106 protein-coding genes and 1 pseudogene (1 of these 107 running past the window's edge) are annotated in these 115,343 nt (G+C 34.9%); 61 read left to right on the top strand and 46 right to left on the bottom strand.

Annotated elements, in window-relative coordinates; translation table 11 throughout:
* The 4 genes from AC4FQ5_RS11125 to AC4FQ5_RS11110 all read left to right on the top strand — a co-directional run.
* Positions 1–948: the 3' portion of a porin gene (locus tag AC4FQ5_RS11125; protein ID WP_491143289.1), read on the top strand. The gene continues 132 nt to the left of window position 1, outside the view; only the last 948 of its 1,080 coding nucleotides appear in the window; the start codon falls outside the window, past its left edge; the stop codon is at positions 946–948.
* A gap of 63 nt (positions 949–1,011) precedes the next feature.
* Positions 1,012–2,136, top strand: a complete 1,125-nt coding sequence (locus AC4FQ5_RS11120; RefSeq protein ID WP_491143287.1) for a sensor protein KdpD — start codon at positions 1,012–1,014, stop codon at positions 2,134–2,136.
* Positions 2,136–3,878: a sensor histidine kinase gene (locus tag AC4FQ5_RS11115; RefSeq protein ID WP_491143285.1), complete on the top strand. Its 1,743-nt coding sequence runs from the start codon at positions 2,136–2,138 to the stop codon at positions 3,876–3,878. Before AC4FQ5_RS11120 ends, AC4FQ5_RS11115 begins: the two co-directional genes overlap by 1 nt.
* A 121-nt stretch (positions 3,879–3,999) precedes the next feature.
* The gene (locus AC4FQ5_RS11110; RefSeq protein ID WP_263001797.1) at positions 4,000–4,218 is read left to right on the top strand and encodes a hypothetical protein; all 219 of its coding nucleotides are present in this window, start codon (positions 4,000–4,002) and stop codon (positions 4,216–4,218) included.
* Positions 4,219–4,297: 79 nt separating this feature from the next.
* Here AC4FQ5_RS11110 and AC4FQ5_RS11105 read toward each other — a convergent pair whose 3' ends face one another.
* The 4 genes from AC4FQ5_RS11105 to AC4FQ5_RS11090 all read right to left on the bottom strand — a co-directional run bounded on the left by AC4FQ5_RS11105 (position 4,298) and on the right by AC4FQ5_RS11090 (position 9,223).
* Positions 4,298–4,705 carry a hypothetical protein gene (locus AC4FQ5_RS11105; RefSeq protein WP_491143283.1) on the bottom strand — a complete coding sequence of 136 codons (408 nt, stop codon included), beginning with the start codon at positions 4,703–4,705 and terminating at the stop codon, positions 4,298–4,300.
* A gap of 106 nt (positions 4,706–4,811) precedes the next feature.
* Positions 4,812–5,099 carry a DUF3817 domain-containing protein gene (locus tag AC4FQ5_RS11100; protein ID WP_491143282.1) on the bottom strand — a complete coding sequence of 96 codons (288 nt, stop codon included), beginning with the start codon at positions 5,097–5,099 and terminating at the stop codon, positions 4,812–4,814.
* Between the two features lie 124 nt (positions 5,100–5,223).
* Positions 5,224–6,492, bottom strand: coding sequence for an NAD(P)/FAD-dependent oxidoreductase (locus AC4FQ5_RS11095; protein ID WP_491143280.1), 1,269 nt, complete (start codon positions 6,490–6,492; stop codon positions 5,224–5,226).
* A gap of 247 nt (positions 6,493–6,739) precedes the next feature.
* Complete coding sequence (locus tag AC4FQ5_RS11090; RefSeq protein WP_491143278.1) at positions 6,740–9,223, bottom strand: hypothetical protein; 2,484 nt, start codon at positions 9,221–9,223, stop codon at positions 6,740–6,742.
* A 133-nt stretch (positions 9,224–9,356) separates the two neighbouring features.
* On the opposite strand from AC4FQ5_RS11090, the gene AC4FQ5_RS11085 reads away from it, so the two are divergent.
* Positions 9,357–10,502, top strand: a complete 1,146-nt coding sequence (locus AC4FQ5_RS11085; RefSeq protein WP_491143276.1) for a 1-acyl-sn-glycerol-3-phosphate acyltransferase — start codon at positions 9,357–9,359, stop codon at positions 10,500–10,502.
* A gap of 1 nt (position 10,503) precedes the next feature.
* Here the strand turns inward: AC4FQ5_RS11085 and AC4FQ5_RS11080 are convergent, their stop codons facing one another.
* The gene (locus AC4FQ5_RS11080; RefSeq protein ID WP_491143274.1) at positions 10,504–10,728 is read right to left on the bottom strand and encodes a hypothetical protein; all 225 of its coding nucleotides are present in this window, start codon (positions 10,726–10,728) and stop codon (positions 10,504–10,506) included.
* A 307-nt stretch (positions 10,729–11,035) separates the two neighbouring features.
* Here AC4FQ5_RS11080 and AC4FQ5_RS11075 point away from each other — a divergent pair, with 307 nt between their 5' ends.
* The 12 genes from AC4FQ5_RS11075 (at position 11,036) to AC4FQ5_RS11020 (ending at position 27,151) form a co-directional block, all read left to right on the top strand.
* Complete coding sequence (locus AC4FQ5_RS11075; protein WP_491143272.1) at positions 11,036–12,505, top strand: hybrid sensor histidine kinase/response regulator; 1,470 nt, start codon at positions 11,036–11,038, stop codon at positions 12,503–12,505.
* 4 nt (positions 12,506–12,509) lie between these two features.
* Positions 12,510–16,136 carry a response regulator gene (locus AC4FQ5_RS11070; RefSeq protein WP_491143270.1) on the top strand — a complete coding sequence of 1,209 codons (3,627 nt, stop codon included), beginning with the start codon at positions 12,510–12,512 and terminating at the stop codon, positions 16,134–16,136.
* Between the two features lie 12 nt (positions 16,137–16,148).
* On the top strand, positions 16,149–16,514 hold the full coding sequence (locus AC4FQ5_RS11065; RefSeq protein WP_491143268.1) for a response regulator: 366 nt from the start codon (positions 16,149–16,151) through the stop codon (positions 16,512–16,514).
* Position 16,515: 1 nt separating this feature from the next.
* A complete protein-coding gene (locus AC4FQ5_RS11060) occupies positions 16,516–17,346 on the top strand; it encodes a CheR family methyltransferase (protein ID WP_491143266.1) in 831 nt (276 codons plus the stop codon).
* A gap of 8 nt (positions 17,347–17,354) precedes the next feature.
* On the top strand, positions 17,355–17,939 hold the full coding sequence (locus AC4FQ5_RS11055; RefSeq protein WP_491143264.1) for a chemotaxis protein CheB: 585 nt from the start codon (positions 17,355–17,357) through the stop codon (positions 17,937–17,939).
* A gap of 26 nt (positions 17,940–17,965) precedes the next feature.
* Positions 17,966–18,331 (top strand): response regulator, encoded by a 366-nt coding sequence (locus tag AC4FQ5_RS11050; RefSeq protein WP_491143262.1) that lies wholly within the window; start codon positions 17,966–17,968, stop codon positions 18,329–18,331.
* 192 nt (positions 18,332–18,523) lie between these two features.
* A complete protein-coding gene (locus AC4FQ5_RS11045) occupies positions 18,524–20,854 on the top strand; it encodes a TonB-dependent receptor (protein WP_491143260.1) in 2,331 nt (776 codons plus the stop codon).
* A gap of 4 nt (positions 20,855–20,858) precedes the next feature.
* Positions 20,859–21,665, top strand: a complete 807-nt coding sequence (locus AC4FQ5_RS11040; RefSeq protein WP_491143259.1) for a DUF4249 domain-containing protein — start codon at positions 20,859–20,861, stop codon at positions 21,663–21,665.
* 224 nt (positions 21,666–21,889) lie between these two features.
* On the top strand, positions 21,890–22,483 hold the full coding sequence (locus AC4FQ5_RS11035) for a (2Fe-2S)-binding protein (RefSeq protein WP_491143257.1): 594 nt from the start codon (positions 21,890–21,892) through the stop codon (positions 22,481–22,483).
* On the top strand, positions 22,480–23,457 hold the full coding sequence (locus AC4FQ5_RS11030) for an FAD binding domain-containing protein (protein ID WP_491143255.1): 978 nt from the start codon (positions 22,480–22,482) through the stop codon (positions 23,455–23,457). Before AC4FQ5_RS11035 ends, AC4FQ5_RS11030 begins: the two co-directional genes overlap by 4 nt.
* A gap of 37 nt (positions 23,458–23,494) precedes the next feature.
* Positions 23,495–25,714, top strand: coding sequence for a xanthine dehydrogenase family protein molybdopterin-binding subunit (locus AC4FQ5_RS11025; RefSeq protein ID WP_491143253.1), 2,220 nt, complete (start codon positions 23,495–23,497; stop codon positions 25,712–25,714).
* A gap of 219 nt (positions 25,715–25,933) precedes the next feature.
* Positions 25,934–27,151: a PQQ-dependent sugar dehydrogenase gene (locus tag AC4FQ5_RS11020; RefSeq protein ID WP_491143251.1), complete on the top strand. Its 1,218-nt coding sequence runs from the start codon at positions 25,934–25,936 to the stop codon at positions 27,149–27,151.
* A 61-nt stretch (positions 27,152–27,212) separates the two neighbouring features.
* Here AC4FQ5_RS11020 and AC4FQ5_RS11015 read toward each other — a convergent pair whose 3' ends face one another.
* Both AC4FQ5_RS11015 and AC4FQ5_RS11010 read right to left on the bottom strand, forming a co-directional pair.
* Positions 27,213–28,376: a cytochrome-c peroxidase gene (locus AC4FQ5_RS11015; protein ID WP_491143249.1), complete on the bottom strand. Its 1,164-nt coding sequence runs from the start codon at positions 28,374–28,376 to the stop codon at positions 27,213–27,215.
* A 105-nt stretch (positions 28,377–28,481) separates the two neighbouring features.
* Positions 28,482–28,859: a DoxX family protein gene (locus AC4FQ5_RS11010; RefSeq protein ID WP_491143248.1), complete on the bottom strand. Its 378-nt coding sequence runs from the start codon at positions 28,857–28,859 to the stop codon at positions 28,482–28,484.
* 191 nt (positions 28,860–29,050) lie between these two features.
* On the opposite strand from AC4FQ5_RS11010, the gene AC4FQ5_RS11005 reads away from it, so the two are divergent.
* Both AC4FQ5_RS11005 and AC4FQ5_RS11000 read left to right on the top strand, forming a co-directional pair.
* Positions 29,051–29,317 (top strand): hypothetical protein, encoded by a 267-nt coding sequence (locus AC4FQ5_RS11005; protein WP_491143246.1) that lies wholly within the window; start codon positions 29,051–29,053, stop codon positions 29,315–29,317.
* A 138-nt stretch (positions 29,318–29,455) separates the two neighbouring features.
* On the top strand, positions 29,456–30,163 hold the full coding sequence (locus AC4FQ5_RS11000) for a DUF421 domain-containing protein (RefSeq protein WP_491143244.1): 708 nt from the start codon (positions 29,456–29,458) through the stop codon (positions 30,161–30,163).
* An 82-nt stretch (positions 30,164–30,245) separates the two neighbouring features.
* Here the strand turns inward: AC4FQ5_RS11000 and AC4FQ5_RS10995 are convergent, their stop codons facing one another.
* The 9 genes from AC4FQ5_RS10995 to AC4FQ5_RS10955 all read right to left on the bottom strand — a co-directional run bounded on the left by AC4FQ5_RS10995 (position 30,246) and on the right by AC4FQ5_RS10955 (position 38,813).
* Positions 30,246–30,668 (bottom strand): hypothetical protein, encoded by a 423-nt coding sequence (locus tag AC4FQ5_RS10995; RefSeq protein WP_491143242.1) that lies wholly within the window; start codon positions 30,666–30,668, stop codon positions 30,246–30,248.
* A 217-nt stretch (positions 30,669–30,885) separates the two neighbouring features.
* On the bottom strand, positions 30,886–31,581 hold the full coding sequence (locus AC4FQ5_RS10990; RefSeq protein ID WP_491143240.1) for a lycopene cyclase domain-containing protein: 696 nt from the start codon (positions 31,579–31,581) through the stop codon (positions 30,886–30,888).
* Positions 31,582–32,040, bottom strand: coding sequence for a sterol desaturase family protein (locus AC4FQ5_RS10985; RefSeq protein WP_491143238.1), 459 nt, complete (start codon positions 32,038–32,040; stop codon positions 31,582–31,584). It abuts the gene before it with no gap.
* Between the two features lies 1 nt (position 32,041).
* On the bottom strand, positions 32,042–32,509 hold the full coding sequence (locus AC4FQ5_RS10980) for an SRPBCC family protein (protein WP_491143236.1): 468 nt from the start codon (positions 32,507–32,509) through the stop codon (positions 32,042–32,044).
* Between the two features lie 27 nt (positions 32,510–32,536).
* On the bottom strand, positions 32,537–33,373 hold the full coding sequence (locus AC4FQ5_RS10975) for a phytoene/squalene synthase family protein (protein ID WP_491143234.1): 837 nt from the start codon (positions 33,371–33,373) through the stop codon (positions 32,537–32,539).
* Positions 33,374–33,385: 12 nt separating this feature from the next.
* A complete protein-coding gene (gene crtID / locus AC4FQ5_RS10970) occupies positions 33,386–34,849 on the bottom strand; it encodes a bifunctional phytoene desaturase/3,4-desaturase (RefSeq protein ID WP_491143232.1) in 1,464 nt (487 codons plus the stop codon).
* 1 nt (position 34,850) lies between these two features.
* Complete coding sequence (locus AC4FQ5_RS10965) at positions 34,851–35,525, bottom strand: MarR family winged helix-turn-helix transcriptional regulator (protein WP_491143230.1); 675 nt, start codon at positions 35,523–35,525, stop codon at positions 34,851–34,853.
* Positions 35,526–35,696: 171 nt separating this feature from the next.
* Positions 35,697–37,052, bottom strand: coding sequence for a T9SS type A sorting domain-containing protein (locus tag AC4FQ5_RS10960; protein WP_491143228.1), 1,356 nt, complete (start codon positions 37,050–37,052; stop codon positions 35,697–35,699).
* A 351-nt stretch (positions 37,053–37,403) separates the two neighbouring features.
* On the bottom strand, positions 37,404–38,813 hold the full coding sequence (locus AC4FQ5_RS10955) for a tetratricopeptide repeat protein (protein WP_491143226.1): 1,410 nt from the start codon (positions 38,811–38,813) through the stop codon (positions 37,404–37,406).
* Positions 38,814–39,084: 271 nt separating this feature from the next.
* Here AC4FQ5_RS10955 and AC4FQ5_RS10950 point away from each other — a divergent pair, with 271 nt between their 5' ends.
* From AC4FQ5_RS10950 to AC4FQ5_RS10920, 7 genes are all read left to right on the top strand, one after another.
* Positions 39,085–40,887: a hypothetical protein gene (locus AC4FQ5_RS10950; RefSeq protein WP_491143224.1), complete on the top strand. Its 1,803-nt coding sequence runs from the start codon at positions 39,085–39,087 to the stop codon at positions 40,885–40,887.
* A 676-nt stretch (positions 40,888–41,563) separates the two neighbouring features.
* A complete protein-coding gene (locus AC4FQ5_RS10945) occupies positions 41,564–42,193 on the top strand; it encodes a TetR/AcrR family transcriptional regulator (protein WP_491143223.1) in 630 nt (209 codons plus the stop codon).
* Between the two features lie 88 nt (positions 42,194–42,281).
* The gene (gene dnaX, locus AC4FQ5_RS10940; RefSeq protein WP_491143222.1) at positions 42,282–43,367 is read left to right on the top strand and encodes a DNA polymerase III subunit gamma/tau; all 1,086 of its coding nucleotides are present in this window, start codon (positions 42,282–42,284) and stop codon (positions 43,365–43,367) included.
* Positions 43,368–43,453: 86 nt separating this feature from the next.
* The gene (locus tag AC4FQ5_RS10935) at positions 43,454–43,981 is read left to right on the top strand and encodes a DUF8439 domain-containing protein (RefSeq protein ID WP_491143220.1); all 528 of its coding nucleotides are present in this window, start codon (positions 43,454–43,456) and stop codon (positions 43,979–43,981) included.
* 376 nt (positions 43,982–44,357) lie between these two features.
* Entirely contained in the window at positions 44,358–45,440 is a 1,083-nt protein-coding gene (locus AC4FQ5_RS10930) for a chorismate mutase (protein ID WP_491143218.1), read from the top strand.
* A gap of 186 nt (positions 45,441–45,626) precedes the next feature.
* Entirely contained in the window at positions 45,627–46,553 is a 927-nt protein-coding gene (gene rsgA / locus AC4FQ5_RS10925) for a ribosome small subunit-dependent GTPase A (protein WP_491143216.1), read from the top strand.
* A gap of 289 nt (positions 46,554–46,842) precedes the next feature.
* Complete coding sequence (locus tag AC4FQ5_RS10920; protein ID WP_491143214.1) at positions 46,843–47,259, top strand: nucleoside-diphosphate kinase; 417 nt, start codon at positions 46,843–46,845, stop codon at positions 47,257–47,259.
* 370 nt (positions 47,260–47,629) lie between these two features.
* Here AC4FQ5_RS10920 and rpe read toward each other — a convergent pair whose 3' ends face one another.
* Together rpe and chrP are read right to left on the bottom strand one after the other, a co-directional pair.
* Positions 47,630–48,280, bottom strand: coding sequence for a ribulose-phosphate 3-epimerase (gene rpe / locus AC4FQ5_RS10915; RefSeq protein ID WP_491143212.1), 651 nt, complete (start codon positions 48,278–48,280; stop codon positions 47,630–47,632).
* Between the two features lie 88 nt (positions 48,281–48,368).
* Complete coding sequence (chrP, locus tag AC4FQ5_RS10910; protein WP_491143211.1) at positions 48,369–49,445, bottom strand: chryseobasin maturation metalloprotease ChrP; 1,077 nt, start codon at positions 49,443–49,445, stop codon at positions 48,369–48,371.
* A gap of 52 nt (positions 49,446–49,497) precedes the next feature.
* On the opposite strand from chrP, the gene AC4FQ5_RS10905 reads away from it, so the two are divergent.
* Positions 49,498–50,205 (top strand): DUF4294 domain-containing protein, encoded by a 708-nt coding sequence (locus AC4FQ5_RS10905; protein ID WP_491143210.1) that lies wholly within the window; start codon positions 49,498–49,500, stop codon positions 50,203–50,205.
* A 21-nt stretch (positions 50,206–50,226) separates the two neighbouring features.
* On the opposite strand, the gene AC4FQ5_RS10900 is transcribed toward AC4FQ5_RS10905, so the two are convergent.
* Both AC4FQ5_RS10900 and mnmC2 read right to left on the bottom strand, forming a co-directional pair.
* Positions 50,227–50,643, bottom strand: a complete 417-nt coding sequence (locus AC4FQ5_RS10900) for an NUDIX domain-containing protein (RefSeq protein WP_491143208.1) — start codon at positions 50,641–50,643, stop codon at positions 50,227–50,229.
* 120 nt (positions 50,644–50,763) lie between these two features.
* A complete protein-coding gene (mnmC2, locus tag AC4FQ5_RS10895; RefSeq protein WP_491143425.1) occupies positions 50,764–51,438 on the bottom strand; it encodes a tRNA (5-methylaminomethyl-2-thiouridine)(34)-methyltransferase MnmC2 in 675 nt (224 codons plus the stop codon).
* Between the two features lie 84 nt (positions 51,439–51,522).
* Here mnmC2 and AC4FQ5_RS10890 point away from each other — a divergent pair, with 84 nt between their 5' ends.
* The 3 genes from AC4FQ5_RS10890 to AC4FQ5_RS10880 all read left to right on the top strand — a co-directional run bounded on the left by AC4FQ5_RS10890 (position 51,523) and on the right by AC4FQ5_RS10880 (position 54,472).
* Positions 51,523–52,596, top strand: coding sequence for a branched-chain amino acid aminotransferase (locus AC4FQ5_RS10890; protein ID WP_491143206.1), 1,074 nt, complete (start codon positions 51,523–51,525; stop codon positions 52,594–52,596).
* Between the two features lie 246 nt (positions 52,597–52,842).
* A complete protein-coding gene (locus AC4FQ5_RS10885) occupies positions 52,843–53,355 on the top strand; it encodes an FKBP-type peptidyl-prolyl cis-trans isomerase (RefSeq protein ID WP_491143204.1) in 513 nt (170 codons plus the stop codon).
* Positions 53,356–53,434: 79 nt separating this feature from the next.
* Positions 53,435–54,472 carry a peptidylprolyl isomerase gene (locus tag AC4FQ5_RS10880; RefSeq protein WP_491143424.1) on the top strand — a complete coding sequence of 346 codons (1,038 nt, stop codon included), beginning with the start codon at positions 53,435–53,437 and terminating at the stop codon, positions 54,470–54,472.
* Between the two features lie 192 nt (positions 54,473–54,664).
* Here the strand turns inward: AC4FQ5_RS10880 and AC4FQ5_RS10875 are convergent, their stop codons facing one another.
* The 3 genes from AC4FQ5_RS10875 to AC4FQ5_RS10865 form a co-directional block, all read right to left on the bottom strand.
* Positions 54,665–56,467 carry an ABC transporter ATP-binding protein gene (locus tag AC4FQ5_RS10875; RefSeq protein ID WP_491143202.1) on the bottom strand — a complete coding sequence of 601 codons (1,803 nt, stop codon included), beginning with the start codon at positions 56,465–56,467 and terminating at the stop codon, positions 54,665–54,667.
* A 126-nt stretch (positions 56,468–56,593) separates the two neighbouring features.
* Positions 56,594–56,914, bottom strand: coding sequence for a hypothetical protein (locus tag AC4FQ5_RS10870; RefSeq protein WP_491143200.1), 321 nt, complete (start codon positions 56,912–56,914; stop codon positions 56,594–56,596).
* Positions 56,904–57,095: a hypothetical protein gene (locus AC4FQ5_RS10865; protein ID WP_491143198.1), complete on the bottom strand. Its 192-nt coding sequence runs from the start codon at positions 57,093–57,095 to the stop codon at positions 56,904–56,906. Before AC4FQ5_RS10865 ends, AC4FQ5_RS10870 begins: the two co-directional genes overlap by 11 nt.
* Positions 57,096–57,255: 160 nt before the next feature.
* On the opposite strand from AC4FQ5_RS10865, the gene AC4FQ5_RS10860 reads away from it, so the two are divergent.
* The gene (locus tag AC4FQ5_RS10860; protein ID WP_491143196.1) at positions 57,256–57,831 is read left to right on the top strand and encodes a hypothetical protein; all 576 of its coding nucleotides are present in this window, start codon (positions 57,256–57,258) and stop codon (positions 57,829–57,831) included.
* A 94-nt stretch (positions 57,832–57,925) separates the two neighbouring features.
* Entirely contained in the window at positions 57,926–59,092 is a 1,167-nt protein-coding gene (locus AC4FQ5_RS10855; protein WP_491143194.1) for an aspartyl protease family protein, read from the top strand.
* Positions 59,093–59,173: 81 nt separating this feature from the next.
* On the opposite strand, the gene AC4FQ5_RS10850 is transcribed toward AC4FQ5_RS10855, so the two are convergent.
* The 7 genes from AC4FQ5_RS10850 to AC4FQ5_RS10820 form a co-directional block, all read right to left on the bottom strand.
* Positions 59,174–59,602, bottom strand: coding sequence for a hypothetical protein (locus AC4FQ5_RS10850; RefSeq protein ID WP_491143192.1), 429 nt, complete (start codon positions 59,600–59,602; stop codon positions 59,174–59,176).
* Between the two features lie 52 nt (positions 59,603–59,654).
* A complete protein-coding gene (locus AC4FQ5_RS10845) occupies positions 59,655–61,013 on the bottom strand; it encodes a M28 family peptidase (protein ID WP_491143191.1) in 1,359 nt (452 codons plus the stop codon).
* Between the two features lies 1 nt (position 61,014).
* Positions 61,015–62,412: a M28 family peptidase gene (locus AC4FQ5_RS10840; protein WP_491143189.1), complete on the bottom strand. Its 1,398-nt coding sequence runs from the start codon at positions 62,410–62,412 to the stop codon at positions 61,015–61,017.
* 290 nt (positions 62,413–62,702) lie between these two features.
* A complete protein-coding gene (locus AC4FQ5_RS10835) occupies positions 62,703–63,944 on the bottom strand; it encodes a DUF1015 domain-containing protein (protein WP_491143187.1) in 1,242 nt (413 codons plus the stop codon).
* Positions 63,945–63,951: 7 nt separating this feature from the next.
* On the bottom strand, positions 63,952–64,911 hold the full coding sequence (locus AC4FQ5_RS10830; protein ID WP_491143185.1) for a D-2-hydroxyacid dehydrogenase: 960 nt from the start codon (positions 64,909–64,911) through the stop codon (positions 63,952–63,954).
* Between the two features lie 112 nt (positions 64,912–65,023).
* Positions 65,024–66,088 (bottom strand): 3-phosphoserine/phosphohydroxythreonine transaminase, encoded by a 1,065-nt coding sequence (serC, locus tag AC4FQ5_RS10825; protein ID WP_491143183.1) that lies wholly within the window; start codon positions 66,086–66,088, stop codon positions 65,024–65,026.
* A gap of 93 nt (positions 66,089–66,181) precedes the next feature.
* On the bottom strand, positions 66,182–66,532 hold the full coding sequence (locus AC4FQ5_RS10820) for a 4Fe-4S binding protein (protein ID WP_050380175.1): 351 nt from the start codon (positions 66,530–66,532) through the stop codon (positions 66,182–66,184).
* 59 nt (positions 66,533–66,591) lie between these two features.
* Here AC4FQ5_RS10820 and AC4FQ5_RS10815 point away from each other — a divergent pair, with 59 nt between their 5' ends.
* The 3 genes from AC4FQ5_RS10815 to AC4FQ5_RS10805 are packed head-to-tail and all read left to right on the top strand — an operon-like array spanning position 66,592 to position 68,842.
* On the top strand, positions 66,592–67,626 hold the full coding sequence (locus AC4FQ5_RS10815) for an acyl-CoA reductase (RefSeq protein ID WP_491143181.1): 1,035 nt from the start codon (positions 66,592–66,594) through the stop codon (positions 67,624–67,626).
* A gap of 47 nt (positions 67,627–67,673) precedes the next feature.
* Positions 67,674–68,126, top strand: coding sequence for a peptidylprolyl isomerase (locus tag AC4FQ5_RS10810; protein ID WP_491143179.1), 453 nt, complete (start codon positions 67,674–67,676; stop codon positions 68,124–68,126).
* Between the two features lie 32 nt (positions 68,127–68,158).
* Positions 68,159–68,842 carry a Bax inhibitor-1/YccA family protein gene (locus AC4FQ5_RS10805; protein ID WP_491143177.1) on the top strand — a complete coding sequence of 228 codons (684 nt, stop codon included), beginning with the start codon at positions 68,159–68,161 and terminating at the stop codon, positions 68,840–68,842.
* 159 nt (positions 68,843–69,001) lie between these two features.
* On the opposite strand, the gene AC4FQ5_RS10800 is transcribed toward AC4FQ5_RS10805, so the two are convergent.
* The 3 genes from AC4FQ5_RS10800 to AC4FQ5_RS10790 form a co-directional block, all read right to left on the bottom strand.
* Positions 69,002–69,250, bottom strand: a complete 249-nt coding sequence (locus AC4FQ5_RS10800; RefSeq protein ID WP_491143175.1) for a DUF6952 family protein — start codon at positions 69,248–69,250, stop codon at positions 69,002–69,004.
* Entirely contained in the window at positions 69,250–69,558 is a 309-nt protein-coding gene (locus tag AC4FQ5_RS10795; RefSeq protein WP_491143173.1) for a thioredoxin family protein, read from the bottom strand. Before AC4FQ5_RS10795 ends, AC4FQ5_RS10800 begins: the two co-directional genes overlap by 1 nt.
* 122 nt (positions 69,559–69,680) lie before the next feature.
* On the bottom strand, positions 69,681–70,313 hold the full coding sequence (locus AC4FQ5_RS10790; protein WP_230669270.1) for a peroxiredoxin: 633 nt from the start codon (positions 70,311–70,313) through the stop codon (positions 69,681–69,683).
* Between the two features lie 208 nt (positions 70,314–70,521).
* Between AC4FQ5_RS10790 and AC4FQ5_RS10785 the strand changes: the two genes are divergently transcribed.
* Complete coding sequence (locus AC4FQ5_RS10785) at positions 70,522–70,698, top strand: bacteriocin-like protein (protein WP_491143170.1); 177 nt, start codon at positions 70,522–70,524, stop codon at positions 70,696–70,698.
* Positions 70,699–70,740: 42 nt separating this feature from the next.
* Here AC4FQ5_RS10785 and AC4FQ5_RS10780 read toward each other — a convergent pair whose 3' ends face one another.
* Positions 70,741–71,931, bottom strand: a complete 1,191-nt coding sequence (locus AC4FQ5_RS10780; RefSeq protein ID WP_491143169.1) for a pyridoxal phosphate-dependent aminotransferase — start codon at positions 71,929–71,931, stop codon at positions 70,741–70,743.
* A gap of 167 nt (positions 71,932–72,098) precedes the next feature.
* Between AC4FQ5_RS10780 and rsmG the strand changes: the two genes are divergently transcribed.
* From rsmG to AC4FQ5_RS10760, 4 genes are all read left to right on the top strand, one after another.
* On the top strand, positions 72,099–72,734 hold the full coding sequence (rsmG, locus tag AC4FQ5_RS10775) for a 16S rRNA (guanine(527)-N(7))-methyltransferase RsmG (RefSeq protein ID WP_491143167.1): 636 nt from the start codon (positions 72,099–72,101) through the stop codon (positions 72,732–72,734).
* A gap of 65 nt (positions 72,735–72,799) precedes the next feature.
* Complete coding sequence (locus AC4FQ5_RS10770) at positions 72,800–73,207, top strand: hypothetical protein (protein ID WP_491143165.1); 408 nt, start codon at positions 72,800–72,802, stop codon at positions 73,205–73,207.
* On the top strand, positions 73,207–73,743 hold the full coding sequence (locus AC4FQ5_RS10765) for a DUF922 domain-containing protein (protein WP_491143163.1): 537 nt from the start codon (positions 73,207–73,209) through the stop codon (positions 73,741–73,743). The genes AC4FQ5_RS10770 and AC4FQ5_RS10765 overlap by 1 nt, the downstream gene beginning before the upstream one ends.
* Positions 73,740–76,439: a PD-(D/E)XK nuclease family protein gene (locus tag AC4FQ5_RS10760; RefSeq protein ID WP_491143161.1), complete on the top strand. Its 2,700-nt coding sequence runs from the start codon at positions 73,740–73,742 to the stop codon at positions 76,437–76,439. The genes AC4FQ5_RS10765 and AC4FQ5_RS10760 overlap by 4 nt, the downstream gene beginning before the upstream one ends.
* A gap of 61 nt (positions 76,440–76,500) precedes the next feature.
* Here AC4FQ5_RS10760 and AC4FQ5_RS10755 read toward each other — a convergent pair whose 3' ends face one another.
* From AC4FQ5_RS10755 to AC4FQ5_RS10745, 3 genes are all read right to left on the bottom strand, one after another.
* Complete coding sequence (locus tag AC4FQ5_RS10755) at positions 76,501–77,679, bottom strand: acyl-CoA dehydrogenase family protein (RefSeq protein ID WP_491143159.1); 1,179 nt, start codon at positions 77,677–77,679, stop codon at positions 76,501–76,503.
* A gap of 71 nt (positions 77,680–77,750) precedes the next feature.
* On the bottom strand, positions 77,751–78,491 hold the full coding sequence (locus AC4FQ5_RS10750) for an NUDIX hydrolase (RefSeq protein ID WP_491143157.1): 741 nt from the start codon (positions 78,489–78,491) through the stop codon (positions 77,751–77,753).
* Positions 78,492–78,514: 23 nt separating this feature from the next.
* Complete coding sequence (locus AC4FQ5_RS10745; protein ID WP_491143155.1) at positions 78,515–79,702, bottom strand: MFS transporter; 1,188 nt, start codon at positions 79,700–79,702, stop codon at positions 78,515–78,517.
* Between the two features lie 178 nt (positions 79,703–79,880).
* Here AC4FQ5_RS10745 and AC4FQ5_RS10740 point away from each other — a divergent pair, with 178 nt between their 5' ends.
* The 7 genes from AC4FQ5_RS10740 (at position 79,881) to AC4FQ5_RS10710 (ending at position 91,567) form a co-directional block, all read left to right on the top strand.
* On the top strand, positions 79,881–82,781 hold the full coding sequence (locus tag AC4FQ5_RS10740) for a SusC/RagA family TonB-linked outer membrane protein (RefSeq protein ID WP_491143154.1): 2,901 nt from the start codon (positions 79,881–79,883) through the stop codon (positions 82,779–82,781).
* A gap of 11 nt (positions 82,782–82,792) precedes the next feature.
* Entirely contained in the window at positions 82,793–84,313 is a 1,521-nt protein-coding gene (locus AC4FQ5_RS10735) for a RagB/SusD family nutrient uptake outer membrane protein (RefSeq protein WP_491143152.1), read from the top strand.
* A gap of 18 nt (positions 84,314–84,331) precedes the next feature.
* Positions 84,332–85,183 carry a hypothetical protein gene (locus tag AC4FQ5_RS10730; RefSeq protein WP_491143150.1) on the top strand — a complete coding sequence of 284 codons (852 nt, stop codon included), beginning with the start codon at positions 84,332–84,334 and terminating at the stop codon, positions 85,181–85,183.
* A gap of 20 nt (positions 85,184–85,203) precedes the next feature.
* On the top strand, positions 85,204–86,667 hold the full coding sequence (locus tag AC4FQ5_RS10725) for a glycoside hydrolase family 30 protein (RefSeq protein WP_491143148.1): 1,464 nt from the start codon (positions 85,204–85,206) through the stop codon (positions 86,665–86,667).
* A gap of 159 nt (positions 86,668–86,826) precedes the next feature.
* The gene (bglX, locus tag AC4FQ5_RS10720; RefSeq protein WP_491143146.1) at positions 86,827–89,049 is read left to right on the top strand and encodes a beta-glucosidase BglX; all 2,223 of its coding nucleotides are present in this window, start codon (positions 86,827–86,829) and stop codon (positions 89,047–89,049) included.
* Between the two features lie 177 nt (positions 89,050–89,226).
* Positions 89,227–90,036 carry a glycoside hydrolase family 16 protein gene (locus tag AC4FQ5_RS10715; protein ID WP_491143144.1) on the top strand — a complete coding sequence of 270 codons (810 nt, stop codon included), beginning with the start codon at positions 89,227–89,229 and terminating at the stop codon, positions 90,034–90,036.
* A 91-nt stretch (positions 90,037–90,127) separates the two neighbouring features.
* Complete coding sequence (locus tag AC4FQ5_RS10710; protein WP_491143142.1) at positions 90,128–91,567, top strand: glycoside hydrolase family 30 protein; 1,440 nt, start codon at positions 90,128–90,130, stop codon at positions 91,565–91,567.
* A 135-nt stretch (positions 91,568–91,702) separates the two neighbouring features.
* On the opposite strand, the gene AC4FQ5_RS10705 is transcribed toward AC4FQ5_RS10710, so the two are convergent.
* The 3 genes from AC4FQ5_RS10705 to AC4FQ5_RS10695 all read right to left on the bottom strand — a co-directional run bounded on the left by AC4FQ5_RS10705 (position 91,703) and on the right by AC4FQ5_RS10695 (position 94,051).
* Positions 91,703–92,515: an enoyl-ACP reductase FabI gene (locus AC4FQ5_RS10705; RefSeq protein ID WP_300346263.1), complete on the bottom strand. Its 813-nt coding sequence runs from the start codon at positions 92,513–92,515 to the stop codon at positions 91,703–91,705.
* A 121-nt stretch (positions 92,516–92,636) separates the two neighbouring features.
* Positions 92,637–92,936: a hypothetical protein gene (locus AC4FQ5_RS10700; protein ID WP_491143140.1), complete on the bottom strand. Its 300-nt coding sequence runs from the start codon at positions 92,934–92,936 to the stop codon at positions 92,637–92,639.
* A gap of 260 nt (positions 92,937–93,196) precedes the next feature.
* A complete protein-coding gene (locus AC4FQ5_RS10695; protein WP_491143138.1) occupies positions 93,197–94,051 on the bottom strand; it encodes a nucleoside phosphorylase in 855 nt (284 codons plus the stop codon).
* Between the two features lie 144 nt (positions 94,052–94,195).
* Between AC4FQ5_RS10695 and AC4FQ5_RS10690 the strand changes: the two genes are divergently transcribed.
* The 3 genes from AC4FQ5_RS10690 (at position 94,196) to AC4FQ5_RS10680 (ending at position 99,348) form a co-directional block, all read left to right on the top strand.
* A complete protein-coding gene (locus tag AC4FQ5_RS10690) occupies positions 94,196–96,043 on the top strand; it encodes a cytochrome-c peroxidase (protein WP_491143137.1) in 1,848 nt (615 codons plus the stop codon).
* A gap of 207 nt (positions 96,044–96,250) precedes the next feature.
* Positions 96,251–98,392, top strand: coding sequence for an alkaline phosphatase PhoX (locus AC4FQ5_RS10685; protein WP_491143135.1), 2,142 nt, complete (start codon positions 96,251–96,253; stop codon positions 98,390–98,392).
* A 56-nt stretch (positions 98,393–98,448) separates the two neighbouring features.
* The gene (locus tag AC4FQ5_RS10680) at positions 98,449–99,348 is read left to right on the top strand and encodes a leucine-rich repeat domain-containing protein (RefSeq protein WP_491143133.1); all 900 of its coding nucleotides are present in this window, start codon (positions 98,449–98,451) and stop codon (positions 99,346–99,348) included.
* Between the two features lie 2 nt (positions 99,349–99,350).
* Here the strand turns inward: AC4FQ5_RS10680 and AC4FQ5_RS10675 are convergent, their stop codons facing one another.
* The gene (locus tag AC4FQ5_RS10675; protein ID WP_491143131.1) at positions 99,351–99,674 is read right to left on the bottom strand and encodes a translation initiation factor; all 324 of its coding nucleotides are present in this window, start codon (positions 99,672–99,674) and stop codon (positions 99,351–99,353) included.
* Positions 99,675–100,086: 412 nt separating this feature from the next.
* Here AC4FQ5_RS10675 and gpmI point away from each other — a divergent pair, with 412 nt between their 5' ends.
* The 5 genes from gpmI (at position 100,087) to AC4FQ5_RS10650 (ending at position 105,017) form a co-directional block, all read left to right on the top strand.
* A complete protein-coding gene (gene gpmI, locus AC4FQ5_RS10670; protein WP_491143129.1) occupies positions 100,087–101,628 on the top strand; it encodes a 2,3-bisphosphoglycerate-independent phosphoglycerate mutase in 1,542 nt (513 codons plus the stop codon).
* Positions 101,629–101,779: 151 nt separating this feature from the next.
* Positions 101,780–102,757: an acyl-ACP desaturase gene (locus AC4FQ5_RS10665; protein WP_491143127.1), complete on the top strand. Its 978-nt coding sequence runs from the start codon at positions 101,780–101,782 to the stop codon at positions 102,755–102,757.
* A 96-nt stretch (positions 102,758–102,853) separates the two neighbouring features.
* On the top strand, positions 102,854–103,285 hold the full coding sequence (locus AC4FQ5_RS10660) for a BT0820 family HAD-type phosphatase (protein WP_300346229.1): 432 nt from the start codon (positions 102,854–102,856) through the stop codon (positions 103,283–103,285).
* A 155-nt stretch (positions 103,286–103,440) separates the two neighbouring features.
* On the top strand, positions 103,441–104,250 hold the full coding sequence (gene map, locus AC4FQ5_RS10655; protein WP_491143125.1) for a type I methionyl aminopeptidase: 810 nt from the start codon (positions 103,441–103,443) through the stop codon (positions 104,248–104,250).
* Entirely contained in the window at positions 104,250–105,017 is a 768-nt protein-coding gene (locus AC4FQ5_RS10650) for a class I SAM-dependent methyltransferase (protein ID WP_491143124.1), read from the top strand. Before map ends, AC4FQ5_RS10650 begins: the two co-directional genes overlap by 1 nt.
* 49 nt (positions 105,018–105,066) lie before the next feature.
* Here the strand turns inward: AC4FQ5_RS10650 and AC4FQ5_RS10645 are convergent, their stop codons facing one another.
* The 3 genes from AC4FQ5_RS10645 to AC4FQ5_RS10635 all read right to left on the bottom strand — a co-directional run bounded on the left by AC4FQ5_RS10645 (position 105,067) and on the right by AC4FQ5_RS10635 (position 106,956).
* Positions 105,067–105,771 carry a T9SS type A sorting domain-containing protein gene (locus AC4FQ5_RS10645; protein ID WP_491143122.1) on the bottom strand — a complete coding sequence of 235 codons (705 nt, stop codon included), beginning with the start codon at positions 105,769–105,771 and terminating at the stop codon, positions 105,067–105,069.
* Between the two features lie 92 nt (positions 105,772–105,863).
* Positions 105,864–106,190: a DMT family transporter gene (locus AC4FQ5_RS10640; RefSeq protein WP_491143121.1), complete on the bottom strand. Its 327-nt coding sequence runs from the start codon at positions 106,188–106,190 to the stop codon at positions 105,864–105,866.
* 202 nt (positions 106,191–106,392) lie between these two features.
* Entirely contained in the window at positions 106,393–106,956 is a 564-nt protein-coding gene (locus tag AC4FQ5_RS10635; protein WP_491143119.1) for a Crp/Fnr family transcriptional regulator, read from the bottom strand.
* Positions 106,957–107,198: 242 nt separating this feature from the next.
* On the opposite strand from AC4FQ5_RS10635, the gene era reads away from it, so the two are divergent.
* From era to AC4FQ5_RS10620, 3 genes and pseudogenes are all read left to right on the top strand, one after another.
* Positions 107,199–108,074 (top strand): GTPase Era, encoded by an 876-nt coding sequence (gene era / locus AC4FQ5_RS10630; RefSeq protein WP_263001893.1) that lies wholly within the window; start codon positions 107,199–107,201, stop codon positions 108,072–108,074.
* Positions 108,075–108,140: 66 nt separating this feature from the next.
* A complete protein-coding gene (locus AC4FQ5_RS10625) occupies positions 108,141–108,569 on the top strand; it encodes a DoxX family protein (RefSeq protein WP_300346215.1) in 429 nt (142 codons plus the stop codon).
* 160 nt (positions 108,570–108,729) lie between these two features.
* A pseudogene (locus tag AC4FQ5_RS10620) lies at positions 108,730–111,131 on the top strand (alpha/beta hydrolase family protein).
* A 211-nt stretch (positions 111,132–111,342) separates the two neighbouring features.
* Here AC4FQ5_RS10620 and AC4FQ5_RS10615 read toward each other — a convergent pair.
* On the bottom strand, positions 111,343–111,735 hold the full coding sequence (locus AC4FQ5_RS10615; protein WP_491143117.1) for a helix-turn-helix domain-containing protein: 393 nt from the start codon (positions 111,733–111,735) through the stop codon (positions 111,343–111,345).
* Positions 111,736–111,848: 113 nt separating this feature from the next.
* Between AC4FQ5_RS10615 and AC4FQ5_RS10610 the strand changes: the two genes are divergently transcribed.
* From AC4FQ5_RS10610 to AC4FQ5_RS10600, 3 genes are all read left to right on the top strand, one after another.
* Positions 111,849–112,835, top strand: a complete 987-nt coding sequence (locus AC4FQ5_RS10610; protein ID WP_491143115.1) for a hypothetical protein — start codon at positions 111,849–111,851, stop codon at positions 112,833–112,835.
* A 59-nt stretch (positions 112,836–112,894) separates the two neighbouring features.
* The gene (locus AC4FQ5_RS10605; RefSeq protein WP_491143113.1) at positions 112,895–113,614 is read left to right on the top strand and encodes a hypothetical protein; all 720 of its coding nucleotides are present in this window, start codon (positions 112,895–112,897) and stop codon (positions 113,612–113,614) included.
* A gap of 404 nt (positions 113,615–114,018) precedes the next feature.
* Positions 114,019–114,429, top strand: a complete 411-nt coding sequence (locus AC4FQ5_RS10600; RefSeq protein ID WP_491143111.1) for a hypothetical protein — start codon at positions 114,019–114,021, stop codon at positions 114,427–114,429.
* A gap of 310 nt (positions 114,430–114,739) precedes the next feature.
* Here the strand turns inward: AC4FQ5_RS10600 and AC4FQ5_RS10595 are convergent, their stop codons facing one another.
* Positions 114,740–115,126, bottom strand: coding sequence for an HU family DNA-binding protein (locus AC4FQ5_RS10595; protein ID WP_491143109.1), 387 nt, complete (start codon positions 115,124–115,126; stop codon positions 114,740–114,742).
* Positions 115,127–115,343 lie beyond the last annotated feature (217 nt).

Below are 115,343 nucleotides of genomic sequence, written 5' to 3'. Positions count from 1 at the left end.
AAAAACAATACGCGTCCGTCATTTGTGTACAGTCACAACCGGAATAATGAAGTGAATGTTAATCTTGCTTTCATTAAAGCAGGATACAATACAGATCAAATTCGTGCAAATGTTGCAATTGCCGCAGGAACTTATATGAACGCAAATTATGTTGCGGAACAGGGTGTCATGAAAAACATCTATGAAGCTAATGCAGGATTTAAAATCTCAAAAAAGCATGATTTGTGGATAGATGCAGGAATTTTCCCTTCCCATCTTGGCTTCGAAAGTGCTATAGGAAAAGATAACTGGACTTTAACAAGAAGCCTTTTTGCGGATAATTCTCCTTATTTCGAAACCGGGGCAAAGATTTCATACAATTCACCAAGTGGTAAATGGTTTCTAAGCGGATTGCTTCTCAACGGATGGCAGAGAATTCAGAGAGTTGACGGTAATTCCACACCTGCTTTCGGGCATCAGCTGACTTTTAAACCCAATGAAAAACTGACATTGAACAGCGGATCTTTTATAGGAAATGATAAACCCGACAGTCTAAGACAAATGCGATATTTTCATAATTTATACGGAATTTATCAGATCAGTAAAAAGATAGGAATTACAGCAGGATTTGATATTGGAGCTGAACAAAAATCGAAAGGAAGTGAACAGTACAACATTTGGTACACTCCGGTTTTGATTGCTAAATATTCTCCTACAGAAAAATTCAGCATCACCGCAAGAGGAGAGTATTATGAGGATGAAAAAGGGGTTATTATCTCAACAGGATCAGAAAATGGTTTTAAGACATTCGGATATTCTTTAAATGCCGATTATCAGATTTTGCCCAATCTTGTATGGCGAACTGAAATCCGTAATCTAAACAGTAAAGATGCTATTTTTATGAAGAGAAACGAAGAAATCTCTGGTAACAGTCTTACTGCTGTCACGGCAATTGCAGTTTCATTTTAAATTAATAAAAATCTCCCTGTTATTTTTTACAGGGAGATTTTGTAAACTTTATTTATTCTTAAAATGGATGAACCCAGAAAATCAGCACAAGAGTTTTTGCAGCTCATCAATACATCAAAGCGGGGAAAACTGAAAATCTACATCGGAATGAGCGCCGGTGTCGGAAAAACCTACAGAATGCTGCAGGAAGCTCACGTTCTCCTGCAAAACGGAATTGATGTAAAAATTGGCTACATAGAAACCCATAACCGTAAAGAAACCCACAATTTACTTCACGGGTTACCTGTTATTCCAAGACGAAAACTGTTTTATAAAGGGAAAGAGCTGGAAGAGCTGGATGTTCCGGCAATAATTGTGCTCCGTCCCGAAATTGTCATTGTAGACGAACTTGCTCACACCAATATTGAGGGAAGCAAAAACAAAAAAAGATGGCAGGATGTGATGGAGATTTTAGATGCAGGAATCAATGTAATCAGTGCCGTCAACATTCAGCATATTGAAAGTCTCAACGAAGAAGTAAAAGCAGTAACGGGAATAGAAGTCACCGAGAGAATTCCGGATACCATACTTTCTGCTGCAGATGAGGTGGTAAATATCGACCTTACCGCAGATGAATTGATTTCCAGATTAAAAGAAGGTAAAATCTATGATCAGAGTAAAATACAATCTGCTCTAAGCAATTTTTTTAAAAATGAAAATATACTTCAGCTTCGCGAATTGGCTTTAAAAGAAGTTGCTTCTCAGGTTACCAGAAAGGTAGAGACTGAAATTGTAACCGGAAAAGTTTTAAAAAAAGAAAGATTTCTTGCCTGTATAGGTTCAAACGAAATTACTGCGAAAAATGTGATTAGAAAAACAGCAAGACTTGCCAATTATTACAACAGTCAATGGTTTTTGCTTTACGTACAGACTCCCAGAGAATCTCCTGACAGGATTGCGCTTAATAAACAGAGACATTTGATCAATAATTTTCGATTAGCTACCGAATTGGGAGCAGAAATTATTAAAATTCAAAGTAAAAATGTTGCAATGACCATCATGGAACAATGTGATGAAAGAAAGATCACCACCGTCTGCATCGGAAAACCCCATATTGATATCTGGAGAATTATTCTTGCGACAGATACTTTCAATTCGTTGCTCAAAAGACTTTCAAAACAAAATGTAGATTTAGTAATTTTGTCCTGATGAAAATAAAAACTAAGCTTAATGCAGGAGTCGGTCTTCTGTTTTTAATGATTATCATACTTTCTGCACTTGGCGGCTGGTTTATTTATCAGCTTAAAAAAGATACGCAGAATATACTTGTTGCCAATTACAATACGCTGCAGTATTCCAGAAATATGCTTTTGTCTCTTGAGGAAATAGACAAGCAACCGTCTTTTGCCGTAAAAGAATTTCAAAAAAACCTGAACCTTCAAAGCCGCAACATCACGGAAATCGGGGAGAAGGAAGCAACAATGAATATTATCAGCCATTTTTCAGATTTAAATAAAAATCCCCGGGATCAAAATCTTAAATCTGTTATCAGAAAAGATATTGCCGAACTGATGCAGCTGAATATGAATGCCATTCAGGTCAAAAGCGGAATTGCCAACACTACGGCAGAAAATGCAATTGCCGTAATTTCCATTGCCGGAACTCTGTGTTTTCTGGTTGCATTTATTCTGATGGTCAATCTTCCTTCCAATATTGCCAATCCCATTCGTGAGCTTACCTTCAGTATCCATCAGATTGCAAAACAGAATTATAGAGAAAGAGTACGATTTGAAGGAAACAGTGAGTTTGGGGAACTGGCAAAATCTTTCAATACAATGGCAGAAAAACTTCAGGAATATTCTGAAAGCCGACTCGATAAAATCTTAAAAGGAAAAAAACGCATCGAAACTTTGATTGATAATATGCACGATGCGGTAATCGGAATCGATGAAGACAGAAAGGTTCTTTTTGTCAACGATGAAGCTTTAAAAATAAGCGGACTGAAAAAAGACCAGTTCGTAGGAAAACTCATTCAGGATGTTGCCGTAGGAAATGATTTGGTAAGAGATCTTATCAGAGAAATCATCGATCCGAAGGCTCAGAAAAAAAACGATTCAGAATTATTGAAAATTTTTGTGGAAGGGAAAGAAAACTACTTTGAAAAAGAAATTTTAGACATTAATGTTCTCCCAACCGGAGAAGATGATAAACGTTTTATCGGGCAGGTAATTATGCTGAGAAATGTAACTCCTTTCAAAGAACTTGATCTTGCAAAAACTCATTTTATGGGAACGGTTTCTCATGAGTTTAAAACTCCGATCTCATCTATTCAAATGGGAGTGCAGTTGCTTGAAAATAAGAGAATAGGAAATCTTAATGAAGAACAGCAAAAATTGGTAGTGGGTATAAAAGAAGATACTCTAAGACTACTGAAAATCACAGGCGAACTCCTTAATCTCACACAATTGGAAACCGGAGTGGTGCAGTTGAATATAAGACCTTCTGACATTAATCAGATGGTTGAAGGTGTGATTGCAGCAAACAAATCTGCAGCAGATTATAAAAAGATGACCATTCAATCTCATATCGATCCAAATGTTGAGTTTGTAAATGCCGATTACGAAAAAACTTCATGGGTTCTCAGTAATATTGTTTCAAATGCAATTCGCTATTCGTACGAAAATTCCATTATAGAAATCAATGTAGAAAATGATAACGATCAGATCAAATTTTCTGTAAAAGATCAGGGATACGGAATAGAAGAGCAGTATCTGGACAAAGTTTTTACCCGTTATTTCAGAATTCCCGGAACAAAAACTGAAGGTACGGGTTTAGGTCTAAGCATCAGCAAAGAATTTATAGAAGCTCAGGGCGGAAAAATTTCTGTAAAGAGCGAAATCGGAGTAGGAAGCACTTTTTATTTCAGTCTCAAAGCATCAAATATTATGTAGAAATTTAAAAAAGATTTCCGTTTGAAAATATTTATGTCAGTTTTTTAAGATTTCTTAAGATTTGGTAAACAAATTGTATATACCTAATCAATAATTGATTTAATCATTAAAAAAAACAACTATGGATATTTCTTACTACGAATTTACAAATCTGCCGGATGAGATGCAATATAACATGGTGTTATCACAAGGCAGGATGATTAACGAGAACACAGTGAGCAATTCACGATACGTTTTGTACGAGCTTTCGAGTTTTTCTGTGGAGATTATTTACAGTTTAACAAAAAATAAGATTTCCGGAAAAAATATTTTCCTCAACAGATCTGCCTATTCAGCTTAGAATTAGATTTAAAATTAAAATATAAAAAACTCGGTTATATGTAACCGAGTTTTTATTTTGAATTAAGTAAGCTTTATTCTTATTTTATTCTGTCATAGATAAATTTGGTAACCAGCGCACCAAAAATATAATATCCTACAGTCATCAGTTTTTTCTGAGTATTTTCAGCAACAGGTTCATCATTAAGTCCTAGCTTTTTTGGAAGTGCAATGGCTCCAACTCCGGCAAGCAAACCAGAAGTAAGATCGTTTTTTGTTGCTGTAGTGGCATAATACAAGCCATTACTCAAGACGTCGCCGACTAATGTTGCTGCGTACAGATTGTTTTCTCCTGTAATGTTGATGGGTGTGTTATCAGTAAGTTTTAGAATCGCTTCTTCACCCACTTCATTGATGTGTGGCACATTACTGAAATTCTTCCTGATGGTCTCGTGAAGGATGTTTAGCGCAATTGCACCGCCAAGTCCTGCCAAAATTTTCTTGTACATAATATTTTGTATTTGTTGATTGGTAATTTTATTAAACAAATTCAAAATTCAGACCACAAGAGAATCGGGGCTGTTTTATATATTTAAAATTATCAAAGAAATGAGATTATTTATTCTCGTATTCTTTCTTTAATCTTTTATCAAGATAAAATGGTACGAAAGGTAAAACGGAACCGATTAAATAAATGGCAATTCTTTTTAGAGTCCACTTATATTTTATTGCTGCCGCTAAAAGAATAACCGCAAATACAAGAAACAGAACTCCGTGAATCCAGCCAAAATACTTTACAGCTTCAGAAATATTGAAAATATATTTCAAGGGCATTGCAATAAAGAGCAAGATCAAATAAGAAACTCCTTCGATAAGAGCTGTTTTACGATACAAATTAATCATATAAAATTGTGAGTTTTAAGGATGTTTCCTGTTTTTGAGGCAAGATACTTTATTCCTTTGTAATAGACAATTTGATAATAATTAATTGTTTTAAAGATTATATTAAAATTAACTTCAAGTAAATTTATTCGTCTTTCGTATTTCTTTTTGGGTACAAAATCATCCTGATAGAAGGGTTGTTAGTAATAAATAATCTAAACCAATCAAGAGCCAGCCGTATTTTGCTTCTGAAACTTACCAATGGAATGACATGTATAAAAAGCCAGGTAAGCCACGCAAAAAATCCGTTGAAAGAGAATTTCGGAAGATCAACCACCGCGTTGAATTTTGATATGATTGCCATACTTCCTTTGTCATTATATTGAAAGGAATTCAGTTTTTCAGACTTTTCCATTCTCTTAAAATTTGCGCCTAAATTTTTCGCCTGCTGAATGGCAACCTGTGCGAGCTGCGGATGACCTTTGGGAAATTTTTCATCAGTTAACTGAAGACAGATGTCACCGACTGCAAAGATGTCGTCTGTGTGATTTACCTTATTAAAAGCATCAACGGCAATTCTTCTGCCTTTTACAATGCTTTCCTCGGGAAGCCCCGGAACTTCACGTCCGATCACTCCTGAAGTCCATATAAGTGTTTCGGTTTCAATAAATTTCCCGTCCGAAAGTATTACCTTATTATCGGTATAATCTTTAACCGACACATTTAAAATAATTTTTACACCCAATTCTTTTAATTTATCATAGGCAGTTTTCTGAGCCATTTTACTCATGGGTGAGAGTAGGGAAGGAAGCGCATCGATGAGGTAAATGCTTGAAAGGCTCAGTTTCATTTCCGGATACTCTTTTTCGGCAATATACTTACCCATTTCGGCGATCATTCCTGCCAGTTCTACACCGGTAGGACCGCCACCTGCAATGACAATATTCTGTAACCGCTGAGCGATCCGGATATCTTTATTTCTGGCAGCTTCTTCTAAGGTAAGAAGCATATGATTCCGGACATAAAGAGCTTCTTCTATGTTTTTCATCGGGAGACTGCATCTCTGTACGTTTTCCATCCCGAAAAAATTTGACTCCGTACCCAAAGCCAATACCAGATAATCATAAGAAAGAATTCCTGTATCGGTCTCAATGCTTTTATTTTCAGGATCTACCCTTATCAGGCTACCCATATGGAAATGTACGTTATCATAATCAGAAATCATTTTTCTGAAAGGATAACTTATATTTGAAGCCTGTATGAATGAAGTCGCAACCTGATAGATCAGAGGTGGAAAAAAATGATAATTGTTTTTATCAACCAATGTTATCCGGAATCTGGAGTCGTTTTTCAAAGATTTGATCATGTGTACACCGGCAAATCCGCCACCCACAATTATAATATGCTTTGCCATAATTATAAGAATTTATGTGATTTATTCTTCAACAATAAGACCAAAACACATTAGATTTCCGGAAAAGTCAGTAAGAAATACGATTGCAGCAGTATCGTATATGAAACAAAAAAGCCCTCTCAAAAAGAGAAGGCTTAAAAACACAAATGATGAAAAAAAATTTATACTATCAAAAAACAGTATAAGGTTACAAATTTAAAATAAATATTTTATATTTCCATATGTTCCTGATCATATTTTCTCTTTTTTAGATCAGATATTTCTTAAGACCCTCCATAATTCCCTGCCACAACATGCTAAAGAAGCTTCTGTCCGAATCTCTTTTTTTCTCAATCACCACATGATCAGGCTCTCCTGTAGATTCATTTTTTACAAACCAGTTGGCGACTTTGCTCAGAAGTTTCCTTTCATTTCCTTTTTTGTTGAGGAAATTGACGTACATTTCATTGTATTTGAAATAAAAATTTCCTCCAATTCCTGCATTGGTTCCGTGATAATCAAATTTAAGATAATCAATGTTTCCATCAAGAGTTACATTAAGATATGGTCTCACAAAAAGGTTTACATTTTCTGCAGAAAGTTTCTGAATATTTCCGTTAATAGTAAACTGATCGTTGGGATTCATTACATCAAATTTCCATTTGACTGTTGTATTTGCCGTTCCGTAAAAAGCAAAATTTGCATCGGCTGTGATAGTCGTTGGTCTGCCTTTTATTTTTCCGTTGTTTACATTATTGATGTCAATAGAGAAACGGTCAAAAGTAAGCTTTCCCGGAATATTGCTGTTCTCTGCATTTTCTTCATAGGTAAGATAAGAATTTCTGATCAGAATATCTTTTACAAACATCGGAATCTTTACATCACGCAGTTTTTTGCTGAAAAGATATCTCGCTGCATTGTCATCGGGCGGAGCGAGATCGTGATAAATACTGCATTTTAATCCGTCAATATTTACTTTACTGATATCAATCACTGGATTTTTGATAAATTTTGAATGATGATCTGTAATTCCGATTCTTTTTACGGTGATGCTGTATAAATCGGTTTCCTTTGCAATTACTTTGCTGAATGCTGCCCGTGAATATTTAGGAAGATATTGCAGATCTTTCATATCCGTTTGTTTTCCGGTGTTTTTTACTTCACTGACTTTCAGAGTATAATATTTTCCTGCGTCAAGAAAAACTTTCTGCGCTGTGATCGAATGGCTGTTGACTTTAAATGGTAAATCGTTTTTCAGATATCCGTTTCCCGAAACGATGCGGTTGACCAAAACATCAAACTTCCCTACAGATAATTTCTTTTTTCCCTGAGAAGACTGAGAAAATTTACCGTTCGAAATTTTAATGAAACCCAGATTTAAAGCAAATTCCGGAGTTTTAGCATCAGACTTTTTCTGTTTTGATTTTTGACCTGCAGAAATTATTTTTATATCAGGAGTTTTGATTTCCAGACCATCAAGCTGAATGTTTAGTTTTTGACCGATATATTTAGTTTTATTATTGATGATTTTAATTTCGTCCGTATCAATATTAAAAAGATCTTTGTGCGAACTTTTTCCCAATGCGGTCATCTGAAATTTTTCAATTAAAATATCAGAATTCCTGGAAGATATTTTTTTAATTTTCACAGCCTGAAGACTGTTTGCTTTGAGATAAATATGATCAGCTTCGATATCATGATTGGTAAATCTGAATGGAATTTTTTCTTTTACCGTATTTTTATCAAACACGATATTGCTTAATTTAAAATTAAAATTATCAACCGAAGCAGTTTTATCTTTGTCTGCCTGTAAAACAACAATTTTTCCTTTCTGAAAATTAATGTTCTTCATGCTGATCTTCATTTCGATCTCTTGAGGATTTTTTTCTTTTTCCACGATATTTTTTCCTGTAGAGGTTACCTTCAAATCTGGTTGGGTGAAGATAATATCTGATACGATCAGTGAATCCTTGCTGATACTAAAATCGGTCGCCAAAAGACGCTCCGAAGAAAAATCAAAAACATTTTTTGAATTGTATTTTTCCGGACTCTGAATAGGAACAAGATGAAATTTTCTGAGGTCTAAAGTTTTGTTGGCGGCAAAAATTTTATCAGAATTGATTTGATAAAAGTCATTTACCCCAATTTTTACATCCAGCGCATCAATCTTAAATTCTTTAAATGATAAAGGAATTTTTGCATCATCTTTATTCTGGTGAATGTCTTTCAGCTTTACATTAATGTTTCGTCCGGTAAAAACAGGTTTTCCGTCAGCATTTATAATGTCTGCAAAAACATTGCTTAAAACAATATTGTTAAGATGAATATCTGTTTTCTTAGAAGATTTCTTTTCTTTGACGGATTTTGGAGCAAGGCGCACCTGTACATCAGAATCATAAAGAAGGAACTGGTCGGCATGATAAGATTTATTGAAAATAGCTTTCCATACCCCAAAGTCTTTAATAACTATTTTTTTAATATTTCCTTTTATCTGAGTGATTTTCCTGTCGTCAGGATTTTTAGTGGAAATTTTAAGATCTGTCGCACTGAAGTCTCCCGATATCAGACTTAGATCAAAGTTTTTTAATTCTAATTTATAAGGCGTTTTTTTGTTGACGAGATCCGGAAGTTTTTTCTGTAAATAAAAATCAAGCGCAAAAGGAAATATTGCCAAAAGCAGAAGGATCGTTGCAGTAATTCCCAAAAACCATTTTTTGCGGTTGTTCTTCGGGCGAGAGTTGTTTTTTTCCATCGATTATTGATTCAGATAGATACACTAAACAAAACGTATTCCAATTTGCGATATATTAATCTATTAAACTTAACATGCAGTGTTCAAATTTTTTTTGTTCTTTTGCAGACTGTAATAAAAAGTTAGTAATTCAATGTCGAAGTTTGATGAGATCAGGTCTTTTGATGACCATGAGGTCAATGATGCCGTGCAAAGTATAATCCGCCATCCAATGCTGAAAGCACTGATGAATTTTACCTTTCCTGATGTTGATGATAAAATATGGTCAGATCAGTTAAAGCACACACATTCGATCTACGATTTTCAGAAAAATTTTATTTCGCATACCATCCGTAAAATCCTGGAAACAAGTTCTCAGGGACTTACGAATTCAGGATTTGATAAACTTGATAAAAATACATCTTACCTTTTTGTATCCAACCATCGGGATATTGTTTTAGATACGTCATTGCTTAATCTGGTGCTTTTAGAGAAAGAGTACATTATGACATCATCTGCAATCGGTGATAACCTTGTTCAGCAAAATTTCCTGCATATTCTTGCTAAACTGAATCGTAATTTTTTGGTTCAGAGAGGCTTGTCATTGCGTGAGCAGTTGAAAAGTTCTCAATTGATGTCTGAATATATTTTTCAGCTTTTAAAATCTGAAAACCGTTCTGTATGGATTGCACAGCGTGAAGGACGTACAAAAGACGGTAACGATGCAACGCAGCAAGGGGTTTTAAAAATGCTCGCAATGGCATCACATAAAACATCGCTTCCTGTTTTTTTCAGAGATCTTAAAATAGTTCCTTTGTCAATCTCATACGAATATGATCCTACTGACGTATTGAAAATGCCGCAGTTAATAGCAAAACAGAAAGACGAAATATATATAAAAACCAAAGATGAAGATTTTACCACCATGATGAGTGGAGTATTGGGACAGAAAAAGCGCATTCACCTACATGCAGGGAATGTAATCGATCGTGAGTTGGATGATGTTTTCAGCAACTTTGATAATAAAAATAAGCAACTTCAGGCAATTGCACAGATTATAGACGACTCTGTTATACAAAATTACAGGCTTTGGCCCACCAACTATATAGCGTATGATATTTTAAATGAAACAAACAGATTTTCAGAAAAGTATACAGAGAAAGAAAAACAGCTCTTTGAACGAAGGCTTGAACTACGCATCGATATCGGGGATAAATTACTAAAGACAGGGTTTTTATCGATGTATGCGAATCCCGTAATTAATAAAATAAAGAATAATTCATCAGAGCTTTTAGATTAGATCATTTTTCTTTTTTAAAACTCACCACCTCAAATTCGTCGTTGGTACAATACTTTTTACAGCTTTCGTCATCAAAAGCTTCAGGGTTTTTCGTAAAATCTTCGATATATTTATAACTTTCATCAGTATTTGCCGGGGTGATCACTATGTGATATAATTTTAATAATGATTCGTCAGCTTGATCCAATGCTTCTTTTTTGTGCTTTACAGCTTCTTTGTAATTCATAATTTTTATGATTTTGCTTCAGACAATAGAATAAATATGCCATTTTTCTCAACTATTTACCACATATCAGATTTTAGTTTTTACTATATATTATAAGAATTGGATCTGTTTATATGAAAAAAATAGGTTTTGTGGTATTTCAGGTAATATTAAATATAATTCAACGTATAAATATTATCACTATCAATATAAATCTTTACCAGTTTAAAAATTCAATATTTTTAAATAATAAACTGTTTTTTGAAAATTTGTGAGTATTTTTGGTAGCTGAGGAAAACACCCTCTGCAAAAGATTATTTTACGTTTTATGATTTTAATTGTCGATGATAACCAGAACAATATTTATTCGCTAAAAAAACTCTTAGAATCGAAAGATTTTCAGGTTGATACTGCCAATTCTGGTGAAGAAGCATTGGGTAAAGCACTGAAAAATAATTATGCACTGATTATTTTGGATGTACAAATGCCGGGAATGGATGGTTTTGAGGTAGCAGAAACTTTTGCAGGATACAGCAAGACAAAAGAAATTCCCATCATATTTTTATCTGCAGTCAATACAGAAAAGAGATTTATTACCCGCGGATACAGTTCTGGCGGGATGGATTATGTGACCAAGCCTATAGATCCTGAAATTCTGATGCTCAAAGTAAAAACTTTCTACAATCTGCAGGAAAATAATCTTGCCATGAAAAAAACACAGGAAAGTCTGGAACTTGAAGTGAAAGGGAGAAGGGAAGCTCAGGTTTCTATGAAGTCTGAAATTGAGCATTTTCACCTCATGCTGGAAGCTTTGCCTCAGATTGCATTCACATTAAATCAGGATGGGATCGTCAACTTTGTCAACAAAAAATGGTTTGAATATTCAGAATCTGATCAGCACTTTCCGGAAACACATTCTGACGATCTTAATATCGAAGAAGAATTTCAGAGATGCAGAAAAAAAGGAAAACCTTTGGAAATGGAGATCAGGATTAAAAATCTTGATTCCGGAGATTATCGCTATCATCTGCTGAGAATGTCACCCGTTTATCAGGATGAAAAAGTGAAAAACTGGGTAGGAACATTCACAGATATAGAAGATCAGAAAAAAGTAGAAAAAGAAAAAGATGAATTTCTCAGTATCGCAAGCCACGAACTGAAAACACCTTTGACAAGCATAAAAGCTTATATGCAGCTGCTCGACCGTAAACTGAAACTCAATACTGAAAATACGGAAGCTATTTTTGTAACGAAAGCTTTGGATCAGATTGAAAAATTAAATACACTGATCACCGATTTACTCGATGTTTCCAAGATTGAAAATGGCAAGCTGAAAATCAATAAAAAGCCGGCAGATCTTGAAAAACTTATTCACAATACCATCGACACCATTTTGCAGACACATGATAATCCGAATGTGAAAATAGAACGGCATATCGGTAAAATAAACCAGCTCATTTCTTTTGATGCTATACGCATTGAGCAGGTTTTGATCAATTTTTTGACCAATGCTATTAAATATTCACCTGAAAACAATCAGGTCATTGTCACCACATTTGTAGATGATGAAGAAGTAAAGGTGAGCGTTACAGATTTCGGGATCGGAATTCCGGATTTTAAGCAGGAAGCCGTTTTTCGTAAATTTTACCGTGTCGAAGAATCATCCGTACAATTTCAGGGGATGGGTATCGGTCTGTATATCTGTGCAGAAATTATCAAGCAGCATCACGGAACGATTGGTCTTTCCAGCAAGCTGGAAGAGGGTTCCACGTTTTATTTTACATTACCATTAAATTAATTTTATGCCAAAAAAAGTCATAAAAAACCTTCAGTTTGGGATTGGTTTTTCCTTACTTATTTTAATAGCGAGCTCGGTCGCTTCCTATTGGAGCATCAAAAATCAGATGAATCATCGTGAAAGTGTTTCCAAAAGCAGAAGATCTGTCACGGCTGTGAAAGATGTTTTGATAGCGCTTCTGGATGCAGAAACCGGAAACCGTGGCTATCAGCTTACCGGAAAAGAAAGTTTTTTAGATCCTTACAATGCCAGTCTTCAGGAATATTCTAAATCTGTTGCGCGCGTAAGAGCACTGGAAATTACAGATCCTTCTCAGCTCTCACGTCTCGAAAGTCTGGAAAAAAATGTAGATGCCAATATCAACAATCTGAAGCTGTTTGTAGCAAACAGACGGAAGGGTCTGGAAATGACTCAGCAACAGATAGAAATGAGCAAAATCTATATGGATAAATGCCGCTCTCTGGTGCAGGATTTTGTGAAATTTGAAGAGAATGAACTGGCTAGAAAGAATGAAGATCTGGACAGCTCATCAAAAACCACAGTACTTTTTATTATTTTTTCATCTTTAGCAGCAATAGTGGTAACTGTTTTTTTCTATATAAAATTGCGTAACGATTTGCTTCGCAGAGATAAGTTGGAAAAAGAACTGAAACAGAAAGATATTGAAATTTCAAGAAGAGTAAGTGTCATTCAGCAGGTTGCCAACCGTGTTGCCAATGGCGATTACAGTCAGAAGCTCACAGATGATTCTGCAGATGATCTCGGTGATCTGGTAGAATCCCTCAATCATATGACAGAATCTCTCAAAAAATCCTTTGATGAGATTAATAAAAGCGACTGGAGACAGAAAGGTCTGGCTTTATTGAATGAAGCTCTTGTTGGGAATAAATCTGTAAAACAGATCAGTAATGATGCACTCAATCAGCTGGTAGAATATGCAAGCTGTATTAATGGTGCAATTTATCTTATTGATGAAGAAAAATTAAAGCTCACCGGTTCTTTTGGTTTGGAAAGCACAATGAAACAGTTTTTTGCACCCGGCGAAGGAATGGTGGGACAGGTTTTTGTTCAGAAAAAGCCTAAAGTTTACAATGATTTAGATGAAAATGATTTTGCAGTTACTTTTGCAAGCAGTAAGGTGAAAATCAATGCGATTCTTCTGATTCCTGTCATATCAGACAGACTTACGGTTGGAGTTCTGGAAGTAAGTTCAAACCAAAATTTTGATCAGGATAAAATCGAATATTTTGTTGAAAGCTGTAGAAATATTGCCATTGCCATACGCGCAGCGAGAAGTCGTGAAAAAGAGCAGCGGTTGCTTGAAGAAACTCAGGCACAGTCTGAAGAATTACAAGTGCAGCACTCTGAGCTGGAAAACCTGAATACAGAACTGGAAGCTCAGACTCAAAAACTTCAGGCTTCGGAGGAAGAGCTGAAAGTACAGCAGGAAGAACTGATGCAGACCAATACCGAGCTGGAAGAAAGATCGAAACTACTTGAAGAAAAAAATCAGCTGATTGCCGAAAGAAATATCGAGATTCAAAGAAAAGCGGAAGAATTAGCTTTAAGCACACAATATAAGTCTGAATTCCTGGCAAATATGTCGCACGAATTGAGAACACCATTGAATTCAATCCTTCTTTTGTCTCGTCTGATGGCTGAAAATCCTGATGAAAACCTGAATGAAGATCAGATAGAATCGGCGAAAGTTATTCAGAGTTCGGGAAGCAGTCTGTTGACTTTGATTGACGAGATTTTAGATCTGGCAAAAATAGAATCAGGAAAAATGTCTCTGGAATATCAGAATGTTGAGATTGATGAAGTAGTGAAAGATCTGAAAAATTTGATGAATCCGTTAGTCAAAGAAAAAGGAATTGATTTTCATATCAATATCGAAGATGGTTTGGAAAAAAGCCTTGAAACAGATCGTTTGCGTTTGGATCAGGTTTTGAGAAACCTTTTGTCGAATGCTTTAAAATTTACCAAAGAAGGAAGTGTAGCCTTAAACATCAAAAAAGATCCGAAAAATAAAGATTTCATCATTTTCTCTGTAAAAGATACCGGTATCGGAATTCCGGAAGATAAGCAGAAAATAATCTTTGAAGCCTTTCAGCAAGCCGATGGATCTACACAGCGTAAATTTGGCGGAACAGGTTTAGGATTGTCTATCAGCCGTGAAATTGCAAAATTACTCGGCGGTTACTTAGACCTCAAAAGTAAGGTCAGTGAGGGAAGTGAATTTAGTCTCATCATCCCGATCAGTGAGAAACTGAAGGTAAGCTATACAAACTCAAATGTAAATTATTCTGATCAGAATTTAGTTAATGTCATTCTTGAAGATGTAGAAGAAATAAAACATATTATTGATTCTGATGAGCATAAAATTTCAGAAATAACCCATATTTTAGAAATTCCCGAAGATGTGGATGACGACCGGGAAAATATTTCGAAAGATGATAAAGTTATTTTAATCATTGAAGACGATACCAATTTTGCCAAAGCATTATTGAAATTTGCAAGGATGAACAAATACAAAGGCATCGTGGTCGTGCGTGGTGATCAGGCGTTATCTGCTGCAATGCAGTACCGTCCTGCAGCCATTTTACTGGATGTACAGCTTCCTGTAAAAGATGGCTGGAAGGTGATGGAAGAACTCAAATCAAATCCGCAGACAAAACCAATTCCTGTACATATGATGTCATCACTTCATGTAAAACAGGAAAGTCTGATGAAAGGAGCTATTGATTTCATTAATAAACCTGTTGCTATGGAACAGATGACGGATGTTTTCAAAAAAATTGAGGATGCACTGAAAAAATCACCGCAAAAAGTTTTGATTGTAGAAGAAAATGCCAAACACGCAAGTGCTCTGTCATATTTCCTGAGCAACTTTGATATCTCTTTATCAGTGGAAGACAATGTAGAAGACAGTGTGAGAGCTTTTAATACTGATGGGGTAGACTGTGTGATTTTAGACATCGGTGCAAACAGAAGGAATGCCTATAAAATTATTGAATCTATCAAAAGTTACGAAGGATTAGAAAATCTGCCGATCATTATTTTTACAGAAAGGAATCTCTCGACATCAGAAGAACTTAAAATCAAGCAATATGCTGATTCAATCGTAGTGAAAACTGCGCATTCTTATCAAAGGATTTTAGATGAAGTAGGATTATTTTTACACCTAGTCGAAGAAAAAAACACTTCGGTGGAAACCATCAGGAACAAAACCTTAGGTTCATTGACAGAAGTTCTTAGCGGGAAGAAAATCCTGATTACCGATGATGATGTCCGGAATATCTTTTCTTTAACGAAAGCTTTGGAAAAGTATAAGGTAGAAGTTGTTTTAGCGATGGACGGTGTTCAGGCTCTAGAGCAGATCAAAGAACATCCAGATGTAGATGTAGTTTTGATGGATATGATGATGCCGAATATGGACGGATATGAGACCATTCAGGAAATCAGAAAAATGCCGAAGTTCAAGAGGCTTCCGATTATTGCTGTAACTGCAAAATCGATGATCGGTGATCGTGACAAATGTATTCTTGCAGGTGCATCAGATTACATTACAAAACCTGTAGATATAGATCAGCTGCTCTCCCTGCTTCGGGTATGGCTGTATGAAAGTTAATCCGAGATTTTTATGAAGAAGAAAATTTTGATTGTGGATGATGATCCACGGAATATATTTGCCTTAAAACTGACCCTGAAAGCCCGTGGTTTCAGAATGGAAACCTGTACAATGGCGCAGGAAGCAATTCAGGTTTTAAAAAATGATCCCGAAATCGGAGTGGTACTGATGGATATGATGATGCCTGAAATGGATGGATACGAAGCTTTGAAAATCATTCGTCAGACCTCTTCAATACAACATATTCCGGTAATTGCAGTGACGGCTCAGGCGATGGAAGAAGACCGGCAGAAATGTCTTGATGCAGGAGCTCAGGATTATGTAAAAAAACCGATTGATGTAGACAAATTATTAACTGCAATAGAAAAACTGTCTTAAAATGCTGGAACCAAGTATCGTAAAAGATGAAGAAATAGAATATCTGATCAAAGATGTGTACGATTTGTACGGATACGATTTTTCTTTGTACAGCAGAGCGTCTTTCAAGCGAAGAGTCAATCGTATCTGTCTGATAGACCGCTTCACAAGCTTTGCAGAATTACGGTATACCATTATCAATGATCCTGATTATCTCAAACATTTCATTGAAGAAATTACGGTAAATGTGACGGAAATGTTTCGGGACCCAATTTTTTTCAAAAAGCTGAGAGAAGAAATTTTGCCTCAGCTGGGAACATATCCTCTGATCCGGATTTGGGTTGCAGGCTGTTCTACGGGTGAGGAAGCATATTCGATGGCAATTTTACTGAAAGAAGCCAATCTCTATCATAAATGTCTGATCTACGCTACAGATATCAATCCTTCAGTATTGGAAACTGCGAGATCAGGAGTTTTCCCGATGAATCAAATGAAGATTTATTCAGAAAATTATATGCTTTCTGGGGGAAAAGAAGATTTCTCAGATTATTATACTGCAAATTATGACAGCGTAAGGTTTGATAAAAGTCTTCAGGAAAAACTGATTTTATCTACCCACAATCTGGTATCCGACAGTTCGTTTAACAGTTTTCAGCTGATTATTTGCAGAAATGTAATGATCTATTTTGAAAAAGCTTTACAGGAAAGGGTTTTTAATCTTTTTGATGCAAGTCTGGAAAATCTCGGATTTCTGGCTTTAGGCTCAAAAGAAACCCTGCGCTTTTCAAATTTAGATAAATTCTATCATCAGATTGAGGATCAGAAAATCTGGAAAAAAGTAGATCATAACTAATTGCCGTCATGGAAACATCAATACGTAAAACTGAATTAGTAGCGATCGGAGGATCTGCCGGAAGTCTGCAGGTTATTCTGGAAATGATTAAAAATCTGGATGAGAATCTGGGGTTTCCGGTTTTGCTGGTGGTTCACAGAAAAGCACATTCTACAAGCATTCTTCCCACATTGTTACAGCAGTTTACGGTCTTGGAAGTCATCGAAGTCGAGGATAAAACTGAAATTGAAAACAATAAGATTTATATAGTTCCTGCAGACTATCATTTGCTGTTTGAAAATAAAAAAACGATGTCTCTTGATAGCTCAGAAAAGATGAATTATTCAAGACCTTCGATAGATGTCACCTTCAAATCTGCTGCTGAAACTTTCGGTGAGGGATTGGTAGGAGTTCTTCTTTCGGGTGCTAATGCAGACGGAGTGGAAGGTCTCAATTACATCAGAAAAAATAAAGGAAAAGTCTGGATTCAGGATCCGGCATCTGCCGAAGTTGATTATATGCCAAGACAGGCGGTTGAGCGGGTAGATTACGATTTGCTGATCGTACCGAAAGATTTGGCAGAACACATAAATAAGTTAGCTACAAATAAATAATTTAAAATTAAAACAATAATAAATATATGGACAGAAAGAAGATTTTGATTTTTGATGACGATAAAGTTATTCTTGAAGTGATCAGTATCATTTTTGAAGAAGGCGGTTATAATGTCGAAATTTCAGAGACGTCACATGACATTATACAAAAAGTTTCTCAGTTTGAGCCGGATGTCATTTTGATGGATAACTGGATTCCCAATATCGGCGGAGTGGAAGCAACCAGACTTTTAAAAAGTCACGAACAGTACAAAAATATCCCTGTCATTTATGTGACAGCAAATAATGATATTGTTGCTCTCGCAGAAAGCGCACAAGCTGATGATTATGTCGCAAAGCCTTTTAATCTGGAAGATTTGGAAGAAAAGGTGGCAAAGCATATTAAGAATTAACGTAAGTTCTTTTTAAGATACTTTCAAATTCCTCATTTTTAAAGTGAGGAATTTTTTTGTGAACAAGATTTCACACAAACAAAGACAATTTAAAACCCAATTATCCGTTTATTCACTTTCAGGTCCACTTAATTTAAGCTTATCTTTAGGCTTTTATTTTTTTAAAAAACTATTTCTAATAAACATTGAAGAATGCAAGCAATCTATTGTAGAATTTTTGCCACGATCGGGCTCTCGGTTTTCAGCATTACAGCTTTTGCCCAGGAACGACGGACGATCAGCGGAACAGTAAGAGACGGAAAAAATGGTGAGCTTCTCATCGGAGTAACCGTAAAAGTAGAAGAAGATCCCGGTGTGAGTGTCGTTGCCAACGAATATGGCTTTTACTCACTGTCGCTTCCGCAGGGAAATTATACAGTTGCTGTCGCATATGGAGGTTATGAAGCTTACAGACAGAAGGTTCAGCTTGATCAGAATGTAAAATTAGATTTAATTCTTTCTCAGGAAACAGAACGAACTGCACAGATTGATGAAGTTGTCATTTCTGCAGTGAAAAAAGATAAAAACCTGACTTCTGCTCAGATGGGAACAGAAACTTTGAGCATCAAAAGCATAGAAAAACTTCCCGTTTTATTTGGTGAGAAAGATGTTTTGAAAACCATTCAGCTTTTACCGGGAATCAAAAGCAACGGCGAGGGCAGCAGCGGATTCAGTGTAAGAGGAGGCGCAACCGATCAGAATTTAATTTTACTGGATGAAGCGCCTGTCTACAACGCATCACATTTGTTGGGATTTTTCAGCACATTTAATAGCGATGCCCTGAAAGATGCGAGTATCATCAAAGGAAACAGCCCTGCGCAATACGGTGGTCGTCTTTCTTCGGTGATGGATGTAAAAATGAAAGACGGAAACAACAAAGATTATAACATTAATGGAGGAATTGGTTTGATCAGCAGCCGGCTGAGCGTAGAAGGACCGATTCAGAAAGAGAAATCTTCTTTCATTGTTTCAGGGAGACGAACTTATGCCGATGTTTTCCTGAAAGCTACTGATGATTTTAAAGACAGTAAGCTTTATTTTTATGATTTAAATTTAAAAGCAAATTATCAGATTAATGATAACAATCGCTTGTATGTTTCGGGATATTTTGGAAGAGATGTTCTGGGATTAGGAAATACTTTTGCTACGGATTGGGGAAATACAACAGCAACGGTACGATGGAACAGCATTATCAACAGCAAATTGTTCTCAAACACTTCATTTATTTACAGCAATTACGATTACAAAGTCAGTCTTTCTAGCAATGACAATACTTTTGGTTTAGATTCTCAGATTCAGGATTGGAATCTGAAGCAGGATTTCAGTTGGTTTGCAGGGAATAAACATTCTGTCCGTTTTGGTTTGCAGTCGATTTATCATACAATTACTCCAAGCAGTGCTTCGGGAACGAGTGTGAGCAGTTTTCCGAGAAATTCAAGATATTCCTGGGAAAATGCATTGTACGTCAATGATGATTTTAAAGCCACAGAAAAGCTTACAGTTAATTATGGTTTAAGACTATCAATGTTCAGCGTTTTAGGTGGAGATACTTTCAACATCTATGACAATGGAGTTTTAACTGACAGTAAATTTCTGGAAAAAGGAAAATTCGGAAAAACATATGTCAATCTGGAGCCGAGAATTACAGCCAATTACAGAATCAATGAAGTAAGCAGCATCAAAGGTGGATATGCAAGAAACACTCAAAACCTGCATTTACTCAGCAACAGCAGCAGCGGAAATCCCACGGATCAATGGATTGGAAGCAGCTATACCGTAAAACCAGAAATCGCAGACCAGATCAGTGCCGGTTACAGCAGAAATTTTAACAGTAATAATTACGAGATCAATGCAGAAGTATATTACAAATCGATGCAGAATCAGATTGATTTTAAAAACGGAGCAGAAATTACTTTCGATGCCGCCGCCGATGTGGAAGGGGAATTGTTATTTGGAAAAGGAAGAGCATACGGTCTGGAACTCATTGCTAAAAAGAAAAGCGGAAAACTGACAGGATGGATTTCCTATACTTTATCAAAAACGGAAAGAAAAATAAACGGAATCAATGATAATAACTGGTACAACGCCAGACAAGATAAAACACACGATTTAGCAGTTGTTGCAACTTACGAACTGAATCCCAAATGGTCATTTTCTGGATTGTTTGTCTACAGCACAGGAAATGCTGTGACTTTCCCGACAGGAAAATATGAATTGCAGGAGCAGACAATTTTACAATACAGCTCCCGAAATGCCGACAGGATGCCTGCGTATCACAGATTAGATCTAAGTGCAACGTACGAACCGGGAAAAAACAAACGTTTTCAAAGTTCATGGTCATTCGGAATTTACAATATGTACGGAAGAGAAAATGCGTACATCATTACATTTGAAGACAATCCCGATAAACCAGGAACGACACGTGCAATGCAGACTTCACTTTTTAAATTTGTTCCGAACGTTACCTATAATTTCAAATTTTAATGCCATGAAAAATATATTTTTAATCATCATATCTCTTTTCTTATTTACTTCATGTGAAAAAGAAATTGATCTCGATCTAGACGACAAAAGCGGAAATATCGTGATCGAAGGAAATTTAACTGATCAGGCGGGACCATATTATGTGAAAATCACCAAATCGGTAGCTTTTACAGCCAACAATACCTATCCCATCGTAAGTAATGCTATTGTAGTTTTAAGTGACGATACGGGACAATCTGAAACATTGAATCATGTAGGTGAAGGATTTTATGAAACCACAAATTTTACTACAGCTCCGGGAAGAACCTATACGCTGAAAGTTTCTGCAGAAGGCAAAGAATATACCGCAAAAAGCACCATGCCTCAACCTGTTTTGCTCGACGATCTTCAGCAGGATTCCTTTATGGTTGCGGGTGAATTATCATACACACTTTTGCCTGTTTTTACTGATCCTGTGGCGCTGGGAAACAGGTATCTTTTTAATTTTTCGGTGAATAATTCCGGGAAAATGTTTGAAGCATTTTCTGACAACGTCAACAATGGGGCTGTCAATCAAAGACCTTTATTGTTACCGAATGACGACGAAGACGGGGATGGAGAAAAAACCAAAGTAGGAGATACCATCTATGTTGAAATGCAGTGTATTGACACCAATGTTTACACATATTTTACTTCATTACTACAGATTATAGACGGTGGCGGTCCCGGTGGTGGTATCACACCTTCCAATCCGCCAAGTAATATCAGTAATGGTGCTTTGGGATATTTTTCTGCACATACCGTAAGCAAAAAAACGTATGTGATTCAGTAATTCCCTTATAAGATTAATTGCTACTTCCGACATAAACTCTTTTGTCGGATTTTTTATGTTCTGATTTTTTTAATTTATTTCCATTATAAATTAGAGTTTATACCTGTAAGTAAGATTATGTTAATAAGTTTAGCATAATGTTTTTTATTATATTTGATATAATTGAATTCTTGATTCAGTTTCAATCAAAAATAATTCAGCCCTTCTCTTAAAAATTATCAGATATGTCTGGCCAAACCAATCACAGCAGAAGATCTTTCTTAAAAAGTACAGCCATTGTAGCGATTTTCGCATCAATACCTACGTCTGTAAAAGCTTTTTATAATGATGTTAAAGATTTTATTCTCCCTAAAAAGAGTGTTTTACCGATAAAAATTTCTGTCAATAAAAAATTGCATGATATTAAAATCGACAGTCGTTCAACATTATTGGATGTTCTCCGTGAAAGCCTGGATCTTACCGGAACTAAAAAAGGCTGCGACCACGGACAATGTGGTGCGTGTACCGTTCATATTGACGGTGAGAGAGCATTAAGCTGCCTTACTTTAGCAGCAATGGTTCCCGGAAAAGAAGTAACAACAATTGAAGGTTTATCTACCGGAAATCAACTTCATCCAATGCAGGAAGCTTTCATTGAATGTGACGGATTCCAATGCGGATACTGCACTCCCGGACAAATCATGTCTGCAGTTGCCTGTGTAAAAGAAGGTCATACCAATTCTGTTGAAGAAATTAAAGAATTTATGAGCGGAAATCTTTGTCGTTGTGGTGCTTACAACGGAATTGTTGAATCCATACAAAAAGTAGCAGCATTATGAAACCATTTATATTCGAAAAAGCAAAAACTTCTGCTGAAGCTTTAAAATTCAAAACCTCAGGCAAAGATTTCATTGCAGGAGGAACCAATATAGTAGATCTTCTTAAGAAAAACATTGCTCAACCCGACGGAATGGTTGATGTCTCTACCGCATTGTCTACTGAAATTAAACTTTCTGAAAAGTCGGTAAATATCGGTTCAATGGTTCGTAATACGAGTTTAACTACGAATTCTGATTTGCTTAAAAATTATCCGTTGATTACCAGAGCAGTTTTAGCAGGAGCTTCTCCACAAATCAGAAACATGGCAAGTACAGCCGGAAATTTATTGCAAAGAACTCGTTGTCCGTATTTTTATGATGTGACAACACCCTGCAATAAAAGAAAAAAGGGAAGTGGCTGCAGTGCTCTGAATGGTGATAATAAAATGAGTGCGATTGTAGGTTACAGTGACCAGTGTGTGGCAGTTCATCCTTCAGATTTGTGTATCTCTTTGGCTGCATTGGATGCTAATGTTCATGGAGTTGATTCTAAAAATAAACAGTTTACCATTCCCTTTAAAGATTTCCATAGATTACCGGAAAATACACCCTGGCTAGACAATAATTTACCTCAAAATGCTTTGATAACTCATATTGAAGTGCCAAAAAATGAATTTCATAAAAAATATGCTTACGTAAAACTTCGTGAAAGAACATCATATGCTTTTGCAATGATTTCCGTAGCAGCTGCACTTTATATGGATGGAAATACCATCAAAGAAGCAAGATTGGCTTCCGGAGGTGTTGCGCATAAACCTTGGCGATGGTATGAAGCCGAAGATTATCTGAAAGGTAAAAAAGTATCGGATGAAGTATTTAAAAAAGCTTCAGAAATTGCAACTGAAAAAGTAAAACCTTTGGCTCACAACGGTTATAAAGTTCCGATGCTGAGAGGAGCAATAGAACTTGCTTTACAAAATGCTTCAAAATTATAAACAGTTTTACTTCTAACAAATTTTAAAAATTAACAACATGGGATTTTTTGACGATGAAACTGAATTTATAATACCTGCTGAAGGTCGAGTGGAAGCCGTTGCAAAAGTAAAAGGACAAGGGAAATATGCTGCCGAATATAAAGTTGACAATCTGTGTCATGCAGTTTTGGTGACGAGTGAGATTGCATCAGGAACCATCAAATCGATTAATTTAGATTTGGCAAAACAATCGGAAGGAATTCTTGACATTATTTCTCATCTTAAAAAACCAAACGTTCCGGGATTTTCCAGTGAGGCAAAAATAAAAGAATCTAAATTCGGATTGCCGGTTTTTCATACCGATAAAATTTATTTTAAAGGTCAGCCGATTGCTTTAGTGATTGCCGAAACATTGGAAGAAGCGACATACGCAGCATCATTAGTAAAGGTGGAATACACTGTTGAATCTTTTGAAGTTGATTTTAATAAAGCTAAAAATTCTGTTGAATTAAAACCTACAGGTAAAGAAAGAGGTGACGAAAAAAACTGGAGCAGTTCGACATTTTCTGTTGATCAGGAATACAATATTGCAGCAGAAATCCACAATCCAATGGAAATGCATGCAACAATTGCAGATTGGTACACAGAGAATAAATTAAGGCTTTACGATAAAAATCAGGGAGTTAACAGTGTACAAAAAACATTTGCCGGATTGTTTGGAATTCCGGTAGATAACATTCAGGTGATTAGTGAATTTGTCGGTGGTGGATTTGGTTCGGGATTAAAAGTATGGCCTCATGCATTGGCGGCTATTTTAGGTGCAAAACAGGTGAAGAGACCTGTCAAATTGATGTTGACACGTCCACAAATGTTTCATTCCGTGGGTTACAGACCTGCATCTTGGCAAAGAATTAAAGTTGGTGCAAATCAGGATGGCAAAATTACAGGACTTCTCCATCAGGCAAAAAACGGATGTGCAATATATGATCCTTTCAGTGAGGGAATTACAAGAGTAACGAGGCTTATCTATCAATTTGATAATCTTAAAACTGAAAATGCGGTGGTACCGTTAAATCTAAGCGCACCAACCTGGATGCGGGGTCCCGGAGATTGTACCGGTGATTTTGCTATCGAAAGTGCGTTGGATGAACTGAGTTATCAACTAAAAATGGATCCTGTTGAGTTGAGATATAAAAATCTGGCACTTGAGAAAAATCCCGAAACGGGATTGCCTTGGTCTACCAATTATTTAAAAGAAGCCATTGAAAAAGGTTCTAAAATGATTGGCTGGAATTTAAGACAGCCAACTCCGGGAGCAATTTCAGAAGGCGATTGGAAAATCGGTTACGGGATGGCTGTAGGAATGTGGAATGCAGGAAGAAACAAAGCCAGCGCAGGAATCAAAATGACAAAAAACGGAAATATTGTTTTACAGACGGCAATGACGGATATCGGAACCGGAACGGGAACAGGGATGCAGAATATACTACACCAAACTTCCGGGATTTCTAAAAATAAAATTAAAATTGAACTTGGAAATTCTGATCTTCCTCCGGCGGGAAGTCAGGGTGGAAGTACAGGATTATCTTCCATCAGCGGAGCTGTGGTTGCTGTAAGTGATGCTTTAAAGGTAAAGTTAGCAGAGTATGCAACTCAAATAAATTCAAAATATAAAGATGCTCTTGCAAAAGATGTTATCCTTTCAGATACAGGAATTTCTTTTCAGAAAAGTAGCGAGAATTTTATTTCTTATCAGGATATTTTTGCGAAAAATAATTTAAAAACAATTGATGTAGAAGCTTCATCGGAAGCAGGTGAAGAGAAAAAGAAATTTTCTTTCTGTTCGTCAGCTGCTCATTTCTGTAAAGTAAAAGTCAATACAAAAACCGGAAAAGTGATGATTGATAAAATGGTTGTTGTAGTAGATGGTGGAAAAATTATTAATGAAAAACCTGCCGCCAACCAGATCTCCGGAGCTGCAGTAGGAGGAATTGGTATGGCTCTGATGGAAAAAATGTCGGTTGACGGGAAATTAGGAAGTATCATTGCAAATGATTTGGCGGGCTATCATTTCCCTGTCAATGCAGATGCACCGATTATCGAAGTTTCTTTTATCAATAAACCTGATACAAATTTAAATCCGAGCGGAGCAAAAGGATTGGGTGAAGTAGGAATTATCGGAGCTGCTCCTGCAATTGCCAACGCCATTTTTAATGCAACCGGAAAACGTTTTAGAAATTTACCGATAACTCCTGATTTAATCGTACAGACAAAATAGTGCTTGTAAGATTTATACTCATGCCAAAACAAAATTATCCCTTAAATTCATTTTTGAGGGATTTCGTTTTTAAGTAAAGCAATCCCTTATATTTTTCACTAAAATCTTTAGAAAGTCTTCATTGGCTTAAACTTTGATGTTTTGGTTTTAAATATTTCGCAACCATAATGCAAAATATAAAAGAATAAATCAAATCGCTAAACACCAAAACTTTAAAATATGAAAATAAGTCTTCATTATTTAATGATCGCATCATCAATGCTTTTAGTCAATTGTAACGATGATTTGGAAAATATAGGCGAGACATTTCCTCCTGTAGAAACCAATCCTGCGAACACAAATTATCCTCCTGCGTTTGCCGGACAGACGAGAATCAACGCCGTAAAGACTACAACACCTTATCAAAAAACAGTTCTTACTTCTTCGCTCACTTCTCCATGGGGAATTACGAGTCTTCCGGATGGACGACTATTGATTACTCAAAAAACAGGAACCATGCGAATTGTTACCAATACTGGAACGGTTGGAAACCCGATTACCGGACTTCCTGCGGTAAATTCCACAGGACAGGGCGGATTGCTTGGGCTGTGTCTTGATCCTCAGTTTTCTTCAAATAGAATGGTTTATTGGGTGTTTTCTGAAAATGTTACCGGTGGTACCTTGACAGCCGTTGCAAAAGGAAGGCTTTCAGATTCAGAGACAACTATTGAAAATCCTACGGTCATTTACAGAGCAAATCCGTCTGCTTCAACGGGTAATCTTCACTATGGCGGAAGAATTTTATTCGATTCTGCAGGAAATTTGTTTGTCAGTACGGGAGAACGGTCTGATCTTTCAACAAGACCTTTGGCGCAATCGGTTACTGCAGCAATCGGTAAGATAATACGCATTACAAAAGACGGCCTGCCTGCACCGGGAAACCCTACATTCTCTCAATCAGGAGCTTTACCTGAATTGTATAGTATTGGTCACAGAAATCCGCAAGGAATAGCGATTCATCCTGTAACGGGAGATCTTTGGCAGGGTGAACACGGACCGAGGGGAGGAGATGAAATCAACCGTATACAGGCGGGAGCAAATTATGGTTGGCCTACAATTACTTACGGAATAGAATACAGTGGTGCAGTAATCGGAAACGGGATTCAACAGCAGACAGGAATGCAGCAACCCGTTTATTACTGGGATCCTGTGATCTCACCAAGCGGAATGACATTCTACAGAGGAAATAATATGCCCGAATGGCAAAACAATCTTTTCATAGGATCTCTAAGTGGAATGCACATTGTAAGATTGGTCATCGAAAACAATAAAGTCGTAGGTGAAGAAAGATTACTTGCCGATGAAAATCAACGTTTCAGAGACGTCACACAAGGTACAGATAATGCATTATACGCTGTAACAGATGCCGGTAGATTGTATAAAATAAGTAAGCAGTAAGTTTTAAACACTGCTTAAAAACTTAAAACGTAGAACATTATTTTCTTTATGTTCTACGTTTTTATTTTGGAAGTTTAGGCGGTGCGGGTCTTGCTGTTGGTGTACTCAATGTCCCGAGGAATGCTTCCAACTGCAGCATTTCTTCTTTTGTTAAATCTAAAAGTTTCAGCATATCAGATTTTTCAGACTGTAAAGAAATTCCGTCATGAATAGTTGACCTGTGTTTTGATGATTCAGGATTTCCGGTATTGTAAAAATTGATGACTTCCGTTAAAGTATTAAAAGAGCCATTGTGCATCCAGGGTCCTGTTCTCGTAACTTCTCTCAATGTAGGAACTCTGAACTTTCCTACATCCAAAGCTTTTTTTGTGATTAAATACTGTCCCAAATCTTCCTCTTCCGAGTCAAGAAGCGCAGTTCCGTCATTTTCAAAAAGATTATTAGAAAAATAACCGGAGTTGTGGCAATTCATGCACTGAGCTTTTGTTCTGAAAAGATGAAGTCCCATTACTTCATCATCAGTGAAAACATCTTTTTCGCCGTCGATAAACTGATCAAATCGGCTTGGTGGACTTATTACTGTACGTTCAAAGGTAGCAATAGCTTTTGCAATTCTGTCTTTTGTTATTTTTTTGTCACCAAAAGCTTTTTCAAAAAGTAGTTCATACCCTTTTATTTTTACAATTTTTTCGGTGGCGATATCGATATGCTCGTGCATTTCTCTCATATCTTCAATTGGCATTTTTGCCTGATCTTCAAGAGATGCGGCTCTGCCATCCCAAAACAAAGATTTTGCATAAGCGATATTCATGATTGTCATAGCATTTCTGTTTCCCAATTGTCTGTCGTGCCCGAAAGAAAATTTTCTGTTGTCTGTCCATCCCAATTCAGGATCGTGACATGATGCACATGCAATCTGATTAGAGCCTGAAAGTCTAGGATCATAAAACAAAGTTCTACCCAAAAAAGCCTTTTCATCAGAATAAGGATTGTCTGACGGAAATTTGACTGCCGGTAAATGACCGATCTCGGAAAAAATAGGTTCGGAAGGATCAAGAATCGGTTTTGGCCATTTCGAAACGTCACCTGAAGAATACACAGATCTTAGCTGATCAATGAAAGACTGCTTTTTCTTGATCTCTTTGTATGTACGTGTTTGCAGGCAGTTGTTGAGTAAAGTTATGGTTAGGAATAAAACCAAAGCCCAGCTTACGCCATTCTTCATTTCAGATGATAATTTTCACAAAAATAATCAATCTGAGTTATATTCAAAGATTATTTATCTGAATAAAATTTTGTAGAAAAAATAAAGATTTAATAATTGAAAAGCTTAGTCTTCCATAGATTTTAAAGCCCAGCCGATAAGCAGAGGCTGCATGAATAATCTTGCTTTTCTTCTTTCATCGGTATCTAACCCGAAACCGTCTTTTCTGTTTTTATATTGTGAAATATTTCCCGGGAAAACAGCTGTAAAAAATGTTGCGGTTATTTTTCCCAAAAGACTCCTGTATTTCTTCGGAGTAGCAATAATACTTGCTCCCAAAGCTATTTCAACAATTCCTGAATATACTACAGTGTCATCTTTCTTGAGGGGAACCCAATCAGGAACCTGCGCCTGAAATTCTTTTCTTGCAAATGTAAGATGGGCAATTCCTGCCGTGACAAGCATTGTTCCCAATGCGATTCTCGAAATGTTTTTAGAATCCATAATACTTTTTTTTATTTTTAATGTAAGACAAAAGTCAGACCAGTCTGAGAATATCAGAACACTACTTTTACCCATCTTAATATTTTAAGCTTACAATGAAATAAAACGCATACGGTATTGATAATGTGACTGTAATCATAAATATGTCAGTAAAATTTCGTATATTAGCAATCACTACCAAATCAAAATTTATGGAACGAATTAAACTTTTTCTGGACGAAACACCGGTTCAGAAGACCAAAAAAGCAACTGAGAAAAACAATATCAATTTCAATGAAATAAAAAACTTTTTATGTGAAGTTGATAATTATAGTTTTGATCAGATAAGACTAAGATTGAAGCCCAATCGTAACAAGTTTGTGATTGATGTCGCGACAGGAATACAATATCCTGCTTACGATGACTTTGTGACAAAAATCCAGCAGAGTAAATATGCAGGCTATTTTGATTTGAAATAAAATTTAAGATTTCCCTAAATTGCTACTTTAAACGTTTTTTATTAAAAGTGAGAGCCTCCTGATCTGAACTTTCAGATCAGGAGGTTTTTTTTGTTTATGTGGCTTGTTTTTTGACATGATTGTTTCAAATAATTATCTATGTATCTCTCTGTTTTTTTGAATTTTAATTGGAAAGAATTTCTTTTCGGAAGCGAAGAATGGATTTTCATGCTTGAAATTGTTATAAGAACCATAATCATGTTCCTCACAATCATTATTAGTTTGAGGGTTTTGGGAAAAAGAGGAGTGAAGCAATTATCGGTTTTTGAACTTGTTGTGATTATAGGCTTAGGCTCGGCAGCAGGTGATCCTATGTTTTATAAAGATGTGGGAATTGTTTCTTCCATTATTGTCTTTGCCGTTATTATCTGCATTTATAGTCTTTTTACTTATCTGATCGGGAGATACAAAAAATTTGAAAATTTATTAGAAGGGAAATCCATCTACCTTATCAATGACGGAGTTTTTGCCATTGATAATTTTAAGAAAGAAAATTTGGGAAGTGACGAGTTTTTTTCAGAACTCAGATTAAAAGGTGTTTCACATCTGGGTCAGATAGAAACAGCAATTGAGGAAACTTCAGGAGATATAAGTGTTTTCTTTTATGATGAAAAAGAGGTTAAATATGGGTTGCCGGTAATGCCCCATTCATTGGATCATCCTTCACAAATTATTGAGAATGAAGGATATTACTCATGTACATTTTGCGGCTTTACCGAAGAAAAGAAAACAGGAAAAGCAGGAGTCTGCAAAAACTGCGGAAAAAAAAATTGGGTAAAAGCAAGTAATAAAAAAAGAATTACCTAGAATTAGAACAAAATAAATTCCCGACTCATCTGTAGTCGGGAATTTCAATTTACATATATATATTTGAGATTTGGTGTTGGGGTTAAGCTATGGCTTCATTTTGGAAAATGTTTTTCATAGAAACGCCTGTTTCTTTTCCGAAAAGACTTGAAAAGATATTCTGAAACTCGTGAATATACTTGCATCTGATCGTGTTTCCGTAAATCTTCAGCCCGTCAACGATTTTTTTAGAGCTTAAATCAATATCATATTTGATAAAGTTTTCCGGTCTTTCATATCTTATTCTGTGATCTGAACTGTAAGTTCTCATGAATCCTAACTTCTCAAGCCAGTCTTCATTGATCGTGATGGGTTGAATAGAGTCTGCAGGTACAGCCAGAGAGTGATAGTCATTCTCAATCTTTACAAAATATTCATTTTTATCGTTTTGAAAAATTTCTGTAATTGTAAAAATCTGGCCTCTATAATCTACCAGATTTTTAATTTTTAAATCTGTAACGTTCATAATATTTGTGGTATAAGTGGTTTATAAGAGAAGTTGCAAATACTATGCCTTACATTAAATGTGTGGTATGTAAGTGTCAAAAAAATGACATCCGTAAATATAAATTTTATAGAATTTCATTTTCTGGTTATTCTTGGCACATATTCCAATTTTGGATGTGATAAAAAATCCGATTGATAACCTTTTTGATCTAAGTTATTTGCAATATGAGGCTGTATTATTCCTGAATTTCTTTACGTTTGAATTGATGAAAGAAGTACAGATTCCATAAAATCATTTCGTAACCATAAACGGTATCTTCTATAGGAATCGTAAAAATGCGGATTCCAATAATATCATCAGGATTGTAATTGACAATAGGAGAGTCGAGGCCGGTTCCTGTGAGAATTCCGTTGACAGCCAGAAATCCGGGCATCAGTATCAAATAAATCAGTGATGCTTTACCAATCCATTTCATTTTTAAAATAAAATATAGCAGAAAAAGGCTTGTTGCAGTTGTAAGAAATGTAACAAATGGATAAATTCTGTCTTGAAAATAAACTGCAAGGCAAAGTAGAACAAAAATAGAAATGATCACAAATACTCTTTCAAAATTCTGATTCCAATCGAGTTTAAAAAATTTGTCTAAACAGAAATAGGTAAAGATGCATGAAAATGGAATGCAGATAAAAAACATCAGCTCCTCGACAGGAAGCCCGAAAAGTCTTTTGCCAATTAAATACCGATCATTAAACCACCAAACTTCATTTTTTGTAAACCAGACATCCCATGCAATAAAAAAAATGGCAACCAGAACAGAAGCCATCAAAAATGCTTTAAAATGCTTATGAAACTTTATTTTCGGATGAAATGAAAATAAAAAGCAGATAATCACCGTGAAAAAGTTGATCGCGAGATACGTGTACTGCCACATTTATTTTTTGTTTTTATTAAAATACATTTTGAAATACTTCACAGGAACCCACAGAAATCCAAAACATTCCCCCTGTTCTTTGCCGGTGTGCTTGTGATGCTGCTTGTGAGCTCTTCTTATTGCCAATAAGTATGGATTTTGCGTGTCTCTCAAAAACTTGAAACGCTGATGAATAAAAATGTCATGAACAAAAAAATAAGCCATTCCGTATAAAGTAATTCCTATGGAAATATAGAAGAATTCGTTGAAATCATTCACTGTTCCGTAATACATCATAGCAATAGTAGGGATCGCAAAAATAGCGAAAAAATAATCGTTTCTTTCCATATGACCTTCATTGCTGTGATCGTGATGATCTCGGTGAAGGGTCCACAGAAAGCCGTGCATAATGTATTTATGAACCATCCATGTGATTCCCTCCATGATAAAAAATGTTGTTGCAACAATCAAAAAATTCATATTAATTTTGTTTCCGGTTAAACATTTTTTCTAAGACATCAAAACGGTAACTGAAAATATGCTTCAATTTATTTTTAACGAAAAGTTTGTGTGCAATTTCACCCAAAAATCCCATCGGAAGCTCATAATCTACAGTATCTTTTATTAAAACTCCCTTTTCGTTTGGTATAAATTCATGAAAATGATTCCACAATTTGTATGGGCCTTTCTTCTGAAAATCGGTGAAACTTCGATGATGATCTACCTGCGTGATTTCCGTCTGCCAATCCATTTTAATTCCTAATATTGGAGATACATAGTAATCGATGATCATTCCTTCATAAATTTCATCACTCTCCATCTCAGTACGAACGATGAAGTTCATATCTTTTGGAGTAATTTTAGAAAGATTATTTGCCGCTGAGAAAAATTTCCAGGCAGTTTCTATGTCACAGTTTATTTGTTGTTCTCGTTTGAGCTGGTGTACCATTGTGATGTCTTAAAGTAAATTTTAATTCTATAAAAATGACATTTTGTATTGAACATAGCTGCTCATCATCAATGAAAATTTTCTTCCATTTGAAATTCTGATTCTCTGATTGATGATTTTTTTTGCCGGAGTTCTCTTGATTTTTCTGAATAATGAAATGTAATATCTGTAAGCCAGATAAACGCCAAATCGTGCTGAATTGGGAAGATTTTTAATTCCCTCTAAAGCTTCTTTAAATTCCTGCTGAATATCATTTTCAATATGTTCTTTTACTGAATTATCAAAATAAGTAATGTCAACATTAGGAAAATAAGTACGTCCCAAAACCTGATAATCGTCTTTCAGATCTCGGAGAAAATTAACTTTCTGAAAAGCTGAGCCAAGTTTCATAGCAGAAGGTTTCAAAATTTCATATTGTTCCTTATTCCCATCGACAAAAATATGAAGACACATCAAACCAACAACTTCTGCCGAACCCAAAATATATTGTTTGTAAAGATCAGAATTATAATCAATTTTCTGAAGATCCATTTCCATGCTGTTAAGAAACTGATTGATGAGTTGTAAGTCAATCTCATACTTGTGAACCGTCTCCTGAAAGCATTGTAAGATAGGATTTAAGGAAATTTTCTCTTCCAAAGCCTGCTTGGTCTGCTCTCTGAATCGTGTAAGCAAAGTAGCTCTGTCAAAATCATGAAAACTGTCTACAATTTCGTCAGCCAGTCTCACATAGCCGTAAATTGCATAAATCGAATTTCTTATTTTTGGTGACAATGCCAAGATCCCTAATGAAAAACTGGTACTGTATTGTTTGGTGGTTTGTTTACTGATCTTGTACGAGAGATCGTCAAATAGTGTTTTCATATTGATCCTGGTTTATTTTGTTGCTTCTATGGCTGCAATTTTTCCTGAAATAATTGACGGCGGGACTCCCGGTCCCGGAACGGTCAATTGTCCTGTATAAAACAAATTGCTTACTTTTTTATTTTTTAATGAAGGTTTCAGGACTGCTGTCTGGGAGAGTGTGTTTGCCAATCCGTAGGCGTTTCCTTCATATGCATTGTAGTCTTCTTTAAAATCTTTGATGCAATAGCTTTTTTTATAATCTAGTTTTGATTTTAAATCTAAAGTTTCGGTATGTTTTTCGAGCCTGAGAATCATTTCGTCAAAATATTTCTCTCTTTTTTCTTCACTGTCTTCCAAACCGGTTGCAACAGGCATCAGAAGAAATACGTTTTCACAATTTTCAGGAGCTACATTCTCATCTGTTTTTGAAGGACAACACACATAAAACAAAGGTTTTGTCGGCCATTTTTTATCATCATAAATTTCTGTTGTGTGCAGACCCAGATCATTTTCAAAAAACAAAGTATGATGCTTCAGATTTGGAATTTTTTCTTTAAATCCTAAATAATAAATTAAACATGAAGGCGCAAAAGTTCTTTTTTTCCAGTAATCTTCTGTGTAATTTCTATATTCTTCAGGAAGTAAACTGTTTTCTGTATGATGATAATCAGACGATGCAATTACGGTGTCAAATTCAATATCCGTTCCGTTTACCGAGATCGCAGTAGCTTTATTTTTATTAACTTTTATAGAATCTATATTTGAATTTAAATGAAATTGAACCCCTTGCACTTTTGCAACATTTGCCATCGCATCAGTAACCTTAGAAAATCCGCCTATTGGATACCAAGTTCCCAATTTGTAACCGCCATAATTCATCAAACTGTATAATGCGGGAATATCTTTTGGCGCAGCACCGAGAAAAATTACCGGAAATTCCATCAACATGATCAATTTCGGGTCTTTAAAATATTTTCTGACAAATTTGTGGAAATTAGATAATAGGTCAAGCTTTAAAGCACTTTTAGCAATTTTCGGAGAAACAAATTCAAACCATGAGTGACAAGGTTTGTTGACGAAATCTTTCATCCCGACTTCATATTTATATTGAGCGTCATCCATAAATTCATCCAGTTTTTTCCCGGCCCCTTTTTCAGTGTTTTCAAAAAGAGTTCGCATCTCCTTATAATCATGCGGAATCTGCATTGTTCCGTCTGAGAAAACCATTTCAAACTGTGGATTTAAAGGGACTAGCTGAAAATAATCTGAAGTTTTCTTACCAAAATCTGAAAAAAAATTTTCAATAATATCGGGCATCCAATACCAGCTTGGTCCCATATCAAAGGTATAACCGTTGTCTGTTACAAATTTTCTGGCTCTTCCTCCCAGACTGTTGTTCTTTTCAAATACATGAACTTCATGACCTTTTTGTGCCGAGTAAGCTGCTGCCGACAAACCTGAAAATCCTGATCCTATAATTGCTATCTTACTCATATTAATTATTTTCGAATGAGAAATCTTTATAAACGGTTTCTATGAGCTCTTTACTGTCAATATTTTTGTGATAAATCGGATGGTGAAATTGATTCAGCTTATTCATAATGCGGATCAAGTCCATTTTTTCTGAATAAGTGAGGTTCCCAGAAACAATATTTGTTGCCTGACGGATTTTATTCATCTGTTTTTCTAAGACATCAATACCTTTTTGGGTAATATTTACCAGTTTGATCCTTTTATCTTGTATAGAATCGGTTTGCCGAATCCAGCCATGATTCAAAAGTCGGTTGATGATCAGAATTCCCACAGGTTTTTCATGAATATTTCTTTTGATCAAGTCAATTTTTGACATCGCACCAAAAGCTTTCAGATTAATCAAATAAATGAAATCTTCCTGGGTAGAAAATTCAGAATCGGAAATGGCAGATTTGGAATATGATTTTGCATATCGGTTAAGATGTACAAGTAAAGTGCTGATTGCGCTTTCAGGGCTTCGTCCCTGATCTTTCCCTTCCCAGCTGACAGAAGAGTTATTATGATTACGCTTTTGAGATTCCTGATCAGAAATCCAGGTTTTGAAGCCGTCAATTGTTGAAGGATACGAAGAATTTTTATTGCTCAAGTTAAATTCTTCGAGTAGTGAGACTGCATCTTTTATTAAATCAAAATCCATTTAGATAAATTTAGAGTATAAATATTCATTAATTATAAAATAATGTTTATTTATATTTTATTCTGCATCAAAAATGATTCCACAAAACGGTTTATATTAATAAAAAATAAGACTCTGCAGGCAAAGTCTTATTCTCTCTAATTCTAAATTCTAATAATGGTATGAAAATTTTTATTTTTTGATGATTTTTTTGGTAATAATTTTACTTCTTTCTGTCTCAATTGTTACAAAATATACACCCGCTTCTGCTTCTGAAATATCTATTTTTCCGGCATTATTATGAGACTTAATTATTCTTCCGGCAGCATCAGAAACTTGTATTAATTTTATATTGTCTTCACTTTTTAAATAAAAAACTCCTGTGGTTGGGTTAGGATAGATAGCTGAAACTTCTTTTTTGGCATCAATAACTGATAGATTTGACAAAGAAATTCTTTTTACTTTGGTTCCACCTTGTGAATATGCAACCACCAGATAATTATTCAGAGGATCTATTGCCAAATCATTATAAGTAGCCTGATCGTCAGAAACGAAATTTCCACCGAAAGGAGACCATGTATTTGTTGTACTGTCAAATTTATACACTGTATTTTTCAGGTGATTTCCGTCAGAGCTGTCCCATTGACTGGCAACAACATAAGGTGTTCCTCCTGAAGTGACTGCAATCGCAAGATGCTGAACAGCTTTTGCAGAAAAATTGGCGTTTCCAACCTGGCTCCATGAAGTGCCGTTCCATTTTTTCACATTTATTTTTCTTCCGTTCGTAGAGTTTGAGATATAGGCAACATATAAGTTGTTGTTCCCGTCTATCGCAATATCAGAAGTATATTGTTCGCCGGAAGATGATGTGTCTACAATCGCACCTCCAACCATTGTCCAGCCATCAGCAGTTGTTGCGGTTGTAGTGTTCTCGTAAACTCTTACACCGCTCGATACATTGCAAGTATACACTTTATTATTGGTTCCGATCACCATTTCAGCAAAAGCTGCTCCGCTGGAGAAGCCTGCATTCCCAACTTGTTCCCAGGCGTTGTTCACAAATCGTCTTACAGTTCCTGATCCGTCAGAAGCATAAGTAAAGAGAATATTTGCCGGTGATACTGCTGAAGCGTGATAATTTACCGTATTAGTTGTAGCACTTACTATAGAAGACCATGCAGATCCGGAAAACTTCCGTACTTCTAATCCTGTTCCCTGATTGGTGTAAAAGACATTACCCAGACCATCTAAAGATAAGGAATTATAGAGTGCAATACCCGTTGTAATACCTGCTGTTCCTCCTAAATATGACCAGGAGTTTCCTTCAAACTTTTGTACAGAACCTTTGGAAACCGAAGTGTCGTAATAGGATAAATAATATTTTCCTGTACCATCAATTACTAAATTGTTATAACTTGAGCCTCCTGCAGAAACATTAGCTGCCGATCCTACATTTTCCCACTGCTGAGCTTTTAAAGAAAGAAAACTTAAAGTAACTGCCAGGAGTAAAAGTATTCTTCTCGATGTAATAATGTAGTTTTTCTTCATGATAATTAATATTAGTTTTATAATTTTTATGTCGTTTTCAAGTTTTAATAAATTAAATTTTACTACTTCAACTGCTGGAATAATTATTTGACAAATGTAGAATTTGATTGATCAAAATGAAAATATCTTGAAGATTTACAACTTAAATAAGATACTCATTAGATACTTTATGGGTTATGTTCGATATTTTTGATTAATCTGCAATGTAAAAATGTAAATTTTTCGTTTTCAGTTTAATTGATTTAAATTTTTGGAGTGAAAAAAAAATATTTTTTTATATTGAATTGTCAGAAAGCAAAAGCCATTATCATTAATGAAATGATAATGGCTTTTATGATGATGATATTCTGTTTAAATATGATCTATGAACTGATAAATATCTTCGTTTGCAGGAATTTCCAATTTCTTTCTCAGCCTGTATTTCTTATTTTGCACAGTACGGGTTTCTATGAAAGTATACTGTGCAATCTCTTTGGTCGTTAACTTAAGTTTCAAAAGCGCACAAAATTCAATTTCGGACTGTTGAAGATCAGAATTAATATTGAGTAATTTACCGGAGAATTGTGGAAAAACATTCTCAAAGGCAAACATAAAAGATTCGTCCTTATTTTTGATTAAATTTATCAGTTGGTTATAAGTTTCCTGCAAATTAAGATCAGTATCTTTCTTGTTTTTTCTTTGGAATCTGTACATGAAAAATCCGAAAACACCCATGAGAATAATAAAAGCCATTCCGAAAAGAATCAATTTTTGAGAACTGTTTTCGTTTTCTTCAATCTTTTCTTTTTCAATTACTTTTTGAAGAGAGTTGTACTTACTCTGCAAAATATTTAGGTCAAGTTGCTTTAGCTTCTGCTGATAATAATCTGCACTGTCTTTATTTTTCTTTTTGATGTAAATTTCTTGCAGAGCTTTGTAAATATTGATTTTATTGAGCTCTATTCCGTTTTTTTTGCTGATGGAAAGTGCTTTATGAAAATTACTGATAGCATTCTCAAAATCTCCTTTTGATTTCATCACTTCGCCAAGCACGGTATAGTTGGAAACCATCGGCTTATCGTTTGAGAGTCCATCTGGCTTTATTTTCATAGATTTTCTTACATAATAGTCTGCAGAATCTATATTGTACTGAACATAAATATTGGCAAGGTTTGAATAGTTTAAATATTGAAACCCGGCATATTCATCAGCATCAGTAAGCTGTTTTGCGCTGTTTATTTCCTCAAGAATTTTTTTTGCCGCTTTTCTTGGCTGATTGATATCGAGATAAATATTTGAATAACTATTCAGTATATTAGATTTTGCGTAAAATATCTTTTTTGATTTAGAACGGTCTTTTTGAACGATATCATACGCAGTATTCAGATAATGAATCGCTTTATCATGGAATTTATTAATAGAATAAGTTTCCGCAAGATAAATATTTGCCATCGCCTGATAGTAAGAATCTCCAAATTCTTGTGATTTTTTCTGTAAATTTTCAGCAGATACAATTAAACTGTCTGTAAGATTTTTGCTGTAAAAATAGCGGCATTTTCTGTCAAGAAGCTTCATCTCAGAAAGCGAATCTTTTAGGATACGTGATGTTCGTAACAATGTTCCTGCTTCCCGGTATGCGTTATCGATATTGGTATTGAAAAGTTTAGAATTTTCGGATACCTTATTCCTGAGTCTATCTACATCAGCAGATCGTTGAGCTTTGATACAAAGACCCAACAGTATAATAACCAAATATGTAATTTTCAGAAAAACCCTTCTCATTTTATACGTTCAGATGGTAATTTAAATGATTTTTTGTGAGGTGTGGTGCTAATTTACTTAAAAATTATTCAATTATTGTTAATTATTATCAGAATATGAAAAATGATAAAAAACAGATTCTTTGTTTTTTTTATTGTATTGATTGTATAATTATTTTCAAAATTATAATTTTACAGCATCCGAATTAAGAATATTAATAAGGTGTTAGGTTTTCAGATCATTTAAGCTTTCATTTATCCGATGAAGGTTAATTTATTTTATATCTAATTAAATGATTAAAAAACCATTACACAGCTTTCACATTCCGGTGATGGGACTGGCTTACACGATTGACTCGCCGATACGGGTTGCGCAATACGGAATATCCTCAGTGATATCTATAATTGATGATGATATTATTGAGAAGATGAAAAACTTCTACAACAGCAAATTCAATCTCAGCTATCCTGAAATCTCAACAAAAACTGAAGATTACAGAGCAAAAAGAATTACAGATTATCTCAATCTGGTGGACGATATTGTTAACGAGAAATTCAGATCGTTCAAACAGGAGATTTCAAAGAACAAAGAAGCTTTAAAAAACTTTATTGCCATTCTTCCAAACACTTCAGACATCAAAAGTACACTTCAGAATCTTTCCGAAAACAGAGATTATTTCGGATGTCAGCTTAAAAATTTCATCGAGAAAAATATTAATCCGGGAAATATCGATGTAAACATAATGACAAAAGTAGATAAAGATAATTTTGTTAAAAACAAACAGCTTCCTGCCATTTATAATGATGCACATGCATCTTTGAGAGGTTTTGCAAAAAGTAAACTTTCATCTTCCATGATTTTATCAGCGGGTATGAATCCCCGGTTATATTCTTACATTGAAGAATTTGATGACTTTTTTCCGGATAACGAAGGAATTTTAAAAAAGAAAATAATTTTAAAAGTAAGTGATTTCCGATCTGCGATGATTCAGGGTAATTTTTTAGCAAAAAAAGGGGTATGGGTTTCTGAGTACAGAATTGAATCTGGTTTAAATTGTGGTGGTCATGCTTTTGCAACTGAAGGTTTGCTTTTGGGACCGATCATGGAAGAATTTAAGCAGAAAAAATGCGAACTGATAAATTCTGCACATTCTTTAATAGTTCCTGCATTAGAACAGAAAGGAAAATTTGTCCCACCAAAACCAATGGAAATGAAAATTACAGTGCAGGGCGGAGTAGGAACTTCCGAGGAACATGATTTTTTGTTGGAAAATTACCTTGTTGACAGTGTTGGTTGGGGTTCTCCTTTTCTTCTTGTACCGGAAGCCACTTCTGTAGATCAGGAAACCCGGAATTTACTGGCCCGGTCAAAAGAAAAAGATTTTTATCTGAGTCATATTTCTCCTCTTGGAGTCCCTTTCAACACGGTAAAAGGCACATCCAATGAAACTATAAAAAAACAGAAAGCAGCTAAAAACAAATACGGAAGTGCGTGTCCGAAAAAGCTATTGGCATTAAATAAAGAATATTCTCCACAAGGAATTTGTACAGCTTCTAAAAAATACCAGGAAATCAAATTGAATGAGCTTGTACTTCAAAAACATGAAATGACCAATCATCAGTTTGAGAAAAAAGAAAAGGAAATTACCGGTAAATCTTGCCTGTGCGTAGGATTGGTAAATTCTGCATATATCGAAAACCATCTTTCTATAAAGGGAGAAAAACAGGGAGTTGTTATTTGTCCGGGTCCGAATCTCGCCTATTTTGATAAAGAATTTTCGCTTTCGGAAATGGTAAAACATATTTACGGAAATAAAAACATCATTCCAGATGAGCGTCCTCATATGTTTATTAACGAGCTAAGAATGTATATCAAATATTTACAGAAAGAGATCGAAGATTTTTCAGGAAGCTTGAGCAATGCGCAAATCAAAAAGTGGAATACGTTCAAAAGTAATCTTCTTACCGGGATAGAATATTATCAAAATCTTTTTGACCAGTCAGGATATTTCAAAAACAATAATGAAAAAATTAAGAATCAGCTTACCGAAAATGAATTTTTACTTTTGAATATTAAGATTCCGGAAATCTTATAATTTGAAAGAAAAAACAAATAAATCAAATAAATCATACTTGTATTTTGTTTGAAAAAAATATGTCAGAAACACCTGTAGCACTGATCTCGATTACACAATAATCGAGATTTTTTATTGATAAAGTGAAGATAATCTTATATTTGTATAAATATATTATAGCAATTAATAATATAAAGTAAAAATTTGAATGTACATTTGCTGAATACACAATATGCAAGTTCATGTCAGACTCCATTTATTTATTATTAAATAAACGGCGAATTTTATTATTAAATTTATTTGGTATAATTTTAGAAGCTGAAAAAATATTTGAAAAATAAAGAATTAATATGTAAATTTACTTTGCAGCCATAGCTCAATTGTGAATCATACTATCAGTTCAAAATGATAATTATTTTTTTGATAGCTTTGCTGGTGGAGTACAATTGATATTGCAAGTATTTACAAATAAATATTTTATAGTTAAGCCAAATCCAAACCAATATTAATATCGTAATTATTATAAGTCTTTTTCAAAAAAGCGGGACATCTATACAATTCCGGATGCTTTTTTATAAAAGAACGGTGACTAAACAGAGAAACATAAGATCAGAAAATTTCTCTCAAAGATTTCACCTTTATTTTTTTTAAAAATAAAAATAATTAACTGCTTTATTGCAGTTTTAAATAATAAACGATGCCTAGAAAAGTTGTACAAGGTCCTATCAGGGATAAAGAAAAAACCAAACAGAAATTGCTGAATGCAGTTGGGAAAATTTTGAAAACTAAAGGTTATTCAGGATTAATGGTAAGTAAAATCGCTGCCGTAGCCGGTTTCGATAAAAAATTAATCTACGAATACTTCGGAAGTACAGATAAGCTTATTGATGAATACATCAGATCACAGGATTATTGGAGCAGGGTAGATGAGAAAGATATGAATGTAGATCTTTCTGATGGTGGTAAAGAAATGTCAAAAATGGCTTTACTCAATCAGTTTGAAAGTCTGAGAAAAAACAAAGAGCTTCAGAAAATTATTGTATGGGAGCTTTCTGAAAGCCGTCCTGTTCTTAGAAAAATATTCGAGCAGCGTGAGGAAGTTGGGGAGGGTTTATTTAAAAATATCACAGATCCTCATTTTGGTGAAAAATCTGATGAATACAGAGCGATTACTGCGTTGCTGGTTGCAGGAATTTATCACCTCAATCTTTATACGGCTTATAACGGAACCACATTCTGCGGGATCGATACCAAAACCGAAGACGGAAGAAAGAAAATTGAGAAAGCGATTGTTGATATCATAGATTTTGCATATCAGAAGAAATAATTATCTTTTACAAAAGTTAAGCTTAGGTTTTATCCAAATTTGAAATTTTATACTTTCAGATTAAAACTATATTTCTTACTTTTGGGCTATGGAAAATTTTATCGTATCTGCAAGAAAATACCGTCCGCAACAGTTTGACACCGTTGTTGGGCAATCTCATATTACAGATACTTTAGAGCATGCTATTGAAGAAAATCAGTTAGCACAGGCATTGTTATTCTGCGGTCCACGTGGAGTAGGAAAGACAACCTGTGCCCGAATTTTAGCGAGAAAAATCAACGAAAAAGACGGTTCTGTTTCAGAAGACGGGTTTGCATATAATATTTATGAATTAGATGCAGCTTCCAATAACTCTGTTGATGATATTCGTGAATTGATTGATCAGGTGCGATTTGCACCTCAGGTTGGTCAGTACAAAGTGTATATTATTGACGAGGTGCATATGCTGTCATCTGCAGCTTTTAATGCATTTCTGAAAACTTTGGAAGAGCCTCCCGCTCATGCGATTTTCATCTTGGCTACAACTGAAAAGCATAAAATTATTCCAACGATATTATCCCGTTGTCAGATCTATGATTTTAAGAGAATTACCATTCTTGACATTCAGGAACATTTGAAAGGAATTGCTGAAAAAGAAAGCATCAAGTACGAAGATGATGCCTTATATCTGATTGCCCAAAAAGCAGACGGAGCTTTAAGAGATGCACTTTCAATCTTCGACAGATTATCTACCTTTTCTCAGAAAAATATTACTTTGGCAAAAGCTGCTGAAGTTCTCAATATTTTAGATTATGATCAGTATCTGAAAATTGTAGATTTTGCAAAAGAAAATAAAATTCCGGAAGTACTTTTTGCATTTAATGAAATCGTAAAAAGAGGTTTTGATCCCCATATTTTCATTGCAGGTTTAGGAAATCATTTCAGAGATCTGATGATGGCTCAGAATGCTTCAACAATTGATCTGATCGAAGTTGGCGAACAAACGAAAACAAAATTTGTCGAGCAGGCTCAAAAGTGGAATGCTCAGCAACTGATAGATGGTATCGAAATTTGCAACCACGCAGATATTAATTATAAAAATTCTAAAAATCCGAGGCTTACAGTAGAAATTGCTTTAATGCAATTGGCTTCTCTAACGGCTGCTGGAGACGTTGCTAAAAAAAAAAGTTTATAATATTAGCTCCCTTTCTTCATGAAAAGCAAGAGGTAAAGTTACCATCAAAAGCCGAAGAAAAGAAAGAGGAGATCGAAGTAACTACATTGGTTGCTACAGATCCGCCTGCAGAATTGACAATTAAAACGGCTTCAAAACCATTATCAAGACCAAAGATTTCATCAGGTTTCAGCATCAATTCCTTTATCAATAAGGAAGATAAGCAGGAAGTTGAAGAAACTGTTATAGTTAAAAATGATCATTTGCAGGAACATCATTTCACAGATACCGATCTTCAGGCAGAATGGAATCTGCTTCTCATGCAGTTACGTACCAAAGAACCTTTCATTTTTAATGCCATTAAATCTTTTAAATTAGTAAAGGTCAGCGAAAAAGTGATCCAGGTTTTGTATCCTTCTGAGTCTGCAAAAGCTGAATTTGATAAGATAAGCGGTGAATTTTTTAATCATTTTAAAAGAAAAGTAAATAATTACACAATTGAATTTGATTATAAAAAAGATCACGAAAATCTTAAAATTGAGGTAGTTACAAAGAAAAAGATATTCGAGAAATTTGTAGAAATCAATCCATTGTTGAAAGATCTTGACGATTTAATGAAGTTTGATTTGACTTAATTTTATATATTTGTCAAATGTTTCGCTGAAATGTTGTTTTTCAGAAAAATATTTTATTTAAAAAAACTAGAAATAGACATTCTTAATCTCAAAGTGGAAAAGTTATCATTCCCATATCTGTCTACTTTTGCACCTGCTGATTTTTTTAGCAGTTATTTTAGTTTTTCATCTTTTTATTATAGAAATTTCAGAACGTATTATCGATTTTATTGGTACAGCTAACTGAATTTCTTTCTCAAAAAATACAGGAAAATCAATCATTTTCCATTTCCGATTTCATTACATTTTTGTATCAAATTTTTTGAAAAGAATTATAAAGCAACTTTATAAGGCTTTGTCATTGAATATAAAATTTAAATAAATAATACTTTACAATATGAACTTAACAGAATTAAAAAACGACTGGATCAAAGAGTTTCCACAACCGATGATGATTGCAGGACCTTGCAGTGCAGAAAGCGAAGCTCAAATGTTGGAGACAGCAAAAAGAATAAAAGATACCAAGGCTCAGGTTCCGATTTTTCGTGCAGGAATCTGGAAACCACGTACCAAACCAAATGGTTTTGAAGGAGTTGGAGTAATTGGTTTAAACTGGTTAAAAAAAGTAAAACAAGAATACGGATTTAAAACCGCTACCGAAGTTGCCAACGCACATCACGTTGCAGCAGCCTTGGAAGCTGATGTCGATATTCTCTGGATCGGCGCAAGATCAACAGTTAATCCTTTTACCGTTCAGGAAATCGCTGAAGCTTTAAAAGGAACTGAGAAAACAGTTTTGGTTAAAAATCCTGTGAATCCGGATTTGGCTTTGTGGATTGGTGCTTTAGAAAGACTTCTTGGACAAGATATTAAAAATCTAGGCGTTATACACCGCGGATTTTCAACGTACCAAAAAACAAAATACAGAAACAATCCTAACTGGCAGATTGCTTTAGATTTTAAAAGTCAGTTTCCCAATATTCCGATGTTGGTAGATCCTTCCCATATTTGCGGAAACAGAACCGGTTTGGCAGATATTACGCAGGAAGCTTTGAATGTTGGTTACCAAGGTGCAATTATTGAAACTCATTCTAATCCGGATGAAGCATGGAGTGATGCTTCTCAACAGATCACACCGGAAGTTTTGGCAGAATTAATTTCAAATTTAAAAGTGAGAAATTCTGGTTTGGCAGGTTTTGATAACGAAATGGGAAGGCATAGAACATTGATTTCCGATATTGATTTTCAAATGATTGAATTGCTTTCTCAAAGAATGAAAATTTCGGAGAAGATCGGTAAGCTGAAGAAAGAAAACGATATTGCGATCTTCCAGCCGGAACGTTGGAAAGTGATTACAGAATATGCTGTACAAAAGGCTAAAGAAACAGGGATGTCACAGGATTTTATAGAGAAGGTTTTCAAAGCAATTCATGAAGAATCTATTGAGAAACAAAATAATATCATGATTGATAGAATGTAGAAAGCATAAAGTATAAAAGAATTTAGAATTGATAAATAAATATATTGTTTATCATTCCGGAGGAATCTAAACTTCGAGATGAATAAAAAAATCTTGTCGAGATTCCTCCGGAATGATAAAACTTATGTTTAAAACCTAACCATGATACGAACTAAATCCTAATTCCTTATATTTGCATTCATATATATGAAAGGAAAAATCATTAAATCTACAGGAAGCTGGTATCAGGTTTTGGAAATGGAAACCGGAAAGATTTTTGAAGCGAGAATCCGTGGGAAATTCAAGCTGATCAAAACCAGACTGACCAATCCTCTTGCTGTGGGAGATTTTGTCGAGTTTCAGCTGGAGAAGGATGATATTGCGTGGATTACAAAGATAGAACCACGCAGAAATTACCTGATCAGAAAATCGGTCAACCTTTCGAAAGAAGCACATATTATTGCTTCAAATATTGATCTGGCCTGTTTTATCTTTACTTTAAAACATCCTGAAACCTCTTTCGGTTTCTTAGATCGTTTCCTTGCCTGTTGCGAAGCTTACAATATAAAACCCTTAATTCTTTTTAATAAAATTGATGTCTTAAATGAGGAAGAAATAGAAGTTGTAAAAGATATTCAGTTTCTGTATCAGGAAATTGGCTATGACAGTCTGGAAATTTCATCTTATTCTAAATTAAACCTGGAAGATTTACAGGATCTTCTTAAAGATCAGACTTCAGTATTCTTCGGTCATTCAGGATGTGGAAAGTCTACCTTAGTCAATGCTTTGCAACCTGATTTGAATCTTCGTACTTCAGAAATTTCAGATACTCATCTTAAAGGAAAACATACTACAACTTTTGCCCAGATGCATTTCTGGCATTTTGGAGGAAATGTGATTGATACTCCTGGTGTGAGAGAGTTTGCAATGATTGATATTGAAAAAGAAGAAGTGCAGCATTATTTCCCCGAAATCTTCAGAAAAAGGAAAGAGTGTAAATTTCATAATTGTATGCACATCAATGAACCTAAATGCGCCGTTTTGGATGCATTAGAAACAGGTGAGATTCAGAACTCACGATATTCAACCTACATCAAACTGATGGAAGAAGCTGAAGAAAATTCTCAAAACTAATTCTGAATAGATAAATGTCTTTTTTTCTCAATTACTGACATATTGACTGTTGTAGCAATCAATACGCAATTTTAATCTGTTTATTTTGTAATAAAAAACCCAGCCGAAGCTGGGTAAAAACTAATAACCATGAAAACTCAAATTAAACATGAGAATCGAAATATTAGTTGCAATTAGTATGCCAGAAAACAAGAATAATTTTCTTAATAAATGTTATTTTATGTTAAAAATAAATAAAATTATATTTAGATATTTTTTGTAGTTTTGCAGCATTCAAAAATATACATTTATGTCAAACATTACATTCACTATGATTAAACCTGATGCAGTTGCAGATGGACATATTGGTGCGATTCTAGGAAAAATTTCAGAAGGAGGTTTTAAAATCAAAGCTTTAAAATTAACTCAGCTTACAGTTGCTGATGCAAAAAAATTCTACGAAGTACACGCTCAAAGACCGTTTTATGGAGAATTGGTAGATTTCATGAGTTCAGGACCAATCGTTGCTGCGATTTTGGAAAAAGATAATGCTGTTGAAGATTTCAGAACTTTGATCGGGGCTACAAATCCTGCTGAAGCAGCTGACGGAACAATCAGAAAAATGTTTGCCAGAAGCATCGGAGAAAATGCTGTGCACGGTTCAGATTCTGATGAGAATGCTCTTATCGAAGCACAATTCCATTTTTCAGGAAGAGAAATTTTCTAATCAAGAAAACTTTAAAATAAAAATCCGGATTTTTCCGGATTTTTTTGTTTTGTACTATTTAATTAAAATAAATAACGAGACATTATTAAACTTTTTTTGTTCTGATGGTGAATAATGAAAGACGTTACTAAATCGTTAGTCATATAACAATATTAATTCGGTGTAGTTATTATAATTTTTTTATCATAAAAATTCCGTGTTTTTACGGATGTTTTTGCTTTTAAAAAATCTTCATCTTTACATCAGTTAAATCAAGAATCAAATTAACAACTAGGCATCGTTAATTGAGCATTATTAACTAAGAAACTAATAACCATTATAACTCTCTGATTTGAGAACAATGAGCAGCTTTAATTGGCTGCTTTTTGCTCTATACTTTTAGCAGTTCAATTGTTCTTTCAGGATTTTCTGCAGAGAATACTGCATTACCCGCAACCAAAACGTCTGCACCGGCTTCAAAAAGTTTAGCGGCATTATCCAGATTTACACCACCGTCAATTTCTATGAGTGCTGTAGAATTGTTGCTTAAAATTAAATCTTTAGTCTCTGCGATTTTTTTGTACGTATTTTCAATGAATTTCTGTCCTCCGAACCCAGGATTTACACTCATTAACAATACTAAATCTACATCGGCGATAATATCTTCAAGCATTAGAACAGGGGTAGACGGATTTAATACAACACCTGCTTTTGCGCCTTTGTTCTGGATCAGGCTGATTGTTCTGTGAAGATGGGTACAGGCTTCGTAATGTACAGAAACGAGATCTGCGCCATACTCGATGAATTCCTCAACATATCTGTCGGGTTCTACAATCATTAAATGAACATCTACAAACTTTTTAGCATGTTTCTGAACAGCCTTCATCACCGGGAAACCAAAAGAAATATTGGGAACAAATCTGCCGTCCATCACATCGATGTGCAACCAGTCGGCTTGAGAATTATTCAGCATTTCAATATCTTTTTGCAGATTCCCGAAGTCTGCAGATAAAAGGGAAGGCGCAATTAGCTTAGTTTTCATTTTACTTTTATACTTATATTAGATTGAGAATAAAGACAAAGAACAGAGAATAAAATCCAAATTCTCTGCTCTTTTTGTTTTATGTCTTTTAATGATACTTCAGTTTCATTTCAGGTTTTATATTCAAAAGTGTTTCATAGATCAGTTGAATTACATTTCCTACATCTTCTTTTGAAACCATTTCTACCGTAGTGTGCATATAACGAAGGGGTAAAGAAATCAGCGCACTCGGTACTCCTCCGTTGGAATGTGCAAAGGCATCGGTGTCAGTTCCTGTAGCTCTGCTGGCTGCGGCTCTTTGGTAAGGAATTCCTTTCTTTTTAGCAGTGTCAATAATTAATTGCCGGATAATATGATGAACACTTGGAGCAAAAAATACGACGGGACCATTACCACATTTCTGATCGCCTTCTTTTTTCTTTTCAATCATCGGAGTTGTTGTATCATGGGTAACATCTGTTACAATAGCAATATTCGGTTTAATAGTGTCTGCAATCATATCTGCTCCGTATAAACCCACTTCTTCCTGTACCGAATTTGTAATATAGAGACCGAATGGAAGCTCTTTTTTGTTTTCCTTTAAAAGTCTTGCAACTTCAGCAATCATAAATCCACCGATTCTGTTGTCCAGAGCTCTGCAAACAAAATAACGGTCGTTCATTTCAAAAAACTCATCGGGGTAGGTAATCATACATCCTACAAAAATCCCCAACTCCTCAACTTCCTGTTTTGTTGTGGCTCCGCAATCGATAAAAATATTTTCAATTTTTGGTGTCGGCTCATCCTGATTGGTACCTCTTGTGTGAATAGCGGGCCATCCGAAAACTCCTTTTACAATTCCTTTTTCACCGTGAATATGAACGATCTTTGATGGCGCAATGGTTTGATCAGAACCACCATTTCTGATCACATAAATCAATCCGTCATCTGTAATATAATTGACATACCATGATATTTCATCGGCATGAGCTTCGATCACGACCTTAAAATCGGCTTCAGGATTGATGATTCCATAGCACGTTCCGTAATGGTCGACTTCTATTTTATCAACGTAAGGAGTGATGTAATTCATCCATACTTCCTGACCTCTGTGTTCATATCCGGTTGGTGATGAAGTGTTTAAATATTTCTCTAAAAATTTCAAAGATTTCTTCTCAAATTTCATATTAAAGGAATGATTTTTGTAGTTAAGTTTCGTTATAATACGCGTAAAAATAATGAAAATTCATAAAATCACCTTTCTTTTTCTTTTCTTTTTTAGTGCTGTGATCTTTGGTCAGCAAAGGGATTCCATTATTGCAAAGGCTTTAAGCCAATATCCTCAGGATGAATTAAAAACGGACGAATTTGGAAATAAATACTATTACGATGAAAGACAAAAAGCAAAAATTTATGAGATCAATGGGGAAACAGTAGTCGTGATGGATGAGCTGATACTGCTTAATAAGCCCAAATTCAATAATCAGCTGGATAAAAATTATTATCTTTTTTTAAATAAAAAACTATACAGGGTTTATCCTTTATTTTTGACTGCTTTGCAACAGTACAGAGATATCCAGAAGGAAATGCAGGTAATGGATACTGCAGCTAAAAGAAAATATGTGAAAGACAGACAGAATATGCTTGCAGACCAATATGAAAAGCAATTGAGAGATCTGACGACAACAGAGGGGCAGGTTTTCGCCAAATTGATGAACCGTGCTACAGGTAAAAATGTTTTTGAAATTGTAAAAGAATTAAGAGGCGGATGGAGTGCATTCTGGTGGAATGTAAAAGGAAAACTCGCAGATATAGATTTAAAAGATCAATACAATCCACATAAAAACAGAACAGATGAATTTTTAGAATCTCTCTTGCAATCCAATTGGAATTCTGGTTATTTACAGCCTTATCCCGGAGCTAAAGATTTTAAAGTTTCTAAGTAAAAATATATTCCTGTAATACACTTACAGGAATTTTTCTTTTAATTTATCAAAAACAATTTTATCAACCGGTAAAGTGAAAGGATTGATTTTGGCATCAATCGGAAGCCATTCTGTTCTTTCGATACAAGGATCGAGAATCAGAAAATCTTCCTCATTGATGATTTTAACCATATAATATATAGTAAGCAATTGCTCATTCTCCCGAAAACGCGACACCAAAAAATCTTCCTGAGTATAAAGATGCTCTACGATTTCTATCTTTACATTAAGTTCCTCATCAAATTCACGGTGAAGACAGTCTGTCAAACCTTCACCGAGTTCCAATCCGCCCCCCGGGAATTTTAATAAGGGCTGTCCTGCATATTCTTCAAAAAGCGTGAGAACCTTGTTGTCTTTTACTGCACAAGCATAAACTCTTACGTTGATCTTGTCTATCATATCTAATATTTTGTAAAGCTAAAATAGGGAAAATAGTTAAAAGTTACGGTTTATAAATTATGAGTTTTGAAACAATCACGATGATAAAGATGCCAATTAATTTATAATTATTATCATCATTTATAACTTTACAGCATTGATCATTTCTCTTTTCCCTGGAGGTCCCTGCTTTTTTTCTACCTGAAAATTAAGCTCTTTTAAAATCCTTCGTACACTTCCTTTTGAAGAATAAGTCGTTAACAGTCCGTTTACATTCATTTTTTCAGAAACCATTTCAAATAAAGGTTTTTCCCAAAGGTCGGGCTGTACTCTTGCTCCGAAACAGTCGTAATAAACAAGATTAATCTTTGGTAGGTCAATGTTTTTCAGATCAAAAAAGTCACATTGTAATTTTTTAAGATTAAAACCTTTAATGATTTCTACCGGCTTTTCCCAATCAGTCTGATGAATTTTTTGATAAATATTTTTTAATTCTGGGTTATCAAAATGGTTAAAGTATGCCAGATTTTCTATTTCAGATTCATTTATCGGGTATTTTTCGAGCGTAAAATAATTGATGATATGATTTTTGTCAGTTTTTAAATATTCATTAATTGTAACTAAAACGTTTAAACCTGTTCCAAAACCGAGTTCTAAAATGTTAATTTCGTAATCATTTATTAGATTTAATCCATTTTTGATAAACACATGTTCCGCTTCCTGTAACGCACCATGGTGTGAATGATAATTTTCATTTAATTCATTGATAAACAACGTTTTACTACCATCATTTGTGGTTCTGATTTCTCTTTCCAAAGTATTTTTTTTCAAATTTAATGTAAAATTTTTATATTTGGAAAATTATGTTAAATTTGTGGAACATCATAAAAATTTTAAGAAATGATAATTCAAAAAACAGAAAACTCTAGAATTTCTACTTTCGATCCCAATAATTTTTCGTTCGGAAATACTTTCAGTGATCACATGATCATCTGTGAATATGAAAACGGTAAATGGGGCGATGTGAAATTGGTTCCTTACGGTCCTTTGTTATTTACGCCTGCCATGATGGGAGTAAATTACGGACAGGCTTGTTTTGAAGGCATGAAGGCTTACAAAGACAATGACGGACAGGTTTTCCTTTTCAGGCCCGAAAAGAATTTTGAACGTATCAATAAATCTGCAAAACGTCTGGCAATGCCGGAAGTTACGGAAGAAATGTTTTTGGATGGTCTTAAAGCACTAGTAAATATCGACAGAAACTGGATTCCTCAGGGAGAAGGAATGTCTCTCTATATAAGACCCCTTATTTTCGCTACGGAAGAGGCTTTAAAAGCAAGAGTTGCCAATAAATATATGTTTGCAATCGTTGCTACACCTGCTAAAAGTTATTATGCAGACCCTGTTTCTGTGAAAATTTCTGATCACTATTCAAGAGCAGCAAGTGGTGGAGTAGGTTCTGCAAAAGCAGCAGGGAATTATGCAGCATCATTCTATCCGACACAGTTGGCAATGGAAGAAGGTTATGACCAAATCATCTGGACTGATGATGCAACACACGAATATTTTGAAGAAAGCGGAACAATGAATGTTTTCGTAAGAATTAACAATACTATTTATACACCGCCGACTTCTGAGAAAATTTTAGACGGGGTTACCAGAGACAGTTTTATTCAATTGGCGAAAAAAAGAGGTCTTGATATCAAAGTAGAACCTATTGCTGTAAAAGCTGTTGTTGAAGCTCATAAAAACGGAACTTTAAAAGAAGTCTGGGGAGTAGGTACAGCCGTTGTTACCACGGTGTTTAAGGCATTGGGATATAAAGGTGAGAAATTAGAACTTCCTGCACTTAATGCTGAAGAAAGCTATGCCGAACTGTTGAAAAATGATTTGGTCAGCTTACAGACCAACATTACAGAAGATTCATTCGGATGGAGAGTATTGGTGGAAAAAGATGTTTTAGAAACAGCTTAATTTTCAACTAATTAAATAATAATACGTTAAAGTCAGGTTTTTCCTGACTTTTTTCATTCACAGAACTATTACTTCCATTAATAAATTTACACAGTCAACTTAATCCGCTATAATTTTAATATTAAATATCGCTTACAAATTATCAATGTTTTTAAATCCTGATTACAAGTTAATCTAAAAAAAAATAATAAATTCATCAAGTTTTGTTAATCATTCCCGAAATGCGTATTTTCGCAAAAGTTTTTTATGAAAAAAATACTTCTCATATCCGTATTAGGGCTTATAAGCTGTAAAAGAAATACTCCGCAGGTTCATCCTCCGGTAGGTGGTGTCCTGAGTAAAAGTGATCTTGATGTTTCGAAAAACCGGATGAAAAATCTCAACACATTAGAGAGACAGCAGATTCAGGATTGGGTGAATGGTCAGGATATTAAATTTTATCCGACTCAGCTTAATTATTGGACAACAGTAAACGGATTTGATCAAAGAGAGCGAAGACCTGATGATTCTCCGATTTCATATTCTTATGATCTGTATGATTTTGATCAGACTAAGATTTATGAAAAGCCGATCCAAAGAAATGACGCAAGATTCGGACATTTTGATGAATTAAAAGCCGTAGAAAATGCTTTGAGATATATGAAGGACGGAGAAGAAGTAACTTTACTTGTCCCATCATCACTGGCTTACGGAACTTTCGGAGACGAAAACAAAATAGATAACGATATTCCTTTAATTATAAAATTAAAAGTTCTATAAAATGAAATTGTTTAACAAAAATATAATTCTGGCAGCTGCAAGTGTTTCGCTGCTAAGTTGTACACCAATTTATAAGAAAATGAACGTAGACAAAGAAACTTACGAAGGGCTTAAAGACGGACTTTATGCTAATCTTCAGACTACAAAAGGGAACTTGATTGTAAAGTTTGAAGACAAAAAATCACCGGTAACTGTGGCTAACTTTGTTGGTCTTGCAGAAGGTAAAATTGATAACAAAGCGAAAGCGAAAGGGGTTCCTTTCTATGACGGAACAATCTTCCACAGAGTGATCAAAGATTTCATGATTCAGGGAGGTGATCCTCAGGGAACAGGAATGGGTGATCCCGGCTATAAATTCGAAGACGAAAAAAACGATCTTAAACATACTGGAAAAGGTATTTTGTCAATGGCTAACTCAGGACCAAACACCAACGGTTCTCAGTTTTTCATTACTGAAGTAGCAACTCCCTGGTTAGACGGAAGACACACGATCTTTGGAGAAGTGGTAAAAGGTGACGATGTGATCGATGCGATTGCTAACGTAGAAAAAGGAGCTCAGGATAAACCTAAAACTGATATCGTTCTTGAAAAAGTAAGTATTTTCAGCAAAGGAGACGAGTACAAAGGTTACGATGCTGCAAAAACTTTTACAGAAGGAAAAGCTAAAATTGCTGAAAATAACAAAGCTTTTATCGCTAAGGAAGAAGCTGAAAAGAAGAAAAAAGAAGAAGAATTCAAAGCAAATCAGCAGAAAATGGTTGATGATGCAAAAGCTGGAATGCAGGTAACTGAGTCTGGTCTTTATTATAAAATCACTAAAAAAACTGAAGGAAAAGCTCCTAAAGCTGGTGATAATATTTCTGTACATTATGCAGGTAAATTGGTAGACGGTACTGAGTTTGATTCTTCATTCAAAAGAGGTGAGCCTCTTGAATTTCCTGTAGGAACAGGAAGAGTAATCAAAGGTTGGGACGAAGGTATCTTGTTGTTAAAAGAAGGTGAAACTGCTACACTTTTGATTCCGCCGGCAATGGCTTACGGAGAAAGAGGTGCAGGAGGAGTGATTCCGCCAAACGCTTGGTTAATTTTTGATGTGGAATTGGTAAAAGTTCCTTAATCGAATTTTTTATAAATACAAAAGCCGTCTCGAAAGAGACGGCTTTTGTATTTATATTTATTTTTCATTATCCACTCTCTAAGCATTCTGTTTTACATTAAGGAGAAATCCTAACACAGAAACAAAAACTATTTAGATTCCTCCGGAATGACAAAAAAGATATTATACAAAACGTATAATTATAATTGCCTTTTAAACAGCAGGGTTCACCATTTTTCTTTCCCCGATCTGCTGTCTCCACATTGCATAATATAATCCTTTCAGATCCAGAAGGTTTTCATGTGAACCAGTTTCTATAACCTGACCACGCTCCAAAACATAGATTCTGTCTGCGTGCATAATGGTGCTTAATCTATGTGCAATCAGTACCGTAATCTGTTCTTTTTCTTCTGAAATATCTTTAATCGTCGACGTGATTTCTTCTTCTGTTATACTGTCTAGAGCAGATGTTGCTTCATCAAAAATCAATAGGTTTGGTCTTCTTAATAGAGCTCTTGCAATGGCAATCCTTTGTTTTTCACCACCGCTCAGTTTTAGTCCGCCTTCTCCGATGATCGTGTCTATTCCGTTGTCTGCTCTTTCAATAAGTGATGTGGCACTTGATTTTTTTAAAGCTAAATCCAAATCTTCTGCTGTAGCATTAGGATTCACAAATAGAAGGTTTTCTTTGATGGTTCCTGCAAAAAGCTGAGTGTCCTGTGTTACAAAACCGATCTGATTTCTTAATTCATCAAAATCAAATTCATTTCCGTTGATATTATTGTAGAAGATAGATCCTTCTTTCGGTCTGTACAATCCGACCAATAATTTCACCAAAGTACTTTTTCCCGAACCGCTTGGTCCTACAAAAGCGATCGTTTCTCCATTTTTTACTTCAAAAGAAATATCATTAAGGGCTTTATAAGAAGCACTTTGATGTTTAAAGGAAACATTTTCAAACGCAAGTTTTTCAATGGCTCCGATCTGTTTTGGGGTTTGTGGTTTTTCTTCGATATCTTTCTTCATTAATGTATCAAAGTTATGCAATGATGCCTGAGCTTCGCGATAGGAAATGATAATGTTTCCGATTTCCTGCATCGGTCCGAAAATGAAAAATCCGTAAAACATTAATGATAAATACTGTCCGGGAGTTACAATGTTTCTGAAAATCAAATATAAAAGAGTCAATGTAATTAGCTGCTGTAAAAAATTCACCATCGTTCCCTGAATGAAACTTAGTGAACGGATGCTTTTCACTTTCTTAAGTTCGAGTCCTAAAATTTTGTAGGTATTGTTGTTCAGACGTTTTACCTCCTGTTTTGTTAAACCTAAACTTTTTACAATTTCTATATTACGAAGACTTTCGGTAGTACTTCCTGCCAATCCGGTAGTTTCGGTAACGATTGTTTTCTGAATATTTTTAATTCTTTTGCTTAATAAATTGGTGATAAAAGCAATAAGGAAAATTCCCACAACATAAACCGGCATGATCGACCAATGCAAACGGATCGCATAGATCGAAACGAAAATAATACTCACCAGAATTCCGAAGAATATATTGATGAAATTGGTAATAAATTTTACTGAATCTTCTCTTACTTTCGTTAAAATAGAAAGCGTTTCGCCACTTCGTTGATCTTCAAATTCCTGATAGGGAAGAGCCATTGAATGTTGCAGTCCGTCAGTGAAAATGTTGGCTCCGAATTTCTGGGTAATCACATTCACCACATAATCCTGAAACGCTTTGGCAATCCTGCTGATCATCGCAGTTCCTATTAATAATCCCAGAAAGTAAAATGCTCCATGGTAAATATCAGTTCCGTATAAATATTGGTCTAAAGTTCTTGCTGCAACCTTTTCTTTATCAAAATGATTGGGATGCGTAACCAGCTGATCCAGAATATTCCCTGTAATTGCGGGACTGAATAAAGAAAAAACCTGATTGATTGTTGTCAATACCAAAGACAAGATAAGCAACCATTTGTGTGGTTTTAAATAATATAATAATGTTTTCATTCTTCTAAAAATACTTGGGTGCAAAATTACAGATATAAATCGGATGGATTGCGATATAATATTACATTAAAAACAATATTCAATATTTCCAAAAGCAATCGTTAAAGCATCTTGTCAGTATAAATTTTACTTCTTGATTTGATGAGAAAAATTATATTTCTTCAGCAATCCGTTGAGATATTTTCTGAATGATTTGCTCATTCCATCCGAAAGATAATAAGCGTCTTTGCCTTTTCCGATTTTGCCCTGATTCTGAGCCGGAATATTCTTGCTTGAACTTAGTCTGTTGCAATCTAAACAAACGGAAATATGAGCAACCGGATTGTTCTTCAGATAATAAACAATTCCCAAATGAGGATTGAAGCATGCAGCAGTTCCGCCACCATAAGATTCTTTACTTTCCAGTTTTTTGCTTAGAATCTTTGCAGTTTCTTGATCAAGTATCACTTTCTTTTTTACAGTTTCTGCCAAATTTCCTTTCAATAATTGAAATGATTCCTTCGCCTTTTCCTCCAGAAAAATCATACATGACCACCTTGTCAAACCTGAGTGTTGAAAATAGTTTTTGCTGACCAGAATAAAAAATAGAAACCAGAAGAAAAATTCCAAAAATAAATTTATTGATCATTGCTAAATTAAATTTTTAATAAGAATAATAGGGGATCAGAATTATAAAATATTTATTCAAATGTAACTTTTTTCACTAAAGTATTTGACTAAAAATTTGCATATATTTGAAACCTGCCACACAAAAGAGAACTTTTATACTAAGATCAAAAAATCATCCTATGAAAACCAGATTAATTACATTGCTATTCATTTTTACTGCCTATTTTTCATTTGCACAGACCAAAGCAAATCCTGAAGATCAGGCAATCAGAAAGTCACTTGTTTACTTTGTCAATTCTATTAAATACAAAAAAATAGATCAGGCGGTGAACAGTATGTATCCTAAGTTTTTCACAGTAATTCCGAAAGAGCAGATCACTCAGCTTTTGAATATGACATACAACAACCCATTTATGAAAATTGAAGTTCAGGATATGAAATTCGGAAATATAGATAAACCTGAACTGATCAATGCTGAATACTTTTCAATTGCCAATTATTACCTGACAATGAAAGGAAACGTAAGCTCTATGAATGAAGACATGAAAAAGAAAGTGGGCGAAATGATGAATTCTAAATATGGTAAAGCCAGCGTAAAATACATCGCCAATGAAGAATCATACATTATTACTGCCCCGATGAAAGTCTGTGCCGTGTCTAAAGATAAAAAAAACTGGAAGCTGGTTTTCGCTGACAAAGAATATAAATCGCAGTTGGTGAAGGTGCTGCCGAAAAAGGTTTTGGATAAACTTTAAATTTAAGCATTCGTAATCGATAGTTTTTATTATATAGTAACACCGAGTTTCATCATTTTCCAAATAAATCCCTACTTTAGTACAAAATATTGCTATGAAGAAAAATCTGCTGTTACTTTTTGTTTTCTATATCACAACTGTTTCAGCGCAGGGAAAGAGATTTTTTGAGGGTGGGGAAGCAGTTCTTAAAAATGATATTGAGAAAGTGAATCTTACATTTGCTAACGAATTACCTTTAATAAATGTCAGCATCAACGGAAAACCTTATCAGTTTATTTTTGATACAGGTGCACCAACGGTAATTTCCAATACCGTTTATAACGAACTGAATCTAAAGAAAAAACATAAAAGCAAAGTAGGAGATTCCCAAAAAAATAAGCAGGAACAGATATTTACCGAGCTCCCGGAAATGATTGTTGATCAAATAGTTTTCAAAAATATTGGTGCAGTCGTAGTTGATCTTGAAGGTCCTGAGTTCGGATGTTTAAAAATTGACGGAATTTTGGGAGCCAATCAAATGGCAAAACTTTTCTGGAGGATCAATTACTCTGAAAATATGCTTGAGGCAACAAAAGATCTGACAAGATTTTCGACAGATGGTTACGAAACGGTTTTCTCTTTCAAACCAAAACCTCAGAAAACCCCAATGATCACTTCCGAAATTTTAGACAAGAAAATCAATCTCACTTTCGATACAGGATTTACCGGAGGAGTTAAAATCTCTGAAAGTAATTACGATCCGCAAAATGGAAAAGTAAAATCTGTTGAAACATACGGAGTCAATTCGGTAGGTGCTTTCGGGACGGGAAAACCGCTGTCTACCTATCATTTCAGAGCGCATGAACTGTTGCTTGCCGGACAAAAATTCAACAACGAAATCGTGATGACCGGAAATTCAAACCTTGTCGGAAACGAGTTTCTGAAAAAGTTTAAATTCATCCTCGACTGGCAAAACAACAAGGTTTATCTTCACCGTATCAAAAATGTTCCTGCAAAATTAGAGTCTTTTGGCTTTGCGTACCGTTTTATTGATTACAAAGCGAAAGTGGTTTTGGTGTTTCAGGGAAATAATGTTCCTTTGAAAATTGATGATGAAATTCTGAGCATCAATAACGTAAGCTTTGAAAATTTAAATCAGGAATCTTCTTGCCAGTATTTACTCAACAGAGTAGAGAAGTCCGCCGATTCTATTGATGTCAAAGTAAGAAGGAATGGTGAAATTCTCGATTTTACAGTAGCTAAAAAAGAGTATTTGAATTAATATATGGTGTAACTCCGTCAATTAAAGTAGATTTTGAAGAAAATCATATTGAGAATCTTATGATACAGCTTATTTCTCAAACTAAGGTTTTGAATTAATCATTGGATTCATTATTGATTTTATTTTTCTAAATTGAATTTGTCCTGTTTCAGAAAAAGTAAATAGCTTATTATCTTTAAAGAAAAGTTTTTTTGGAGGTAAATTTCTACTTTGTCCTCCACCTGAAATTAAATTTAATGCATATTCATTATGAGTTATTTCATTTGATATTATATCCGATGATAAAACCATTTCGACTTTGTTTTCTGATTTTAAAGTGTCTTTTATTTCGTTTAACTTTAAATATAGATAATTATTACGCTCAATTTTCCAAGTCCCAATATTCCAACTTGATGCAAGATCAAAATTCCAATAATATTCAAATGTATGATCGGATTTCAATATTAATTTTTCGCCAAATTCATTATTATATTCTCCAAGAATCTTCTCCTGAGCATTAAAATATTGCACAGACAGAAATAAAGATTAAAGAATATAATGTTTTCATATGATTATAATTAATCTACCAATTCTTATCAATCATATAAATCATTTGGGTCATCACCGTCGCACCCAACAACAATTCTCTACGGTTCACCTTTTCAAAAGTATCTTCTTCGGTGTGATGAATGTCAAAATATCTTTGAGAATCGGGAGCCAATTCTGCAGTCGGAACTCCCATGTCATGAAGCGGATAAATATCCGTACCAGAATATCTTCCCTCAAAATCATAAGCTCCATAAGGTAAAAACAACGGGATCCAGCTTTTAATCTGATTGATTTTGGCATCGTCCATTTCTAAAGCGATTCCTCTTGGTGAAAATCCTCCCGCATCAGATTCTAAAGCAAAAAGATGTTTTTCTCCGGTTTCTTTTGCTGTTTTTCCATATTGTATTCCGCCTTTTACGCCGTTTTCTTCATTGGCAAAACAGACAACTCTGATGGTATGATTGTTTTTAATTCCTAAATTTTTGAACGTTCTTAAAACTTCAATGCTCTGAACGATTCCGGTTCCGTCGTCATGCGCTCCTTCACCAACATCCCATGAATCTAAATGTCCGCCAACAACAATGACGCTCTGATCTTTTTTACCTGTAATCTCACCGATGACAGAATGAGAAAGTTTTTCACCTTTCATTCCGCAATTGGAATTTAATTTTGCGGTTATTTTTTGTGACTTTAAAAGATTTTCCAATTCATCTGCCGTTGTGTTTCCTATAGCAACAGCAGGAATTTTAGCTACATCATCTTTGTATCGCATTGCTCCTGTGTGCGGAATATCATCAAAAGCCGAAGACAGAGATCTTACGATGGCAAACTTTCCACCTTTTTTTGCCGTTAAAGATGCTGCAGTGGAACGATAAGCCGATGCATCGCTGTAACCTCTGAAGGTCTGCACATACGATTGACTGAAAGGGTAGTTGAAGAAAACAATTTTATCCTTTACCTGATCCGGATTTAGTTTTTCATATTCCGCAAAAGATTTTACCATAATGATTTCGCCCGAAACATCTTTTCCGCGTGTGCCTTCAGAATTTCCAAGCGAAAGCATTTTAAGTTTCGTCCATTTTCCAGTGTTTGACTTGATGTACAAAGATTCTTTTCCTCTTTCCCAAACCGGAATCATCACTTCCTGAAGCCATACTTTATCTGCTCCTGCATCACGAAGTTTCTGCGCTGCCCACTGAACCGATTTTTCATAAGCTTCTGAACCGCTCAAACGGTGACCGATGTTTTTAGTTAGATCTCTTAATTCGTTATAAGATTTTCCTTTATTTAAAATTTCTGTTGAAATTCTGCTGAATTGTATGGAATCTTCTTTGGTTTGGGCAAAAGTTGTAAGACTTAAAAATAATATTCCTGCTCCTAAAATTTTCTTCATATTACCAATTTTTATCAATCATAAAAATAAGCTGCGTCATGGCAACCGCACCAAGGAGCAATTCTCTCTTATTCACTTTGTCAAAAGTATCTTTTTCAGAATGATGATAGTCAAAATATCTTTGTGTATCAACTACAAGTTCTGCAAGGGGAATATCAAGTTTTTTCAAAGGCGCAATGTCCTGAATGGCATAGGTCTGGTCAAAATCATAAACACCATACGGAAGAAAATATTCTTTCCACGGGAAAATCAATCTTCTTCGTTGTGGAGACATATCGAGAGAAAAACCTCTCGGAGAATATCCACCAGAGTCACTTCCCAAAGCAAAAATGTGTTTTTCTTCTTTCTTTTTTACCTGTGCAGCATACGTTTCTCTTCCTTGTCCGCCATTTTCGCTGTTGGCATATAATATAACTCTTATTGTGTGATTATTGTCGTACCCTAAAGCTTTAAATGTTCTTAAAACTTCTAAACACTGTACCACTCCCGATCCGTCATCATGTGCACCTTCTGCAAAATCCCAGGAATCGAGCTGTGCTCCCAAAAGAATTACTTTAGCATCTTTTTTTCCGGGAATTTCTCCGATAACATTATAATTAACGGTTTCGCCTTTTGATTCGGCGGTCATATTGAGTCTTGCTTTTACGGTTTGATTTTTTAAAAGTTTTTCGAGTTCGTTTGCAGATTTTACTCCAATCGTTACAGCAGGAATTTTTACTTTATCATCCGGTTCGTAATAGATTTGTTTAGCGTGTGGAATGTCATCATTAGCAGTGGTAAGAGATCTTATAATCAGACCTTTTGCTCCTTTTTTGCCAATCACAGATGCCGAAAGAAGTTTAGATTTAGCAGCAATCAAATAAGAATCTACCGTACTTACAATGGTAAGATCTATGGGATAATTAACGAAAACGATTTTATCTTTTACCTGTGCCGTTGTAAGATTTACAAGTTCCTGAACATCATTTACCAATAAAATATCTGCTGTTAAATCTTTTCCGCCTGTTCCTTCAGAATTTCCGAAAGAAAGCATTCTGATGTTTTTCCATTCTCCGTTTCCGGCTTTTATTTGTAAAGATTCTCTGCCTCTTATCCAAACCGGAACTCTCACTTCCTGTTTCCAGATATTTTCTGCTCCTGCATCTCTTAGGTTTTTTTCTGCCCATTCTGTAGCTTTTGTGTAACCCGGAGTTGCACTGAAACGCGCACCAACGCCTTTTGTAAGTTCACCAAGATTATCGTAAGCAGTACCATGTAAAAAAATCTCATCCGAAATTTTTTTAAACTCGTCAATATAATTAAATTTAGGAATGGGTTTTGGTTTTTTGACAGGCTTCTTTTGAGAAAATAAAAATCCACTCAAAAAGAGCGGAAATATGATGAGCAGGATTTTTTTCATTGCACTGACCTTTTTCTTTTCGGTGCATAAAAATAAAGAAAAATTCAGTAAGTATGGCAGATTTAGATCTTGGTTCTATATTTTAATGCAAAGGACGCAAAGATTTTTTGATTATTAACTGTTTTACGTTCGCAAAGGCATTCTTCTTAGCTAAGACCAGAAAGATTTCGATTTAAATATTGATTTTAATATTAAAAAAATCCTCAAATTTATTTTTAGAGAAATAAATTTGAGGAAATATTATTTTTTAATTTTCGTTTTTAATTGTAAGCAAAGAGCCAAAAAGCCAATTACTTCATGTCATACATCAACAATGCAGTTACCAATTTTGGTTCGATGAATGTACATTTTGGAGGCATACGAAGTTTTAAATCCGATATTTTTATCATATCATTAAAACTTACAGGATAAATTCCGAAGCCTACTTTTCCTTCACCACTGTCTACTTTTTCTTTTAATAGCTTGATCCCTTCAATGTTTGAACTTCCTTTGATGTAAGAAATCTGGTCTGAACTGTCTGAATCTTCAATTTTCAGAATATCTTTAATAATATATTTATCTAAAAGATGATGGTCTAAATTGTCTAAAGACATTTCCTGCGAACGTAGGTCGTGTTTCACGTGAAGCGAATAGAATTTCCCGTCAATGTACATAGAAATGTGGAATTTCTGTGACGGATAGTAAGGAGTTTCTTCTTTTTCGTGAATTAAAAAATATTTCTCAAGACTTTTTAAAAATTCTTCTGTTGTAAGATCTCCGATACTGCTCACAATTCTGTTGTAATCGTGAATTTTTATGGATTGGTTTGAGACGATAAAGCTGTAGACAAAATTATAAGCTTCTGTACCATTATGCTTTTTGTTCTTATCTTTCAAATGTTTAGCATGTAGGGCTGTAGAGCCAATTCGGTGGTGTCCGTCAGCAATGTAAAAAGAATCAATCTGATCAATAACCTCTTTGAACTGCTGAAGTTTCAGACGGTTGTCTATTCTCCAGATTTTGTGTCTGATTCCTACCGTATCCACATGATTGAAAATCGGGACGTTTTTTTCCTCATGATTCATCAGCAATTCGATCTTTGAATTGGATGGATAGGTTAACAATACAGGTTCTGCCTGAAGGTTTACTTTATCTAAATAGTGAGCTAATTTCTCTTTTCTCTGAGGAATGGTACTTTCGTGTCTTTTTATTTTTCCACTCCAGAAATCTTCTATACTTGCCAAGCCGAGAAGCCCTCTGAAAACCTGTTTATTGGGATAAATCTGCTCATATAAATAATAGGAAGAACTATCCTGAATAAGGGTTTTCTCATCCAGAAGTTCCTCAAAAGTTGAACGGATTTTCCTTAAATTCCGGTCTACATCTTTAGATTTACTTACAACATAGGGTTTGATCATATTGATGTAAGTCTTTTCTTTTTGCGCTTTTTCAGCGATTTCAGCCTGTGTGAAATTATCTAAAGGATGAGTAGGAAATGTAGCCTCATGATCCTTATGAGGTCTAATTCCGCGGAAAGGTTTAAAAACTGGCATATATAATTTATAGTTTCTTTTTAATCTCAATAATCTGCTCTGCAAGCTCTACACCTATTTTTTCCTGAGCATCGATGGTGTTTCCGCCAAGATGTGGTGTAAGAGACAGGTTAGGGTTCATTAATAAAATAAGTTCCGGTGTTGGCTCTGTTTCAAAAACATCCAATGCGGCTCCCGCCACTTTCCCGGATTCAATAAAATCGAGTAGGGTAACTTCATTAATAACACCTCCTCTTGCAGTATTTACAATATAAACACCGTCTTTCATCATTTCAAACTGAGGTGTGTCTATAATATATTCATTCGTTTTAGGAGTATTGATGCTGATAAAATCTGCATCTTTCAAAAAAGCTTCTGTATCGTTGGTAGAAGTTACTTCAAAATGTACAGTCTGTCCGTCAAAAAAACTTAAACTGATGGTTTCTGTTCTCGGTTTTCTTGTCAGAACTTTCACTTTCATCCCTAAAGATATTCCCATTTTTACTACTTCCTGTCCGATTCCTCCAAAACCTATGACCCCCAAAGTTTTGCCTGTAAGTTCATAGGCATTGCTGAAAGATTTTTTCATGGCATTGAAATGAGTATCTCCTTCCAGAGGCATCAATCGGTTTGATTCATGAAGAAATCTTGCAAGCGAAAAGAAATGCGCAAAAACCAATTCAGCGACTGATCTCGAAGATGCATTTGGTGTATTAATTACGTACAGTCCCTTTTCTATGGCATATTCCACATCAATATTGTCCATTCCGATGCCACCGCGTCCGACGATTTTCAAACCCGGACATGCATCAATTAAATCCTGTCTTACTTTGGTAGCACTTCTTACCAAAAGAACTTCCACATTATTTTCATTAATAAAATTAATAACGTGATCCTGAGCAACTCTGTTGTCAAGAATTTCGATTCCTGCTTCTTTTAAAGCAAGTTCTCCTGCTTTTGAAATTCCGTCGTTGGCTAAGACTTTCATATAGTTTTTTTAGATGTTTAGATTTCAGATATTAGATTTCAGACTTTTTTGTCTGTTATCTGATGTCTTTAACCTGTTAATCTTTTTAAATTTTTGCGTGGCCTAATTTAAGCTATTTTATTGACTTCATCACATCGACCAAAACCTGCACACTTTCAATAGGTAATGCATTGTACAGACTTGCTCTGTATCCCCCTAAACTTCTGTGACCATTCAATCCGCTGATTCCTGCCGCTTTCCACGCAGCGTCAAATTCTTCTTTTTTGCTGTCGTCAATTAATTTAAATGAAACATTCATCAAAGAACGGTCTTCTTCTACGCAGAACGTTTCAAACAAAGGGTTGTTGTCGATTTCGTCATACAAAAGCTTTGCTTTTGCTTCGTTTCTTGATTCAGCAGCGGCAATTCCTCCGTTGTTTTCTAAATGCTGCAATGTCAGTAAAGAAGCATACACAGGAAAAACCGGTGGAGTATTGTACATAGATTCTTTTGAAATATGCTGAGAATAATCCAGGATTGAGAACATATTTTCTCTTCCTGTTTTACCTAAGATTTCTTTTTTGATCACCACTAAAGTTACACCTGCAGGTCCCATATTTTTCTGAGCTCCGGCGTAGATTAAATCAAATTTAGAAAAATCTAATTGTCTTGAGAAAATATCTGAACTCATATCGCAAACCATCAAGGTATCAACTTCGGGGAAAGATTTCATCTGAGTTCCGTAGATCGTATTGTTTGATGTACAGTGAAAATAATCGTATTCTGATCCTACGGTATAGCCTTTTGGAATAAATGAATAGTTTTCTTCTTTTGAAGAGCCTACAACATCTACAGTTCCTACCTTTTTTGCTTCTTTGATTGCTCCTGCAGCCCAGGTTCCTGTATCAAGATAAGCAGCCTTTCCACCCACTTTCATCAAATTATAAGGTACCATCGCAAACTGAAGACTTGCTCCGCCTCCTAAGTATAAAACTTCATAATCATCTCCCAGATTCATTAATCTTTTTACAATTGCACGAGCTTCATCCATTACCGCTACAAAATCTTTGCTTCTGTGCGAAATTTCAAGAAGTGAAAGACCTATCCCGTTAAAATCTAAAATAGCTTCCGCTGATTTTTCGAAAACTTCCTGTGGTAAGATGCATGGCCCTGCGCTGAAATTGTGCTTTTTGCTCATAATTTTAGTGTTTGTTTTGAAGATTTTGATCTTTCTTTTATTTTGTGGTTCTAAGTTAAAAAAACCGTCTCATAATGAATGAGACGGCATTGTTTATTCACCGTGTAAAAATGCTTTTTTGTTAAGCAGTGCTTCTTCAGACTCTACATGATCCTCATCCGGAACACAGCAGTCTACCGGACAAACCGCAGCACATTGTGGCTCCTCATGGAAACCTTTACACTCTGTACATTTGTCTGTAACAATGAAGTACACATCATCACTCACAGGTTCCTGAGGCGAATCTGCATCTACAGTCAAACCCGATGGTAATGTCACAGTACCTTTCAATTCTGTACCTTCGGAAGCCTTCCAGTCTACTGCTCCTTCATATATTGCATTATTGGGACATTCCGGTTCGCAGGCGCCACAATTGATACATTCATCAGTTATTTTAATAGCCATCGCTAATTTTTTTTAAATTTGCACAAAATTACAAAATATTCCCCACTTTTACAGTAATTATGAATATCGAAAAGCAAGTTTTAGGACTTATTAAATTAAGTGAATATATAAAAGCATTTTTATCAAAAAATCCTTCGGATTTTAATGAAAATGATTCTGAATTTGAAATGATTCTGAAAAAATCTGAAATTGAAAATCCGTGGTTTACGACAGATAATCAGAAATTTGCTTTGTCGCAATGGTCGGATTTATTGACACAGGAAAATCTAAAATCATGGTTGGGGAAGTATTCTCCATCCAGAACAACAAAAAAAGTAGGGTTGATCCTTGCCGGAAATATTCCTTTGGTAGGATTTCATGATGTGATTTCTGTGATTTTGAGCAATCATGTTCCATTGATCAAACTGTCATCAAAAGATAAGCAGATGCTTCCATTTCTTTTAAAAAAATGGAAGGAATTTGCTGATAACGAAATTGAATACGAATTTGTTGAAAGACTGACAGATTTTGACGCAGTCATTGCCACCGGAAGTAATAATACAGCAAGATATCTGGAGTTTTATTTTAAAAATCATTTAAGTATTATCAGAAAAAACCGGACTTCTGTTGCGGTTTTGAAAGGGGATGAAACAGAACAAGAACTGAAGCTTTTGGCACATGATATTTTCCTGTATTTTGGTTTGGGATGCAGGAATGTAACAAGACTTTTTATCCCTCAGGATTTTGTAATCGACAGGATTTTTGAAAGTTTTATTGATTATAAAGAAATCATCAACCATAATAAATATGCCAACAATTATGATTATAACAGAGCTGTTTACCTTCTGAACCAGGATCAATTCTGGGATAATAATTTTGTGATGATGAAGGAAGACGAAAAGCTGTTCAGTCCTTTGTCAGTGATTAATTTCAGTAGATATTCTTCTTTGGAGGATGTGAAAAATTTTATTGATGAAAATGAAAAAGACATCCAGTGTATCGTTGCGAAAAAAGAGCTGAATTTAGATTCTATTGAGTTTGGTGAAGCGCAAAATCCAGGTCTGGATACTTATGCCGATAATGTTGACACAATGAAATTTTTGGAAGTAATCTGATTTATTCTTCGTATCTTCATCTGCAAATTGACACTCAAATCATCAGAATGAACAAATTATTTTTAATATTAGCACTTTTATCTGTCCAACTTTTTTATTCACAAGAAGTTGTGGATCTGAAAGTTGAGAATAACAGAAAAACTGACACGCCTTTAGATTTAACTAAAAAGCAGATTGAATTGTACAACGGAAGATTTTCACAGTTTATCACCGCTTTAAAGTCTTCTGATCGTAAAAAGATGGAAAGCCTGCTCGCTGATAACGCAAGAAAGGTTGTAACGGAAGCCGTTTATAAAAAATTGGCATCAGACATTAACAGCACAAAAAAAATGGAGATCATCAAAACAGGTTACAAGCCTATGATTGACGGAAATACGTATCCAATGATTCAATACAAATATGCAGAAGACAAATCGGATGATCCGAAAGAAGTGATTACGGCGGTGTTTGAAAATGACGGTAAAATTCTTGGAATTAAACCATTTAAAAATACAAAATAAATTATTAAAAAAATAAAATAAAATAAAAATTTATGATGACAGATGTTTTAGTTGCGAACTCAACAGATGTTGAAAAGGCAAGTTTTTATAAGAAAACCTATTTACACGTTGCTTTTGCAATTTTAGCTTTTATAGGAGTTGAAACTGTTTTACTGAAAACTGTTCCTGCAGAATGGATTTACATGATGTTTGCTCAGAAATACGCTTGGTTATTGATCATTGGTGTCTTCTGGCTGGCTTCTTTTTTAGCTTCAAAATGGTCTTTATCTCAAAGTAAATCTACGCAATATTTTGGTTTAGGATTTTATGTTGTGCTTGAGGCTTTGATTTTCCTTCCTTTGATCTATATTGCGGTTATTCAGTCGGGAGGTCAGGTTATTTTTCAGGCAGCGACGCTTACAATTGCAATGTTTGCCGGGATTTCCGCAGTTGCATTTACTTCGAAAAGAGATTTTTCCTTCCTTAGAAATATTATTGTGATCGGTGGTTTTCTTGCGTTGGGATTGATTGTTGGCGGAATCGCTTTCGGTTTCAATCTAGGACTTTGGTTCTCTGTTGGTATGATAATTCTTGCTTCTGCAACTATTTTATATCAGACAAGTAAACTAAAAGATTCTTACAGTACAGATCAGTATGTGGGAGCTTCTTTACAGCTCTTTGCTTCTATTATGTTGTTGTTCTGGTATATTTTAAGTATCCTGAACAGAAGAAGTTAAAATGTATAAATTATAAGTTTTGAATTATTGAATTCTCAAACTCTGACAAATAAAAAATCCTGATGTGCTTTTCATCGGGATTTTTGTTTATTTAGCATGAATAGCACAATTCTTAAATAGAGCATATTCATAAGAAATATTTATAAAATTAGTTTTTAACTATTTATCAATCGAACCTAAAACTTTCTGAGCAAAAGAATTCAAAGCATCTTTTTCGCTCATTCCGTTTTTTACGTTGGCATGAACTTCTAAAGCTCCGCAGATATTGGTAATCAATTCTCCGGCAACATTTAAATCTTCTTCGCTTGTTCCTCTGAACTCGCTAAAACTTTCCAAAACTTCTAAAGTTTTTTCAAGATTTTCAGGAGTCTGATTCTGATAAAATTGTCTGATTATAGGTAATTTCATTATGTTAATTCATTAAATAAATTAATTAAACTTTCTGCCTGATTAGACTGAACCTGATTTACCAATTCACCATTTTTGAAAATAGCAAACGTTGGTAAATTGTCAACTTTAGCCAGTTTTCTGCTTTCAGGAAGTTTTTCCGCATCTACATATAAAAATGGAATTGAATCATTTTCAGAAGCTAATTTTTTAAATTTCGGCTTCATAATTCTGCAGTTTCCGCACCATGTTGCTCCGTATTGTACCACTACTTTTTCATTTTCGCTTACAATATTCTGAAGTGTATCTTCTGTTAATTCTGTATACATTGTTTATTTTTTATTCTAAAAGATAAACAATGTAGCAATTTAATAATTTACCAATCTAACAATTGAAAAACGAGTCTTAAAATTGTTATGCTATTAGATTGCTACATTGCTATATTAAAACTTTAGTTCTTTGCTAAATATTCAGCAGTAGAAGTTCTGTCAGCTTTCATTGCGTCTTTTCCTTCTTCCCAGTTGGCAGGGCAAACTTCACCGTGCTTCTGAACGTGAGTGTAAGCATCGATCAATCTTAAATATTCTTTTACGTTTCTTCCCAAAGGCATATCATTTACAGACTCATGGAATACTTTTCCAGTTTCGTCGATCAAATAAGTTGCTCTGTAAGTTACGTTTGAACCTGTGAAATACTCATTTCCTTCCTCATCAAACTCAAGATCCTGATCTACGATATCTAATAAATTTGCCAATTGTCTGTGAGTATCAGCTAAAAGCGGGTAAGTTACTCCTTCAATACCACCGTTGTCTTTTGAAACATTTAACCAGGCGAAGTGTACTTCATTTGTGTCACAAGAAGCTCCTATCACTTTTGTATTTCTTTTTTCAAATTCACCTAAAGCCTCCTGGAAAGCGTGAAGCTCAGTCGGGCAAACAAAAGTGAAATCTTTCGGGTACCAGAATAAAAGTACTTTTTGTTGGTTTTTTGTAGTTTCTTCGAAGATGTTGATTCTAAGATCATCACCCATTTCAGACATTGCGTCAATCGTTACGTTTGGGAATTTTTTTCCTACTAAAGACATAATTTTCTAATTTTTGATTTATAATTTAATGATGCAAATATATAATATTTCTATCTATCGAAAAAATGAATATTGATAAATAAAATCTATAATTGTTTTTAAATTCTAACTTATTATGATAAAGCGTAAAGTAAGTTAAATTATAATCAAAAATCAGTAACTTTGAGAACATAGAACTAAAAAATTCACCAACCAAAAAAGAATTATTATGAAAAATTTAAAAAGTCTTTCAAGAAAAGAACTGAGAACAATTAAAGGAGCAGCAGTTACTTCAAAATGTCCTCCTGGAAGGTATTATTGTCCCGAAGCTGATGTTTGTGTCGCAATTAATGAAGAATGCTATATTATCGTACCGGAAACACCTGTAGAAGGAGGTTCTCTTTAAATTAAATGAAAAAAGTTCTTCCATTAGGAAGAACTTTTACTTTTATACGTTTGCCAATAATTCTTTTATTCTTCTCATAGCCTCTCGCAAATCTTCTTCGGAAGCAGCATAAGAAAATCTGATACATTCCGGACTTCCAAATGAAACTCCACCAACGCAACCAACATGAGCTTCTTCTAACAGAAACATCGCAAAATCATCTGCATCTTTTATTTCGGTTCCATTCAAAGTTTTTCCAATGTAATGAGAAATATCCGGAAAGAAATAGAATGCAGCTTTTGGTAAAAGCACCTTGAATCCAGGAATTTCTTTCATCAAATCAAACATGACGTTTCTTCTTTGTTCGAAGGCATCAATCATATATTTGTATTTTGAAGGATCAGTTTTTAACGCAACAATTGAAGCTCTCTGTGCAACTGTATTGGCTCCGCTTGTCATTTGTCCCTGAACTTTTTCACAGGCTTTTGCCAACCATTCGGGGCATGCAGAATATCCGATTCTCCAGCCTGTCATGGCAAAAGCTTTAGACATTCCGTTAATCACTGCGGTCTGCTCATAAACCTCCGGAAACTGTGCGATAGAAGTTGTTTTTGTCTCGTAATTGATGTATTCATAGATTTCGTCTGAGATGACAGTTACATGAGGGTATTTAGCAATCACTTTCGCTAAAGATTTCAATTCATCATATGTGTAATATCCTCCGGAAGGATTGCAGGGCGAGCTGAAAAGAATTGCTTTTGTCTTTTCATTAATCGCTTCTTCCAATTGTTCGGCGGTAATTTTAAAATCGGTTACATATGAAGTTGGAAGCATTACAGAATTTCCACCCATCATTTTTACCATCTCATCATAGCTTACCCAAAATGGTGTCGGAAGAATCACCTCGTCGCCATCATTGATGATTGCTGCTAAAACATTAATAATTGCCTGTTTAGCACCATTTGAAACACAAATTTGTGTTGGTTTATAATCTAATTGATTGTCTCTTTTTAATTTATCTGAAATTGCCTGACGTAATTCCAAAAAACCCGGTACCGGAGAGTAATGACTGTAATTTTCATTGATGGCATCAAAAGCAGCCTGTTTTATATTATCGGGAACATCAAAATCCGGTTCACCAAGTGTTAAGCTTATTACGTCAATTCCGTTGGCTTTCATTTCTCTGGCCTTATTTGACATTACGAAAGTCTGGGAGTAACCTAATCTGTTTACTCTGTCTGAAAGTTTGTTCATGAATTCTTTTTGTCGTTTTAACAAATATATGTAAAAACTTAGTGTGAATAAAATGTGAATTCGGGATATTTTATAAAACCTAAAATTATATGATGCTATATTATCTTCAAAAAAGATTATCTGAATATGAAATAAAACTTATTTTTGCTTTTTATATTATCAGTCGTATGTCAATAGCGTTAATTCAGAAATATTTCCCGGAACTTTCCGAAAAACAGATCGAGCAGTTTTCAAAATTAGAAAGCCTGTATGGTGAATGGAACGAAAAAATCAATGTGATTTCCAGAAAAGATATGGAATCTCTTTATGAAAAGCACATTCTTCATTCTTTAGGTATTGCAAAAATAATGGAATTTGCTCGCGGAACGAAAGTTCTTGACATCGGTACTGGTGGCGGTTTCCCCGGAATTCCACTGGCGATTCTTTTTCCTGAAACAAAATTTACTTTAATTGATTCTATCGGAAAGAAAATTACCGTTGTAAATGCGGTAGCTGAAGGCGTTGGATTGACCAATGTAACAGCAATTCACGGAAGGGCAGAAAAGGTGAAAGAAAAGTTTCATTTTGTGGTAAGTAGAGCTGTGACACAAATGCCTGAGTTCCTAAGATGGCTAAAAGGGAAATTTGAAAAAGAACAGTTCAATACAAAGCATAACGGGGTGTTGTATTTAAAAGGCGGAGATTTGGCAGAAGAATTAGCAGGGCTCAAATGTGAACTATTTAATCTTAAAAATTATTTTGAAGAAGAGTTTTTTGATACTAAAAAAGTTGTTTATCTATCAAAAGGTAATTTTAATTCATAATTTAACATTACGAAGGAATAATTTTTGATAATTTACGTTTAATAATCATAAATTTTTATAATAAGATGAAAACATTGTTTAATGCCGCTTTATCAGTAGTCTTTATAGGGCTTTCTTTAGTGTCTTGTAACGACGATGATGATTATGAAACTATTCAATACACAGACAAAGTAAAAATCGACAGTGTAAAAATAGTAAATGATACAATGTCTGTTTTTGGCGTTCAGAGTATAAGAACATATTCAACGTATGCGTCTCAATGTCAGGGATTTTATGGATATGATTATATTCACACCGGTAACTTCACCAGAGATGTGACTGCTTATCAGTATCATACAAACGGTTCTTGTGCGCAAACCAATCATGTTTCGGCGAATCAGATCAATTTTAGTCCGCAACAGGTGGGAACGTATACCTTTAAATTCTGGAATGGTAATAATACCTGGATCACCAAAACTATTGTCGTGGAATAATGAAGTATGTGTTTTTAGTTTTGTTTTTGATATCCAGTCACTTATGGAGCCAGAGAGTAGAGTGGAAAGAAGACAGGAAGTTGGTGTGGAATAATTTTAAAAGCAAAGTTAATAACCAACGAGGAAAAGATATTGTAGCCTACACCCATTGTGGATGGGTTTACTCCGTTGTAAAATCTTCAAATCCTAAAGGAGCCGCAAAAGTAAATATAGAAACGATTTTTAATGAAGATAAATCCTGGAAAGACGATAACCGAATCAGTGAATATGTTTTGAATCACGAACAAAAACATTTTGACATCGCAGAAATTTATGCCCGGAAAATAAGAAAAGAAGTTGCTGCGAAAATTAAAAATTCCGGTGATTATGACAGATATTTTCAGGGAATTTATAACAGGATTCTTAAAGATTACAGAAATTTTCAGGCTTTGTATGATGGCGTCACAGAACACGGCATGAATAAAGAAAAGCAGTCGGAATATGATGTAATGATCAGTGAAGAGCTCGAACAATTAAAAGACTACAAAAAACCTTGAAATTTCTAAATAAAATCATCGATGAATTGCTGCTTCAAAATGCCGATTTGTCTCAGTTTAACGTCGTTTTACCCGGTAAAAGACCTATTGTTTTTATCCGGCAGATTTTAGAGGAAAATAATTACTCAGGATTTCTTCCTAATTTTTTTACGATTGAAGAATTGATTAACGATATTGTTGATCAGCAAGCTATTCAGGGAATTGCGTTATGGCTGTTCTCTTTTGATGTTTATAAAACATTAAACCTCATTCCGAATGATGATTTTGCTGAATTTCTAAAGTGGTTTCCGACGCTTCAAAAAGATTGGGATGACATTCTGAAATTTTCTGAAAGTGATGAAGCGGTTCTGCAATATATGTTTGATGAAGAAAGAATCAAAGAATGGGCGCAGGATTTAGGTGACGAAGAAGAAGTTCCAAGAAAGAAATTTCTGAATTTCTGGCGAAATATGAATATTTTTCTTCCGGTTTTAAAACAAAAACTGAAAGAGAAAAACTGGGCAACTCCGGGAATGATTCACGAGGCTGCAAAAGCTAAAATCGCAGATTTTGCCAAAAAAACTAACGGGAATTTTATTTTTTGCGGCTTCAATGCTTTTACTCCGGTTGAAGAAAAATTAGTAAGAACTTTATTACAATGGGATAAAGCGCAGTGTTTTTTTCAGGCAGACCGCTATTATTTTGATGATGAGCGACAGGAAGCGGGGAAATTTCTTCGCAACCATAAATTATGGAAAGAATTTAATGACAGTCGGGCTTTCAATTGGATAGAAGATGATTTTAATCAGCCAAAAAATATAAAAATCTATGAAGTTTCAGGGAATGTAACGCAGACCAAAGTCTTGCCTGATCTTTTTAAGGATATTGATAATAAAACGTTTACCAATACAGCTGTGGTTTTGTTGGACGAAAATCTTTTACCAGCAAGTTTAGACGTGATGCACGAAGTTGAAAACCTGAATATAACCATGGGTTTTCCTTTAAAAAACTTATCGTTTTCCAATGCGGTGAAGCAACTTTTTTATCTTCAGAAACAGCTTGAAAAAAACAAATCCTCGTATTATTACCGCGATGTTTTCCCGATTTTAGAAGAGCTTCCGAAAGCTGAAGAAGACGAAAAGATAATTAATAATTTCAAATCTAACATTGAAGAACGGAATATTGTTTACATTTCAAGAAATCTTATTAATGAATTATTAGGCAATTTATCTTATTTTAATTTACTACAAAAAGCTGATTCCGGTTATCTTTTTTTAGATATTTTAATTGAATATTGTCAGAAAATTAAGTGGACGCAACTTGATGATATACAGTATGAAAACGTATCCCACTTCGAAAATGCATTTAGGATTATAAAAAATCAGATTACGCCATACGGTTTTGAAATAAAAATAGAAACTCTTGAGATCCTGATCAATCAGCATATCAATTCAGAGAATATCGATTTTCAGGGTGAACCGCTGAAAGGTCTTCAGGTAATGGGACTTTTGGAGACCCGTCTTCTGAACTTTGAAAATGTAATTTTACTTTCTGTCAACGAAGGTAAACTTCCGCTCGGTAATTCCCAGAACACTTATATTCCTTTTGATATCAGAAAACATTTTGATCTGCATACTTTTCTCGAAAACGACAGTATTTATGCCTATCATTTTTATCGTCTGATTCAGGATGCACAAAATGTACATTTACTTTTTAATGCATTAAGTTCCGGTGTGAATACGGGTGAAAAAAGCAGGTTTATCACTCAGATCGAGATGGAAAGTAATCATAAAATTGAACATCTGATCGTTGAAAATACTTCAGAGCCGATTACAAGCCAGCCGATCGAAATTGCAAAAACGGAAATCGTAATGCAGCAACTGGAAAAATGGAAAGAAAAAGTTTCTGCTTCTCACCTTACCAGTTATCTTTATAATCCTATAGATTTTTATCTTTCTAAAATTTTAAACAGTTCTGAAACAGACGAAATTGAAGAAGAACTTTCAATAAGAAATTATGGAAATCTTGTACATTATACCCTTCAAGAAATATATGAAGTTGCAAAATGTAAAGTTTTAAAAACAAAAGATTTAGAATATTCAATTAAACAAATAGATGAATATATAAATATTGCTATTGAGAAGCTAAAACATCAACCCGAATTTTATAATAAAGGGATGAATTTTATTCACAAAGCCATCGCAAAAAAAGTGATTGAAAATATTCTGAAATATGATCTTGAATTGGTGAAGCAAGGAAATTCTCTAGAGATCATTGATATTGAAAGACGTTTTGAAAATGTTGATTTTTATCTTGACGAAACTAAAAATGACAAAGTTTCTTTCTTTGGTTTCATTGACCGGATAGACAGACTGAACGGAACTGTGCGGATTATCGATTACAAAACTGCAAAGATCAAAAATTTAAGTGTAAAAATTGATAGTGAAAATATTGATCATTATTTTCATAAAGATGATAGAAAGCAGGCATTACAGCTTTGTATTTATCAATACGTTGTTCAGAGTTTACCGGAGTTTTGGGGCTTTCCTGTTGAAACAGGAATCTGGAGTTTTGCTGATGCTAAAAAAGGTGTTGCTTCACTAGAATTTGCGCAGGGAAATCTTGATGATGCGATGCAATCTGTGAAAAGTCTGATCATGGAAATTCTAAATCCAGATATTAATTTCATAGAAAATATTAAAACATATTCTTACTAAAGAAAAAGGTGACTTCGAAAAACTCAGTCACCTTTATATAATTCATTTATAGTTACAAATTTTAAAAAGCATTAAATCCTGTAATGTCAAGCCCTGTAATCAATAAATGAACGTCGTGCGTTCCTTCATACGTAATTACAGATTCTAAATTGGCAGCGTGTCTCATCATTGGGAATTCTCCCATAATTCCCATTCCACCAAGAATTTGACGAGATTCTCTTGCGATATCAATTGCCATTTTTACGTTGTTTCTTTTCGCCATTGAAATCTGTGCAGGAGTTGCTTTGTGGTCATTTTTCAGCATTCCTAATTGTAAGCAAAGCAATTGCGCCTTAGTGATTTCAGTTAAAAATTCAGCTAATTTTTTCTGCTGTAACTGGAATGCTCCGATTGGTTTTCCAAATTGTTTTCTTTCTTTAGAATATTGAACAGCGGTACAGTAACAATCAATAGCCGCACCAATTACACCCCATGAAATACCATATCGTGCTGAATTTAAACAAGATAAAGGACCTTTTAATCCTGTAACTCCGGGAAGCAGATTTTCTTTCGGAACTTTTACATTGTTGAAAACCAATTCTCCGGTTTTAGATGCTCTTAAACTCCATTTATTGTGGGTTTCCGGAGTTGTAAAACCCTCCATTCCTCTTTCAACGATCAATCCCTGTACTTTTCCGTCTTCATTTTTAGCCCAGATTATGGCAATATCACAAAGAGGCGAATTGGTGATCCACATTTTTGCCCCATTTAAAAGATAATGATCTCCCATATCTTTAAACTGCGATTCCATAGAACTAGGATCTGAACCGTGATTGGGCTCAGTAAGTCCAAATGAACCAATCATTTCACCGGAAGCTAACTTGGGAAGATATTTTCTTTTTTGTTCTTCAGAACCAAATTCATTAATCGGGAACATTACCAGAGAACTCTGTACAGAAGCTGCCGAACGGACCGCAGAATCACCTCTTTCCAGCTCCTGCATGATCAGACCGTAAGAAATCTGATCTAAACCAGAACCGCCATATTCTACCGGAATGTAAGGACCTAAAGCACCTATTTTCCCCAATTCTTTCATTAGTCCGGGCAAATCTGTATGATCTTGTGCAGCCTGATCAATATTTGGCATTACAAAGCTTTCTACCCAATCTCTTATTGACTGGCGGATAAGCTTGTGTTCTTCGGTAAGTAAAGCATCAATTCCGTAATAATCCGGAATGGTGGTAAGAGGATAATATGACATGAAATTTAATTTTCCTAAAAATAATACTTTTCACCATGTCTGGGAAAATTTTTTCAGAAAAAAGAAAAAAACTATTCTTTTATAAACTTATAAAGAAAAGGTGCTTTGTTGGCAGAACCATCATAAAGTTTTTCAAGTCTTTCAAGAGAATTCATACTTAGTATTTTACGCTGAAAATTATTCCTTCTGAATTTTTCACCTAAAATTGTCTCGTATAAAGACTGAAGGTCTTTCATGGTAAATTTTTCTGGCAGAAGGTTGCTGGCTGCAACTTGGGTATCAATGTTTTTGCGTAAATATTGATGACCGTCTGCAATAATTCTGTCATGATCAAATGCCATTTTAGGAAGTTTGCTAACTTCAAACCATGCACAAGTTTCATTAAATGCATCCGGAAAAGTATTAGCCAAAGAAAAATCGATTAAACTGCAATATCCAACTGTGATAAAACGCTGCAAGATCCAGTGATCTTTTGGCACATCAAGCCCTTTGTTGTTGATCAGGGTTTTGTGTACGTTGTTTTCTGTACGGTTGAGTCGTCCAAAAGTGTGAAATTGCTCAAGAAACAACCCTTTAAGATGGGTTCTTTCGTACAAAACTCTGTCAGCAGCTTCTCTAAGATCTTCATCAAGAAAGACGAAACCTCCGGGAAGTGACCACATATCAAGATCATGATACTTCAAAAGCAGTACCTTGAGGATATTATCATGAAAACCAAAAATTGTACAGTCAACGGAAATATTGGGGATGAAATGTTTTTCCTCAATAAGCTGCTTAAGTGTTTCGATGTTTTTTGAACCGTAAGTTTTCATGACCGTAAAAATAAAATTATTTTTTAATTTTTAAGATAGTCTTGCTTAAAATAAAATATGCTAAGACAAAATATAATCAAAATAGCTCCCAAAATATAAAGGGAATAGAACGTTAACAACTGATTTTCAAAGAGTATCGACATCATTACAGAGCTCACAGAACTTCCCAAAGAAGAGAATATTACAATTACCGAGGTAAATGTATTTATTTTTTGACTTTCAATCTTTGAAATCATTTTAGAATTGATAAGAGGATAGAGTGGTGAAAGAAATAAACCAATGGTCGGGAATAAATAAAGCAAGATTCCGGATTTTTCTGAGCCGAAATATTGAATGCTGAAAATAGTCCCTAAAATCAGAATAATGCAGATGAGACAGTACATAAAATATTTCATCAACGAAAACCTCCTGATAATATTTGCTGTAATGATCCTCCCGAAATACGAAAACATAGCAAGCATTGAAGACGCCTGAATAGCAAAAAAAGAATTGACCTTCAAATGATTTTTATAAAATGCGGGAAGCCAGGAATTAAAACTTTGCTCTGTAAAAACTATAAAAAAAATAACAGCAAAGAATAAAAGAGTCTGTGTGTCTTTAAATGAAATCAAATGAGATAAGATATTGGTTTTTATGCTTTTATCCGATTCGATAATAGTGATTTTTGATAACAAATAAACAGTAACCAACGATACAACTGAAATGAATATAAACCCAAATTTCCAGTATTCCGAAAATTCACTTGCGATCAGCCAGCCAAAACCTACATTGACAACAAAAATACCAATCATGAATGAAGCTTCCACATTATTCATGGTTTTCGCTAAAAATTTCTCTTCTGTAATATTATTCCTGATTATTCCATACACACAGATTTTCCCGATCGCAAAAGAGGTTCCGATGATCGCAAACCAAAGTTTGTAAAACCAGAATACTTCGACAAAAGGTAAAATAAATGAGCAAACCCCTACAATGCCCAAAGCAATGATGAGAGAGTTTTTAGTTCCCATTTTACTGATAAAATTGACGGCAAATAATGAGATAAATGCAATAGGTAAATCTTTGAATGCTTCTAAAAAACCAAGCTTATCATAGCCTATATTTTTCTGTGAAAGCTGTAGGATAACGATCCCCATACAGTTGAGCACCATTGAAAAAATAAAGAAGGTTAATCTTAGCGGAAGGGAAATATTTGTTGGCTTGATGCTCATTTTGGGAATCAGATTACGGCAATTTTAAGGAAATATTACAAGATTTAACATAAAATTTATGCCTTTCAAGCCCCAAAAATAGTGGAAATATTAAAATAATTGTGAATATGATGTTAAATATTTAAAAAAAAATATATTTTTATTGTCTCAATTTGAGAATTAAAAAAACTAACTGTATATGAATGTAAAAATATCAAGAAGTTTGGGGGCGATTGCCGTACTTTATTTTACTGCAAATTTTCAAGCCCAAAACACGACTACAGACACAATTCAAAAAGAACAGAAAATTGAAGAAGTAGTAATGATTGGTTACGGTACTCAGAAGAAGAGTAATGTGACGGGAGCAATATCGAGTATCAAAGCAAGCGATATTGAGAATATACCTGCAGGAAAACCAGAGCAGGTTTTGCAAGGTAGAGCCGCAGGTGTAAATGTTATTACCAATTCAGGGCAACCTGGATCATCTGCCACAATTCGTGTCAGAGGAATCACGAGTTATTATTCCAATAATGATCCGCTTTGGGTTGTTGATGGAATTGTTGTTGATGGTATCGGATGGCTTAATCAATCTGATATCGAAAGCATTGAAGTATTAAAAGATGGTGCTTCTTCTGCAATCTACGGAGTTTCTGCCGCGAGAGGTGTAATTTTGGTAACTACCAAAAAAGGTAAAAAAGGAAGATTAAATCTTTCTTACAACGGATCTTTTGGTACTGCAAGAGCAGCAAGAAAATTAGATTTATTAAATGCGACACAGTACGGAACTATCTTAAATGAGGCATATGTAAACGGCGGTCAAAACCCTGTTTTTCAAAATCCCCAGTCTTTAGGTGCCGGAACAGATTGGCAGGATGCCATTTTCGGTACGGGAGAAAGATCTAACCATGAAGTAAGTATCAGCGGAGGGAACGAAAAGTCAACTTTCTACGGATCATTCGGATATTTTGATCAGACCGGTATTGTAATGAGTGATATTTCGTATTACAAAAGATTAACGGGGCGTTTAAACTCAACTCATAAAGTTACAGATTGGTTAACAGTAGGTCAGACATTTGCTTATACTCACACAAAATCTCAGGGAATTAATGCGAATGGAGAATTCGGCGGACCTTTAAGTTCAGCAGTAAATTTAGATCCAACGACACCTCTTGTCGTTACAGATCCTGCTGTAGCAGGTTCAAATACATATTCTAACCCAAATGTGGTGAGAGATCCTTATGGAAACCCTTATGGAATTTCTACTTTGGTTGGGCAGGAGATGTCAAATCCATTGGCATTCAGATATACGCAATTAGGAAACAAAGGCTGGTCTGATGATTTTATTGCAAATATCTATGCAGAAGTAAAATTTTTAAATGATTTTACTTTTAAATCATCAATCAATGGAAAAAAAGCTTATTGGGGAAGTCAAAGTTTCACACCTCTTTTTTACTTAAACCCTAATTACAGCAATTTAAATTTCAACAGTTTAAGCAGAACAACACAGCAAAAACTGGAATGGAGTTTAGAAAACACGATCAACTGGCAAAAGAAATTCGGAGAGCATAATCTGAATATTTTGGCTGGTACAGGATATTACGAATATAATATCGGATTCGGACAGACTGTAACACATACCAATCTTCCAATCAGCAGTTATGAGGATGCTTCATTTAATTTCTTTATTCCTCAGGATCAAAAAAACATGAATGCTTGGGATAATATTAATACTCACAAAGCTTCATATTTCGGTAGAGTCGTTTATGATTATGCCAATAAATATTTGTTTACCGGAACAATCAGACGTGACGGTTCTTCTAAATTCGGAGCCAACAATCATTGGGGAAATTTCCCGGGTTTCTCTGTAGGGTGGAATGTTGATAAGGAAAATTTCTGGCCTCAGAATAAAATTGTCAATACATTAAAGCTTCGTGGAGGATATGCTGTATTAGGTAATGACGGTATCGGTGATTTCCTTTTTGCAAGTTTCTACGTTCCGGGTGCAAACTATACGAATGGAAGTAATGTGATTTTGCCTGGATATATTCCGAATACATTGGCAAATCCAAATTTGAAATGGGAATCAACTTCTCAGTTAAATATTGCTACAGACATTAAATTTTTAAATAACTTTAATTTAACCGTTGATTATTACAAAAAGAAAACATCAGATATTTTAAGACAAATCCAAATTCCTGGATATGTTGGGGTAACAGTTGCTCCAACGGCCAATATCGGAGATATGGAAAATGAAGGAGTTGAAGTTGAATTAGGTTACAAGAAAAACTGGTCAGATTTTGGAGTTTCAGTGAATGGTAACTTTGCTTATCTAAAAAATACAGTTACAAGCTTAGAGCAAGGAAGGAAATACATTGATGGACCGGGATTCCAGTCAATGGGACCTGTGTCAAGAATTCAGGTTGGCGAATCTTACGGTTCTTTTTACGGATATAAAAATTTAGGTATTTTCCAAAATCAGGAGCAGATTAATGCTTACAGAAATGCAAACGGTCAGTTGATTCTTCCTGATGCAAAACCTGGAGATTTTATTTGGCAAGATACTGATGGAGACGGAAAAATCAGCGATCTTGATAAAGTAAATCTTGGAAATTCTGTACCGAAATATACTTTTGGTCTTACTGTAAATCTAAATTACAAGAATTGGGACTTCATGGTTTTTGCTCAAGGACAAGCCGGAAACAAAATTTTCCAAGGTCTTAGACGTCTGGATATTTTAAATGCAAATTACCAGACTGCAATTCTTGACCGTTGGACAGGGGAAGGAACTTCTAATTCAACACCTAGACTTACAACTAATGATACCAATCACAACTACACATGGATGTCAGATTATTACTTACAGAAAGGTGATTATGTGAGAGTAAAACTGGTACAGTTAGGATATACACTTCCACAGACAATGACGGAAACTTTTGGTGTTGGTAAATTACGTTTATATGTAACAGCAGAAAACCTGTTTACATTCACCAAATATACAGGTTATGATCCTGAAATCGCTGCAGGTGACAGCTTTGGTATCGACAGAGCTTATTATCCTCAAGCTAAAACTTTCCTTTTTGGAGCAAATCTAACATTCTAATTTAGTTTAAAATGAAAAATAAATTTTACAAAATAAGCATAGCAGCAGCATTATTATTGGGAACAGGATTCGTGAATGTTGCTTGTACTACAGAAAATCTTGAAGACGTAAAAAATCTTGGTGCTTTTGATACAGATAATTTCTTCAGAAATGAGCAGGAGTGTTTCTTCGCTCTTGTAGGAGCATATGATCCGGTAAGAAAATATGCAGGAGGTTTTGAAAATATGGTAACATTTTTCAATGCAGGATCTGATGACTTTTATGCCGGAGGAGGAAGTTCTACAGATGGAGCCGGAATTCAGGGAATTTCAAATTATCAGTTGAATCCCAATACGATGCCTGCAAGTTATTGGAGAGATTATTATCAGGGAATTTCCAGAACCAATGTTTTGATTGAAAAAATTCCTCAAGCCAATATGAGCGATGCAATCAAGAATCGATTTACTGCAGAATCTAAAGCTTTAAGAGCATTATATTACTTTGAATTGGTGACAATGTTTAGAAATATTCCATTGATTCTTACTCAGATTCAGGCGACAGACGATTATTATAATATTCCTCAAGCCGCTCCAACTGCTGTTTACGCACAGATTGAAGCAGATTTACTTGCTGCAATTCCAAACTTGCCAATGACAGTTTCAGGAGATCAGAGAGGTAGATTTACACAGGGAGCTGCAAGAGCACTTCTTGGAAAGGTATATTTATATGAAAATAAAAAAACTGAAGCTGCAGCTCAATTTGCTGAAGTAAACGGAACTCCTGGAGGAACAAGCCAGTACGGATACAAATTGGTAAGTGATTTTGCAAGTCTTTGGGTAACTGACAACAAATTTACTACAGAATCTATTTTTGAAGTAATGCATACTAACAAAGGGAATTCTGATTGGGGTTTCTGGGGACAAGGTAACGACGAAGGAAACTCTACCAATATCATGGTAGCTCCAAGAGGATATACTAAAAAGACTACAGACGCACCAGATGTTGTTGCAGGTTGGGCATTTAATCCTATTACAACAGATTTATTCAACTTTATGCAGGGAGATCCAAGAATGGATGCTACAATTCTAAATTTAAAAGCTCTAAAGCAAGATAATAAAGCAGATTATTCACCAGCGTATATGGATAACGGTTATTTTCTTAACAAATTCATGCCGACAAAGGATGAAGTAACAACTTTACCTGGACCGTCAGAATTAAATTATCGTCAGAATTATATTTATCTGAGATTGGCAGATACTTATTTAATGGAAGCTGAAGCCTTAAATGGCGCAGGTTCCAGAGCTCAGGCTTTATTGGATGCCGTAAGAGCAAGAGTTGGCTTAGCATCAGTTCCGGTTAGTATGCAAGCCGTGAAAGATGAAAGAAGAAGAGAATTAGTAGGTGAAGGTCACAGATGGTTTGATTTAGTAAGATGGGGTGAAGCTCCTGCTAAATTAGGTTCAAGAGGTTTTGTAGCAGGGAAAAATGAAATTCTTCCAATACCTTATACAGAACTTACAGGAACAATTCTGAAACAAAATCCTAATTATTAATTTTAATAAAAATTAAATATGATAACTAAATATATCAATAAAAGTCTTCTATTAGGTGCGGTTATTTTTAGTTTTGCCAGCTGCACACCAGATTCTACAGATGAAGGTAATGGTCTTGGTCAGGAAAGCGTTGATGCAGGATTTACAATATCAAAAACTTCAGAAAACAGATATAGACTTAAAACCAATTCCAACAATTACATCAATACAAAATGGAATATTGATGATGAAGGATTCAACTTTGGTAAAAACCTTGAAGATCTTTTTCTACCCGATGCAGGAACGTATCTTATAGAGCATCAGGCATATGGTAAAGGTGGGATTTTGGCAGGAACTGCTTCTCAGACCGTTGTTGTTCCAACTTCTGATCCGATCTCCGGAAATATGATCAAAGGTGGAAGATTTGATACTCCTGATGAAATTTCAAAATGGACAAAACATATCATCAGTGCTTCCGGCGCAGAATGGATTTTTTCTAATGGTAAAGCAACTATCGTAACAAGCGGAGGTGCTCAACAAGCAATTTATCAGGCAGTTCAGGTAGAAGCAGGAAAGAAATATTCAATCGATATGGTGGCTTCATCGAATAGCGCATTGGTCAATACATGGTTTGAAGTGTATGTATTAAATAGTATTCCTGCTGTGGGATCTGATGTAAGCGGAACGGTTTATAGAAACATCAACACTTGGGCGGGATGTGGAAAAGCCGCTTTCAAAGGTAAAGTTTCGTCAGTAGGATGTGATGCTCCTAAAAACGGAGGTGTTTTCACTGCTACAACAACGGGAACTGTTTATCTATTCATCAAATGTGGCGGAGAAACAGTCAACGGACTAAGCATTGACAAAGTTGAATTCCGAAGAATGCAATAACTTTCACTTAAATTTTTAAAATGAAATTACAAAATTCATATAGTTTCTTGTTAAGAGGTGCTGCACTTTGCGGTGTGGCACTTCTTTCTTTTTTTAATTGCAGCAGCACGACTACAGATCCTGCCGGAAGCGAAAATCCCGTTAACGGAGGGGGAAGTGCTACCGGAGATCCTGTTGAAGTCTGGCTTACAAAAGGTGACCAGTCTGTAAAACTTCAGAAGCAAAACACTGCATATTTTTCCGGAACTTCAGCGACGGGAACGACTGTTGATATTGATGCTTCACAGGTTTTCCAGACTGTTGATGGCTTCGGATATACATTGACAGGCGGAAGCGTTCAGGTAATCAATCAACTGTCTGCAACCAAAAAACAGGAATTGTTAAATGATCTTTTCGGAGCTTCAGGAATCGCTGTTAATTATTTAAGAATCAGTATCGGTGCGTCAGATTTGAACAGTGAAGTCTTTACCTATAATGACATGCCTTCCGGACAAACAGATGCTACACTTTCACAGTTTAGTCTTACAAAAGATGCTGCATTGATTCAAATGCTCAAAGATATTTTAGTAATCAATCCGAATATTAAAATTCTGGCAACTCCTTGGACGGCTCCTGTCTGGATGAAAGACAATGGAAACAGTATCGGAGGAAGCTTAAAACCTGAATATTACGGAACTTACGCACAATATTTCGTAAAATATATTCAGGCAATGCAGGCGCAGGGAATTAAAATCGATGCAATCACTCCACAAAACGAGCCATTACATCCCGGAAATAATCCGAGTATGTATATGACAGCTGCAGATCAGGCAACTTTTATTAAAAATAATTTAGGTCCTGCTTTTCAGGCAGCGAATCTTAATACCAAAATCATTTCTTACGATCACAACTGTGATAATATCGTTTATCCTTTAAGTATTTTAAATGATGCGGCGGCAAATCCATTTGTTGACGGTTCAGCTTTTCATTTGTATGCAGGTGATATTTCGGCTTTAGGAAATGTTCATAATTTATTCCCAAATAAAAACGTTTATTTCACAGAACAATGGACGAGCTCTACAGGAAGTTTCTCCGGAGATTTGGATTGGCACGTTAAAAATGTTATTATTGGATCAATGAGAAACTGGAGCAAAACTGCATTGGAATGGAATGTGGCAAATGATGCATCATTCGGACCTCACACACCGGGTGGTTGTACCCAATGTAAAGGTGCGGTTACGATTACCGGCAGTTCGAGCTATGATAAAAATGTGGCATATTATATCATTGCCCATGCTTCAAAATTCGTTCCTGTAAATTCTCAGAGAATCGCTTCTACACAAGGCGATAACCTTTCAACGGTAGCGTTTAAAACTCCGGCGGGGAAAACAGTTTTGATCGTTCAGAACAGCAACTCTACGGATAAAGCGTTTACGATTAAATATAATCAAAAAACGGCTCCTGTAACAATTCCGGGAAGCTCAACAGCGACATATATTTTTTAAGTTAATTATGATTTAATGATCAAAAGACTTTTTGTTCTTTGTTAAGTAAAACGACTTTGTGAATTTAAAAATCAACAGAATTAATTGTAAAAAAATCTTTGTGGACTTTGCGTTAAAATTTAACTTTATTAAATGACAGAAAATAGAAAATTAAAGTAAATGAAGAGAATTTATTTCTTATTGGCAATTACAGCATTTGGGATGAATGCGTTTGGGCAAAAGACAATCGACCAGAAAGTTTCTGAGTTGTTGTCAAAAATGACGTTAGAAGAAAAAGTAGGACAACTCGTTCAGTATTCAGGTTTTGAATATGCTACAGGTCCTCAGAATTCCAATTCTGCAAATGTTTTAAACGAAATAAAACAAGGCAAAGTAGGCTCCATGCTCAATGTGGCGGGAGCGGAAGAAACCAGAAAATTTCAGGAATTAGCTTTAAAATCAAGGTTGAGAATTCCATTATTGTTTGGTCAGGACGTCATTCACGGATACAGAACAACATTTCCGGTAAACTTAGGTCAGGCTGCAAGCTGGGATTTAGGATTAATTGAAAAATCAGAAAGAATTGCCGCAACAGAAGCCTCAGCTTACGGGATTCACTGGACATTTGCACCGATGGTCGACATCGCGAGAGATCCGAGATGGGGAAGAGTGATGGAAGGTTCAGGTGAAGATACATATCTGGGAACTCAGATTGGTTTGGCAAGAATCAAGGGTTTCCAGGGAAAAGATCTGGGAAATCTTGATGCGATCATGGCTTGTGCAAAACATTTTGCAGCGTATGGAGCAGCGGTTGGCGGAAGAGATTACAACTCCGTCGATATGAGTTTAAGACAATTAAATGAAACTTATTTACCACCTTTCAAAGCGGCTGCAGAAGCGGGTGTTGCAACTTTTATGAATTCTTTTAATGACATTAACGGAATTCCGGCAACGGCCAACAAATACATTTTAAGAGATTTATTAAAAGGCAAATGGAACTATCAGGGGTTTGTAGTTTCCGACTGGGGAAGTGTCGGCGAAATGGTTCCTCACGGTTACGCCAAAGACAATAAGGAAGCAGCAGAAAAGGCAATCAATGCAGGAAGTGATATGGATATGGAAAGTCGTGCTTATATGACCGAGCTTCCAAAATTGGTACAAGAAGGAAAGGTTGATCCAAAGTTGATCGATGATGCTGCAAAAAGAATTTTAGTTAAAAAATTCGAGATGGGATTATTCGATGATCCTTACAGATTCAGCAACGAAAAAAGACAGAAAGAACAGTTGAATAATCAGGAACACAGAAAATTCGGAAGAGAATTTGGTTCGAAAAGTATTGTTTTGCTTAAAAATCAAAAGAATATTTTACCCCTTTCAAAATCCACGAAAACGGTTGCTTTGATCGGGCCTTTCGGAAAAGAAACTTCTGCTAATCATGGGTTCTGGTCGATTGCTTTTAAAGATGATAACCAAAGAATTGTAACTCAGTTTGATGGAATTAAAAATCAATTAGATAAAAACTCAACATTACTATATGCAAAAGGCGCTAACGTTGATGATCAGGACAAGTCTATGTTTGCAGAAGCGGTGGAAACGGCGAAAAAAGCAGACGTTGTGATCATGACGTTGGGTGAAGGTCACGCAATGAGCGGTGAAGCGAAAAGCAGAAGCAATATCCACTTTTCGGGCGTGCAGGAAGATTTATTGAAAGAAATTGCAAAAACAGGAAAACCTATCGTTTTAATGATCAATGCAGGAAGACCTTTGGTTTTTGATTGGGCTGCAGACAATATTCCAACGATTGTTTACACTTGGTGGCTGGGAACGGAAGCCGGAAATTCTATCGCAGATGTTCTTTTCGGAACAGTAAATCCGGGCGGAAAACTCCCAATGACTTTCCCAAGAACAGAAGGGCAAATTCCGGTGTACTACAATCATTACAACACAGGAAGACCTGCAAAAAATAATACTGACAGAAATTATGTGTCAGCATACATCGATTTAGATAATGATCCGAAATTTCCGTTTGGCTTTGGTTTAAGCTATACTCAGTTTAAATATTCTGACATGAATTTAAGTTCAACAAGTCTTAAAGGAAATCAGACCTTAAATATCAGCGTAAATATTGCCAATACCGGAAATTACGATGGGGAAGAAGTTGTGCAGTTATACATCAGAGACTTATTCGGAAAAGTGGTAAGACCTGTAAAAGAACTGAAAGGTTTCCAAAAAGTGTTCATTAAAAAAGGAGAAAGTAAAACCGTAAACTTTACATTAACTCCGGAAAATTTAAAATTCTATGATGATGCATTAAACTATGATTGGGAAGCCGGAGAATTCGACATTATGGTCGGAACTGATTCTCAAAATGTTCAGACAAAGAAAATTAATTGGAATAAATAATACCAATTTATATCAATAAGAGCGGGATAAAACCCGCTTTTGATGGTAGAAGACTAAACATTTTTTGTAAAGACTTTATTAAATTGAGTTTGTCATTCTGAAAGAATATAAATAATCTCTGTAGAGATGCTTCCAGCATGACAAACTTTGAAAACAGTAAAAATTAATTCAAAAATTTTGAAAATAAAACTTCAACATATTTCTCAATTAATTATCGGAGGAATTTTGGTTTTTTCATCGTTAAATTGTGCTTCAAATAAGCCAGATCCAAACAGAAAATTAATCTGGAATGATGAATTCAACGGCAAAGGATTACCTGATTCTACAAAGTGGAACTATGATGTGGGAGGAAACGGTTTCGGAAATGAGGAAGCTCAGTTTTATACCAAGAAAAGGTTGGAAAATGCAAGAATGGAAAAAGGAAACCTCATCATTGAAGCCAGAAAGGAAAATTGGGAAAATAATAAATATACTTCCGCAAGACTTTTAACCAAAGGGAAATTTTCTTTCCAATATGGTACGGTCGAAGTAAGGGCAAAGCTTCCAAAAGGCCGCGGAACATGGCCTGCAATCTGGATGATGAGCGAAGGTATGAAGAAATGGCCAGACGACGGTGAACTAGACATTATGGAACACGTTGGATTCAATCAAGGTTATATTCATGCATCGGTTCACACGAAAAAGTATAATCACATTATCGGAACTCAGAAAACAGATACGTTGATTGTAAAAGATGCCAGTGAAAAATTTCACGTCTATAAAGCAGATTGGACCCCGGAAAAAATTGATGTCTATATCGATGATCAAAAGTTTTTCACCTACGAAAATAAAGAAAAGAGCAATGAAGCATGGCCATTTAACCGCCCATATTATATTATTCTGAATCTTGCAATAGGAGGTTTCTGGGGCGGAAAAGAAGGAATTGATGACAGTATCTTTTCACAAAAATATTATATAGATTACGTAAGAGTGTATAAAAATAAGTAAAAAAAGAAGTCACGGATTTCCACTTTAAATAGGAATGGATAAGTTTCAAAAATAATTTGGAGGGTGAATTATTAAAAATAGAAAAGATATAATGAAGAGATTAATCGTAAGTTGCTTTGTAGTCGGGATGGCTTTCAATGCAAACGCACAAAATTATTGGAAAAAGAGCGCAGGAAAAACAGCGAAAGTTTTTCTTACCGATTCTAAAACCAATCAAAAAATGGCAGATAAAGGATCTGTAAAATTCGAGAGAATGACCCAGCCAAAGGAAACGGATGCGTGTATCTTCGTAGATCCTGATTTTAAATATCAAAAATTAATCGGAATCGGTGGTGCTATTACAGATGCTGCTGCTGAAACTTTTTATAAACTTCCCAAGAACAAGCAAAAAGAAATCATTGATGCTTATTACGGGAAAAATGGATTGGGTTACACGGTTGTTCGTACCAATATGAATTCGTGTGACTTCTCAAGCGATTCTTATACTTATGTAACTGAAAATGATCGATCATTAAAATCATTTAATGTTTCTCATGATGAAAGGTATAAAATTCCGATGATCAAAGAAGCTCAACAGGCGATCGGAAAAGATTTTACTTTCTATTTTTCGCCCTGGAGTCCACCAGCCTGGATGAAGTCAAACAAAAGTATGCTGAAAGGCGGAAGACTTGAAAATGCTTTCTACCAAACCTGGGCAGATTATTATGTGAAATTTATCAAAGAATACGAAAAAAAAGGCATTAATGTTTGGGGATTAACGATTCAGAACGAGCCAATGGCAACGCAGACTTGGGAATCCTGTATTTATACCGCAGAAGAAGAAGGGGAGTTCCTTAAAAATAATTTAGGACCAACGCTTTGGAAAAATGGCTTTAAAGATAAAAAAGTAATGATCTGGGATCACAATCGTGATTTGATTTATCAAAGAGCAACAACTACTTTAAGCGATCCGGAAACTTCAAAATATGCACACGGAATCGGCTATCATTGGTACGAAACATGGAATAATAAAACGCAGCTTTTTGATAATTTACTGGAAACTCAAAGAGCTTTTCCTGATAAGTTTTTAGCATTTACCGAAGGTTGTAAAGAGCAATTTGATATGTCTAAAATCTACGATGTAAGTTTAGGCGAACTGTACGGAAAAAATATGATCAACGATTTCAATAAAGGAACCGCTTTATGGACGGATTGGAATGTACTTCTTGACGAAACCGGGGGACCAAACCATGTGGGAAACTTCTGTTTTGCACCAATTATTGCAGATACGAAAACCGGAGAGGTTCATTATACCTATGAATATTATTATGTTGGTCATGTTTCAAAATTTATCAAACCAAATGCACAAAGAATTGGAACCTCATCCAACAGAGCCGCTTTAACCTCAACAACTTTCATGAATGAAAACGGACAATTGGTAACCGTTATTATGAACGACTCAGATAATGACATCGATACCAATCTTTGGATTGAGGGAATGTCTGCCAAGTTATCTGCACCTGCACATTCTATACAAACTGTAATTTTATAGACTTCATATTAACATTTTTATTATTAAGAATCGGCGGCACCAAAGGTGCCGCCGATTCGATTTATTTTAGAAAAATTCAAACAAAAAACCGAAGCAATTTGCTTCGGTATATTATTTAACCTAAATCTTCAGATTTTAGTTTTCAGTATCATATTTTGCGATCACTTTCTGAGTAACGCCTGAGCTGCTGAAACCTCCGTCATGGAAAAGATTCTGCATCGTTACTTTTTTAGTAAGATCAGAGAAAAGAGTAACACAGTAATCTGCACATTCAAGAGCGGTTGCATTTCCTAGCGGAGACATATCTTCCGCATAACCAAGGAATCCTCCGAAACCTTTTACTCCGCTTCCCGCTGTAGTCACTGTCGGTGACTGAGAAACTGTATTGACACGTACTTTTCTTTCACCCCAATAGTTTCCGAAAGTTCTAGCAATACTTTCAAGATAAGCTTTATTGTCAGACATATCATTATAATCAGGGAACGTTCTCTGTGCTGCAATGTATGAAAGAGCCAAGATGCTTCCCCACTCATTCATACAGTCTTTTTCCCAAGCCGTACGCATCACTTTGTGGAAAGATACTGCCGAAATATCCCAGCCTTTCTCTGTCCAGTCGTAGTTCATTTCGGTATAATGTTTCCCTTTTCTTACATTTACGGACATTCCTATAGAGTGAAGGATAAAATCTATTTTACCGAATTTTGCAATTGCAGCATCAAAAAGTTTTCCTAGATCTTCTGTAGAAGTTGCATCCGCACCGATCACTTCAGAACCTGTTTTTTCTGCTAAACCGTTCAATTCTCCCATTCTCAAAGCGATAGGAGCGTTAGACAATATAAATTCAGCGCCTTCTTCATGGCATCTCTCAGCAACTTTCCATGCGATAGATTGTTCATTAAGGGCTCCAAAAATAATTCCTTTCTTCCCTTTAAGTAAACCGTATGACATAATTTTTTAATGTTTAATATTTACAAATGTAGCAATAATTTGTGTTTAGCACATAATAAAAAACGGAGCCTTTGTAAAAAGACTCCATTTTCTTTGAATATATTTAAAAGACTGAATTTTTCTAATTCGTTTTCTTATTCCACTCTGCCTTTACATCTTCAGCAGCATCCTTCGTTTTTTCCCATGCCTCGCTTGCTCCGTCTTTGATGTCTTCCCAGGTGTCAGAAGCATTAGCTTTTACTCTGTCAAGCCATCCTTCATGCGTCGCTTCCTCATCATTATTACGCTTTTCGTTGATGTAATCTCTGGCTTTATCTGCCAGATCACTTACTTTCCACTTTGCGTCGTTGGCAGTACTTCTTAAAGAATCTTCAGTGTTGTTGACTGCTCTTTCTGCTTTGTTATAATCTTGATTGTCCATAATAATATAGTATTTAAGTGTTATATGTTATAGAATAAACAAGAACTATTCCTAAAGAAAAAAGCCCTTGTTAAAGTTTTCATAAAATTTAAATTTGAATATTTATTTTTAGCGACAGTGAATGCGAATGCTTTTTACTGTAATGTATTTGTGTATTCGTAGCAGAATAAACTTTCAGCCTGCAACCAATAAAAGTTAACTTTTATTGCAAATAGTTAGTTTAAAATAAAAAGGATCTCAAAATTTGAAATCCCAGTTGTTTATTTAATCACTCTCTCCAAAACCCATTCGATCAGTCTTTTTTCTGAGTTGTGATGATCTGCTGAGAATTCACCACGTCTTCTGTTTGCAATGACGTTGTTTACAGTAATTGCTTTATGGCCTAAAAGTTTAGAAAAAGCATAAATGGCTGAAGTTTCCATTTCAAAATTGGTAATTCCGAGATCGTTTAATGTTTCAAGAAATTTGTCGTCCAGAGCTTTCAACCGAAGTTCCCTTCCCTGCGGTGCGTAAAATCCCGGAAAAGTCGCTGTGTTACCATGATATTTAGCATCTTTGAAAACTTCACCCAATTCTTCCGACCATTCAGAGAAATAAAGCATCGGTTTGATTTTTTCGTAAGGGAATTTCTCTAAAAAGTTTTTAGAAAATTCATTCTCAAAACTGTAATCCTGGTAAAAATGCATCAGTCCGTCTAAGCCGACAACATTTTGAGTCACCAGCATATTATCAACCTGCACATCCGGATTTACGCTTCCGCAAGTTCCCATTCTGAAAAGTTCAAGAGATTTATGCTTGGCTTTAAATTCTTTTTTCTGAAGGTCAATGTTAACCAAGGCATCGAGCTCATTCATCACAATATCGATGTTTTCAGTACCGATTCCGGTTGACATTACGGAGATTCTCTCACCTCGTAACGTTCCGGTGTGGGTATAAAATTCTCTTTTATTTTTTTTGATTTCTACTTTATCAAAATATTGTGAAACTTTCGGTACACGATCGGGATCACCTACAAGAATTATTTTATCGGCAATATCTTCTGGTAAAAGGTTTAAGTGATACACGCTTCCGTCTTCATTCAGTACAAGCTCTGAAGCAGCAAGTTTATTTAGCATAATTATTTTTTGTATAGTTTGATTGATAATCTGTGATTCTCTTTTTTAAGGGATTTAAAATTAACGAATTTAAATGAAGCAAAATATAAACATTATTTAATTTTTCGTTAAAACTGTGGTAACCTTAGGATGATAGTTTTGCGAATGAAAAATTTTGCAGGATTTTATCCTTTATTTCTTCTTATTGCATTCATGGGGATTGCGGCAATGTCATTCAATCCTGTCGACAAGGGTTCAGAAACGGAGGAGACTTTTGTCAGTAAAGGTTTATTTAATTTTAAGAATCATCTTGAAAACTTAAAATCAGACGTTTATCTCTTTAAAGAAGATAAAATTACCATCGAAAAATTACAGCTTTCATTAAAGAATACCAGAAACTCATACAAAGAGATCGAGTTTTATATTGCTTATCATTATCCTGAGTTTTCTAAAACACATCTCAATGCAGCTCCTCTATTCAGAATTGAAGCTGCAGGAACTACTGCTTATACTTTACCGCCGGAGGGTTTGCAGGTGCTTGATGAATTGATTTTTTCTGATGAAGCAAGCGAACAAAAAGATAAAATTATTGACATCACAGATTTTCTATACAATAATTACAATAATTTTTATTTTAGCACCACAAAAAATGGCTTAAGCAAAGGAAGTAATAAAACTTTGGCTTTAAGAATAGAGCTCATCAGAATCTATACATTAGGATTGACAGGTTTTGACACACCCGGTTCGCTGAATATTTCTGAAGAAGCTTCTTTCGCTTTTCAGGGAATGCAAAAATATATTATTACTGATCCTTATTTTAAGAATTTCAATACTTCAAAAGCGGAAAAACTCATCACAGAAAGTACACTTTATCTTTCTCAAAATACAGATTTTGAAACTTTTGACCGTATTGAGTTTTATAAAAAATATCTGCAGCCTTTATATGAAGAATTAGGAAAATGGGACGGAAATCCGGATGATCTGAAAGAATTTTCCGGCTGGAATGTAAGCAATAAAAACTTTTTCAACAGTGACTTTCTTGATCCTTATTTTTTTACAATACTGAAAGGTTCTGAAGACAGTGAGGAATTGAGAAAATTGGGAAAAGAAATATTTTTTGACCAAAATTTAAGTGACAACGGAAAAATGAGCTGTGCGACCTGCCATCTTCCGGAAAAGGGTTTTACAGACGGTAATACTAAGTCTTTAAGTAGCGTGGAAGGAAAAACAGTTTTAAGGAATTCTCCAACTCTGTACAATGCAGTTTTTGCCAAAAGATTCTTCTACGATATGCGGGCATTCTATCTGGAGCAACAGGCAGAACACGTTATTTACAACAATGAGGAATTTAACACAAGCTACGAAAGTATTATCAAAAAGCTGAAAACAAAACCTGAATATAAAAAAGTATTCCGCAAAGCATTCAAAAATGGAAATATTGATAAGCAGAATTTTTCTAAAGCTTTAAGTTCTTATGTCGCCTCTCTGTATTCTTTCGACAGTGATTTTGACCGTTTTATGAGAAACGAAAAAGAGATTTCTGATGATGCTAAAAAAGGATTCAATCTTTTTATGGGCAAAGCCAATTGTGCAACATGTCATTTTGCACCTCATTTTTCAGGATTGGTTCCGCCATTTTTTAATGAAAATGAATCCGAAGTTTTGGGTGTCACTAAAAAACCAATAAAATTATCGCCATTAGAAATAGATTCTGATCAGGGAAGAATCAAAAGTAATGTCAAAAAGGAAAATTCGTGGATTTATGAAAACTCATTCAAAACCATGACGGTAAGAAACATTGCTTTAACGAAACCTTACTTTCACAACGGAGCTTTCAATACTCTAGAAGAAGTTTTAGATTTTTACAACGAAGGCGGAGCCGAAGGTTTAGGTTTAAAAATAAATAATCAGACTTTACCTGCCGACAAGCTGAATCTTACAGAACCGGAAATCAAACAGATTATTGCTTTTCTGAATTCTCTGACAGATATTAGTAAAGCAAAAGTGAAGTAATATTCTTCGATTTTTAAATATAAAAGCCATCCATTTGAGATGGCTTTTTGTCATTATGATACTTAGAGTTGATTTAACAATAAATTAATCCCCGTAACATTAGGTTTGAGATTAATTAATATTGGGGAAGATTTAATTAAAACCCTATTAACAGAGGGCTCGATACAATAAGATAGTTTTGCAATGAAAAAATAAAGGTATTAATAAATGAAAAGAAAACTACTTACAATTGCAGCACTTGTTTTGATGACGAGTACAGCATTTCAGGCTCAAACCACGATTTTTCCTTTGGGATCATCTTGGAAATTTAATGACAATGACGTAGCTCTTGCCAGCACATGGAAAGATGCCAATTATAACACATCTGCATGGTCATCAGGAAACGGACCTCTGGGTTACGGAGATCCTGTAACAACAAACTTCGTTTCTGGTGTAGACACTGCTTATCTTACGAAAGATTTTACTGTCAACTTAGCTGATCTTACCACAACTATGGAATTTGGTATAAGAAGAGATGACGGTATTATTGTTTATCTAAATGGTGAAGAAGTAATCAGAGATAATATGCCGACTGGAGTTGTTAATCATGCAGATTTCTCAAGTACAACGATTGACGGTGCAGCAGAAACCGCAATCAATATTTTTTCAATTCCGAAAAATAAATTTGTACAGGGCAACAACAGAATTTCAATAGAATTACATAACAGAAGTGCAACAAGTTCAGATTTGACGATTGATGCTTATCTTAAAACAACGGTTACAGTTCCACCAACTACATGTACGGGAACTCACATCAGCTGTTTTACGTCTATTGTACCCACAGCGCAGACTTCAAAACTGATTATTCCTGCTGAACACAGATTTCAGATGATTTTGAAAGAAGGTGATGCCTATACAGAAGGTGGCGGACTTGTTGGCGGACTGAATGATTTCACGGGTTACGTGGCAAAAAATGCAAGCAGCACAGACGGATATCTTTCTGTAAATCACGAGACCAGTCCTGGTGGAGTAACGATGGCAGAGATTAATTATAATACAACTACAAAGCTTTGGGCTTTAACGAAATCAAGAGGCGTTAGTTTTTCTGCACCAAGTTTGGTTCAAACCATCAGAAACTGTTCTGGCGGTGTTACACCTTGGGGAACAATTGTTACTGCTGAAGAAGCTGTAACAGGAAACGACACCAATGCGGATGGAAACCATGACTATGGATGGTTGGTAGAAATTGATCCTGTTACTGCACAGGTGATGTCACACAATCCTTCAGGAACTAAAGATAAGCTTTGGCAAATGGGTAAGATGAATCATGAAAATGTAGTGGTAAACAATGCAGGAACAATCGCTTATTACGGTGAAGATGGAGGTACAAACTTAGTGTACAAATATGTGATGGATACTCCAAACGATCTTACATCAGGAAATTTATATGTTTTAAAATTAGATCAACCTCTTTCTGGTGGAAACCCAACTGGTACAACTGCTACATGGGTACAGGTTCCTAATAAACTACAGGCAGATCAAAATAATACGCAGGCTCTTGCATCATCTTTGGGAGGTACTGCATTCAACGGTGTTGAAGACGTAGAAATCAGTCCACTGGACGGGAAAATATACTTTACAGCCAAAGGTTTAAACAAAGTATACCGTTTGCAGGACAATGGAATGACAGCTTCTCAGGTAGAAGTTTTTGCAGGAGGATTAACAACTCAATATTCTTTCAATACAGCGCAGGGAACTAAGACAGAAACTTGGGGCGATGGGAATGACAATCTTACGTTTGACGAATTAGGAAATCTTTGGGTACTTCAGGACGGTGGTAAAAACTACATCTGGGTAATTGCTCCGGATCATACTGAGGCAAATCCTAAAGTGAGATTGTTCGCTTCAATGCCTGCAGGTTCTGAGCCGACTGGGTTGACATTCACACCGGATCATAAATTCGGATTCTTCTCAATTCAGCATCCAAATGCTACAATTGATACAGATATTGACGCTACAGGAAACGTGATTGACTACAAAGGGAAATCTGCAACAATGGTTGTTGCATTACAACAGTTTTTAGGAACAAGTGCAGTATTGGGAACTACAGAAACTATCAAAGAAACGGAAGTTACTATTTCTCCGAATCCTACATCAGGATTGGTGAAAATCAATTCTCCGAAAGCTTTGAAAAATGTTGAAGTGACTGCTTACAGTATGGATGGTAAAATTGTTTATCAGAAGAAATTTACAGGAAGCAATTCATCTTTAGATCTAGATTTTACAGCTCAGCTTCAGGCTACAAGAGTTTTGATGATAAATATAGAGGCTGAAGGCTTCCAGAAAACCGTGAAAATTCTTAGAAAATAATTACTAATTTTCTTTCTCAGCTGCCGGCATTTTCTTTGCCGGCGGCTTTTTTTATTATGAAAAAATTACTCTTCATCATCATTTTATTCTCGCTTTCCGAGATTAACGCGCAGATTGATCCCTTAAAATATCCGACTTATACTGAAATTGAAGATGCTCTGAAAAGCGGCAAAACGGTTTATAGTATGAGCTTTAGAGATAAAGGGCTTTTCAATATTCCACCAGATTTATCTAAAATGAATTCTCTGTTTTTCCTTAACCTGATGGGGAATAATCTGGAAAAAATGGATCAGCAGATTTTTACTTTAAAGGAATTGGAAATTTTAAATATCAATTCAAACAGCATTAAATTTATTCCTGATGATATTGGTAAACTGAAAAAGCTTCACACTTTTTCGATGAATCTCAACAGCCTTACAAAAATAAATCCCAACCTTGTACAACTACAAAAACTGAAAACGGTACATTTTGATGCCAATAATTTAAATGTTTTCCCGGAGGCGTTGTTAGAAATCCCGGCTTTGGAGGAGATCAATCTTAGCAGCAATCAGATCAGTTTTATTTCGCAGGATTTAGATAAAATTAAAAATTTAAGATATTTAAATCTTTCAGCCAATCAGATTAATGATTTAACGGATGTGAAATTCCCTAAAAAAATAAAATATCTTGAACTTCAGCAAAATTCTATTGTAAAGCTTTCCGAATATGTATTCAAAGCAGAAAACCTTGAATTTTTAAATGTCAGTAATAATAACCTTAAAGAAATTTCTCCAAAAGTAAAAGGTTTAAAAGGCATTGTCAGTATGAATCTGGCGCACAATCAGCTGAAAGATCTTCCGAAAGAATTTCAGCAGCTCAAAAATCTGAAAACATTGATTTTAGCGGGAAATCCGATGGATAAGGAAACCATTCAGAAGCTTAAAGAATTAATGCCGCAAACGCAGATTTATTTTTAGAGTTATCCGCCGACTCTCTTTGTTTTAAAACCCATATCCTTCAGGATATTCATGATTTTATCACGGTTATCACCTTGTATAATGATCGTTCCGTCTTTTTCAGAACCACCTATTCCAAGTGTGGTTTTTATTTTTTTAGAAATTTTCTTTAAATCTTCTTCACTTCCTTGCCAACCTTCAACGATGGTTACTGGTTTTCCGTTTCTGCCTTTCTTCTCAAACTTACAAACCAAAGGTTCTTTTTGCTTAAACTGCTCTTCAGGCATTTGAAATTCCTGCTCTTCATGCTCAGGAAAAAGGTTTTTGAGTTGATCACGTAAATCCATGCGGCAAAATTAATAATAATTTTAAATATAAAATCTATTAGAGGAATCTTTGTCATGCTGAAAGCATCTCTATAAAGAATATTTAAATTCCTGACGGAATGACAAACTTTGTTTCAGACTTGATTATAAAAATATTCGTCATATTAGCGGCTAAAAATTGCATTTCTACAAAATAAACTCAGATTCCTACCGGAACGACAAACTTTGTTTCAGACTTGATTATAAAAAGATTCGTGATATTAGCGGCTAAAAATATAATCAAAAATTTGCGTCATAAAAATACCCTTCAATTTTAATTATTATTAAAAATCTGCGGAAAAACTGACAAAATTTTTTAATAAAAATTTAAGTTGCTCAAATTCTTCAATTCATTTCAAAATCGATAAATTTGTTTGTTAAAAAATAAATTAGAATGTCAAAAAAAGCAATACTGGCAATACTTGACGGTTGGGGTTTAGGTCAAAATCCTGAAGTTTCCGCATTAGCTCAAGCAAATACACCATTTATAGATAGCTGTTACCAAAAATTTCCTCACACCACTTTAGAAGCAAGTGGTTTAGCAGTCGGACTTCCATTAGGACAAATGGGAAATTCTGAAGTTGGTCACATGAATTTGGGTGCCGGAAGAGTAGTATATCAAAATCTGGTAAAACTCAATATGGCTGTTGAAAACGGAACTTTGGGTCATGAAGAAGTCATTCAGGAAGCTTTTGCTTATGCCAAAACAGAAAATAAAAACATACATTTTATCGGGCTGGTTTCCAATGGTGGAGTACATTCACATATCAATCATTTAAAAGGATTACTGACTGCTGCAAGTGAATACGGACTTCATGAAAATGTTTATGTTCACGCATTTACTGACGGAAGAGATTGTGATCCGCATTCCGGATTAGGATTTATCAAAGAACTTCAGGATCACATGAGTACAACAACAGGTGCTTTGGCTACGGTGATCGGAAGATATTACGCAATGGACAGAGATAAGCGTTGGGAACGTGTAAAATTAGCTTACGATGCGATGGTAAGCGGTATCGGACAGAGAACAACGGATGCGGCTTCTGTCATTCAGAATTCTTATAATGAAGGAGTGACGGATGAATTTATCAAACCGATTATTTTAGTTAAAGAAACACAGATCGGAAACGAAGTTCCTGTCGGAAAAATTGTAGATAATGATGTTGTGATTTGCTTCAATTTCCGTACAGACAGAGGACGGGAGATTACCGAGGTCCTTTGTCAGCATGATATGCCGGAATATTTCATGCGAAAACTAAATCTTCACTATGTTACTTTGACTAATTACGATAAAACGTACGAAAACGTACAGGTTGTTTTTGATGAAGAAGTTTTAAAAGAAACAATGGGCGAGATCCTTGAAAGAAATGGAAAAAGCCAGATCAGAATCGCCGAAACAGAAAAATATCCCCATGTTACATTTTTCTTTTCGGGAGGGCGAGAAGAAGAGTTTCATGGTGAAAAAAGATTGCTTTGTCCGAGTCCGAAAGACGTTCCGACTTATGATCTGAAGCCTGAAATGTCGGCCTATGAAATTACAAATGCAATTCTCCCTGAGTTACAGAACGAGACCGCTGATTTTATTTGCTTAAATTTTGCAAATACTGATATGGTAGGTCATACAGGAGTTTTTGAAGCTGCTGTAAAAGCTGCCGAAACTGTGGATAAATGTATCGAACAGGTTGCTACAACGGCTTACGAACATGGTTATGCAGTTTTTATTCTTGCAGATCACGGAAATTCTGATGTAATGATCAATCCGGACGGATCGCCAAATACACAACATTCAACCAATTTAGTTCCTTTAATTGTGATGGATAAAGACCATCAGTGGAATTTGAAGCCAGGAAAGCTGGGTGATATGGCTCCGACAATTTTATCGGTGATGGGAGTTGAGATTCCTGCAATCATGACCGGAGATATTTTGGTCAGTTAAAATTTAAAATAATATGATATAAATACCGTTGTCTTTGAAGATGACGGTATTTTTTTTATGATTTTGGTCAGACATGCTATGAGAGACATAGAATATTATGCTCCAAATAATAAAATATTAATATCTTTGTAAATTATAAACGTATTTAAGAATGTACAATAAACTCGTAAGAAAAGAGGTAATGGGTATTTTAGAAAAGGAAGTAGGTTCTTTTCTTGACAAATTTTTGACACCAATCGAAAAAATATGGCAGCCATCAGATTATTTACCAGACCCTTCAAGTGAAGATTTTAAATACGATTTAGAAGAAATTCAGACTTTCGCACGTGAGATGCCTTACGATCTCTTTGTTACTTTGATTGGTGACTGTATTACGGAAGAAGCTTTACCATCATATGAATCATGGTTAATGGGTGTTGATGGGGTAGATCAGGAAGAGAAAGTAGGCTGGGCAAATTGGGTGAGATCCTGGACAGGTGAAGAAAACCGTCACGGAGATCTATTAAACAAATACCTTTATCTGTGCGGAAGAGTCAACATGAGAGAAGTTGAGATTACCACACAATATCTTATCAGCGACGGATTTGACTTGGGAACCAGTATGGATCCTTACAGAAACTTTGTGTACACAAGTTTTCAGGAAACCGCAACCAATATATCTCACAGAAGAGTAGGAACATTAGCAAAACAGTCCGGAAACGGAAAACTGGCAAAAATGTGTGGGGTAATTGCTGCAGATGAAGCAAGACATGCAAAAGCATACAAACATTTCGTAGCAAAAATCCTTGAGCTCGATCCTTCGGAAATGATTTTGGCTTTCGAAGATATGATGCGTAAGAAAATCGTTATGCCTGCGCATTTGATGAGACAATCCGGACAAAAAGCCGGCGAACTTTGGGGGCATTTTTCAGATGCGGCACAAAGATGTATGGTGTACACAGGTCAGGATTACATTAATATCATGAAAGATTTGTTAGATGAATGGAAAATCGAGCATATAACAGGTCTTACCGAAAAAGCTGAAAAAGCTCAGGAATATCTGATGAAGTTACCATCGAGACTGCAGAAGATTACAGACAGGGTTTCTACACCCGATCTTCAGTTTCAGTTTAGCTGGGTAAAACATTAGTTTCCAATTTAACATTTAATTATAAGTAGGAGTGCCGGATGTTTTTTCGGCACTCTTTAATTATTTATTATCTTTGCCAAGCTAAAAAAGAACAAAATGGTTAGTAACAAAAAAATTGCTGTAGATTTTGACGGAACAATTGTGGATGATGCTTATCCCGGAATTGGGAAAGCAAAGATCTTCGCATTTGAAACACTGAAGAAACTCCAGGCTCAAGGATATAGACTGATTTTGTGGACATACAGACATGGCAAAACTCTTGATGAAGCGGTAGAATTCTGCAGAAAAAACGGAGTGGAGTTCTATGCCATTAATTCTAGTTTTGAAGGAGAAGTCTTCGATAGCGAAACGCAATCAAGAAAACTTGATGCAGATTGGTTTATTGACGACAGAAATCTTGGCGGATTTCCGGGATGGGGTGAAATTTACAACATCATCAACGAAAGGATAGAATTCCGTGTTGAAGGAAAAGAGGTTTTAGCATATTCAAAACTTAAAAAAGAAAAGAAAAAAGGACTTTTCTGGTAGAAAAATAATTAGAAATTAGAAGTTAGTAATTAGTTTCAATACAACTTTTAATTTTATCATAAGAATATAGATGATTGAGGTTTTTTATAAAACTAAATATCCACAAAGTTGTAAGTCTTACTTCTAATATCTATAATCTAACATCTATTTTAAAAATGATTCAATTAAAAACGATAGACGAGCTTCGTCTGATGAGAGAAAGTGCCCAGTTGGTTTCGCGCACATTAGGAATGTTGGCAAAAGAAATCAAACCGGGAATTACCACTTTATATTTAGATAAATTAGCTCACGATTTTATCAAAGATCACGGTGCAGAACCTGCATTTTTAGGATATGGAGGTTTTCCGTATTCGTTGTGTATTTCGCCTAACGAACAAGTTGTTCACGGTTTCCCAAGCAAAGAAGAAATCAAAGAAGGTGATGTGCTTTCTGTTGATTGCGGAGCTGTTTTGAATGGTTTCGTAGGTGATCACGCTTATACTTTTGAGATTGGTGAAGTAAAACCCGAAATCAAAAAACTGCTTAAAGTAACCAAAGAGTCTCTATACAAAGGAATCGAACAATGTGTGAGAGGAAAAAGAATCGGAGATATTTCTCATGCGATTCAGTTGCATTGCGAGAAAGAAGGTTATGGTGTTGTAAGAGAATTGGTAGGTCATGGAGTTGGTAGAAAAATGCATGAAGATCCTCAGGTTCCCAATTACGGAAGACAGGGAAGCGGCAAAATCATCAAAGATGGTTTGACGATTGCAATCGAACCAATGGTGAATATGGGAACTGAAAAAGTGAAATTCCACAATGACGGTTGGACGGTTACGACTCTTGACAACCTTACTTCAGCACATTTTGAGCATGATGTAGCGGTAATCAACGGAAAGCCTGTGTTACTTTCTACCTTTAAATATGTTTATGAAGCTTTAGGAATCAAAAGCGATGAAGAAAAGCCATTCCAAATGGAATTTTAATGAAAAAGCTGACTAAGTTTTTATTAAATAAAATCCCTCGTCCGATGCTTATCCAGATGAGTGTCTGGGCGCGACCGCTGATTTATCAGTTCTTTAAAGGAGATCAGTTTTTTGATCCGATTGACGGAAGATCTTACCGGAAATTTTTGCCTTACGGTTACGGAAAACAAAGAGAAAATGCTCTGTCACCCGGAACTTTAAGTTTGGAAAGACACCGCCAAATGTGGCTGTATCTTCAAAATGAAACCGATTTTTTCATTAAAAATTCTAAAGTTCTTCACATTGCTCCGGAACAGGAATTTCTGAGAAAATTTAAGCGAATGAGCAATCTCAATTACATTTCGGCAGATTTATATTCACCGATTGTAGATGTGAAAGCCGATATTTTAGATTTGCCTTTTGAGAATGACAGTTTTGATGTGATTTTTTGTAATCACGTTTTAGAGCATATTGAAGACGATTCTAAAGCAATGAGAGAATTGTACCGTGTTCTGAAACCCGGTGGTTGGGGAATTATTCAGGTTCCGATGAAAAATTCTTTGGAGAAGACCTACGAAGATTTCACTATAAAAGATCCGAAAGAACGTCAGAAACACTTTGGTCAGTACGACCACGTTCGTTGGTACGGAATGGATTATTTTGACCGTTTGAGAAAGGCAGGTTTTGAGACTGAACCCAATTTTTATTCTAAACAATTTAGTGATGCAGAAATTTTAAAATACGGACTCAATCACAACGAGATATTACCCGTGGTTTATAAAAAATAAAAAAACGTCTTCAACTGTGAAGACGTTTTTTTGTTTAAGATTTTTAAAATTAATCTTTTATAAAAAGTTCAGGTTTGAAATTTTCAATCATCAAAATATATTGACCTTTTTGAAACTGACTCACATCAACTTTTACAGATTTGTCAGAAGTCAATGTTTCGTAAACCAATTTTCCGGACATTTCATATATTTTCAGATTTAAATTTCTTTCAATATTTTCTATTGTTAAAAAATCTTTTACAGGATTAGGGTAGATTTTAATACTTTTTTTAATGATATTATCGTTCGTTCCCAAAAATGAATTGTTATAATATATCTTATTTCCAGTAGTAGGGTTTGTAATAATCAATGTTTTTGAAGTCCCGTTGTTTACTATCTGATAATTAAAAATTGAACCTGAAGTTGTATTAAAATAAAAATCGCAATTTTTCTGATCATATGCTTGAGCTGCAGCAGCATTTGTACCATTATAAACCGCTAAAGTACAACCACCTCCTTGTCTTGTAAAGCTATCTGTCACTGTGTTGAATGTAATTGTAGATCCAGCTGTATTGTAATAAGACGAATTAAAATTATAAGTACCTCCATTATTACTAAACAATGACGTCCCTATAGAAACCTGCATAATCGGACTTACCGTAGTTTGATTATTGATAACCATCTGTGAAATGTACCAATTGTTACTAAAAAGTTCAGCATTTTGAGCTGAGATAAAATTGCTAAAAAAGGCAAAAAAGAGTAGAGTTTTTTTCATAAAATTTTATTTTAAAGATACAAATTAAAACTATTCCGTAAGAGGTGATAAATATTAAGTTTGATTAAAATATCTTCATAGAAAATTATTGATCAATGAGAAACAGTCTTCAAACCGATCACAGAACCAATCAATGTACAGATAAAAAACATTCTCCAAAAAGTTACAGGATCTTTGAAAATTAAAATTCCGACTAAAGCAGTTCCTACAGCACCAATTCCCGTCCAGACTGCATAAGCTGTTCCTATTGGCAATGTTTCGGTAGACTTAATAAGCAAAAGCATACTGATTGTAAGACAAGCCAGAAAACCTCCAAACCAAAGATACATTTCGTTTCCCGAAGTTTCTTTTACTTTTCCTAAACAAGATGCAAAACCTACTTCGAACAATCCAGCAATGATTAAAATAATCCAGTTCATATAATTAATTTATGCTGCAAAGTTGAGGATTTTGTTTTGTTTTAAATTTTACAAATGATAAAAAATAAATTAATCTTAAGAGATGATTAGATTTTATTTTGAGTAAAAATTTAAATTAAAATAGAAATATTTATCTCGCAAATTAAGCAGATTAAAAAAATAAATCTGCTTTATCAGCATAATCAGCGAGAGTTTAAAAAAATCACTTTATTTCAGCCCGAATTCTGCTTAAGCTAACTTGAGTAATTCCCAAATAAGAAGCAATATGTCCTAACTGTACTCTCTGTAACAGATATGGTTTTTCTCTCAGCAAATCTTTGTATCGCTCAAGAGCAGTTTTGTATTGTCTGGAAATAATCAATTCTTCGGTTTTTACTAATTCTCGTTCAGCAAATTTTCTTCCCCAATTGGCAATATGAATGTCTTCATTAAATAAATGCTTCAATTTTTTTGTTTCTAATTGATACAGTTCGCAATCTTCAAGAAGTTCAATACTTTCATACCCTGGTTTTTCATCAACATAACTTTTCATCGAAACGATTGGTTCGCCTTCCGTTCCAAACCAGAAAGTAATGTCATTATTTTCTGTCGAAGCATAAGCTCGTGCAATTCCTTTTTTTAAAAAATAAATTTGTGGGATTACTTTGTTGGATTCCATTAAACAAAAACTTTTTGGATGATTGATTTCTGTAATAAATTGTTTCAGACTTTCCTTTGAAGCCATCGGAAGAGGGTAGATGCGGTCAATAATCTCGTTAATATTCATAAAGAAATCAAATTTTTAAAAGTTATCTGTGAAAAATGAGTTCTAGGTATTACGTGAAAATTAAAACTTCTTTAAATTAATGAAACACATCTTTCCAAGAAATCTTATTTAATCATGCAGTTAAGCATTATTTTCAATCAAAAATAGACTTTTTTCCGCATCTAATTTTTAATATTGATCGTAAGACCGATTTTGTTTTACTAACTTTGCAGATCGTAATAAAAGCGACTTAATTTTTTTATATGCATAAAGCAGGATTTGTAAATATCGTTGGAAAGCCAAACGCCGGAAAATCTACCCTTCTGAATCAATTGATGGGTGAGAAACTGGCAATTGTAACACAAAAGGCACAGACAACAAGACATAGAATTTTCGGAATTTATAATGAAGAAGATTTACAGATCGTATTTTCTGATACTCCGGGAGTTTTGGATCCTAAATACGGTTTGCAGGAAAAAATGATGGATTTTGTGAAAGATTCTCTACAAGATGCAGACGTTTTTCTTTTCATTGTAGACGTTACCGATAAATCAGAACAGTCAGAATTTTTGATTGAGAAATTAAACAAAATTCCGGTTCCGGTTTTATTATTATTGAATAAGATTGACCAGACCAATCAGGAAGGTCTTGAAAAAATAGCCACAGAATGGCACGAAAGAATTCCTAAAGCTGAAATTCTTCCCATTTCTGCTTTGAATGCTTTTAATATTGATGTTATTTTACCAAAATTAAAATCAATGTTACCGGAAAGCCCGGCTTATTATGACAAAGATATGTACACTGATAAGCCTGAAAGATTTTTTGTAAACGAAGCAATTCGTGAGAAAATTCTTTTAAATTATGAGAAAGAAATTCCATATTCTGTGGAAGTGGTGACAGAAATGTTCAAAGAAAATGAAGGAATTATTTTTATTGATTCTATCATTTATGTAGAAAGAGATACACAGAAAGGAATTATCATTGGTCATAAAGGTGAGGCAATCAAAAAAGTAGGAACTGAAGCAAGAATAGATCTGGAGAAATTTTTCGCAAAAAAAATACACCTGAATCTCTTTGTGAAAGTAAAAAAAGACTGGAGAAAAAACGACAGAGATCTGAAGAATTTCGGATACAGATAGACTAAAAAGTCAATACTCATCGTTGTATAAGAAGTTTTTCTTATCTTTAATGTAAATATTCAATCAATGACCTATTTTAATTCAAAAACTAATCTGGTACTCATAGACGTTGTATTATTAATTGTGAGATTATTTGTGGGATTTGCCATGTTGTCTCACGGTTTTCCGAAACTGCAGATGTTATTGGAAGGAGGAGATATCAAGTTTTTTGATTTTCTGGGTTTGGGACCAAAAATATCATTGGGTCTTACAGTTTTTGCGGAATTCGTTTGTTCAATCTTTCTGATATTGGGATTGTTTACGAGAATTGCAGTGGGATTTCTGATGTTTACGATGATTGTTGCTGGTTTTGTAGTTCATGGTTCGGATGGATTTGATAAGAGAGAAATGAGTTTCCTTTACCTGAGCATTTATTTTCTTATTGTAGTTTTGGGAGCAGGCAGATTTTCTATTGACGGCATGATCGAAAAGAGAAGAAGAGCTTCAGAATGGTAATTTAGATTTTTATCTTTAAAATAATATATTGAGCAGTAATTTTTTTACTGCTTTTTTTTGTTTTTTAAAAGTCATTTAATCTTCGGTTTTGAGTTTACAATTTTCGCTGTCTTTTACAATTAAATACTTTTCATTAAATTCGTGACAAATCAAAAAGATAATGAAGATCAAATTAACCATCTGTCTTCTTGCGTTTCTCAATCTCTATGAAGCTCAGGAAAATATTTCATACCAAAAGCCATCTGCCGAAATTCTGAAACTTGCAGATTACGAAAGACCGCCAAGTGTAATGACCAATTCAAAGAAAGACTGGATTGTTTTCACTTACCGACCAACGTACAAAACTTTGGATGATCTCAATCAGCAGGAAATGAAATTAGGCGGATTAAGAATCAATCCGGTTACCAACATTTCAAGTTCGACATCATACGCTTACAATCTTAAAGTAAGAAAGATGAATGATAAAACCGAAGTTCAGGTAAAAGGTCTTCCTTCGAATCCTAAAATTACCAACACTTCTTTTTCACCGGACGAAAAAAAACTGGCATTTACCAACACCACAGAAAAAGGAGTTGAGCTGTGGGTGATTGATCTGGAAACTGCCACTGCAAAAAAGATTACCAGAGACAATCTTAATGCAAATCTGGGAAATCCTTACAGCTGGATGAAAGATTCTCAGAGCTTTTTGATTAAAGTACTTCCTGAAAACAGACCAAAACTGACGGATGCTTCCAAAGATCTGCCTACAGGACCGATTGTCTCTACCTCTGACGGAAAAGTTTCGCAAAACAGAACCTATCAGGATTTGCTTAAAAATCCGCAGGATGAAAAGAATTTTGAAATTCTTACCGCTTCAGAATTACATCATGCAGACCTGAACGGCAATATTAAAAAGTTTAAGGATCAGGATCTGTTTGCAGGAATCAGCTATTCTCCGGACGGAAGCTATGTCATGCTGACAACCATTAAAAAACCATTTTCCTATATTGTTCCACTCAACAGATTCCCATCAACAGCTACTGTTTATGATGCAAAAGGAAATTTAATTAAAGTGGTGAATGAAGTTCCGCTGAATGAAATTATGCCAAAAGGATTTTCGTCTGTAAGAACTGGAAAAAGAGATATGAGCTGGAGAGCAGATCAGCCTGCAACTTTGGTTTTCGCAGAAGCTCTTGATGGTGGAGATCAATCAAAAACGGTTGATTTCAGAGATGAAATTTTCACATGGGAAGCTCCGTTTACTACTCAGCCAAAGTCTTTCTTTAAAACAAAGCAAAGATACGAAGGAACCAGCTGGACAAATAATCATTACGCCATTGTTTCCGAAGGCTGGTACGATACAAGAAATACAAAATCTTATCTGATAGATTTGAATGACGGAAAATCACAGACCATAGAAGACAGAAATTATCAGGATGTTTACAGCGATCCGGGGAGTTTCAATACCACAAAAAATGATTTCGGAAGATATGTTTTGACATGAAAGGAGACAAAGCCTATCTTATCGGAGCCGGATTTACCAAAGAAGGTCAACATCCTTTCATTGATGAAATGGATATGAAATCTTTAAAAAAGAAAAGACTCTACACATCAAATCTGAAAGGTGCAAAAGAAGAAATCATCGATATCATCAATCCTGCAAAAGGAGAAGTATTGACGATTCAGCAGTCTGCAAGTCAGTACCCGAATTATTTTAAGAAAAATATAAAATCTAACAAAGCTGAAGCAGTAACCAATTTTGCCAATCCGTTTGAAAGCATTAAAGATGTTTACAAAGAAGTCATTACGTACAAAAGAAATGATGGCGTTACTTTGACTGGTACCCTTTATCTTCCCGCTAACTATGACAGAAAAGTAAAAAAAGAAAAACTTCCTTTGCTGATCTGGGCGTATCCTACAGAATATAAAGATAAAAATACGGCAGGGCAGAACACGCAAAACCCGAACGATTTTACTTTTCCATATTACGGATCTTTCGTGTATTGGACATCGAAGGGATATGCAGTTCTTGACGATGCCGCATTCCCGATCATCGGTGAAGGTAAAACAGAACCTAATGATACCTTTATTCCTCAATTGGTTGCCAACGGAAAAGCTGCCATCGATGCAGTTGATCAGTTGGGTTACATCGACAGAAATAAAGTCGCAGTTGGTGGACATTCTTATGGTGCATTTATGACTGCCAATCTTTTAACACATTCTAAAGATTACGCATGCGGAATTGCCAGAAGTGGAGCCTACAACAGAACTTTGACCCCGTTTGGTTTCCAGAGCGAACAGAGAAATTACTGGGATGTTCCGGAAATTTATAACACGATGTCACCGTTTATGAATGCCGATAAAATGAAAACACCATTGCTTCTGATTCACGGTGATGCAGACAACAATCCGGGAACATTTACTTTACAGACCGAAAGATACTTTCAGGCTTTGAAAAATCTGGGAGCTCCTGTGAAGATGGTTCTTCTTCCCAAAGAAGCTCACGGCTATGTTGCCAAAGAAAATATTCTTCATCTTCTTTGGGAACAGGATCAGTTTCTGGAGAAATGTCTGAAGAAATAAATATTAAAGATAATTGAATGTCCGTAATTAATTATAATTAGTTTTAAACAGTCTGTTTGCCATTCCGGAGGAATCTCAAGATATTGAAAATTAAGTAGTTTAATTTTCTATCGGAATGACAAAAATACTGCTGATCATTTAGTATTAAGACTGAAATATGTACAGTAAGTAAATAATAAAACCTCGCTCAATCTAGGCGAGGTTTTAATATTTACTTTTTTAGAGTGTTGATGATGTTTTGCAATTGCTGGATCATCTTATCTTTGTCTTTCAGTCTTTCTTCGTACAGAGATTCTATCTTTTCTGTTTTATCTTTGTTCTCCTGATAGAGATTTTGAATATCCTGATAACCAACTGAAGCATCATAAAAATTCTGCTGATTATAAATGTTATTAGGATTTGCATCTAACAATTCATAAACAGGAGCTTCCAGAATTTCTGCGATCTGATACAATCTGTCTACGGTAAGTTTGGTTTCGTTCTTTTCTATTTTGCTGTAGGCAGCCTGGCTGATGTGCAATTCTTCTGCCATATTTTCGTGCGAAAAGCCTTTTTTCTTGCGGTATTCTTTTATTTTTTCAATGATAACTTCCATGGTGTCCATAACTAAAGATTGTAATTATTAGTACAAAAGTAATATTTTTTCCGAAAAAGTTGTGTAAAGATTTCTGAAAATGTTTTAATATTGCATTGTTAAATAATTAAAAAACAACAAATATGAAAAAAATCAGTTTCCTGATGCTTTTGGCATTGGCATTTCTATTAAGCTGTAGAACAGATCAGTTCCCCGAGAAAGAAACCTACAACAATACGAACGCATTTCAGCTCACTTCAAAAAGGATTTCGCTTAACGAATCTAAGCAAAAAGCGAAACTTCTTCCAGAATTGGAAAAGGCAGAGGAAGAGTTTAAGAAGCTTACCCCAAATACCTTTGGAAAAACACTGAATTATGGTAATGGAGTTTCCATAGATACCGATGATGTGGTATATATAGAATATGGTCCTTATCATACCTACACATTTAAGATCAACAGAGAAAATGCTTCCGCAGATGCACCTGTAGAAAATTTGATTTTAAGTCTAGAGCCGGACGGAACCTACAAAGAATTAGTAAAAACGTACAATCTTACGCAGAACGATTGGCACGAGCTAAGTCTCGGCAACGGTATTGATCTTGAGGGTAAAACCACAACGGTAGAAGTTGCTAAAGGAACTTATTATCAGGCTAATGTAAAAAGTTCCGGCTGTTCTTATGAGAGTCAGCAGGTTTACCAAGCGTGCTGTCTGGCGTACATGGGGAAGGTAATATCGGTGAATGGGGCAATTGTACCTGTACAGGAAGCGGTCTTCCCAAGATGTATACCATTGAGATTTTGGTTTGCCCTCCGGAACCGGGTGCGCCAAGTAGCGGATGGGTTCCTACACCATCTTCTCCTAGTGCACCTACAGGTGGCGGAGAGCCTGTGGATGGCGGTAGCTCTTCAGGAGCAGAAACCAACCCTACAGATCCCAATACTGTGGAAGGAGCGCAGGGGCAACTGGGTGGTACACCTACTTTGCCAAATTTATCAGCAGAACATTTTAAATTTAATCAAATTATTTCCCAACTTTCTCCTGCACTACAATCTTGGATCAATCAGCCATACAATGCAGAAGTCTACACATATTTCATCAACTATTTCACGAGCAATAACCAAAGCTTAGAAGCCGGTAACTTTGTAAAATGGTCAATTAACTTTCTTCATCAAAACCAAAATGTTACTTTGGCAGAGTTTCAAAACTGGTTTATAGAAGAACCAATATTAAACAATACTCTACAAAACGAGTTATTGGAAGATTGGGCAGACCCAAATAGAGTAAAACCTACAACTAGATTTAAAAATAATGCATTAGTTAACTGTATATACAATAAAGCAAAAACGTCAGCAAATTTTAATCAATATTTAAAGAATTTTGATGGCAGGTTTTCAACTGCTCATCTTTTATTCGATTTAAAACCAATCGATCCAGCTAATAATGCTGAAACGTCTACACCTCTAGGATATTGGATAACAATTACTATCAATTCAGATAACCTAAATAGACCAAGTATTGATATCGCAAGAACTTTTATGCATGAAATTATACATGCGGAAATGTTCAGGATTTTATTATCTTTAGCTTCAACAAGTAATGGTCAAATAAATCTGACCGAACTTACAAATATGTTAACAGCACATAATTATCCTGGGATTTATGATTATTTTCGAAGATATGGAGTCAATAATATGCAACATGAACAAATGGCTGCTCATTATATTGGAATAATGAAGAACTATCTAAAACAAATTGATAATACTTTAAGTGATGCACAAGCTGAGGCAATTGCTTGGCAAGGTCTTCAAGGAACTGAAAGATGGAATCAATTATCTACTTCTCAACAAAATAACATAAACAGTACATATTCTAGTTGGTATAATACAGCGTTATATAATTGTCCATAAATATAAGTTATGAAAGTAAAATTTTTAATATTTTTATTTCTGTCACTATACTTTAATTTGTTTTCACAAAAAAAAGTTGACACAGTATACATAAGATATGATGATTCAATTGATCGACATTATAATAAGAAAGGTCAAATTAATTATTTTGATATATGTATAAATAATAAAACTTATAAAAGATTCCAATATGGAAGTTCAAATATTATAAAAAAAACAAATTATAATCAAAAAACCTCTTCTAGAAAAGAATTGTATAATATAATCAAAAAAGATTCTCCTAGCAGGAAAATAATTTTCATAATAGTTAAAGAGCAAAAACGTTTTTTTTATCTCTATAAATCAGATTACATATTTAGGACAATAATAGATAAATAGGATTTGTTTAATACAAATTATTGGTTATGGGAGTTATAAAAAAATATACTATATTAATGTTTCTATTAATTACGAGTATTAATATTTATTCGCAAATTTTAGAAATAAAAAAAAGTGATTCTACTTTATTGAGAAAATCTGATAATAAAAATGAATACTATATTACTTTATTCAATAAAGAAAATATTAAGTATAATAAAAGAAATGGATTTAAATATGACACTATTCCACACATAGGAACAGTTATAAAATGTAATGAATGTAAAGTAGAATCATATGGGTTTTTGGTCAGAAAAATAAAAAATAGCAAAAAAAATAAAGGTTCTATTCGTACTGTTGAAAATCTGTTTAAAGATAAAAAAGGTTTTAATTTCGGAGGAGGTTACTTTCTAATAAATGGTATTTATTACAAAAATCTAGGAATGCCAATAGAATAATTTTATTATGTAAAATGGAATATAATATAATACAAAGTGGGAGTGGATTAATAATCTGGCAAAGTGTTTTATTTCTATTTTTAGTATTAATCATTTTTTTGATTTTTAAGATATATAAACGTTTGAAAAAAATAAATGATTAAAAACAAAAACCGCAGAATTTCTGCGGTTTTTTTATTGTTCTAATGCTTACCTAAAACTCCACTAAAGGATTATATCAAAAGCTCCCGACGATTTGTACAAAAGGTCGAGAGCTTTTAGAAAAAGCAGGCGGGCAATTTCTAAAAGCACGCCTGCTTTTTAAAAATGCTTACTTAGCTTTTTCAAACTTCATAATAGCAAGCATTTCTTTGAGATCAATTCCTGGTCGAAACGCTATTTTTGCCCCTTTAATCATTGAAGAATTAAATTGCTCCGCAGTTTCTGCGCCTTCACTACTCAGCGAGATACTGAAAGACCCGAAATCTCCAAATCTTACAATTCTTCCTTCTGAAAAATGCTTGGCAAGAGCTTTCGTCAAATCATTCAAAACTGCTAAAACATCGGTGTCGCTTACTGTAGTAGAGCCACCTGCAATTTCTTTACTCAGACTACGGAAGGTGACTTCCCCTGTAGACTTTGCATTGGCATAGAATTTTTTTGGAATTGTTTGATCAGAAGGATTTCCTTTTTCGCTTAACGAATACTGTACTGGCATATTGTTGTGTTTTTATAAGTTAATCACATCAAATATACTGTTTTATTGAATTAAGTGTAATTATTTTTAATATACTATGCATAGTTTTCTATTAGGTCGAAAAACTTATTTTGTTAGGTAGTCAATTTATTTAGAGTTTTGTTTGTCATCCTATGTTTGCAAAACAATAAATTTAATTAATAATAAAGAGAAGTTAGGGTAAAGAAAAAAGCTACAG

This window comes from Chryseobacterium sp. DT-167 (assembly GCF_058310155.1).
The sequence above is the reverse complement of the archived record's forward strand: the minus strand, read 5'-3'. Positions and strand labels throughout refer to the sequence as shown.

Coding starts and splice junctions, on each gene's coding strand:
- AC4FQ5_RS11120 (WP_491143287.1), top strand. CDS start 1,012: ATGGATGAACCCAGAAAATCAGCACAAGAGTTTTTGCAGCTCATCAAT.
- AC4FQ5_RS11115 (WP_491143285.1), top strand. CDS start 2,136: ATGAAAATAAAAACTAAGCTTAATGCAGGAGTCGGTCTTCTGTTTTTA.
- AC4FQ5_RS11110 (WP_263001797.1), top strand. CDS start 4,000: ATGGATATTTCTTACTACGAATTTACAAATCTGCCGGATGAGATGCAA.
- AC4FQ5_RS11105 (WP_491143283.1), bottom strand. CDS start 4,705: ATGTACAAGAAAATTTTGGCAGGACTTGGCGGTGCAATTGCGCTAAAC.
- AC4FQ5_RS11100 (WP_491143282.1), bottom strand. CDS start 5,099: ATGATTAATTTGTATCGTAAAACAGCTCTTATCGAAGGAGTTTCTTAT.
- AC4FQ5_RS11095 (WP_491143280.1), bottom strand. CDS start 6,492: ATGGCAAAGCATATTATAATTGTGGGTGGCGGATTTGCCGGTGTACAC.
- AC4FQ5_RS11090 (WP_491143278.1), bottom strand. CDS start 9,223: ATGGAAAAAAACAACTCTCGCCCGAAGAACAACCGCAAAAAATGGTTT.
- AC4FQ5_RS11085 (WP_491143276.1), top strand. CDS start 9,357: ATGTCGAAGTTTGATGAGATCAGGTCTTTTGATGACCATGAGGTCAAT.
- AC4FQ5_RS11080 (WP_491143274.1), bottom strand. CDS start 10,728: ATGAATTACAAAGAAGCTGTAAAGCACAAAAAAGAAGCATTGGATCAA.
- AC4FQ5_RS11075 (WP_491143272.1), top strand. CDS start 11,036: ATGATTTTAATTGTCGATGATAACCAGAACAATATTTATTCGCTAAAA.
- AC4FQ5_RS11070 (WP_491143270.1), top strand. CDS start 12,510: ATGCCAAAAAAAGTCATAAAAAACCTTCAGTTTGGGATTGGTTTTTCC.
- AC4FQ5_RS11065 (WP_491143268.1), top strand. CDS start 16,149: ATGAAGAAGAAAATTTTGATTGTGGATGATGATCCACGGAATATATTT.
- AC4FQ5_RS11060 (WP_491143266.1), top strand. CDS start 16,516: ATGCTGGAACCAAGTATCGTAAAAGATGAAGAAATAGAATATCTGATC.
- AC4FQ5_RS11055 (WP_491143264.1), top strand. CDS start 17,355: ATGGAAACATCAATACGTAAAACTGAATTAGTAGCGATCGGAGGATCT.
- AC4FQ5_RS11050 (WP_491143262.1), top strand. CDS start 17,966: ATGGACAGAAAGAAGATTTTGATTTTTGATGACGATAAAGTTATTCTT.
- AC4FQ5_RS11045 (WP_491143260.1), top strand. CDS start 18,524: ATGCAAGCAATCTATTGTAGAATTTTTGCCACGATCGGGCTCTCGGTT.
- AC4FQ5_RS11040 (WP_491143259.1), top strand. CDS start 20,859: ATGAAAAATATATTTTTAATCATCATATCTCTTTTCTTATTTACTTCA.
- AC4FQ5_RS11035 (WP_491143257.1), top strand. CDS start 21,890: ATGTCTGGCCAAACCAATCACAGCAGAAGATCTTTCTTAAAAAGTACA.
- AC4FQ5_RS11030 (WP_491143255.1), top strand. CDS start 22,480: ATGAAACCATTTATATTCGAAAAAGCAAAAACTTCTGCTGAAGCTTTA.
- AC4FQ5_RS11025 (WP_491143253.1), top strand. CDS start 23,495: ATGGGATTTTTTGACGATGAAACTGAATTTATAATACCTGCTGAAGGT.
- AC4FQ5_RS11020 (WP_491143251.1), top strand. CDS start 25,934: ATGAAAATAAGTCTTCATTATTTAATGATCGCATCATCAATGCTTTTA.
- AC4FQ5_RS11015 (WP_491143249.1), bottom strand. CDS start 28,376: ATGAAGAATGGCGTAAGCTGGGCTTTGGTTTTATTCCTAACCATAACT.
- AC4FQ5_RS11010 (WP_491143248.1), bottom strand. CDS start 28,859: ATGGATTCTAAAAACATTTCGAGAATCGCATTGGGAACAATGCTTGTC.
- AC4FQ5_RS11005 (WP_491143246.1), top strand. CDS start 29,051: ATGGAACGAATTAAACTTTTTCTGGACGAAACACCGGTTCAGAAGACC.
- AC4FQ5_RS11000 (WP_491143244.1), top strand. CDS start 29,456: ATGTATCTCTCTGTTTTTTTGAATTTTAATTGGAAAGAATTTCTTTTC.
- AC4FQ5_RS10995 (WP_491143242.1), bottom strand. CDS start 30,668: ATGAACGTTACAGATTTAAAAATTAAAAATCTGGTAGATTATAGAGGC.
- AC4FQ5_RS10990 (WP_491143240.1), bottom strand. CDS start 31,581: ATGTGGCAGTACACGTATCTCGCGATCAACTTTTTCACGGTGATTATC.
- AC4FQ5_RS10985 (WP_491143238.1), bottom strand. CDS start 32,040: ATGAATTTTTTGATTGTTGCAACAACATTTTTTATCATGGAGGGAATC.
- AC4FQ5_RS10980 (WP_491143236.1), bottom strand. CDS start 32,509: ATGGTACACCAGCTCAAACGAGAACAACAAATAAACTGTGACATAGAA.
- AC4FQ5_RS10975 (WP_491143234.1), bottom strand. CDS start 33,373: ATGAAAACACTATTTGACGATCTCTCGTACAAGATCAGTAAACAAACC.
- crtID (WP_491143232.1), bottom strand. CDS start 34,849: ATGAGTAAGATAGCAATTATAGGATCAGGATTTTCAGGTTTGTCGGCA.
- AC4FQ5_RS10965 (WP_491143230.1), bottom strand. CDS start 35,525: ATGGATTTTGATTTAATAAAAGATGCAGTCTCACTACTCGAAGAATTT.
- AC4FQ5_RS10960 (WP_491143228.1), bottom strand. CDS start 37,052: ATGAAGAAAAACTACATTATTACATCGAGAAGAATACTTTTACTCCTG.
- AC4FQ5_RS10955 (WP_491143226.1), bottom strand. CDS start 38,813: ATGAGAAGGGTTTTTCTGAAAATTACATATTTGGTTATTATACTGTTG.
- AC4FQ5_RS10950 (WP_491143224.1), top strand. CDS start 39,085: ATGATTAAAAAACCATTACACAGCTTTCACATTCCGGTGATGGGACTG.
- AC4FQ5_RS10945 (WP_491143223.1), top strand. CDS start 41,564: ATGCCTAGAAAAGTTGTACAAGGTCCTATCAGGGATAAAGAAAAAACC.
- dnaX (WP_491143222.1), top strand. CDS start 42,282: ATGGAAAATTTTATCGTATCTGCAAGAAAATACCGTCCGCAACAGTTT.
- AC4FQ5_RS10930 (WP_491143218.1), top strand. CDS start 44,358: ATGAACTTAACAGAATTAAAAAACGACTGGATCAAAGAGTTTCCACAA.
- rsgA (WP_491143216.1), top strand. CDS start 45,627: ATGAAAGGAAAAATCATTAAATCTACAGGAAGCTGGTATCAGGTTTTG.
- AC4FQ5_RS10920 (WP_491143214.1), top strand. CDS start 46,843: ATGTCAAACATTACATTCACTATGATTAAACCTGATGCAGTTGCAGAT.
- rpe (WP_491143212.1), bottom strand. CDS start 48,280: ATGAAAACTAAGCTAATTGCGCCTTCCCTTTTATCTGCAGACTTCGGG.
- chrP (WP_491143211.1), bottom strand. CDS start 49,445: ATGAAATTTGAGAAGAAATCTTTGAAATTTTTAGAGAAATATTTAAAC.
- AC4FQ5_RS10905 (WP_491143210.1), top strand. CDS start 49,498: ATGAAAATTCATAAAATCACCTTTCTTTTTCTTTTCTTTTTTAGTGCT.
- AC4FQ5_RS10900 (WP_491143208.1), bottom strand. CDS start 50,643: ATGATAGACAAGATCAACGTAAGAGTTTATGCTTGTGCAGTAAAAGAC.
- AC4FQ5_RS10890 (WP_491143206.1), top strand. CDS start 51,523: ATGATAATTCAAAAAACAGAAAACTCTAGAATTTCTACTTTCGATCCC.
- AC4FQ5_RS10885 (WP_491143204.1), top strand. CDS start 52,843: ATGAAAAAAATACTTCTCATATCCGTATTAGGGCTTATAAGCTGTAAA.
- AC4FQ5_RS10880 (WP_491143424.1), top strand. CDS start 53,435: ATGAACGTAGACAAAGAAACTTACGAAGGGCTTAAAGACGGACTTTAT.
- AC4FQ5_RS10875 (WP_491143202.1), bottom strand. CDS start 56,467: ATGAAAACATTATTATATTATTTAAAACCACACAAATGGTTGCTTATC.
- AC4FQ5_RS10865 (WP_491143198.1), bottom strand. CDS start 57,095: ATGATCAATAAATTTATTTTTGGAATTTTTCTTCTGGTTTCTATTTTT.
- AC4FQ5_RS10860 (WP_491143196.1), top strand. CDS start 57,256: ATGAAAACCAGATTAATTACATTGCTATTCATTTTTACTGCCTATTTT.
- AC4FQ5_RS10855 (WP_491143194.1), top strand. CDS start 57,926: ATGAAGAAAAATCTGCTGTTACTTTTTGTTTTCTATATCACAACTGTT.
- AC4FQ5_RS10845 (WP_491143191.1), bottom strand. CDS start 61,013: ATGAAGAAAATTTTAGGAGCAGGAATATTATTTTTAAGTCTTACAACT.
- AC4FQ5_RS10840 (WP_491143189.1), bottom strand. CDS start 62,412: ATGAAAAAAATCCTGCTCATCATATTTCCGCTCTTTTTGAGTGGATTT.
- AC4FQ5_RS10835 (WP_491143187.1), bottom strand. CDS start 63,944: ATGCCAGTTTTTAAACCTTTCCGCGGAATTAGACCTCATAAGGATCAT.
- AC4FQ5_RS10830 (WP_491143185.1), bottom strand. CDS start 64,911: ATGAAAGTCTTAGCCAACGACGGAATTTCAAAAGCAGGAGAACTTGCT.
- serC (WP_491143183.1), bottom strand. CDS start 66,088: ATGAGCAAAAAGCACAATTTCAGCGCAGGGCCATGCATCTTACCACAG.
- AC4FQ5_RS10820 (WP_050380175.1), bottom strand. CDS start 66,532: ATGGCTATTAAAATAACTGATGAATGTATCAATTGTGGCGCCTGCGAA.
- AC4FQ5_RS10815 (WP_491143181.1), top strand. CDS start 66,592: ATGAATATCGAAAAGCAAGTTTTAGGACTTATTAAATTAAGTGAATAT.
- AC4FQ5_RS10810 (WP_491143179.1), top strand. CDS start 67,674: ATGAACAAATTATTTTTAATATTAGCACTTTTATCTGTCCAACTTTTT.
- AC4FQ5_RS10805 (WP_491143177.1), top strand. CDS start 68,159: ATGATGACAGATGTTTTAGTTGCGAACTCAACAGATGTTGAAAAGGCA.
- AC4FQ5_RS10800 (WP_491143175.1), bottom strand. CDS start 69,250: ATGAAATTACCTATAATCAGACAATTTTATCAGAATCAGACTCCTGAA.
- AC4FQ5_RS10795 (WP_491143173.1), bottom strand. CDS start 69,558: ATGTATACAGAATTAACAGAAGATACACTTCAGAATATTGTAAGCGAA.
- AC4FQ5_RS10790 (WP_230669270.1), bottom strand. CDS start 70,313: ATGTCTTTAGTAGGAAAAAAATTCCCAAACGTAACGATTGACGCAATG.
- AC4FQ5_RS10785 (WP_491143170.1), top strand. CDS start 70,522: ATGAAAAATTTAAAAAGTCTTTCAAGAAAAGAACTGAGAACAATTAAA.
- AC4FQ5_RS10780 (WP_491143169.1), bottom strand. CDS start 71,931: ATGAACAAACTTTCAGACAGAGTAAACAGATTAGGTTACTCCCAGACT.
- rsmG (WP_491143167.1), top strand. CDS start 72,099: ATGTCAATAGCGTTAATTCAGAAATATTTCCCGGAACTTTCCGAAAAA.
- AC4FQ5_RS10770 (WP_491143165.1), top strand. CDS start 72,800: ATGAAAACATTGTTTAATGCCGCTTTATCAGTAGTCTTTATAGGGCTT.
- AC4FQ5_RS10765 (WP_491143163.1), top strand. CDS start 73,207: ATGAAGTATGTGTTTTTAGTTTTGTTTTTGATATCCAGTCACTTATGG.
- AC4FQ5_RS10755 (WP_491143159.1), bottom strand. CDS start 77,679: ATGTCATATTATCCTCTTACCACCATTCCGGATTATTACGGAATTGAT.
- AC4FQ5_RS10750 (WP_491143157.1), bottom strand. CDS start 78,491: ATGAAAACTTACGGTTCAAAAAACATCGAAACACTTAAGCAGCTTATT.
- AC4FQ5_RS10745 (WP_491143155.1), bottom strand. CDS start 79,702: ATGAGCATCAAGCCAACAAATATTTCCCTTCCGCTAAGATTAACCTTC.
- AC4FQ5_RS10740 (WP_491143154.1), top strand. CDS start 79,881: ATGAATGTAAAAATATCAAGAAGTTTGGGGGCGATTGCCGTACTTTAT.
- AC4FQ5_RS10735 (WP_491143152.1), top strand. CDS start 82,793: ATGAAAAATAAATTTTACAAAATAAGCATAGCAGCAGCATTATTATTG.
- AC4FQ5_RS10730 (WP_491143150.1), top strand. CDS start 84,332: ATGATAACTAAATATATCAATAAAAGTCTTCTATTAGGTGCGGTTATT.
- AC4FQ5_RS10725 (WP_491143148.1), top strand. CDS start 85,204: ATGAAATTACAAAATTCATATAGTTTCTTGTTAAGAGGTGCTGCACTT.
- bglX (WP_491143146.1), top strand. CDS start 86,827: ATGAAGAGAATTTATTTCTTATTGGCAATTACAGCATTTGGGATGAAT.
- AC4FQ5_RS10710 (WP_491143142.1), top strand. CDS start 90,128: ATGAAGAGATTAATCGTAAGTTGCTTTGTAGTCGGGATGGCTTTCAAT.
- AC4FQ5_RS10705 (WP_300346263.1), bottom strand. CDS start 92,515: ATGTCATACGGTTTACTTAAAGGGAAGAAAGGAATTATTTTTGGAGCC.
- AC4FQ5_RS10700 (WP_491143140.1), bottom strand. CDS start 92,936: ATGGACAATCAAGATTATAACAAAGCAGAAAGAGCAGTCAACAACACT.
- AC4FQ5_RS10695 (WP_491143138.1), bottom strand. CDS start 94,051: ATGCTAAATAAACTTGCTGCTTCAGAGCTTGTACTGAATGAAGACGGA.
- AC4FQ5_RS10690 (WP_491143137.1), top strand. CDS start 94,196: ATGAAAAATTTTGCAGGATTTTATCCTTTATTTCTTCTTATTGCATTC.
- AC4FQ5_RS10685 (WP_491143135.1), top strand. CDS start 96,251: ATGAAAAGAAAACTACTTACAATTGCAGCACTTGTTTTGATGACGAGT.
- AC4FQ5_RS10680 (WP_491143133.1), top strand. CDS start 98,449: ATGAAAAAATTACTCTTCATCATCATTTTATTCTCGCTTTCCGAGATT.
- AC4FQ5_RS10675 (WP_491143131.1), bottom strand. CDS start 99,674: ATGGATTTACGTGATCAACTCAAAAACCTTTTTCCTGAGCATGAAGAG.
- gpmI (WP_491143129.1), top strand. CDS start 100,087: ATGTCAAAAAAAGCAATACTGGCAATACTTGACGGTTGGGGTTTAGGT.
- AC4FQ5_RS10665 (WP_491143127.1), top strand. CDS start 101,780: ATGTACAATAAACTCGTAAGAAAAGAGGTAATGGGTATTTTAGAAAAG.
- AC4FQ5_RS10660 (WP_300346229.1), top strand. CDS start 102,854: ATGGTTAGTAACAAAAAAATTGCTGTAGATTTTGACGGAACAATTGTG.
- map (WP_491143125.1), top strand. CDS start 103,441: ATGATTCAATTAAAAACGATAGACGAGCTTCGTCTGATGAGAGAAAGT.
- AC4FQ5_RS10650 (WP_491143124.1), top strand. CDS start 104,250: ATGAAAAAGCTGACTAAGTTTTTATTAAATAAAATCCCTCGTCCGATG.
- AC4FQ5_RS10645 (WP_491143122.1), bottom strand. CDS start 105,771: ATGAAAAAAACTCTACTCTTTTTTGCCTTTTTTAGCAATTTTATCTCA.
- AC4FQ5_RS10640 (WP_491143121.1), bottom strand. CDS start 106,190: ATGAACTGGATTATTTTAATCATTGCTGGATTGTTCGAAGTAGGTTTT.
- AC4FQ5_RS10635 (WP_491143119.1), bottom strand. CDS start 106,956: ATGAATATTAACGAGATTATTGACCGCATCTACCCTCTTCCGATGGCT.
- era (WP_263001893.1), top strand. CDS start 107,199: ATGCATAAAGCAGGATTTGTAAATATCGTTGGAAAGCCAAACGCCGGA.
- AC4FQ5_RS10625 (WP_300346215.1), top strand. CDS start 108,141: ATGACCTATTTTAATTCAAAAACTAATCTGGTACTCATAGACGTTGTA.
- AC4FQ5_RS10615 (WP_491143117.1), bottom strand. CDS start 111,735: ATGGACACCATGGAAGTTATCATTGAAAAAATAAAAGAATACCGCAAG.
- AC4FQ5_RS10610 (WP_491143115.1), top strand. CDS start 111,849: ATGAAAAAAATCAGTTTCCTGATGCTTTTGGCATTGGCATTTCTATTA.
- AC4FQ5_RS10600 (WP_491143111.1), top strand. CDS start 114,019: ATGGGAGTTATAAAAAAATATACTATATTAATGTTTCTATTAATTACG.
- AC4FQ5_RS10595 (WP_491143109.1), bottom strand. CDS start 115,126: ATGCCAGTACAGTATTCGTTAAGCGAAAAAGGAAATCCTTCTGATCAA.